The sequence below is a fragment of the Undibacterium sp. CY21W genome (assembly GCF_014284265.1).
Lineage (GTDB): Bacteria > Pseudomonadota > Gammaproteobacteria > Burkholderiales > Burkholderiaceae_D > Undibacterium > Undibacterium aquatile.
Genome location: NZ_JACOGE010000003.1, coordinates 115,344 through 230,686, shown reverse-complemented (window position 1 = coordinate 230,686; position 115,343 = coordinate 115,344). Strand labels below are relative to the sequence as shown.

Genomic DNA, 115,343 nt, shown 5'->3' with positions numbered 1-115,343 from the left:
CTGCCGCACTGTCACACGGAATCGGCTCGGAAACACAGCGACCATTTGCGGTTGTGATTGTTGGGGGAATTATTACGGCAACTATTTTCACTTTACTGTTGTTGCCGCTGAGCTATTCTCTCTTCAAAGATAAAGCACGAGAGGAAGAGTAAAGTAAATGAAGATATCCCTGCTCCATTCTTTCAGCGTTTTTATCTGCCTGTATTGTGTATCCATCTTGCCGGTACATAGTGCAAATAAAACCGCCCCATGCAAGATATTTGGTTCGTGGCGCGAATGCATCTCCGTTCCTATGGCTGACGATGCCGACGAAATGCAAGCAAAGGAATTGCATTTACCCACAGCAGAAAAGGCAAAACTGTATCTCATTCGCACAGGATTCGTCGCGGCACAATTGCCCACCAGGGTTAGTCTCGATCAGAAAAAAATTACAACTCTTGCTCCAGATACCTTCATCGCATTTGAAGTTTCACCTGGCAAACATCAGTTAGGCTCAGCGACATTCGGCGGTGATCAGATAGAACGGGAGTTTAAAGCCGGAGTAGCCTATTTTTACAAAGTGAATCTCGGCATTTACTTTAATCAAAGGAATGAACATATTTCAACGATAAGCAAATCCGAGACTCAACAATTGTTAGCCCAGCTGCATCTGGCAAAAATCGATCATGAATAAACACTTAAGCCACCAACTGTTCATTTTCTTTTTCTGCATGGCTGGAATATTCAGCTCTGCATTCGCAACGGATATACATTGGGATCAAGGCGCTCGCCGTGCCTGGGTACTGTCAATTATCAGCACAAAACCTCCCGAGGACGCCATACTGCCATGTCTTGATTCTTTGACCGACGATGACATTAAAAATCGGCATTTCGTTAAAGTTCATTATCGCCACATAAGAAAATTTGTCACGACGATCACCGAAGTTCCTAAAGATACCGAAGTCAAAGCAGGGGATGAAATTGAAATAATCCCGGAAAAATGTAGTGAAGGAAAAATTTCAAAATTTGTTCAGGTTCTTCAGGAAAAATAAAAACGAGCTCAGATTTCATCTGTTTCGCCACGATGGATTAGAGTAGTAAAATTTAAACGACAGATAGCGGAGTAAACAATTGAAGAAAATACTGAAAATTATTGCTTTGGCTTGCATGCTGGCTTTTACCTCAGCATGTCAGAAAGCAGTCAGAGAACATGAAAACTTCGTCTACAAAATCGAAGGTGATGCAGATAGCAATCTGTATCCTGTCGAAGTCAGTCAAGTCAATGAAGATGTCTTGATAAAGTTAAAAACCGCTACTTTGACACCTGAAATATTTTCTATTGATTCAGCCGGTACAGAATCAAAATTTAACTTTGATTCTGAAGGCAAAACATTAATTGTCCCAGCGAAATTCAGTCATATCGTTTTACGCCATGCGGGCGAGCGTGCTGTCGGGATTTTTAAAGAAAAAGCTAAAAACTGATGATCTGAAATTGACGTAAAGATTGACTCACCGGACACCATGTTTCAGATAAAAAGTTAAAAATAAAAGCATAAGAAAAACAAATTTCAATCTTTTATTGATACAACTCACATCTGACTTTGATAGAAAGCATAGACTTAGAAAAGTAGTTTCAATTTTATTTTCTATGAACCAGCCAAAGGACATTGCCATGACGTCACGTCGCCAATTCATTTTCAAAACTATTCCAGTCGTTGCACTGACAATTTCAGCCAGCGGACTCACACAGGCGCAAGCACAAAAAATCGCAGAAACTGATGCTGCCGCAACTGCATTGGGCTATAAAAACGATGCGACGAAAGTCGATGCTAAAAAATTCCCTGCCTATGCGGCTGGAAAAACCTGCTCTAACTGCATGTTGTATCAAGGTAAAGCAACTGACAGCTGGGGTGCCTGCGGTGCCATGGGTAACAAACTGGTTAATGGCAAAGGCTGGTGTGCAGCCTGGGCGAAGAAAGCGTAAGTTCGTCTGAATTTAGCAAGTTTCCGGCTTCTGCAGCGGAAACTTGCCATAACCACAGTTATAGTTGACTGCGATTTATGGTTGGATTCTCTGCGTCAATCAACATCTGCTTAAACAGTCTGTTTTATTCAGGTTTATAAGCCAGCATACCAACCAAAGCTGATCTACCGGCATGTTGCGTTCCTTCATTCAATACTTCTTCGTAAAAACGCAATTCGCGAATATCCAGCGAAGAAAAAGAACCACGCAGTAATTCTTCTGTGTAAAGGTGGGCAATATCCTGAGGGCCGCCGGTCTTGTATTCAAGCTGCGCTGGACTGTATCCCTGAAGAATCAGAACACCACCCGGTTTTAGTGCACGGATCATATTCGAAAACATCCGCGCTCTCATTTCCGGATCAGAAAATTGAACAAAAATCGCGACGACCGCATCGTAATACGCTGGCGTCCAATCAAAGTGATCACAGTCAGCAACGACAAAATTCACGTCAACATTTTTTTGTTGCGCCAACTTCCTTGCTTTATTCACGCCGACAGGTGAAATATCAAACGCTGTTGTGATCAAACCTTGCTCTGCCAGCCAGACGCTATTACGCCCTTCCCCGTCTGCAACAACCAGCGCACGCATACCGGAATGGAGCGCGTCTTGGCAGTGAATCAGGAAATGATTGGATTCAGTTCCAAAAATATATTCATCGCAAGAAAATCGTTTGCTCCAGGTTTCCTCAGGATTGCTGAATCGGCGGGCAGTTATTTGTGTTGTCATGGTGGATTACAAACGGCAAATTTGCTTTTGTAAACGGAGCGCCAGACTACCAACCCCGCCGCCATTGGCGACATTGGTATAGCCTATGTTCGACAGGATGTTTTTTGCAGAGGCAGAACGGGCACCCGACTGGCAATAGACGATGACGGGTGCGTCCTTGTCTGGCACAACACTGTGAATACGGTCACCTACCTCCCCCAATGGTAAAGAAACAGCACCAGCTATGTATCCGGCTTGATATTCACCTGAAGAACGGACGTCGATCAATATCGCATTTGCCGGTAATTCCTGCTCGGTTCCGGCAAATGCTCCAATTAATTTTCCTAACAAACTCATTGTTTTACCTATTTTATTTATCCAAACGTTCTATGCCTAAAAGCTTCAAGACATACTTTTCATAAATCGGCTCAGAGGTTCCTGCTTTCATTTTATGCAGGAAATATTTTTCAAAAGCGATTTTGGCCAAATGCACCCATTGTCCCTTTTTAAACCAGGCTACATTCCGTGGGGGTATCTGCGGCAAAGCAACGAAAGCCGCTCCGGTATTGCCCATATCAGCAAGACAAATCGCGTTCCATGAGCCTTTGGCTGTCGCTGGAGTACCAGCCAGATCAGCCTCGATATTATGCACAATCGCGGTAATCATGCTCTCTATCATGTATCCTGTTTTAGGTGCGCCTGTGGCCACCGGTGTCACTTCTACCGGTGGAATAGCGACACACACACCGGCAGAAAAAATATTTGGATACTTTTTACTTCGCTGATTTTCGTCGATGAGAACGAAACCGCGCGGATTACATAAACCTTCAACAGCAGCAACGGGATCAACGCCGCGAAACGCTGGCAACATCATGCTGTATTTAAACGGTAGCTCATGCTCTTTTTTGAGATTGCCCATGTCGTCCATCTCGCTGACAAACATTTTTCCATCCTCAACGCGGGTAGTCTTTGCATTACAAATCCACTTAATATCGTGATGACGAAACTCGCTTTCCAACATCGACTTGGAGTCACCCACGCCACCAAGTCCGAGATGACCGATGTAAGGTTCGCTGGTCACGTAGGTCATTGGAACTTTATTGCGTAATTTGCGCTTCTTCAGATCTTTATTGAAAATAAATGCAAATTCATAGGCAGGACCGAAACACGATGCACCCGGCATCGCACCAATAATCGCGTGCCCGGGATCTTCTAAAAATTTTTGATATGCCTGGTAAGCATGTTCTGCATGATCGACAGAACAAATAGACTGAGTAAATCCATTCACTGGACCCGCGCCTGGCACTTCATCAAATGCCAACTTTGGCCCGGTGGTAATCACTAAAAAATCATATTCAACAACAGTGCCATCATTGACGATCAGTGAGTTTTTTTCAGGATCAATACGCACAACAGCTTGTGCAATAAATTCTATGCCTTTCTTTTCAAGATAGGGACGAATCTGAAATGTAATTGCCTCTCGCTGACGCCAACCAACAGCCACCCAGGGATTTGAAGGTACGAACTGAAAATAATCAACTGCATTAATCACGGTAATGCGATGCGACGTATCCAGTTTTTCCCGCAATTCATAAGCTGCCGGCATGCCGCCGGTGCCCGCTCCCAATATAACGATATGTGCCATGCTGTCTCCTCCTGTGTATCGTTCATCAATTTGCGCTGATTACTTCTTCGGTAATATGCTGCGCACCCATGCAACTATTTGCGAAGCGGGCATCACTCCGCTCTGCCGTCCGATTTCCCGCCCCTGATACATCAGTAGCAAAGTCGGAATACTACGAATGCCATAGCGTTGACTGACCATCGGTGCCGCATCGCTATCCACTTTTATAAAACGAATATCTGATGCATTTCTCGCGGCTTCAGCAAATTGTGGTGCCATCGCCCGGCAAGGGCCACACCACTCTGCCCAGAAATCAATCAATACCGGTAACTCCGTCTTTTCGATGAACTTAACCAAAGCCTGCTCACTGATTGGCACAGGTTCAGCCGCCATCAGATCTGCACCGCACTTGCCGCAGACTGGATGCTGAAATAAGCGTTCATCTGCGACACGATTCGTAGCACCGCATACAGGGCAAACCAGGTGCATGACAATCTCCTTATCTGATTAATGTGATCGCATGTTCAGTTACCTGCTTTGATGCCGAGTTTGCGAACGATGCTTTCCATCAGACACCATTTGGTCAGGCCGCTCTGAAATAAGTTAATACCGACAAATGCTGTAAAAGCCAGCCACCACTGATTAACGAAAATGGGGCTACCGGGAATTCCCAACGCCAGACTTAACAGGATGAAAAACCCTGCAATAACGCGTACTACTTGCCAGCTGTTCATAAGAAGCTCCTTACTGTGATTGAGTTTGCGATGGATATTGATGCTGATACGCCGTGAAATACAGCAATGGAATGATCACGAGGGTCAGCAATGTTGAAACAAAAATACCGAAAATCAGCGAGATGGCGAGTCCGTTAAAAATAGGATCATCGAGAATAAAAAACGCGCCCATCATTGCGGCCAGACCCGTCAGTGCAATCGGTTGAGCACGGGTGATGGCAGAACTGACCACTGCGTCTTTAAACGCCATTCCCGCTGCAACCTGTACATGAATAAAATCAACCAGAAGGATGGAGTTACGCACAATAATGCCGGCCAGCGCGATCATGCCTATCATGCTGGTGGCGGTATATTGAGCACCAAGCAGCGCGTGCCCTGGCATGACGCCAATGATGGTGAGCGGGATCGGTGCCATGATAATCAGCGGTGTCAGATAAGAGCCGAATTGCGCGACCACCAATAGGTAAATCAGCACCAGTCCGACAGCATAGGCTACGCCCATGTCACGGAAAGTCTCATAAGTCACCTGCCATTCACCATCCCACTTCAGGCTGAAGCCGCGATAAGTGTCTGCTGGTGTACTGATAAAGTACTCGTCTATCGCAGCACCGCCTGGTGTCTGCACTTTAGCAATGTCAGAACGCATCGCGAACATGCCGTACAGCGGGCTATCGATGGCACCGGCCATGTCGCCAGTCACATAATTCACGGCGGCCCCATCTTTATGATAGATCGGCTGCTCTCTTACCGTATCGGAGATCGTCACCAGTTCGCGTATCGGAACAATATTGCCCTGTGCATTTTTCACGCCTAACGAGAGCAACTGATCAATATTGCCTTGATCGCTGACAGGCAAATGCAGATTGACTGATGCAGGATATTTACTTTCATCGTGAAGATAGCTTGCAGCATCACCGGCAAGGCCAGCACGCAACGTGGTCACGATCGTCGTTTGCGAAACACCGAGCTGCGACGCCTTGCGTTTGTCGATCAGAATGATTTTTCGTGGGGCGTCAACGATACTCGTGTCATCAACATCGACCACTCCTTTCGTCCTTTCAAAGATAGTACGAACAGACTTCGCAACTTGCCTGCGCCCCTCGTCACTGGGGCCGTAAATTTCAGCGACAATCGGCGCCAGCACAGGCGGACCAGGCGGCACTTCGATTATTTTTACGTTCGCAGAATAACGCTTGCCAATTTCCTGCAACGCCGGTCTGACGCGGGTTGCGATGACATGACTTTTTTCAGTGCGATGATGTTTATCAGCGAGATTAACCTGAATATCGCCTAGCTCATCGGCTGCACGTAAATAGTATTGGCGCACCAGCCCATTAAAATTAATCGGTGCAGCCGTACCCGCATAGGCTTGATAATCGGTGACTTCCGGTACTGTTTGTAAATACGATCCGAGCTCGTGCAATACAGCCGCCGTTTTTTCAACGGGCGTGCCCGCCGGCATATCCACGACAATCTGAAATTCGGATTTATTATCGAAAGGCAGCATCTTCAATTGCACGAACCCCAGTACCGGCAACAAGATGGAAAGAGCAATCAGAATCGCAACGCCAAGACCTAATTTACGTCGGTTACTTGCGCCGTTTTTTTCCTCAAGAAACGGCCTGAAGGCTTGACTGAATACCGGTGCCAGTTTTGCCGCGATACCATCGCCACCGTGATATCCCTCCTTCATCCACAATCTTGCGAGCCAGGGCGTGACGACGAAGGCGATAGCTAAAGACAGCAACATTCCCATGCTCGCATTGATCGGTATAGGACTCATGTAGGGGCCCATCAAGCCCGTGACAAAGGCCATAGGCAACAAAGCAGCGATCACGGTCAGCGTCGCCAGAATGGTCGGCCCACCCACTTCATCGACTGCCCCTGGAATGATTTCCTGCAAAGTCTTTCCGGGGAATAAGGCCTGATGACGGTGGATGTTCTCAACGACCACAATCGCGTCGTCCACCAGTATCCCGATAGAGAAAATCAGGGCAAACAGAGATACTCGGTTCAGAGTAAATCCCCATGCCCAGGAGGCGAACAAGGTGACCGTCAGCGTCAGAATCACCGCCGTACCGACGATCGCCGCCTCGCGACGTCCCAGAGCAAGAAAGACCAGCGCAACGACAGATGCTGTGGCAAACAATAATTTTTGAATTAATTTTTTTGCTTTATCGTCTGCGGTCTGCCCATAGTTCCGCGTAATCGTCATTTCAACGTCCGCAGGGATAACGGTATTACGCAAGATTTCGGCTCGCGCAATCACGGCAGTCGCAACATCAACCGCATTTTGGCCCGGCTTTTTTGTGATCGCAATTGTGACGGCCGGATATTCAGCGGCATCCTTACCTGCGATACCGTGCCATACAAATTTTGCAGCAGGTAAAGCCCCGTCTTCAATTTTGGCGACATCTTGTAAATACACAGGCTTGCCAGCCTTTACGCCGACTACCAGTTCACCGATGCTCTTTGCATCGCGCAGAAATTCTCCGGCATCCACTTGAATCGACCGATTACCTGCAACCAGTTCACCACCCGGCATACCGGAATTGGCCGACTGTAAACTGTTCCGCAAATCGGCGACAGTCAAACCGTTGGCAGAAAGCTTTGCAGGATCCAGTTCTACATTGATCGCCCGCCCGGGTCCGCCTATGCTCATGACTTCTCGCGTTCCTTTAACCCGCTTTAAATCCGCCTCAATACTATGTGCGACGCGTTCGATATCAAACGCGCCGGTTTGCTGATTTTTGCTCCACAGGGTCAGGGAAACGATAGGAACATCGTCAATGCCTTTGGGCTTTATCAATGGCTCAGATGTGCCCAGATTGGCAGGCAACCAATCCCGGTTGCTGTGTACCGTGTTATACAAACGCACCAAGGCATCTGTGCGCGGAACACCCACCTCAAACTGAACAGTCATAATCGCCAGACCAGGGCGCGATACCGATGTCACATGCTCGACATTTTCGATCTGACTCAACACTTGTTCTGCCGGGATAGCCACCATCTGCTCGACGTCTTTAACTGACGCGCCTGGAAAAGGAATCAGTACATTCGCCATCGTCACATTGATTTGCGGCTCTTCTTCCCGCGGCGTCACCATTACGGCGAACAAACCCAGCAGAAATGCCACTAAAGCCAGCAACGGCGTGATCTGCGCGGTCTGAAAAAACGCCGCGATGCGCCCGGATACTCCCAAGATTTTATTCATCTGAAATCTCCTTAGCGGGAGGCTGCAATACGCGCTGCAGCAAGCGGATCTGCTGCGACGTGTTCACCTGCCGACACGCCACTGAGTATCTCTTGCTCGGTTCCTGTCACCGGACCTAACTTTACCTGCCGTAGTATGGGCTTTCCTTGCGCATTGACGACATAGATAGCGCTCAGCTCAGCACGACGAAACACGGATTTTAACGGAACATATAAGCGATTCGTATCACTGTTCACAGGCTTGCTTTTCAGGCTGACGCGAGCAAACATTCCCGGACTTAAGCCCGATATTTTTTGCGGCAATTCCAGCCTGACCTGTACCGTGTGCGTTGCCGCATCCACCATCGGCAAGATGGTAACTTTGTTTGCCGGAATCAAACGCTGAGAAGCAGGCATACCGGGAATTTCTACAATAATTTTTTGTTCAGCAGCAATCTCTGCAACGCGTTCCTGGGGAACGGTTGCGGTAACGCGCATCGCAACGGGGTCATAAACTGTCATCAACAAACGACCAGGCATTGCCATATCCCCCAACATCACGGGAACATCAGAAACAACACCCGCATACGGCGCGGCCAACACATAAAATCCAGACTGCGTTTGTAAAGCGCCCGCTTGGGCGATCAGAGCATTGGCCTGCGCACTGGCGGTCTGAAATTGAGATTCGGCGCGATCTAACTGAGCCTGACTAATGTAGTTTTTAGTAAAGAGTTGTTTTTGCCGTTCATAGTCTTTTTGAGCAACAACTAAACTGGCGCGCGCCGCGTCTACTTGCGCCCGACTCGCCTTCGCCTCCTGGTTTGCGGCTCTTGCATCCATGCGGACGAGCACTTGCCCCGCTTTCACGGTATCGCCCGCTTTGACAGGAAGATCAATAATTGCACCGGAGATTTGCGCAGCAATACCAGTTTGCCTGACGGCCTCCACCACACCATCGGCGACAAAACTGACTGCGTCATTCGTTGAGCGTACAGGCACTGTCGTGAGATTCCCTGCGACTACCAGAACCGGTGCAGTCATACCTGTCAGAGCAAGCAAAAGGGAAGCATAAATCCATGATTTTCCCGTCATGATTCAATTTCCTCATTCAAAATAATATTAGTAATTGCATTAAGCACGAATTGATCATATACTTATTTGCACAGTTACGCAAATACAGTTTTAAATATTTGCCATTTATTTAAAATGAGCATGGTGATGAGCAATAATGAAAAAATATGCTCCTTGTTGAAGGGCTTACCGGATCAGGCGTTAACGCAAATTGCTCAGTATTTTTCTGTGCTCGCAGAACCAACTCGCCTACGAATACTGAATGCGTTGAGAGCGAGCGAAAAAAATGTAGGGGAACTGGCAATCATTTGCTCTTGTTCTCAGGCGAATGTGTCCCGCCATCTTTCAAACTTAGCAAATCATGGAATTATTACAAGAGAAAGCCGTAAAACTTCTGTTTACTACAAGATCGCAGATCCTTCCATCTACGCGCTATGTGATCTGGTGTGCCATAACGTCGCTTCTCAGTTGACAGAGCAAGCTGCGGCGCTGTCAGGTAAGTCAAATTGACCTAAGCTGTTTTAAATAGATCAATGTATAGCAAAAACTATTTAATTGTTCATTCGCGATAGTTGAAATAGTTCTATAGTGTTTCTGATTTTTCTAATAAACAAATAAGGAGTAAATCATGTTGAAAATAAACGTAGGATCCGCAGACCGGGTAGTCAGAATTCTTATTGGCGCACTTTTATTAGGTGCGCACTTTGCCGGGTATATCGGTGCATGGGGATGGCTGGGCGTTGTTCCGCTGCTGACAGGCATTTTCCGTGTTTGCCCAGCGTACTTGCCATTTGGCATCAGTACCTGCAAAACAAAGTAATTGCGTTGATGATGTGATATCAGGCCATTACAAGATTTCGACAGGTCATCACCACCCTTGCAAGCAGTTGTAGTGATGCGAAGATTTGTCATGTATGGCCTGCTTTTATCCAGAATAATGCATCCAGACTCAATGAAATAAGCCTGGCATGTTGACACCACTAATCATTCTTAAAAGAAAAAGTATATGAAAACAGCACATGACCTCGTTGCCGCAGCAAAATCTCAGATACAGGAAATATCCATTGCCGAGGCTGAACATGCAATAAAAGAAGCTGATATTCTGCTCGATGTCCGCGAGCCGGATGAATACGCAGCCGGTCATTTGCAAGGTGCAGTCAATATTCCGCGCGGCTTACTTGAGTTTAAACTGAGCGGCAGCCCTGAGCTGTCGGCACGCAATCTGAATATTGTTGTCTATTGTAAAACCAGCGGACGCGCGGCTTTAGCAGCGAGCACTTTACATGAGATGGGCTACTTACAAGTAAAATCGATTGCTGGCGGTTTTGATGCCTGGATACAGTCAGGCAAAAGCATTGTTTCCCCCGCACTGCCAACATTTGAGTAACGATTTGCCGCTAAAGAAAATATATGAACGAAGCGATCATAGATTCCTTTTTTGATGCAGCGACGAGTACGGTCACGCACATCATCACAGATCCACTGACAAAAAAAGCAGCAATCGTCGACAGTGTTTTAGATTTTGATGCTAAATCAGGACGAACTTCTACCCATAACGCAGATAAATTGATTCAGTATACGAAAGCAGCGGGGTTGACTGTTGACTGGCTGCTTGAAACACATGCGCATGCGGACCACTTATCGGCAGCACCCTATCTGAAAAAAAAACTCGGTGGGAAAATCGCCATCGGCGCTCACATTTGCGATGTTCAGCGTGTTTTCAAAAAGATATTCAATGCTGAGGACATCAGCGCGCAAGGAAAGGAATTCGATCATCTGTTTCACGATGGCGAGGAATTTCAGATCGGAGAATTAACCGTGCGCGTCATACATACACCGGGGCACACCCCAGCTTGTGTGACGTACCTGACTGGGAAAGATGCCTTTATCGGCGACACATTATTTATGCCAGACTATGGCACTGCCCGTTGCGACTTTCCCGGTGGAAATGCGGCAATACTTTATCAGTCGATACAAAAGATTTTTCAACTTCCAGCCGATACCCGCCTGCATCTTTGCCACGACTATCCACCAGAAAACCGCTCTCCAATATGGGTAACGACAGTAGAGGCAGAGCGTAAAGACAATATTCATGTTCACGATGGCGTTTCACAGCTCACGTTTATCACTATGCGTGAAGCACGTGATAAAACCTTGGATATGCCCAACCTGATTTTGCCTTCAGTGCAGGTAAATATACGCGCCGGGCAATTACCGCCCGTTGAAAGTAACGGCGTCAGCTATCTGAAGTTACCAATCAATGCGTTGTAAAACGCAACAACAGCAACTATGGACTTGAGTTTTATCACCATCATTCTGGGCACCGTCGTCGGTTTTGTTTTGGCGTTGACTGGCGCCGGTGGTGGCATGCTCTCTATTCCACTGCTTGTTTACGGCCTCCATTTATCGGTACAACAAGCCGCACCCGTCGGTTTGATGGCCGTTGGCTTTGCGGCTGCGCTCGGCAGCATCACTGGTTTGCGCAAGGGCATAGTCCGCTACCGTGCTGCAGTGTTAATGGGTATTTCCGGCATGCTGGCGGCCCCAGTCGGCGTTTTTTCAGCACAGCGAATACCTAATCAACCGCTGTTGATTCTCTTTGCATGTATTTTATTGCTGATTTCTTTCCGATCATTCCGCAGTAAACAAATCTCACGCAATGAACAAGATGTCGCATGCAGTTTAAATGCGGACAATCAACGTTTTCACTGGACCATGCGTTGCGCAAGAGCGATCGCGGGAACCGGTTTTATTTCTGGATATTTGAGTGGCTTAGTCGGGGTCGGTGGTGGATTTATCATCATCCCGTCACTGATACGGCACTCACATCTCGATATACGCAGTATTCAGGCAACCTCATTGGCCGTGATCACACTGGTCTCCATCAGCGGCGTATCGTCAGCCGCACTTCATGGCAGTCTGCCGTGGGCAGTTGCATTGCCATTCACGATCGGCAGCACATTTGGTTTATTGGGTGGACTGCAAATCGCCAAACGCCTCAATCAGGCAACAATACAACTGTTATTTGCATGGCTTGTGCTATTCGTTGCAGTGAGTATGCTGCTCAAAGGCAGTGGACTGGTGCTCTGAAGAACTGACGGTCTGTGATTGGATATCTTCGTTTATCATCGGCAATAACTGCACCGAGGAAGGTGCAGCACGATCATCAAATAAATTATGAATTCCGAAACGAGCTTTCACAAATGAAGATTGCTTCCACCAGCAATCAAACGGAGACTTATACGAGTGAAAGAATTACCGAAGCGAATGGAAAATATGCGGGAGTTGTGGCCTGCCCAGCAGGAATCGAACCTGCGACCCCGAGCTTAGAAGGCTCGTGCTCTATCCAACTGAGCTATGGACAGCCTTACTTATGTCTTCATCAGAAGAGATAAAAACTGAAGGCTGAATACTACATGGTATCAGCCACAGTTTCAAGAATGACTGCACAACTAAAATCAAAATTCATTCAGATTTTATCGACACAAGCAGCTAAGCGGCGCGCGCAAGTCGTGGCCAATTCATTGTCATCGGCCTCCACCATGACACGTATAACTGGCTCAGTACCGGAAGCTCGAATCAATACACGTCCACGTCCTGCCAACTCTGCTTCCACTTTTATTTTTTCCTGAACCAATGCTGAATTTTTTTGCCAGTCGAATCCGGGACTGACACGCACATTCAACAATACCTGTGGAAATAATTTGAGTTTATCAAAACATTGGTCCAGATTTTTTCCGGTGCGACGCAATGCTGATAACACCTGCAATGCAGACACAATACCGTCGCCTGTTGAATGTTTATCCAGACACAATAAATGTCCGGACCCTTCACCACCAAGTATCCAGCCGCGTTCGCGCATTTGCTCAAGCACATAGCGATCTCCGACCTTTGCTCTGGTGAAACCGACCCCCAGCTCTTTGAAGGCAATCTCCACCGCCATGTTAGTCATTAATGTGCCGACAGCACCAGCGACAGGGCCAACTGCCAGCCTGTCCAATACCATTAAATACAATAACTGATCACCATCGTAAATTACTCCATGTCTATCCACCATGACCAGGCGATCCGCGTCACCATCCAGTGCAATCCCCAGATCAGCATGATTTGCTCTGACAGCAATAGCCAGCGCCTCAGGCGCGGTCGCACCCACTTTATCATTGATATTCAAACCATTCGGCGCGTTACCAATAGCGAGAACTTCCGCCCCCAATTCGTGGAACACATGGGGTGCAATATCATACGCAGCGCCATGGGCGCAATCTACAACGATCTTCAATCCGCGCAAATCGAGTTCTGACGGAAACGTACTTTTACAAAACTCAATATAACGACCATTCGCATCGCGTAAGCGTCGTGCCTTACCAAGATATTCAGAACTGACACTTTGCATTGGCTTCTCAAGCTCGGCTTCGATCGCTAATTCAACATCGTCGGGCAACTTGTTTCCCTCGGCAGAGAAAAACTTAATTCCATTATCGTCAAAAGGATTATGTGACGCCGAGATAACCACCCCTGCCGACAAACGCAAAGCCCTTGTCAGATAAGCGATCGCCGGTGTAGGCATAGGACCAGAAAGCATGAGATCCACACCTGCAGCAGCAAATCCAGCTTCGAGAGACGCCTCCAGCATATATCCCGAAATACGCGTATCTTTGCCGATCAAAACCGTCGGTCGTGACTCAGAACCACTTTGAGCAAGTACTTTACCCGCAGCGTATCCAAGACGCATAACAAAATCAGGTGTAATCGGTGCGACACCGACTTTGCCACGAATGCCATCCGTACCAAAAAATTTTCTAGTCATTTTATTTATTTTATTTGCGGGAGTTACTTAAAAATATCCAGGCAGAATATCTGACATGCTTTTTATTTAATTACCTAATACCTGCCACACATTGAAAGCATCAACTGTTTCCTGAACGTCATGAACACGGACAATTTTTGCACCACGATCTGCGGCAGCGATTGCAGCGGCAAGACTACCAGCGAGGCGGCGCTCAACTCGTCTTCCGGTAATTTCTCCGATCACCGTTTTACGTGAGATGCCAACCAACATAGGTAAACCCAGCTTGGTCTGTATTTCGTCAATACTCCGGAACAATGTACTGTTATGTTCTAGCGTTTTACCAAAACCAAAACCCGGATCAATACAAATATTTTCTGGCTTTATTCCAGCACTCAATAATGCATCGACGCGATGCCGTAAAAAACTTTCTACGTCCGTGACTACGTCATGATAATCAGGGCGACTTTGCATATTGGCCGGCAAATTCTGCATGTGCATCACACATAAGCCTGCATCCGTACCTGCAACTGCGTTAATAGCATCGTGTGAATTAAAGCCCTTGATGTCATTGATCATGTCTGCACCGGCAAGCAATGCTTCACGCATCACTTCAGGTTTATACGTATCGATAGATAAGGGCTTACCACAATCGCGTAATGCAAAAATAGCGGGCATCACTCTACTTAACTCTTCATCCAAAGACAGAGGAGCCGAACCCGGACGGGTTGATTCGCCTCCGATATCAATGATATCAACGCCATCATTGATCATCTGTTCCGCACGAGAAAGCGCACCGTCTAAAGATAAATAGCGTCCACCATCAGAAAACGAGTCGGGAGTGATATTTAATATCCCCATCACCAACGGCTTTACTTTATTACCCTGAAGCGGAAAACGATAACGTCCGCACTGAAAAAATTTGTTCATAAAAATAAAGGCGAGGATTTCTCCTCACCTTTTTAATTGGATAGCGTTAAAACTCAATAGGTCAGGCAGGTGCCGCCGCGTTAGGAGAAACACCTCCCGATGTACTATCCGAAGACGAACGACCAGCAGACTGACCGATCTTAGGTGGGCGCGGCTCAAGACCATTCATGATGTCATTCACCTGATCAGCATCAATCGTTTCCCAGTCCAGCAAAGCTTTGGTCATCATTTCGACCTTTTCTCTATTTTCCTCTAACAACTTACGCGCCAGAGCATATTGTGTATCAAGAATAGAACGAATTTCAGCATCTACTTTTTGCTGGGTAGCTTCGGAAATAGTTTTAGAAGAGCCGCCGAAATAACCTTCCTGCTGGCTGTCTTCATATACCATCACCCCCATGCTGTCAGACATACCAAAACGAGTCACCATCGAACGCGCCAGCTTAGTCGCACGTGAAAAATCGTTAGAAGCCCCAGTCGACATCTGACCAACAAAAATCTCCTCAGCAATACGACCACCGAACAATATAGAGATTTCTTCCAGCATTTTATCTTTATAGCCGCTGATCTGATCATGTTCTGGTAACTGCCAGGTCAAACCCAATGCAAACCCGCGCGGCATAATCGTTACTTTATGGACAGGATCGGCTTTCGGCATGAGCTTAGCAACAACTGCATGTCCAGATTCATGATAGGCGGTGTTCCGACGTTCATCTTCACGCATCACCATAGACTTACGCTCTGGCCCCATGAAAATCTTATCTTTAGCGTCTTCAAAGTCGATCATTTCAACCAGACGCTTGTTCCGGCGCGCAGCAAACAACGCCGCTTCATTGACCAGATTTGCAAGATCAGCGCCGGACATACCTGGGGTACCACGTGCAAGGATATCTGCCTTTACATCACTACTGATAGGCACCTTACGCATGTGAACATTCAAAATTTGTTCGCGACCACGAATATCCGGCAAGCCAACAGAAACCTGACGATCAAAGCGACCCGGACGCAATAAAGCCTTGTCGAGTACGTCAGCGCGGTTGGTTGCAGCAATCACAATCACACCGGAATTTGCCTCAAAACCGTCCATCTCAACGAGCATCTGGTTCAGGGTTTGTTCACGCTCATCATTACCACCGCCCATGCCAGCACCGCGATGACGACCAACAGCATCAATTTCATCAATAAAGATAATGCAAGGCGCATGTTTCTTCGCATTTTCAAACATATCGCGAACACGTGACGCACCTACACCGACAAACATTTCGACGAAATCAGAACCAGAAATGGTAAAGAATGGCACCTTAGCTTCGCCAGCAATCGCGCGAGCTAATAAGGTCTTACCAGTACCTGGAGGTCCCACCATCAGAATGCCACGCGGAATACGTCCACCTAACTTCTGAAATTTTGTGGGATCGCGCAGGAAATCAACAACTTCAGTGACTTCTTCTTTAGCCTCATCACAGCCAGCAACATCACTGAACGTCACATTGTTATTTGTGTCGTCAAGCATACGTGCTTTTGACTTACCAAAGGAAAATGCCCCCCCCTTGCCGCCGCCCTGCATCTGACGCATGAAAAAAATCCATACACCAATCAACAAAAGCATAGGGAACCAGGAGATGAACACTTGCGAGAGGAAAGATTGCTCCTCTGGCGGTTTGTTATCAAATTTAATGCCATTATTGACCAGATCACCAACCAAACCGCGATCAAAAATCGTTAATTGGGATTTGATTTTCTTTCCATCTGTAGTGACAGCGGTGACTGTGCGATTAGCATCGTCAATTGTCGCCTCTTTAATATGCTTTGCTTTGACCTCTTCCAAAAACTCGGAATAAGGCACAGAAGCCATACCAGCACCGATACTTTTCCCCTCAAACTGCTTGAAAAGTGTGAAAAGCACTAAGGCGACTACTACCCATATAGCTGCTTTTGAAAACATATTATTCACGAGAACTCCTTGGACGCAACATACGCCATTTGACACTGTAATCAGTCATTCTACCCCCAATAGGTAGAGCTTGCTAGCCAGCATATGCTGGCGATATTGAGGATTATCAAGAGGAAAATACTCAATCAGGATGCTTTAAGCCTTTTCCCAACAAAAATATTTCGGAAGATTTATCTTTACTTGCCTTCGGTTTTTTATTCATGACAACCTTAAACTCGTCCTTGAATATATTCACAATATTATTGTAACTGGGTCCATGAAAACATTTGACCAGCAAAGAACCGCCGGGCTTCAGATGCGCCTTAGCGAAAGCGACCGCTAATTCGATGATGTACTCAACCCTGGCGGCATCCACAGTTGAATTACCAGATAAATTTGGCGCCATATCCGATAAAACCAAATCAACTTTCCTGCCAACCAACCTGCTCTCCAACTGATCCAGCACGTCATCCTCCCGGAAGTCGCCTTGTATGAACTGGACATCAGCGATAGGCTCCATCGGCAGCAGATCAAGCGCGAAGATTTCCCCATTAATGCCGCCACCATCTTTTCCGGCGAGTTTATTTCTCACATATTGCGACCAACTTCCCGGAGTCGCACCTAAGTCGACGACAACCTGGCCAGGACGAATCAGTTTTTCAGCCTCATCTATTTCTTTTAGCTTATAAACGGCACGCGCGCGATAGCCCTCTTTTTGTGCAAGTTTCACATAAGGATCATTAATATGATCGTGAACCCAATTTTGATTGAATTTATTCTTAGCCATTCGCGTAAAATACTGCTTTTAAAAGAAACTGTGTTTAGCCTGGCTGAGCCAGGCGATGTATTTATCGTGCACCAAAAATAAAATGCACAAGGAAAATTTATGTTAAAACTTACACCCGCCGAAAGAAGCGAACTCCGATCCGAAGCTCACGGACTAAAACCTATCGTCTTGATCGGCGACGCCGGACTGTCACCAGCAGTTCTGAAAGAAATTGATGCAGGACTGAATGCACATGGCTTAATCAAAGTACGCGTTTTCGGTGATGACCGCGAAGCACGTAGCGCAATGTACGATACGATTTGCACAGAACTGAATGCTGCACCTATCCAACACATAGGCAAGTTGCTGGTTATTTACCGCCCTAAATTAGAAGGCGTAAAAGAGACCAAGCTGGTTAAAAAGGGCAGAGGCTTACGTGAAGTAACTATCGTCAAACCTAGCCCAAGCGGCACAAAAAAACCAACGGTTTCAAAAGTAATGGTAAAGGGTAATGAGCGCGTCACCCAAGGTGGCAATGTTAAACGTGCAAAACCTCGTCAAGCCAGCGCGAAAAAATCAGCCTTAGGTAAATGATGGCACAGGGTGGATTATCTACCCTGCAGAGATAACCCGGTCATGCATGAGACCGGGTAAGACCATCAGATATAATTGACTTCTAAAATTTCGTACTCACGTACACCCGCTGGCGCCTGTACGCCAACGACATCACCAGAATACTTACCAATCAAAGCACGGGCTATCGGTGATGTAATTGATACTTTACTTAATTTAATATCGGCCTCATCTTCTCCGACGATCTGATAACTGACCTTCTGTTCTGTTTCAAGATCTTCCAGATGTACGGTCGCACCAAAGACGACGCGCCCCTCTGCATCCAAAGTAGACGGGTCAATAATTTGCGCTGATCCCAGCTTACCTTCCAACTCAGCAATCCTACCTTCAATAAAAGCCTGACGTTCTTTGGCAGCATCGTACTCGGCATTTTCAGACAAGTCCCCTTGCGCCCGCGCTTCCGCAATTGCGTTAATCACATCTGGGCGCTCTTTTGTCTTCAGGTTGTGTAACTCTTGCTTCAACAACTCTGCACCGAACTTGGTAATAGGTACTGTACTCATATCGTTCACACTTTTAAAAGTAAAAATACAGAGGCCACATCCGACATCACGTAAGCGATATCTTTTGTGACCTCTGTATCGAAGATGCAGTATTAGAACACAGAGCCCCAACACTGTAATTTTTATCAGTTTAAGGTCTTATGCAAACCTTGTAAATCATAAACATGCAATTCATTCAAATGATGCATCCCTTCGACTGCAGCTTCAGCGCCCGCAATCGTTGTGAACGTCGTCGCACGCGCAATCAGTGCTGAGGTACGAATCGCACGTGAATCAGTAATCGCATTCCGTTTTTCTTCAACTGTGTTAATGACCATCGCAATTTCATTGTTTTTGATCATATCAACAACGTGCGGCCGCCCTTCAACCACTTTATTGACGATGGAAACTGCAACACCCTCAGCAGCAATCGCAGCAGCAGTACCACGAGTGGCGACAACAGAGAAACCAAGCTCAACCAGGTCTTTTGCTACTTTTACTGCACGCGGCTTATCGCTATTTTTCACGCTGAGGAAAACCTTGCCTGAGGTAGGCAACTTAACACCGGCACCCAACTGGGATTTTACAAAAGCTTCACCAAATGTTTTACCAACACCCATGACTTCACCAGTCGACTTCATCTCTGGGCCAAGAATAGTATCAACACCCGGGAATTTCACGAATGGGAATACGGCCTCTTTAACACTGAAGTATGGCGGCACAACTTCAGCGCCGATGCCCTGCGAATCCAGAGACTGACCGACCATGCAACGCGCAGCGATTTTCGCCAGTTGCAAGCCTGTTGATTTAGATACGTAAGGCACAGTGCGGGAAGCACGTGGATTCACCTCAAGAACGAAAACAACATCCTTACCGTCTTGTTTTTGGATCGCAAACTGCACATTCATCAAACCAACGACATTCAAGCCCTTAGCCATCAGCGCAGTCTGACGCTTGAGTTCAGCAATGGTTTCTTGCGACAGAGAATATGGTGGCAATGAACATGCCGAGTCGCCGGAATGTACACCAGCCTGCTCGATATGTTCCATCACACCGCCAATGAATGTACGCTGACCATCAGATAAGCAATCGACGTCGACTTCGATCGCATCATTCAGGAAGCGATCCAGCAATACCGGAGAGTCGTGCGATACTTTTACGGCTTCACGCATGTAACGCTCAAGATCACGTTGTTCATGCACGATTTCCATCGCACGACCACCCAACACATACGATGGACGCACAACCAATGGGTAACCAATTTCCTGTGCCAGCGCCAGCGCATCAGCCTCAGTACGCGCAGTACGATTAGGCGGCTGACGCAAACCCAATTCCTGCAGCATTTTCTGGAAACGTTCGCGATCTTCAGCAGCGTCAATCATGTCAGGCGAGGTGCCGACGATAGGAACGCCATTCGCTTCCAAATCCAGTGCCAGCTTCAAAGGTGTCTGACCACCGTATTGCACGATCACGCCAACTGGCTTTTCTTTGTCGACGATTTCCAGTACGTCTTCCAGCGTCAACGGCTCAAAATACAGACGGTCAGACGTATCGTAGTCTGTCGAAACTGTTTCAGGATTGCAGTTGACCATGATGGTTTCATAGCCATCTTCGCGCATCGCAAATGCAGCGTGGACGCAGCAATAATCGAATTCGATACCCTGACCGATACGGTTAGGGCCACCGCCCAGCACCATGATTTTCTTCTTATCAGTCGGATTGGATTCGCACTCTTCTTCATAAGTCGAATACATGTAGGCGGTATTCGTGGCGAACTCACCGGCGCAAGTATCAACGCGCTTATACACTGGACGCACACCCAGAGCACGGCGTTTTTCACGAATCGCAGTATCGGTTGTTTTCAGCAGTTTTGCCAGGCGACGGTCAGAGAAACCTTTTTGCTTCAGTTGCAGCATCAGGGCTTTATCAACGCTGTCGAGTGACTGTTCGTCCAGCCATAATTCGATGTCGACGATATCCTTAATCTGCACCAGGAACCATGGGTCGATATGCGTCAGCTGATGCACCTCTTCCATAGTAAAACCCTGGGCAAAAGCATCACCAACATACCAGATACGGTCTGGACCTGGCTCACCAAGTTCTTTTTCAAGAGTCTCACGATCCTGGGTTTTTTCATTCATGCCATCGACGCCGACCTCCAAGCCGCGCAACGCTTTCTGGAACGATTCCTGGAAGGTGCGACCGATTGCCATCACTTCACCGACAGATTTCATCTGCGTCGTCAGGCGATTATCTGCCTGCGGGAATTTTTCAAATGCGAACCGTGGGATTTTCGTGACGACGTAATCAATCGAAGGCTCGAAAGAAGCTGGCGTAGCACCACCAGTAATTTCATTGCGCAACTCATCAAGCGTAAAACCGACTGCCAATTTGGCCGCAATTTTGGCGATCGGAAAACCGGTTGCCTTGGATGCCAACGCAGATGAACGGGACACACGCGGATTCATCTCAATAACGATCATGCGGCCATCAGCCGGATTAACCGAGAACTGCACGTTGGAGCCACCAGTATCGACACCGATTTCACGCAACACCGCTAATGAGGCATTACGCATGATCTGGTATTCTTTATCGGTCAAAGTCTGTGCTGGCGCCACAGTAATGGAGTCGCCGGTATGCACACCCATAGGGTCCAGATTTTCGATGGAGCAGACGATGATGCAGTTGTCGGCCTTATCGCGCACGACTTCCATCTCATACTCTTTCCAGCCTATCAGCGACTCCTCGATCAGCAATTCATTGGTAGGCGACGCTTCCAGACCTCGTTTGCAGATAGTCTCGAATTCTTCCGGATTGTAGGCGATGCCACCGCCAGTACCACCCATCGTGAACGAAGGACGGATAATGACCGGAAAGCCGACATCCTTTTGCACTGTCCAGGCCTCATCCATCGAGTGTGCGACGCCGGAACGGGCAGAACCAAGACCAATTTTGGTCATCGCATTTTTGAATTTCAGTCGATCTTCCGCTTTATCGATCGCCTCAGGAGTTGCGCCGATCAGTTCGACTTTATACTTATCGAGCACGCCGTTACGCCATAAGTCCAGCGCGCAATTCAGTGCGGTCTGACCACCCATGGTCGGCAGGATCGCATCCGGTTTTTCTTTAGCGATGATGCGTTCAACCACTTGCCAGGTAATAGGTTCGATGTAAGTCACATCGGCCATTTCCGGATCAGTCATGATGGTGGCTGGATTACTGTTAACCAGAATGACTTTATAACCCTCTTCGCGCAAAGCCTTGCAAGCCTGTGCACCGGAATAATCGAATTCGCAAGCCTGACCGATGATGATAGGGCCAGCGCCGATAATCAAAATACTTTTTATGTCGTTACGTTTTGGCATTTTTATTATTCTCCTGTCTTTGCCGTGGTCATCAATGTGATAAAGCGATCAAACAGGTACGCAATATCATGCGGCCCCGGAGATGCTTCAGGATGCCCCTGGAAGCAGAAAGCTGGTTTATCAGTACGCGCAAAGCCTTGCAGGGAGCCATCAAACAAAGACACGTGCGTAACACGGCAATTTGCTGGCAAAGAGGCGGCATCAACGGCAAAACCATGATTCTGTGACGTAATCAATACCTGTTTGGTATCCAGATCCTGCACCGGGTGGTTGGCACCGTGGTGACCGAATTTCATTTTCAGTGTTTTCGCACCGGATGCGAGCGCCATGATTTGATGACCCAGGCAAATACCAAAGGTCGGAATGCCCTTCTCGATCAACTCTTTGGCCGCAGCAATTGCGTAATCGCAAGGCTCAGGGTCGCCAGGACCATTCGACAAAAACACGCCGTCAGGATTCAGCGCCAGCACTTCAGCAGCCGTGGATTGCGCTGGCAATACGGTAACCTTGCAGCCGCGTTCTGCCAGCATGCGCAGAATATTGCGCTTGACGCCAAAGTCGAAAGCAACCACATGAAACTTCGGATCTTTCAACTGGCCATAACCCTGACCCAGCACCCACTCTGCTTCAGTCCAATCATAAGCCTGCTTGGCAGAAACAACTTTCGCCAGATCCATGCCAGACAGACCCGGAAAAGATTTCGCCAGCGCGATCGCTTTTTCAGCATCTGCTCCAACCAGAATCGCACCACCCTGCGCACCTTTTTCACGCAAGATACGTGTCAGCTTGCGGGTATCAATACCAGCAATAGCAACGATGTTTTGAGACTGGAGGTAAGCAGAAAGGGATTGTTCGGAACGGAAATTGGAAACCAGTTGCGGTAAATCTTTAATAATCAGACCAGCGGCGTGGATTTTGTCTGATTCAACGTCTTCAGAATTAACACCGGTGTTACCAATATGCGGATACGTCAGGGTGACAATTTGAGAACTGTAACTGGGATCGGTAAGAATTTCCTGATAGCCAGTCATGGAAGTGTTGAAAACAACTTCACCAAGAGTATGACCGGAAGCGCCAATAGAATATCCAGTGAAAATAGTTCCATCGGCAAGAGCAAGTATGGCGGTGTCCTGACCGGAACGAAGAAGGGACTGCGGAATGGGCAGCAAGGGCAACTCCTGTATTGTTACCGCCGCTGCGACGCCCCAAGTTGCGTTATCTCAGGCCGAACGATAAACGAGCGGCCTGTCAATAAGAATGGAGCGATGAGAATTTGGGTAGGCGCTACGGCGAGATTTCGAATTAGTTAAACCCTCGAATTATAGCTCAAAACCACCTCTCAGGCAAATCATAAACCCTTGCAAACCCCTGAATTCCCGTGTTTCAACTTAGCCACTAAGCATCCATGAATAAAAACACGGGAAGATAAACTCTTACAAACCTAAGGCGGCAATTCCTGCTTTGGCAATTTGCGCATCTTCTTGAGACTTCACGCCGGAAACACCAACAGCACCAACACAATGGCCATCAACAAAAATAGGAACGCCACCTTCGAGCATCCCCTCAATCAGCGGTGCGCTGAGGAACGAATAGCGTCCGTTATTGATCAGGTCTTCATAAATCTTAGATTCACGCTTGCCTAATGCCGCCGTCGCAGCCTTCGCTGGAGCAATGTGCGCAGAGACAGGTGCCACACCATCCAGTCGTTGCAGCCACATCAGATGCCCGCCATCGTCAACAATCGCGATCACCACCGCCCAGTTATTTGCTTTGGCTTCTGCCTCGGCTGCTGCCGCGATTTTTTTGACATCATCCAGCGTCAGAATAGGTTTGGTTTGCATAGTCAGCTCCGTATTTAGTAGAGCGGGGATTGTACGCGATGCCTAATTTCATTGGAGTAAAAAGTGTTTTTCAATTTTCACTTCTAAAAGGGGCAATCCATGAAATGACGCCCCAAAGGTTTACATTATTGAAGACTTCGCTTAAAGTTGACCAGTTTTCTTCAATAAGTGCCAAGATGCTAATAAACGTTTCCAGACTAAAAAGAAATGCCACATTAGTGCTCGTCGCAGCAGCATTGCAACTATCCGTCTGCCATCAGGCTCAGGCAAGCGACAATCCCTTCCCTGAATCCTCCACTGCGTTCAGCAAACTTCAAGAAATCAAACAACGTGCCTCTGATCTGACCATGAAAGCGATGGACTTCATGGGCATACGCTACAAACGTGGTGGCAGCACGCCGGAAAACGGTCTCGATTGCAGCGGCTTTGTACGCCTGGTATTCAAAGATGCCTTAGGTGCCAACCTGCCCCGTACCGCCGCAGAAATCAGTCGCGTTGGCGAAAATATCGATCAGAAAGATCTTCAGCCTGGTGATCTGGTGTTTTACAACACGCTGCGCCGCGGCTTTTCCCACGTCGGCATCTACCTCGGGGACAATAAATTTATACACTCCCCTTCCGCTGGTGGTCAGGTGCGGATTGAAAGCATGGATATTGCCTACTGGAAAAATCGTTTCAACGGCGCCCGCCGCATTAACGACAACGACACCAAGCAATAGTTAGCATTTCAACTCCCTGCATATACTCCCCCTGATTTTCAAATAAAAAAGCCTGGCGTCAGCATCGACACCAGGCTTTGCAAAATACTACCCGGGAGTATATTTTCCGGTCAATACCTATTCAATCAGCGTTCCTGCATCGCTTTTAATTTCTGCTTCAATTCAGGCATCACTGCCATCGCAGCCCGCTCACCCGCCAATATCGCCAGATTACGACCAGCAAAATCACTGCCCTTCATACTTGGCAGTTCAGGACGAATCACAACATCCGCCTGTTTCAGCTCGAACTGATTAATGCTCTGTCCCATGATTGTCACTGTCTGCAACAAGATATCGATTGTACTGTTGCCGTTTTGCGCTTCGGGTTGTTGAGAGATATTGACGGCAATCACCAGATCGGCCCCCATATCTCTGGCAAAACGTACCGGCACAGGAGCCACTAAACCACCATCAACATACTGCCGGTCATTGATCCGTACTGGTTGAAACACCGCGGGCACCGCAGACGATGCGCGTACCGCCGTGCCAGTATTCCCGCGCTGAAATAAAACGGCTTGCCCGCTGGACAGATCGGTCGCCACTGCACCAAACGGCTTTTTAAGTTTTTCAATTGGTGTCTGATGTACCATGCGATTCACATACGCTTGTAAAGCATCCCCTTTCAGCACACCGCTGGATTTGGCAAACAAGGGTAAAGACCAGTCAGAAATCGTTGCCTCGTCCATTTCCAGTGCCATCTTCTGCAGCGCAAACCCATTATTACCGGCAGCGTACATCGCCCCGACAACGCTGCCAGCGCTGGTACCAACCACGATATCGGCCTGTATCCCCTGCGATTCCAGTGCTTTAATAACGCCAATATGGGCAAACCCACGCGCCGCGCCCCCCCCCAGCGCCAGACCTATCCTGACCGGCCGGTTTACCTTAGCAACAGGAATCGCCGTCACTGGCGTCGGCACCACCGATGGCTGCGTACTCATACAAGCACTCATCAGACTTAATGCGGACACCGAGGCAAAGAGCGCTGTGTATTTTTTGAACTGTGAAAATCGTAACTGAAATGCGGAAACAGAAAACACGAAGAAGGTTGGCATGTGATTGGTCAGAAACTGAATAAGGAATTACTTCAAGACAACACCATTAAAGCAAAACGCTTTAACAACATCTTGTTTGCAGAACCGAATTATATTTCCAAACACCTGCTCACGTCTGAACAGCAAGAAAACAGACCGAATCAGAACACGTTTTTACTTAATTTTCAGAAACAACTGTGCATTAATAAAAAGAAAATATTGTACTGTCATATCATTGACATATTCACCACTGATAATCCTCAGGTCTTTTGGGAATGAAGACAAAGAATAAAAATTTATATTTTTTAATGAAATTAGCAATCGATTGCGCAATCGCTGGCAACCGTTTCTGAACCTAAAATTGAGAAAGACAACATGAAAACAATCCATTGGCTACCGCCGCTTACAGCATTAGCCTTAACAGCCTGCGGCACCAGCTCAAATACTGTCAGCGTGATTCCTGAGGGAACTGTTTTAAAAGTCGCGTTACTTGAAACGACCGATTTACATCAAAACATTCTGAGTTATGACTACTACGGCTTAAAAGCGGATACCAGCCTCGGTCTTGAGCGCACTGCCGCACTGATCAATTCGGCACGCGCAGAAAATCCAAATACTGTATTGCTGGACGATGGTGACGTGATTCAGGGTACATTGCTCGGTGATTATCAAGCTGTGGCGTCACCAGTTCCTTGTAGTGGCACGATGGCCATCCATAAAGTGATGAACGCGCTGAAATATGATGGTGCCGGTGTCGGTAATCACGAATTCAACTATGGTCTGAATTTCCTCAGCCAGATCACCAACACAGATTTTGGTCTGAGTGACGTCACAAAACCAGTCAACTGCGGCGCACCAAGCTTCCCTGTTGTTCTCGCCAACGTGGTTGGTATCAGTAGCCAAAAACCGATCTTCAATCCTTACTCCATCATTCCTAAAAAATTCAATGCGACGACACCAGACGGCTCACCGCTGAGTGTTACGCTAAATGTCGGCATCGTGGGCTTTGTTCCACCGCAGATCATGGACTGGGATCAAAAATACCTGGCGGGTAAAGTCATGGTAAATGGTGCGGTCGAAACAGCGAACAAATACATTCCTGAAATGCGCACAAAGGGTGCTGATCTGGTTGTCGCCTTGTCTCACGGCGGTCTGGATGCGTCAGCCTATAGCCCAAAAATGGAAAATGCCAGCCTGCATCTGACCAACACCGGCATTGATGCTCTGATGGTAGGCCACTCTCATCTGATCTTCCCAAAAGCCAAAGAAACCAACGGCCCTGCGATCGATGCGTCCTTAGCTGCGCTGCCAGCAAGTCAAGTGGACACCGTCAAAGGTCTGGTTAATGGCGTTCCTACTGTCATGGCACAAAGCTGGGGACGTCGTCTCGGCATCATCCAGATGGTATTGAAATACCAGGGTGGTAAATGGGTAGTACAAAAAGATCAGACAAACGTCGAAGCGCGCGGCTTTAAATACAAAGATGGCACAACAATTGTTGATGCCGATGCCTCTGTTGCTCCGCTGGTCGATACTGAGCATAAAGCAGCACTGTCTTACGCAACGCAGCCTCTGGGAACGACAACCGACTTTGAAATGTCCGCTTATTTTGCTTTGGTCGGCGATGTCAGCGCGATTCAAATCGTGAATCAGGCACAGATCGATTACGTCAAAAATTTCATTACCAACTCAACTGACGCGACCATCGCCAGCTACAAAACGATCCCTGTCATCTCCTGCAGCGCGCCATTTAAAGCTGGCCGCAACGGTGCGACAGACTTTACCGATGTCGCACCAACCGCGACATCGGCAGCACCAGTCGGCTTACAAGTGCGTAATCCTGGCGACCTTTACCTGTACGGCAACAATAATATCCAGGCAGTCAAGATCAAAGGTTCAGATCTGAAAGCATGGCTGGAAACCGTGGCAAAACAGTTCGCGCAAATCAATCCAGCCCTGACCACAGAGCAAGATCTGGTGCCATCGTATGGAACCATCTATAACTACGATGTGTTCTACGCTGAAAACAATGCGCTGACCTATCAGATTGATGTAACGAAAGCCGTTGGCAGCCGCATCGTGAATCTGACATACGCAGGCAAACCTATTGCCGACACTGATGATTTCATCGTAGCCACTAACGACTATCGTGCAGCAGGTGGTGGTAATGTCCCGGGTATCGACGGCAGCAAAACCATCATCAAATCACCTGACGCAAATCAGGCTGTGGTCAGCGATTACGTGAAAAAACAAGGCAAACTGACTCTGGCAAAAAATGGCTCGGGCAAAAGCTGGAGTTTCGTTAAAGCCACGACTGCTGGTCCCGTCATTCTGCGTTCAGCACCTGGCAAACTGGCCATCGCCGGCAATTCTGGCCTGAGCCTGGTGAAATCCGAAGGCGCACTCGATGCCAATGGTTTCGCCAAATATGCCATTGACCTGAGCAAATAATCGCAAGGCAATCCGCATTAAAAAGTTGTAAGTAGTCATTTCAGAGGTAAACCTGCTCCTGGCAACAGGGGCAGGTTTTTATAATATGAATACCATGAAAAACATCATCACCCGTGCTGCCCTCACCTGCACCACCAGCCTTTTCATTGCGTGCACACCTGGCGTCAACACCCATCCCGGCACCGCGGAAATTGAATCGACAGGCATGCGCGCGATACAAGCGCAACACGCGGATTCCATTAAAACTCTCAGAGTATGGGCGAATCAGGGAATAGTCACAGCACAAAGAGAACTCAGCTTTGCCCTTGCAGTACAACAGGACAAACAGGCAGAAGCAGCGCAATGGATGGAAAAAGCAGCCAAAGCTGGCGATACCGAAGCGCAATTCGCATTTGCTGAAGCGAACTACAAAGCCAAACTTGGACTTCCCCAAAATCTTACGGTTGCATGGAAATGGTACGAGGTGGCAGCAACGAAAAACAATGCAAAGGCAAGTTTCATGCTCGCACGCATGGCAAAATACGGCGAAGGCACGCCGCTTGATCTGCAAAAATCGGTGCACTGGCTAAAAGTCGCCAGCGATCAGGGCAATGCCCAGGCAATGTTCCTGCTATCAAATGCCTACGCCGATGGCGATGGCATCGCCAAAGATCCCGTACAAGCCAGGACATGGCTGGAACGCTCAGCGGAAGGCGATTTTCCTCCGGCGATACAAGCTCTTGCGATGGAACTGGAAGGGGATAAAAAGCACCACGATCCCGATAAACTCAGCGCCCGTCACTTGCTGAAAGAAGCGTCCGATGAACGCATGTTGCGCTGGAATAAATTTCAGTAAAAGCGGCTAAATTTTCCGAAAAAAAAAAAGCCCGCATCTCGCAGGCTTTTTTTATGCAGAAACAAAGTCTAACGCGACGAAACAAGTTTCAGGCCAAAACCGATCAGTGATAAACCTGCCAGTTTTTCCAATACACGGGTCACTGCCGGATTAGCACGCAGGCGTTCAGCCAGAAAATGTGTCAGCAGCACCGCAATCAAACCATAAATGAACGTCAGAATCGCGATGGTCGTGGCCATAAACCCAAACGTGATAAGCCCCTGATGGTGCACCGGATCCACAAATAAGGGAAAAAAAGCCATATAAAACACGATGGCTTTAGGATTGAGCAAGGTAATCGTCAGCGCCTGTTGCATGTAATGATGCGGCTTGATGTTTAACACCGGCGCAACACCCGGTTTGGCCAGCAACATCTTGCATCCCAGCCAGATCAAGTACGCTGCACCCAACCACTGCACGGCCTGAAAAGCAGCCGGATACGAATGCAGTACTGCAGCAACACCAGCCACTGCCATCCAGAGCAAGACCTGATCGCCGAATATCACACCAAACGTTGCCGCCAACCCACCTTTGATACCACCTTTACTGGTCGATGTGATCAATGCCAGATTACCAGGCCCGGGAATAATCAGTAACACAATAAATGCAATGACAAACGAGCCGTAATCAGTAACGCCGAGCATGATAAATCCTTAAAATTATGCAAATACACCAAATGATGGTCTTGCTTTACACAATAAGAGAAAACCTGACTTGCAATCAAGCATTTCTTTATTTCTTTGTTTGCAGGCAAACAAGCGATTCTGGTCATTGTTGACAGCGTTGATCAGAATGAATTGCTCATTGCGGACGAGCACTTCGCTTCGTACCGCTACCAGCCCGCTTTCATTCTGGCAAACGGACGCAATCGATTGTCATACCAGCAGGAAAAGTAAAGCGAACCAGATAAGTTATACATTTTATGAATGATTATTATCTAAATATTTGATTTTACGTATTTATTGCAGTGCAGTATAGTTACTTCTGTCTCCTCCAACACCGTCAAGGTTTGGATTTAAGCCCGCTAATGCGGGCTATTTTTTTATCCGCTTCCCCTCCGCAATCGCACATCAGAAATGAAGTTTCTGCATATTTCCTGCAAAATCACTTCACAACTACGTCGTCCCTGAAATAAATAGAAAACCCCGGGATTGAGCTAAGTTGAAATTATTAAATTAATATTAATGATTTCAACCCCCATCATTTATCATGACTCCGGCTTCCAGCAAAAAATATCCGTACCTTAGGTTTTTTACCCTCTGATTCCACTACTATTCCTACTTAACGTAAATTTACGACAACCTTCCGGTATCAAATTTTCATCGAATCCTGAGTTTTTTATCGAATCGACATCAACTGATTGCCCATGCCATCCACTGTCAATTCAAATTCGTTTAAACGCCACATCTGGTACACACTGTCGTTACTGGTCATCCTGGTCTGCACGTTCACTCTGTCCGTCATCGCAGAAAAAACAATCGATGCAGCGAACGAACAGCGACTGAACTCATTTCTTCTGGCAGATGAGTTACGTCAGTCTTCTGATGACCTGACACGCATGGCGCAACTTTATGTTGTTTCCGGTGATCGCCGGCAGTTGCAGTACTATCAGGACATACTGGATATCCGCGATGGTAAAAAAACAAGACCAGTGAACTATGGGGGCATCTATTGGGATCTGGTGCTCGCTACAGGAACACCACCGACAGCGGAAAGCAAACAGACGAAGCCACTTCTGGAACTGATGCGAGAAGCAGGTTTTACCGAGCAAGAACTCAGTGTTTTGTCAAAAGCGAAGGTTTTTTCAGACCGTTTGACACAAACTGAACGAGAAGCAATGCAATTGCGCCAATCTGAAAATGGCAAAGAAAAAGCAAGTCAGATGTTGCACGATTTTGCTTACCTGAATGCTAAAGCAGCGATCATGAAGCCTATCGATGATTTTTATGGTTTGATGACAGCGCGAACCAATAACGCAGTCAGCAACGCAGAACATCGTGCATTGTTAATCAGGATTCTGTTTATTGGCCTGGCAGTGCTATCACTACTGATGCTCTATCGCACCTCACGTGCACTCAGGATCATTATGGGTGGCTCGGTTAGCGAGGTCCACGCAGAGATTACACGTATCGGCAACGGCGACTTCAGCAAACCATTGGCTGTGACTGAAAGCATGCAAGGTTCCGTGCTCGCCCGCCTGGCAGAGATGCAAAGCAAATTAAAACAAATCACAGATCAGCACCAATCAGCGCAAGCAGAATTACGTCAGAGCGAGGTAAATCTGAAAATCGCCCAGCAACTTGCGCAGATCGGTAACTGGGATATCAACCGGAGCACCGGTGAAGTGATCTGGTCCGACGAGGTATACCGTATTTACGAAGTGACTCCCGACACTTTTACGCCTTCAGCTCATTCTTTCGTCGATGCGACGCACCCCGATGACCGGGTCTTGCTCAGTCGCAGTTATAACGACGCCATTGAAAACAAGACCGCGTATGAAATTACCCGTCGCTTACTATTAAAAGACGGGCAGATAAAATACGTCAACGAGCGTGGCAAACCTTTTTATCAGGAAGATGGACACGTCCTGCACTTAATCGGCACAGTGCAGGACGTCACCGCCAGCAAACTTAGCGAACTGGCATTGAAACGGCTCAATCGCGATTTGCGCTTGCTCAGCGACTGTAACATGGCGCTCGTACGGGCTGAAGACGAGCATTCCTTGCTCAATGAAATCAGTCGCTTGTGCGTCGAAAGTGGCGGCTATCTGATGGCGTGGGTCGGATATGCTGAATATGACGATGCACGGACTGTGAAGCCTGTGGCACAGTCTGGTTACGAGAATGGCTATCTCGATGGCATCAATATTTCCTGGGGCGGCAACGCACTCGGCAGCGGGCCGGTCGGTTCTGCGATCAGAACCGGTGAACCGACGACAATTCAAAATGTATTAACCGACGAAAGAATGCGACCATGGCGCACGGCAGCGATACAACGCGGCTACCGGTCAAGCATAGGTTTACCGTTGATTCATAACGAACATACCATTGGCGCCCTCACCCTCTACTCCAGCGAAGCAAACGCTTTCGATGCAGAAGAAATCAGGCTGCTGATGGAACTCGCGAACGATCTCGCGTTTGGCATTATCAACTTGCGTACCCGCGCCGCGCACGCCGAAGCCAAGTTGAAACTGGATTTCCTGGCCAACTTCGACTCCTTGACACACCTGCCAAACCGGACACTGTTGCAAGACCGTTTCGAACATGCGGCAATGATCGCTGACAATGAAAACACAATGGTGTCGCTGCTGTATCTCGATCTTGATCACTTTAAACACATCAACGACAGCCTCGGCTACGCAACCGGAGATCGTGTATTGATTAAGGTCGTGGAGCGTCTGCGTCAGTGCATACCAGAAACCGCTACCATCAGCAGGTTGAGCGGCGATGAGTTTGTCGTTCTTCTGACCGGCAAACGCGATGCAATCGGCGTGGCTGGAATGGCGAATACCATCAGCGATATTTTTATCGATCCTGTTGATATCGACGGCAATACGCTGAATATTTCATGCTCTATCGGTATCGGCTTATATCCTGAGGATGGGAAAGATTTCGACACGTTGCTCAAACATACCCACGCAGCTGTCGACAGCGCCAAAGAAGCCGGACGTAACACCTATTGCTTTTTCTCGCATGAGATGAATTCTGGCCTGACAGAACAGATCAGGCTGACCGGTGGATTGGTACATGCATTACGCAATCAGGAATTCCGCATTCATTATCAGCCACAGTCCGACATTCATAGCGGAAAGATCATCGGTGCAGAAGCGCTGCTGCGCTGGCAACATCCGGTGGATGGCTTAATTTCGCCAGGCAAATTCATCAGCCTGGCAGAGCGCAGTGGTCACATCGTGCCTATCGGCGAATGGGTACTGAACGAAGCATGCCGTCAGGCCGCCAGTTGGTTACGCGACTATCCTGACGCTCCGGTCGTCGCTGTCAATCTGTCGGCATTACAGTTCAAACGCGGCAAAATTCTGGATGTGGTTGCCAATGCACTCGCAAAGTCTGGCTTGCCACCGCATCAACTTGAACTGGAACTGACGGAATCGATTTTATTGCAAGATGTCGGCGCCACCATAAACATCCTGCACGGATTAAAAAATCTGGGTGTCAAATTATCGATCGATGACTTTGGAACTGGCTACTCCAGTCTGTCTTACCTGAAGCAGTTGGCCGTCGATAAGCTGAAAATTGATCAGTCGTTTGTGCGCGATATGCTGACCAGTGCCGATGGCGCGGCCATTGTCAAGACCATCATTCAGCTCGGACACAACCTGCAACTGACGGTCATCGCCGAGGGCGTTGAAACCAAAGAACAACTGGCTTGTCTGAACGAATATGGATGCGATGAAGTGCAAGGCTACCTACTCAGCCATCCGTTACCAGCCGACAAACTAAGCCGTTTGCTTACTGAACGATCCGGCACGCTTACCGTCGATTAAAGTCGATACACATGCGGATGACGCGGCCCCGCTTAATACTGCCGCCGAACAAACGCCGTCAGAAACGCCGGTGCTCGCGCGGCTCGAACACAGGATCTGGGCCATTTTCCAGTTTGCGCACAATGCCAGAGTGGTCGAAATAGACTGCCATCAGTGAATTCCACACACCACTTTCCTTGTATGGATACGACCACGCTTCCAGCCCGACTCTGGAGTAATACACATTTTCATACGGCGCACCCAGCATTCTCAACACAGCCGCCTTATCAGATACGCCCGGTTTGATTTCGGCAAACTTCTGGTCTGTCAGCACTTGTTCATACGAAAGCACTTTGCCGTCGGCAGCAACCCTGACCATGTGCGTCGCCTGCGCCCTGCGACCACGCATGTACTCAAGTAAATGCGTTTGCCCATCCTGATACACATGAGTAGGATTGCCCAGCTTGGCGATCAAGTCATTTTCCGTTTGCAGCGCAGCGATATCTGCCGAATGCCAACTGACACATGAACTTAAAGTGGCCGCAAAACTAAAAAAGACGAGTTGTTTTATGATGGAATGAACGCAGAATGTTTTCATGGTAAATCGACGTGTTGTCAACACCGTGTTATGCCGATTGCAGCCAATGGCAAGCAATCATCAGGCGACGTGCAGCATCCTACACCCTCTCGTCTGTTAGATAAACAAAAACACCACGGACAAAGCAAAACCGACTTACCTACCCGTCGCCACGATCAGCTCATCCAGTGAAACAAAATCAGTTATCGCTTTCTACGCGATTACGCCCATTTTCTTTTGCTTTGTACAAAGCCCTGTCAGCCCGCTGCAATAACATATCAAAAGATGTATCTTCAACATTCAATGTGGCGATGCCAATACTGGCGGTAAAACGGACAATGGTATTGTCATCCAGATTTACGCCCTGCGCTTCAGCGACGACGACACGTAAGCGTTCGGCAATGATTTTCGCGCCACTTGTATCAGTATGCGGCAGTATCACCGTAAATTCCTCGCCCCCCAAACGTCCGCTGACATCCTGATCTCTGGCGGTAATAGTCAGCAAGTTTGCCAACTCTTTTATTACCCGGTCACCAACCGGATGCCCCCAACGATCATTAATAAACTTAAATTTATCAATATCCAGCATCAATACTGAAAGCGAATGCGTATAACGTCTCGCCCGGGTAAATTCTCTGTTCCCGATATCCATGATGTGACGACGGTTTGCAATATTCGTTAGTGCATCTGTGGTGGCAAGTTTTCGCATTCTCTCGCGTTGACACAATCGTGATGCGATCGCAAAGCGATTACAGCGAAAATACACAAGAGCAGAAATCCAGTGGCAAACTGCCACATTCTGTAACGCCAAGCCTTCAACACACGGTCATAGTCAAAGCCGACAATCGTGATAAACGGAAAGCGCTCCACTTTACTCACCCCGGTAATTCGCCGGCGACCATCGTAGGGGGAATTATTGATGAATGAAGTGGGGTCATTAATCCGGCTGTAAAAAAACTGAGCCATTGGCACGGGAACGGGCTTCCCTATCGCATCTGGTTGTGCCGGCTTGTTTGCCAGCAGCAGGCCATCCGCATCCATAATGGCGAGTACATCATTTGCTTCGGTATGTATTGCTTCAATCCATTTTTGTGCTAATGCCAGATCGACCACCGCCACAACACCGCCAAGAAAAATCCCGTCGGCAGACCCCAGGATACGCGACATCAACACAGCGGATCGACCTGAAATCGATTGTTCAGCGGATAAATACTTTATATGTGTACTTTGCCCCGGGTTCACCTTCACACCTCCGCAAAAATGTTGGCCGGTGTTAACGCCGATGAAAGGTGATTTTGCAGTCGCCACAATGCGGCAGTCACGATCCAATACCGCGAAGTCCCTGAGACCTGTGACCGTTTCGAGTTTCTCCGAAAGAATTGCGGTCAGGCGAATATTTCTTTCATTATCCTTGCTAGTTAACTGCAAATCTTTAACGACATCGAGTCTGCCGATGATGTCGCGCAGCACGTAATCTGTGACAAGAAACAACTCACCGACAGAACTGCCAACCAACTGACTCTTGTTGATCGCAAGCTTCTTTGACTCTTCGATAATTTGCTCGCGCTCCTGATAAAAATCAACAGTCAGCCATGTACCGACTATGCTTAGCAATAAAAGCAAAGCGCCATAGTCTGATAGGAATTTTGAGATAACTTGATTTTTTGAAATAAAATTCAATTTGAATTATCCGAAAAATGACGAAAAATTTTGGGCCACTTGATGCGTGATATTGCATGTGAAGATCAATGCTGATGAACGTTATTCCGATTCACACTGTGTTCAACCGGCAAATATCCAGCAACAAGCAACTGGCGTAACGAGGGCATTCAGCAGCGCATTAACCGCCTGTACTGACAACTCAAACCACGACAATTCAGAAGAAAAAACGAAAGCAAGCTTGTATCGTTCGCCAATAAGATTTGGCAAGAAACACTTCGTCAACGAGGTGACGTACCTGTCGAAGGAAGGTTGGAAGAAATTATATTCAAAAGTGCAGAAATGAATTGCAAACCATTGTGCCAGGAGAAATATCTGCGTTCTACATCACAACGCTGCGCAGCGTTGCATTTTACTTAATGACGAGTTACCGAAATAACTCAGGTAAAGTGCGACATGCGACCCGGAGATACTGATCAGTCAGATAAACCACAAACGAACAAAAGACATGATCACAACAAGGACATAAAACTGTATCCTTTATTTTCGTCAGTATTCAAATTGTTCTGGCAAGATATGATCTTTTGATCTTTTGATCTTTTCTGAATGCACGCAGCCACCCATCATTTTTTTGAGGGAAATATGCAAATTGATATTTATCAGAGTGTCGCTCAGCCCAAAAAGCACCTGTCTGTCGCTGCCAATACCGACATCAAACTATTAAATCTGGAAGACCCTGATTATGCCGATGTCCGGCTGATACAGCGCGGCTTCGACACATTGGGGCTGGTCAAACCTGTGGCTCTGGATGTCGCAGCAGCAATCGCGGGCATAGAGAGCGAAGGTTATTATCTGCACAGCGCCGATATCGAAATCGGCTGGGTTCAGCAATCCTGAAGACAACGCCGACAGGCTTTAGCACCTGAAAGGAAACCATCTTGAGAACGTTTAAAACCGGAAATTTCGAGATCACCTTTGAGCATGATATTCAGGACACCGCGGCGATCGCACCATATGCCACGATCAGGAATTTACTGACCGGGGAAGAAGGCGGCGTACTGGAGCTTGACATGATCTGTCAGACCGAGCCGCAAGCGGATGAAGAAGTCATCCGCGAGGCAAAGCACAGAATCGCCACTGGTCAATGGCGCGACTGATTCAGCCCAGATTTTCATCATCCAGAAGCAAAAAATACTAAAAAATCATAAAAATATACTGGGGGGAGTATATTTTACCCCCCTTTATTTACTGAGACATTAAGGCGAAATCGGCAGATACTCCCCTGTTTTTAGTCATTTATGGGGTCAGACTGCAGCCTTCTGAATGCTGTCAGCGCATTTATCTGGCAGAACGGTGTTGCTGATATTTCTGCATCAGCGCTTCATACAAAGCATTGCCGCTGCGGGCGTAACCATCTTCCGTAAAGTGCACCAGATCTGGTCGCGCCAGTGGCGGGTTGGCTTCAGCATAGCGTTGTATCGCGCAATCACCGCCCATCGCCGCCGCCCAATCCCAGTACAGTAATTTTTCTGCGACCGCCGTTTCACGCTGTATGGTCTGCACGGTGCGCAATGCCATTGGTAATTTATAACGGCACCCTGCACTCTCGCCAGGCCCGGTCTTTTTCGCTGAATTCGGCGCGCCGATCAATAAAATCGCCGCCTCAGGCGCAGCGCTGCGCAATTGTCGTATCGTCGTTTGCAAGTCCAGCCGGTAAGCGTCAAAGTCAGGTTTACTGTCAAACGCTTCGTTTGTTCCATACGACAAAATCAGCAATTGCGGACGACGCCAGCGCAACTGATCGCGCACCGCTTCCGGTTGCCAGCGACTGATCACACGTTGTGTTGCCCCGACGATACCCAGCGCATCAACGCTGACGCCCGGCGCAATCGCATCAATCGCAATGCCGCCCAGCTCTGTTGAATTACCCTCGGAACGCAGAAACAAACTATTCAGTTCCGCGCCGCTGCCGATCACATAGCTGACCTGCCAATCATTGCCAACTGGCGGTGCCAGATCGCGGATATCGCCATCGGGAAAAGCCAGTTTCCAGCCGCCTGCGGCTTGATCAGACACTTTGCGCGACCAGATGCTGACACGGTAGACACCATTCAAAGGCTGCTTCGGTACAATTTCCATGTAAGCGCCGAAGGACGGCATGCTGGCAACGCCACCAAGCGGAAAATTTTCCGGATTCGCACGGCTGATACGGGTATTCCACTGCCCTGCCATTTTCATCAAGACCTGCGCAGAACGCTGGTTTTTAACATAACCCGGAGTAATCCAGCCTATGCCCGCGTTGCCGAAACGCTGCTGCAAACGCTCGCGATACGCCTGGGTAAAATAGTCGCCGCCGGTATGAGAGTCGCCTAATTGCAAAATATGAATGACATCCTTACTTTCACCACGTTCCAATGCCGCCAGTTGACGCCAGAGCCGCGCTGCATTCGGATCGCCATAATCCTGCAATACCGTCGCCTCCACAGCGGATGAAAAAAGACAGAACGTCAGCAGAACAGACGCCAGACGCCGGGACAAAAAAGGATTGATCACAAAGGCTTACTCACTGTTGGTAAAGCAAACTGACGCAAAATCAGATCGCTCAGAATTTTCTGTCCGGCACGGGTGAAATGAATGCCGTCTTCGTTGCGGACAGTCACACTTTTTCCATCCTCCCTCGTAATCGCTTTCTGATAAGTCTCGGCATTATCGCTTAATAGCTCACGGGTCGATAAATAGCGCGAAGCACTATCTTTGATCGCCGCAGAAAATAATTGATTCAATACTTTGACACCGCGGTTGATATTTTCCCGCCCCATATTCGGCGCACCCAGCCAGATCACGCGTATATGCTGCGCATGGGCATATCGAACGATACTTTCCACTCTGGACGCGTAGGTCGATTGCCATTTTTCGCTGCCGAAGCGTTCATATTTGTTGCCAAACACCATATCCCAGGTATCGTTCGCGCCAAGAAATACCACCAGCACCGAAATGCGTTCTTTGCTGATCGTGTTCTTAATCGTCGTTGGCCAGTCAAAATAACCGGGATAAGTCAGCCCCGTACTCTGACGACTCAGATCCAGTGACTTCACATTCCCATTTTGCAGTGCCCGCGCGACATGCGGCGCCACGCCCTGCATCATGGAGTCACCGACCAGCAAGACCTTGTCGCTGGGACTGAGCACGATACGCCCGTCTTCATTGAGTGACGCAAACTGAGTCAATGGAACCGCCCGGTTTTCTTCCGTTTCGGTCACGGCTTCAGTTGTATGCAGTTGCGCGTCGCTGCTGACGCTGGCGACCTTATCTGATTCTTTCTGACTTTGCCCGGCATCACTGCCGCTCTCTTTATTCGTTTTTTTACCGGCAACGGGCGACGTCGATACGTTGGCAGCAATCCCATCCGCGTGCGCCTTCAACATCAGGCCATTCGTTGTATGTGTTTTTTGTGCTACAGCTAGTGTCGGTTCATCCTTTTGCATCAGCGCTGATTTACCCAGCCACAACACGTTAGCCGCGAGCATCAGACGTTCCTGCGTTTCCTCCATTGCGCCGATTTGCTGATTCAATGTTCGCGATACGACTTTGGTGACGTCCGCTCCGCTGTGCCATAACTCAGCATCCGACAGATGCGTCAGCCCTAATTCTCCGTGCCGCGTCTGCTGCCAGTAAATATCGAGCGCATCTTGCCGCAACCAGAACAATAAACCCAGCGTGAGTGCGATGACCGCCAGTGTCGGCATCGAACCAGTATCGACTTTCGTTGCTCTTAACGCGGTACCAGTTTTCGGTTTTACTCTTGTTTTGACCTTCGCCATCATGCAAGCTCTTAATAGGAATAATATAAAAACGCTGGCACCCCTGATGGCCCTAGCAAATTAATCAGTAACACCAGAAAAGCAAGCAGCACAGGTTTTAACATCAAAGGCGTTTTTTCTAATAAGCCCAGACTGCTGTCACGTACTTGCTCAAAGTAATATGACACCCAGAAAAATAACAATAACAAAGCACATCCGCCAATCACATTGAGTTCAATCGCGCCGCCGTGACGAGTAAAGCCAGACAGATAATTGAGCGCCTCCTGCCAGCCATCGGCACGGAAAAATATCCAGGCAAAGCAGACAAAATGAAAGGTAATCACGCCGCTGAGAAAGCCGTCCGCTTTGCGACCGGTGATTTTTTCCAGTACGTTTTGTGCAACCATGCCCAGCCCGTGCAATGCGCCCCAGATCAGATATTTAATACTGGCGCCATGCCATATTCCGCTGATCAGCATGGAAGTAAGAATGGTCAGTTGCGTTGCCCACCAGCCGCCACGATTCCCCCCCATTGGTATATATACGTAATCCCGTATCCAGGTCGAGAGTGAGATATGCCAGCGCCGCCAGAATTCACGCAGATTGACGGCCAGATAAGGCAAATTAAAATTCTGATTTAACTTGTATCCAAGCAGCATCGCCATTGCAATGACCAGATCGGAATAGCCGCTGAAGTCAAAATAAATCTGAATCGCAAACGCATACATACCTAACAACAGCTCGACACCCTGATAGGCATCGGGATTCGCAAACAACGGATTGACCCAGGTTGTAGCAATCCAGCTGGCCAGCCAGACTTTTTTAATCAATGCAGAAAGTAATAACCAGAAAATACGGTCAGGCTGACGAATCTGACGCACGGTTTTTTCTTCGATCTGCGCCAGCAACGTATCCGGACGGCAGATAGGGCCCGCCATCAGTGTAGGGAAAAACGCGAGGTACAAAGCGCTATCGAGCGGATTGGCAGGATCGCGCTCATTGCGACCAACCGCGACGATATAGGCAATGGCTTGAAACGTATAAAACGAAATACCGACAGGTAGAATAATATCCAGTGCAGGAATCACCCAATCGGACTGCAACTCAGCAGCTGCGAGCTGAAAACCCTCGCGAAAGAAATCAAAATATTTAAAAACCGCCAGATTGATCACTGATGCGGTGACACCCGCAACAGCCAGCTTTTTTCTGTGCTGCGACCAGCGCTTTGCCGCAGCGAGCAACAGTAATAGCGACGCCGTATAGCATGCCAGCGTCGCGCTGAAACGCCAGTCCAGCGATGCATACACGGCGTAGGACGCGAGCAGCAAAGCGACTTTTTGTGCAGAACTCCAACGTGCCAGCGCCCAGTAAAGTAATAGAAACAACAAAAAGCAAACAGCAAATTCGGGCGACAGGTAACTCATGCTAGGTTCGGAGACAAAATACGCAAACGAAAATCAATCAACCGCCAGCAATGACAATAAGCAGCGGAAAACAAAGAGGAAGACTTTACATTATCTCAATATTTTTACGCAATGCATTTCATAACAATCGTGCCCGAAACCCGCAAAGCTGTTTCAATCTTGTTGCATCGCGATTGCACAAGCCATTTGCAGTGAATGATGCGACAAGGATTTACGGACACTAGTCTTACGTCCCCTCCCTTTTAATACGCTTTTTACCCTACTCAATACCCCTTAGCCACATCCACCAATATCGGTAAACTGCCATCATCACGATAACGGCGAATATTACCCGCAACAATCGCCGAGGCGGTTTGCTTGTCTGTGGGAGCAGAAATATGCGGTAACACTGTGACCTGTGGATGCTGCCAATGCCAGCTTTCTATAGGCAACGGTTCCGTTTCAAACACATCCAGCACCGCATACTGCAAATGCTGAGTATTAAGTACGGCCTGTAAATCGGCATCCCGCACAATCGCACCGCGGGCAAAATTCACGAGTGATGCCCCCTTAGGCAACTGCGCCAGCCGCGCGGCATTCAACAAGCCTCTGGTGTCCGGTGTCAGCGGTAACAGGCAAACCAGAATACTGGTTCTGGCGAACATCGCGGACAAACCAGCTTCCCCTGAAAAACAATCAACTCCGGCAATATTTTTCTGACTGCGACTCCAGCCGCACACCTGAAAACCCGCTGTCAGCAAGCGTTTCGCCGCGGCCTCACCTAAGGCACCCAACCCCAGCAAGCTGATCGTTTTAGATTGTGGCCGGATATATTCCCGCGCCAGCCATTGGCTATTTTTCTGCTGTCGCGCATAGGCTGGCATCTCCCTGTGCAGATATAAAGTCCAGGCGAGCACTGCTTCTGCCATCGTTTCTGCCAGTTGCGGATCGACCAGGCGCACGATCTTTAATTTGCTCGGACCAAGATCAGCGACCAGATGCTCTACGCCAGCCCAGACGCTATGCACCCATTTCAGCTCCGGCAGTTGCCGTAAATTCGCCGGATCGGGGTTCGCCACAATCGCGACCGTCACACTTTGCTTTTCGTTTTCGGATAATCGATCAAACGCAACGATACGTTCGTCTGGCATCGCCTGCTGCAAGGCCTGCACCCAGGCATTCGTCTGTGTATAGTCAGATGCAGCAACAAAAGGAATCGGCATTCTGACGTAATCTGGTTTCATTGTATGGTGCTTCTTTTTGGATTTCTAATAAAGCAAGATCATACCGCGACGCGCCAGCAATGACGTAATCTCTCATAAATGTACGGCCCGCAGAATATAATGAGTGCTCAAGCGACCTCTTAAGTTATTCAAGCGCCCTTTTTATGCCGCCCTCTTCTTCTCTGAAAAATTCGCACGAAGCCGACTGGCTGGCTTGGTTTGACGGCTCTGCAAAACCGAATCCCGGCAACTGCAAAATCGCCTGCATACTGCATAGTCCTGATGGCAAAGTCACACAGCACACCGCCAACATTGGTCATGGTGACAGCAGCGACGCCGAATATCAGGCACTGATCGCAGCCCTGACACTACTTACACAACAAGTGACGCAGCCAGAAACACAAACGGTACTGCTGCGTGGAGACAGTCTGGTTGTGATCAACGATGTTCTGGCCGTGGAAGCGAAGGCATCCAGACTGCTATCTACTTATCGCCAGCAGGCGCTGGAGCAGATGCAATCTTTGCCGCGATTAAAGTTGAAATGGGTACCGCGACATAAAAATATCGAAACCGACCAGCTTTTACGCACCTGATACGCCGTTTAAAGTACGCAAGCATTTGATTCTTCAGCATAAATTCATCGGCCAGCGGGCAAGGTTGCAGGCTTTCCGGTACAATCGCGCCCATGAATCCTTTGCCTAAAAATCTCTTCTCACGCCCACGTTTCCGCCCTGAAGTTGGTGGTGACAACGCTGCACCTTTTCTTCCTATGTCACGCGCTGAAATGGATGCGCTCGGCTGGGACAGTTGTGACGTCATTCTGGTCACCGGCGATGCCTATATCGATCACCCAAGCTTTGGCATGGCCTTGATTGGCCGCGTACTTGAACATCAGGGCTTCCGTGTCGGCATCATCAGCCAGCCCGACTGGCATTCGGCCGACGCATTCCGCGCTCTCGGCAAGCCAAATCTGTATTTTGGCGTTACTGCCGGCAATATGGATTCTATGGTCAATCGCTACACTGCCGACAGAAAAATCCGCTCGGAAGATGCCTACACACCCGATGGCGACCGCAGCAAACGCCCTGACCGTGCGCTGGTCGTGTATGCACAGCGCGCGCGCGAAGCTTTTCCGGATGCCAACGTCGTCATCGGCAGTATCGAAGCCAGTCTGCGCCGGATAGCCCATTACGATTACTGGTCAGATAAAGTGCGCCGCTCTGTCTTGCCTGACTCTAAGGCAGACATACTATTATTCGGTAACGCTGAACGGGCACTGATCGACCTGACACACCGATTGGCAGCAGGTGAACCGATCAAAGAAATACGTGATTTGCGCGGTACGGCCTTTATGGTGCCACGCGGCTGGTTACCGGATGACGAATGGGTAGAAATCAATTCCGTCAAAATTGATACACCGGGAAAAGTCGAAGCTCACACTGATCCGTACGCGATGACACCGCAAGAAGGCGCGAAATGCGCAACTGGCGAAGGCGACAGCGCAACGGACACAAACCCTGTGCAAACTGCAGTGGCAACGGAAGTGAAGACGGATGTTGTTAAGCAGCAGGCGGTTCGTATGATGAGCCGTGAAGAACGCCAGTTGATGCTCAAGAATAAGCAACACAAATCGGTGATACGCCTGCCATCGTTCGATGAAGTCAAAGATGACCCTGTGATGTACGCGCATGCATCACGCGTATTTCACCTGGAAGCGAATCCCGGCAATGCCAAAGCGCTGCGACAAGGCTATGGTGAACGTGATGTCTGGCTGAATCCACCACCGCTGCCGCTGGCGATGGACGAAATGGACGGTGTCTACGACCGTGCCTATGCGCGTGCGCCACACCCATCTTATGGTAAAGCACGTATTCCAGCCTGGGAAATGATACGTTTTTCCATCAACATCATGCGCGGCTGTTTTGGCGGTTGCACGTTCTGCTCCATTACCGAGCACGAAGGTCGCATCATACAAAGCCGCTCAGAGCCATCTATTCTTCGCGAAATCGAAGAAATCCGCGACAAAGTCAAAGGCTTTACCGGCACCATCTCTGATCTGGGTGGCCCAACGGCGAATATGTATCGTCTCGCCTGCAAAGATAAAAAAATCGAAGAATCCTGCCGCCGGCTTTCTTGCGTTTATCCATCAATTTGTACAAACCTCGGCACCGATCACAGCAAATTAATCTCGATTTATCGCAAGGCACGTGCGATACCGGGCGTGAAGAAAATTCTGATCAGTTCCGGACTGCGTTATGACCTCGCTGTACGTTCCCCAGAATATGTGAAAGAACTGGTAACGCATCACGTCGGCGGTTTATTAAAAATCGCACCTGAGCATACTGAGGCGGATACTTTATCGAAAATGATGAAGCCCGGCATCGGTAGCTATGATGAATTCAAACAGATGTTTGAAAAATATTCACGTGAAGCAAATAAGGAACAATATCTGATTCCTTACTTCATCGCCGCGCATCCGGGCTCCACCGATGAAGACATGGTGAACCTCGCGATCTGGCTCAAGAAAAACGACTTCAGACTCGATCAGGTACAGACGTTTATGCCAACGCCGATGGCACTGGCGACGACGATGTACCATACCCGCAAAAATCCGCTCAAAAAAGTCACTGCAGATTCTGAAGTCGTGGAAACAGCGCGTTCAGGAAAAATCCGGAAACTACATAAGGCACTGTTGCGCTATCATGCGCCAGAAAATTGGGAAATCATCCACGAAGCGTTAGTACGCATGGGACGGCGCGATCTGATTGGCAGCAGTCCACGTCATCTGATACCGCCACGCCAGCCCGCAATCCCTGTCACTGTCGATGAAAGCGGTGTAGCCAATGGGCGACGTGTAGCTGCACCAAAAATCAATACTTATGGCAAAAAGCCAGTTGCGCGTGGCAATGCCGCGACCACATCCAGGCCAGCCTCATCGACAGCGGCCCGTCCGCCATTGGCTTACAAATCAGCAAAACCGAAAACCAGCCCGGCTAAATCGGGCAGACGGTAAAATTTGCACAAGCCAGCAAGGCTATTTCAAAGCTGCGAGCATACCCGCTCCGCAGCTTTTTTCTTTTTCTGACACTTCACCACAATTGGCTGATGTAGAATCAATTCATCGCTGCTTCGATTCCAACATCATCTAACGGAGGAAATATGAAACACATGAAAACGGTTCTGATTCTTGAACACACTGAAGAAGTCTTTGACAAGCTTACCTGCGATGTCTGTGGCGCAGAATCTCTGTGGGATGAAAACTGGGGAGCAAAAGAATACGAGAAAATTAACACCACTATTTCTATGGAAGAGGAAGAATCATTTCCTAACGGCGGCCAGTCGAAACTCACTCAATATCATATTTGCCCAAGCTGCTTTAAAGACCATCTGGCAAAATGGTTTGAAAGTCATCGCCACGCGAAACCAACGACCACGACTTCAGTCTGGTAACGTAATAGAGCGCAAGCGCATCAGATAAACATCCGCAGGCAGGCAAATTCAGTATTCTTGGCGCGGTACAAGGTATAATGCAAGGTTTGATTGCATAAGAAAAGCTAATATTATGGAAGCCGAACGCCTCAATAGCCTGTCATCCCTGCTTGCCGACCTGACGGTCCGTGAAGCCGAACTACGGAGGTATCTTTGACTTCGATATCAAGTCAGAGAAACTCGAACAAGTTAATGCCGAATTAGAAGACCCGACGGTCTGGAACGATCCTAAGCGCGCGCAGGATCTGGGCAAAGAAAAAAAATCCCTTGAAGCCGTTGTCAACACGCTGACCGAAGCCGAATCCGGCTTGCGCGATGCGAACGATCTGTTCGCGATGGCGAAAGAAGAAAACGACGACGACACGCTGGAATCCATCGAAGCCGACGCGCAGCATTTGCGCGAACTGGTCGAAGGTATGGAATTCCGCCGCATGTTCAATAATCCTATGGATCCGAACAACTGCTTCATCGATATCCAGGCGGGTGCTGGCGGAACCGAGGCACAGGATTGGGCATCGATGCTGTTGCGCCAGTATTTGCGTTATTGCGAACGCAAAGGCTTTAAGGTTGAAATTCTTGAACAATCCGATGGTGATGTTGCCGGTATCAAGACGGCCACACTGAAAGTTGAAGGCGACTATGCGTACGGTTTCCTGCGCACAGAAACAGGCGTACATCGCTTGGTGCGCAAGTCACCATTTGACTCAAATAATGGGCGCCACACTTCGTTTTCAAGCTTATTCGTTTACCCAGAAGTCGACGATTCATTTGAGATCGACATCAATCCAGCCGATGTGCGCACCGATACTTATCGCGCCTCCGGTGCTGGTGGTCAGCATATTAACAAAACTGATTCTGCCGTTCGTCTGACACATGGCCCATCAGGCATTGTTGTTCAATGTCAGAACGATCGCAGCCAGCATCGCAACCGTGCGGAAGCCTGGGAAATGCTGAAAGCGAAATTGTTTGAACTCGAATTGCGCAAACGCATGAGCGAAAAACAAAATCTGGAAGATTCCAAAACCGATGTCGGCTGGGGTCATCAGATTCGCTCTTACGTACTCGATCAGTCCCGCATTAAAGACCTGCGTACCGGTTTTGAAACAGGTAATACCAAAGCCGTACTCGATGGCGACATTGATGAGTTCATCGCCGCTTCATTGAAGCAAGGCGTTTAAATAAATCGAGCGTAACAAGCAAGTACAACGGCGCAATTTCCGGCATTTGAAATTGCGCCGACAAAACAAACAGGCAGACAAACTGCCCGGACAACTAAGAGAAATCTGAGAGAAATCTTATGTCAGAACTGAATAATCAAACCGCTGCCAGCGAATTGCCGGTCGATGAAAATTCCATCATCGCGGAACGCCGTGCCAAGCTCGATACTATCCGTACCAAAGGCATTGCCTTCCCTAACGACTTCCGCCCGCAGCATAAATCCGCCAGTCTGCAAGAGCAGTATGGCACGATAGGCCGCGAAGAGCTGGAAGCAATGAATGTCGAAGTCAGCGTTGCTGGCCGCATGATGCTCAAGCGCGAAGCGGGTAAAAAAGCCGCTTTCGCGACCTTGCAAGATGCGTCCGGCCTGAAGGCTGATGGCCGCATTCAGTTGTATGTGACGCTGGATAAAACCGGTGAAGAGGCGATGGAAGCCTTCCGCCATTACGATCTGGGCGACATCCTCGGTGTTGAAGGTGTGCTGTTCAAAACCAAAACGGATGAGCTGACCGTTAAAGTCACGACCTTGCGTTTGCTGACCAAGTCGCTGCGCCCTCTGCCAGATAAATTCCACGGTCTGGCAAATCAGGAAACCAAATACCGTCAGCGCTATGTTGACCTGATCATGAGCGAAGACACGCGCCGCACCTTCAAAGCACGTACTGCGGCAATGACATCGATCCGTAATTTCATGGCCAGCCATGAATTCATGGAAGTCGAAACACCGATGCTGCATGTAATCCCAGGTGGTGCGGCAGCCAAGCCTTTCATCACCCATCACAATGCGCTGGACATGGAAATGTACCTGCGTATCGCACCTGAACTGTATCTGAAGCGCCTGGTGGTCGGCGGCTTCAATCGCGTATTCGAAGTCAACCGTAATTTCCGTAACGAAGGTGTATCACCGCGTCACAATCCTGAATTCACGATGATGGAATTCTATGCAGCCTACGTCGATTACAAATGGCTGATGGACTTCACTGAACAAGTCATCCGCAAAGCCGCAGAAGACGCACACGGCACAGCAGTGCTGACGTATCAGGGCAAAGAACTTGATCTGTCGAAACCATTTGAGCGCCTGACTATCGTCGGCGCGATCAATAAATACGCACCGCAATACACGCAAGAACAATTGCACGATGCTGAATTCATCAAGGCTGAATTGCTGAAATTCGGTGTGAAACCGTTTGCTACTGCTGGACTTGGTGCCTTGCAACTGGCGCTGTTTGAAGAAACTGCCGAAGCACAGTTATGGAATCCGACCTACATTATCGACTACCCAGTCGAAGTATCACCACTGGCGCGTGCTTCTGATACTGTTCCCGGCATCACCGAGCGTTTCGAGCTGTTCATGACTGGCCGCGAAATCGCGAACGGTTTCTCGGAATTGAACGATTCCGAAGATCAGGCAGCACGCTTCCAGGCACAGGTTGCAGCCAAAGATGCGGGCGACGAAGAAGCGATGTACTACGATGCCGATTACATCCGCGCCCTCGAATATGGCCTACCACCAACCGGTGGCTGCGGTATCGGTATTGATCGTCTGATGATGTTGATTACTGATTCGCCAAATATCCGTGACGTGATTCTGTTCCCGCATCTGCGCCGCGAAGACTGATCTCAGGTACGATAGCGAAACACACCATAAGTAACGAAAAGGGACTGTATCAAGCAGTCCCTTTTTTGTTTCTTGCATTTACCTAAATTACTCAGATTGAGCCAAACACCATGCCAGCCATACATCCGCTTAAGAAATTACTACGCTATGCCGGTGCTTATAAAACTGATTTGCGGCTGGCGACACTGTATTCGATACTGAACAAATTCTTTGATGTGCTGCCGGAAGTGCTGATCGGCGTGGCAGTCGATATCGTCGTCAATGGAGAAAAAAGCTTCCTTGCTAAACGTCTGCTGGGCGGCTTCGGCATTACGGAAACCTGGCATCAATTGGTGTTTCTCGGCGTGGTCAATGCGTTTATATGGATGGGTGAATCCTGGTTTGAATATTTACTGTCGCTGAAATGGCGCAAGCTGGCGCAGAATCTGCAACATGATTTAAGGTTAGACACTTACGACCATGTACAAAAACTGGAGATGGCGTATTTTGAAAATCAGCGTACCGGCAATCTGATGTCGGTGCTGAACGAAGACATCAATCAGATGGAACGTTTTCTGAACGGTGGCGCGAACCAGATCATTCAGGTGATCTGCTCTTCCGTGATGGTCAGCGCTGTCTTCTTTGTGCTGCAACCTTCGCTAGCGATCATTTCCCTGCTGCCAGTACCGGCAATTCTGTTCGGTGCATTCTGGTTCCAGAAACGGCTGGCCCCGCGTTACGCCGAAGTCCGCGAAGCAGCTGGCGACGTCAGCGCCCGCCTGAACAATAATCTGCTCGGGCTGGCCACGATCAAAGCGTTTGCCACCGAAGATTTTGAAAAAAATCACGTTGCCGAAGCCAGCAATACTTATCGCCAAGCCAATGCGCGGGCAATTGCGGTCAGCGCTGCTATTACCCCGGTTATCCGGATGGCGATTCTGGCAGGCTTCACCGCGACGCTGGTGTATGGCGGCTGGCTGACCCTGCATGATGAGCTGGCAGTCGGCGCATATTCAGTACTGGTCTATCTGACGCAACGCCTGTTATGGCCGATGACCAGCTTGGCAGAGGTCGCGGATATGTATCAACGCTCGATGTCAGCCATTGATCGCGCCATGAATTTGCTCGATACAAAAATCAACATCACCTACGAAGGACAACACTTGCGTGCAGCCGATGTAAAGGGACATATCCGTTTCGACGCAGTTGGGTTTTCCTACGGCAACCAGCAAACCTTACACAATATCAACCTCGAAATTCCGGCTGGCAAAACTATCGCCTTCGTCGGTTCTACCGGTTCCGGAAAGTCAACACTGGTCAAACTGTTATTGCGATTCTACACACCGCAAAGCGGAAAAATTTTTATTGATGGCGTTGCGACCGATAGCATAAATTTGCAAGATTTACGTCGTCTGATCGGTTACGTTGCACAAGATAGTTTTTTAACCGATGGCACCATCGCTGACAACATTGCCTACGGCTCAGACAACGTGACAGAAACAGCGATTGCCGCTGCCGCTCAGGCGGCGGAAGCGACTGAATTTATCAGCAAGCTGCCTCTGGGTTTTACCACCCGTATCGGCGAGCGCGGGCAGAAACTTTCCGGCGGCCAGCGCCAACGGCTGGCACTGGCAAGGGCAATCTTAAAAAATCCACCGGTCTTGATTCTCGATGAAGCGACCAGCGCAGTTGACAATGAAACCGAAGCCGCAATACAGCGCAGTCTCGATGTCGTCAGTCGTGACCGCACCACCATCGTCATCGCACACAGGTTGTCAACGGTGAGACAGGCCGATTGCATCTATTTGCTGGAAGCGGGCCGAATTGTCGAAAGTGGCACCCATGACGATTTACTGAAATTAAATGCTGGCTATGCAGCGCTGTGGCGTCTGCAAACAGGCGAACGCACATAAGGTCAAATACAATCAGCCACGTAATGATCAGCCACGTAATGCTGTCTGCTTAAATTTAATTTTTTCGGCATGAGGAATGCACCCAACATTTGGGGTCAGCCGACTTTTTTATCTGCAACAATAATTATGCAGTCACGTTGAAGCAAATTAGATATCGATACTGACAACCTTTGCAATAGGGGTTGTCAGCGTTCTCAACACATCAGGAAATTGTTTTTGCCAGCGCGAGCGCACTGAGGAAAGCATGCTCTACTCTGCCATTGCCTTCCAGTCCGGTCGCAAACCAATCGCCACAGACACCGATTCCCAGTTTGGCATCCCATAAGCAATCCTGTGGCAATGGATGCTCTGCCTGCGCAAAACGCCAGCGGTGTACGACCGCATAAATAGGCTGTACCCACGATCCGGTGGATTCATGGAAGGCTTTTATTAATTTTTCCTTAGCGCGCTCGGGATCTTCCTCCAGATGTTCAAGACTCCATGCCGGCGTTGCGTGCGCAACCCAGCGTTCGCCTACGCGGTGTTCTGGCTTGGAGGTATCTCTGGCTATCCAGCCAAGACGCGACTGATTGACCCATGCACCATCGTATGGCAGTTCCAGAGAATTCTGAAATCCCAGCATCATCGTCCAACAAGGCGCGAGCTTTGCCTGCGCCGCTTGTTTAGCGAATTTAGGCGCTACAGCAAGTAAAGGCACAGCCTGATCGGCCGGGATTGCCAGTACGACCGCATCAAATGGGCCAGCCGTCGCTGGAATCGCAACCGTATTTGACTGAATTTTGAGTAGCCATTGTTTATCATGCGGCTCCAATCCGATTACCTGTTGTTCTTTGCGGACATCCAGGCCATGTGCCAGTTGCTTACCGAGTGCATTCATACCAGGCACGGCAACATAGCGCGTCGAGCTGCGCCCGGCAGGCTTAGCATGTCCCGCATCCAGTGTTGCCAGACGCGCATCCCAGGCGGCAACCCAGCCCAGCTTTTTCCAATCGGCGACTTCTTTTTTAAAGCGGTCAGACGTCGCAGTGAAATACTGGGCGCCGTGATCAAAACCGCCAACCTCAGTTTGTCGTATACTCATGCGCCCGCTGACACCCAGGCTTTTTTCGTACACGGTGACATGATGTCCCTGCGATTGCAATTGACGAGCTGCGGTGAGTCCGGATAATCCGGCACCTACGATGGCGATATGCATAATTTCCCCTTTTCCAGACAATAAAAAACGCCCGCATCTGATTATTTGCGGGCGTTATTTCGAATCAAACCGGCATCAGGCGGTTACCTATTCTTCATTTTCGGCAACAGGCCAATCGCGGATATACGCTTTCAGCATTTTATTTTCAAAACTCTGCGCTTCGAGCACTGCACGCGCCACGTCGTAAAACGAAATCACGCCCATCAGCGTTTTTGCATCCATGACCGGCAGATAGCGTGAATGTTTTTCCAGCATCATGCGACGTACTTCGTTAACTTCGGTTTCCGGCGTGACCGTCATAGGATGATCGTCCATATATTTACGGACGGTACCGCTTCCCAGCGAACCCTTATTCGTATGAATCGCGCGAATGACTTCGCGGAAGGTCAATATGCCAACCAGATCACCATATTCCATTACGACCAGAGAACCGATGTCTTTTTCTTCCATGACACTGATCGCATCTGCAATCGGCGTATCAGGTGTGATAGTGAAAAGGATGTTGCCTTTGACCTGAAGAATTTCCGAAACTTTCATGGGGCTCCCCTCCTGTGTATTCTGTTTTTTTAAAACTGTTTTCAATGTATCGCAAGCCATGCAAAAAATCCAGCAAGTTCAACATGAAAACGGAATTTCATTTTGCAGTCTTAATGGTAGCATTGGCTGATCACAATACGGAGACCAGAGTTTATGAGTGCCCCCCATTATCCCGGATTCGACACACTTTCTTTACATGCCGGTGCGACGCCCGACCCAACAACAGGCGCACGTGCGACCCCCATTTATCTGACATCCTCATTTGCGTTTAAAGATTCGGATCACGCCGCATCGCTGTTCAATATGGAGCGCGCCGGTCACGTGTATTCGCGTATCTCGAATCCGACCAATGCAGTACTGGAAGAGCGGATTGCGGCACTTGAAGGAGGCATTGCCGGCATTGCCGTCGCCAGCGGACAAGCCGCATTGCATCTGGGTTTAACGACCATCGCCGGTGCCGGATCACATATCGTTGCTTCCCGTGCTTTGTATGGCGGCTCACAAAACCTTCTCGCCTATACCTTAAAACGCTTTGGCATAGAAACCACCTTCGTTGATCCGCGTGACCCGGACGCTTGGCGGGCGGCGATACGTCCAAATACTAAAACCTTGTTTGCTGAAACTCTCGGCAATCCCGGACTGGATGTTCTGAACATACCTTTGATCGCAGAAATTGCCCACGCACACGATTTACCGCTGATGCTGGATTCAACGTTTACCACGCCGTATTTATTACGTCCGTTTGATCATGGCGCTGATCTGGTTTTTCACTCCGCAACTAAATTTTTGTGCGGGCATGGCACTGCGATTGGTGGCTTACTGGTCGATGGCGGCACATTCGACTGGCAGAAAGCGTATGACCGAACCGGACGTTTTGCTGAGCTTTGCGAACCCTATGACGGCTTTCACGGCATGGTGTTTGCCGAAGAGTCGACTGTCGGCGCATTTTCCTTACGGGCACGACGCGAAGGATTGCGCGACTTCGGCGCCTGCATGAGCCCACATAATGCATTCGCTATCCTGCAAGGCGTAGAAACACTGGGCTTGCGCATGGACAGACATGTTGCCAATACCCGCAAAATCGTTGATTTCCTGGTAAAACATCCTGCTGTTGCTGCGGTTTCTTATCCGGAATTAGAAACACATCCTGACTACGAACTGGCAAAAACCCTGCTTCCCAAAGGTTGTGGAGCAGTTTTCTCATTCAATCTGAAAGGCGATCGCGCCGCTGGTCAGCGCTTTGTTGAATCGCTGAATGTGTTCTCACATCTGGCGAACGTTGGCGATGCGAAATCGCTGGTGATACACCCGGCATCCACCACCCATTTCCGCGTCCCGGCAGAACAGTTGCAGGCTTCCGGCATTACTGAAGGAACACTGCGCTTATCTGTGGGTCTGGAAAACGTTGAAGACCTGATTGAAGACCTGACACGCGGCTTGAAAGCTGCTCAGAAAGGAGCCTGAGATGCTGTTTGAGATTCAAGGAAAAGACGCCTATTGCTACACCGGAGGTAAAACCTTCAATCCTGCGCTGCCAAGCATCGTGTTCATACACGGCGCACAGAATGATCATTCCGTCTGGGCCTTACAGTCCCGCTATTTCGCCCATCATGGTTATAACGTCCTGGCTGTGGATTTACCGGGACATGGCCGCAGCAAAGGCCAGGCGCTCAATAGCGTAGAGCAGATGGCGACCTGGCTGATTGCTTTGCTTGATGCTGCCGGTATTGAGCGCGCCGCTCTGGCAGGACACAGTATGGGCTCGCTGATTGCTCTGGAAACCAGTTATCGGGCGTCGGACAGAGTCAGTCATCTGGCAATGATAGGTACAGCCTACCCGATGAAGGTATCAGACCTGCTTTTGAATGCGGCACGCGACGACGAGCAGGCTGCGATAGATATGGTGAACATCTGGTCACACAGCAGCATTGCGCATAAACCTTCCTGCCCTGGACCTGGATTTTCCGTCCTTGGCGGCAGCAAGAGGCTGATGCAACGCATTTCTGCCATCAACCCAGAGCTGGTTTTTTATACGGATTTTTTCGCCTGTAACACCTACAGCAACGGCGAAATCGCTGCGCAATCAGTCAGGTGTCCGACCTTATTCCTGCTCGGCAAAAAAGATCAGATGACCCCACCAAAAGCAATTGCAGGCCTGCGTAGTCTGATTTCTCATAGCAAAACTTCCGTTATAGACAATTGTGGACACGACCTGATGGCAGAACAGGCCGATGCCGTGCTGGACACCTTATTCGATTTCGTGCGGGGTAGCTGAGTGTGGCGATGAATCTTGAAAGCTGGGCCTTGTTCACCGCGACAGAAGCGGCAATGTCACTCTCTCCCGGCCCCGCAGTCATGATGGTTGTGGCGGTTGGCATTGCGCGGGGCTGGAAAACATCCTTGTTTGTCACGTTAGGGATTTTGACTGCCAATGCGATTTACTTTGCGCTCTCGGCAACCGGTATCGGCAGCCTGCTGCTGACATCGCCGATGCTGTTCATGGGAATCAAGTATCTTGGTGCTGCCTATCTGGTCTATCTGGGCTTATCAGCAATACTGGGGAAACCCTCACCCATCAGCATATCCAGACTGGATGGGCCGCCACAAAAAGGAAGCCGCATCTTTTTCAGCGCTCTTAGCCTGCAGTTGACCAATCCCAAGATCTTGCTTACCTTTGTAGCCATCCTGCCGCAGTTTATCGATCAGCATGAAGCCGTCGGTTTGCAAATGCTGATTCTCGCCATCTGCTCCATTATTCCTGAATTTTTTATTTTGCTGGGATACGGTGTGTTGGCAAGCAAAGCCAGCCATTGGGCGACACAAGAAAAATATGCAGTAATGACAGAGCGTATCGCAGGTGTACTGATATTGTGTGCTGCTACGCTGGTTGCCGCCGTCTGAAAAAAAGGGAGAATACCCTCTCCCTTTTTTCAGACATCTATTTCAATTCATAATCAACTGGTTCTCAACTGACTCCCGACCATCAAAACTCTTCCCAGGCATCTGATGCCGCTTTTTTCTCAGGAGCAGTATCATTCACTTGCCTGAGTCTTTTAATACTTGAGGTCTGCGCCCTCACCACAGCAGCTTTTTTACCAGGCAAAGTCGTTGTTACACGCTTTGTGACGGGTTCAGTGCCCGCAAGCGGGATCGCTGTCATATTAGCGAGCTGAAATGTACTGACAAGCTGGCTGAGATGATCCGCCTCATTCTGCAACGCCGACGCTGAAGCTGCAGCTTGCTCCACCAATGCAGCATTTTGCTGCGTCACATCATCCATCTGAACGATTGCCTCATTGATTTGTTCGATGCCTGCGGTTTGCTCTTGCGTCGCCATCATGATTTCACTCATTATGCTGGTCACGCGCTGAATACTATTGACAATTTCGACCATGGTCGATCCCGCCTGATCAACCAGTTTCGCACCAATTTCCACCTTACTGACCGAATCGTCAATCAACTTTTTAATCTCTCTGGCAGCTTCAGCAGAACGCTGAGCAAGACTTCTCACCTCCGTAGCAACCACGGCAAAGCCACGCCCCTGCTCACCTGCGCGGGCTGCCTCAACGGCGGCGTTCAGTGCAAGAATGTTGGTCTGAAAAGCAATACCATCAATCACCCCGATGATGTCGACAATCTTACGAGACGATTCGTTGATCGAGCCCATCGTCTGAACGACCTCGGCAACAACGGTACCGCCTTTGACCGCAACATCTGAAGCGGACACCGCAAGTTGATTTGCCTGACGCGCACTATCGGTGTTCTGCTTCACAGTTGACGTCAGTTCTTCCATTGAAGAGGCGGTTTCTTCCAGCGAGCTGGCCTGTTGTTCTGAACGGGAAGACAAATCCAGATTTCCTGAGGCGATCTGCTTTGAAGCTGACGCTATCGTTTCAGTACCGGCACGCACCATACCGACGATATCAGCAAGACCATCACGCATAACGCGCATTGCGTGCATAAGACTATGCTCGTCGCCTGCGGCCAGTTGGATATCGACACTCAGATCCCCAGCGGCAATTTTTTCTGCAATTTTTACCGCATAACGTGGCTCGCCACCTAATTGCCTCAGCAGGCTACGGATAATCAGCCACGAAGCGAGCACACCAACCAGGATCGCCAGCAATCCCAATATGATCAGCATTTTTCGTGCGTCACGATAATCTGTTTCCGCTTTAATGACTGCTTCTTTATTCTCCTTTTCCTGATCTACGACAAAATCATTGATCAGTTCCCACCATTTCTTTTGTACCGGACGATATTCATAGCGCAGAAGCTTATAAGAATCATCTTTATTACCTTGCTGAATTAATTGCAGACTTTTATCGATGAAAGGCTCAGATAATTTTGCCTGTTCACGGATTTTATTTAACAAACTAAGTTGTGCGTCATTCGTCTCGCTATCCCGCTTCATGAGTTGCTCTAATTTATCCTCGGCCTCATGGTATTTTTTATTCTGGGCAGTAATACGATCAACTTCTATCTGTATCTCTTTTTGTTCAGTCAGCAACAACAAATTCCGCAGCGCCAATGCTCTCTCAGTAACCGTCAGATACATACTCTGCGCCAACCGTATTTCCTCATCGTTAAAGTGAACGATTTGTTCCATCCGCTTATTCATCTGATGCAGATAGCTGATCCCCAACACGAGCACGATTAACAAAAAACTCAATACCAGACCAAATCCGGCGGTTAAGCGACTTGATACCTTGGTGTCTTCAATTCTCATGATTTGTGTCTCCCGGTAATGAAATGAATACTGAAATACTCAATGTCTGGTACGGTGTAGCTCACTATCTGAATCGTTTTTTAATCGTCTGCTGTCGTCTGCTTTCTATATACATCAATGTAATTTATTAATACTTGTAAATCTAATACCATATTTAATAACATATTAATATTTGTCAATTTAAATATGAAAATACGTCGCACGAAAATATTTTTGCCAGGATGATGTCTCCGTCCTGCATCAGATTTGCAAAGTGAACGTCATACAAATAAAAAAGCGCACCGTATAAACAATGCGCTTTTAAGGATGCAGCCAGGGACTGCTACAAAGAGGTGTTTTCTATCAGATCAGACAAGGAATTTTTCAATCCTCAATTCGCTATCTCTTCGGTTCACAAAGGGTGAGACATAGATACGTGTGGAATACCGGCTTCCATAAAAACCTCGCCATCGCGTGAAAATCCTTCTTTCACATAGAAATTTTCAGCTGTCTGTTGTGCATTCAGTCGCACGCCGGTATCTCCGCGCAGTTTTGCCTGCTCCATCAGGATACGCAGTATCTGCGCACCGACACCGGAATTGCGGGCGGACTCCAATACAGCCATGCGACCAATATGACCGTCAGGCAGCAAACGACCTGTGCCTATCGCCTGATTCTCTTCATCATAAGCAACAGCATGCAGACACTGGGCATCCATCACATCCCATTCCAGCTCAACAGGAATATGCTGCTCAATCACAAAAACAGAATAACGTACTGCCTGTGCGTCTTTTTGCAAGGTAGTCCAATCACCTAAAACAATGCGTGCGGGAGTCATCATCACAAGTCACTCTACTGGTTTCAATTTTTCAAAGCTGGTGATTATCGCACGCCAATCTGCCGGAAATGCAACTCCCTTGCGCAGTGTGGTATCGGCGTACACATAAGTTAATTCACCCGATATCAGATGTTCTTCACCCCGAAAAATTTCAATCAAAAACTGGATGGACGAGCGACCTATCGTCTGACAGCGCACGCCTATATCCAGCACATCATCAAACCTGGCAGATGCCAGATATTCTATGCCGGCCTTGCGGGCAAACAATTCTTTGCCTTCTTTGGCCTGCATGATTGCGCTGGGCAAACCTGTTGCGCGCCAGTATTCGGTGAAGGCGACATCGAAATAAGTCAGGTAATGCCCATTAAAAACAATCCCCTGCATATCGACTTCCGACCAGCGCACTCGTAAGGCATGAAAAAAAGCGAAATCGGATCTTGCCATGATAAATCTCTGTTAAAAATCACTACGGTGTTTCGTTGTTGTGCATCCGCTGATGTCGCGGATGCACACACTCATTCTGCAAGAAACTGCCGTATCAGTTGATTGATGCGTTCAGGCTGCTCATGAATAATCCAATGCGAACCCTCGGCAATGCGCTCAATACGCACGTCGGTAACGAAATCTTCGATGCCATTCAACAGGGTTTTCGGCAAGGCTTTATCGTTCTCGCCCCAAATGATGCGGGTTGGCACATTCACTTTAAAATCATCCGGATTCAGATGTAATTGCAAAGGTCCCTGATTTTCAGCGGTGGGTGGGTGCAGCGGCGAAGCACGATAATAATTTACTCCGCCTGACAATCCCTTGCGCCAGCAATCGTGATACCGACCGCGGGTTGCCTGGTCAAACCAGGTCGCCTGCGCCTGCCCCATACCGTTAAAGAATCCATCCATCAACGCGAAATCATCTTTTGCCAGCGCGGTTTCAGAATCGGTTGCGCGCAGCCAGTTCATGTATTCGCTGGCGGACTTTTGTGCAGGATCGTTCGCCAGTGCCTGCATAAACAGATAAGGATGCGGAGAATTAATGATGATCAGTTTTTCTATCATCGCAGGTAAAGCGATGGCCATATTCCAACATACAGCACCGCCCCAGTCATGCGCGACAACGATGGCTTTCTGATAGCCCAGATGCTGAATCAGTAAACGCAAATCATCGACGATATGTTTTGCTTTGTAGGCACTCAGATCGGCGGGCATATCGGATAAATTAAATCCTCGCAAATCCGGTGCGACTGCAAAATAATCACGACCAAATTCGGGTAACTGCGCCGCCCATTCATACCAGAATTCAGGAAAGCCATGGACAAATAAGATCAGCGGTTGCCCCTGCTCGCCAGCGCTGGCGTAATGCAGGCGGGTATCATTATCTAAAGTGGCAAATTGATTTGCCTTTATCGTTGCGGTCATCGTGTCTCCGGATCATCTGTAAATAAGAGCGTCGCGGTCAGCACCTGAGTCTGCGCTCTTCGTGCTCACAGCGACTTTTCCTGACTCATTTTTTTATTGATTTATACCTTCAGTTTTTCTCTGAGCATATCGCGGATATGCGGTGCCGCCTTGTATGGGTCACCCGGATTACGTTGCAAGACGATATCTTCCATGCGTTCCTGCACATTACTCAAGGCACCCGGATGCGAGAACACGTAAAACTGTTCATCGCTGATCGCTTTAAACGTATTTTCTGCGACTTCCTGTGCCGTCACTTTACCCGAGCTGACAGCCTTATCAGACATCGCCTGCGCGGCACGCTGACTGGCCGTTGGCGCTGCGCCAGGCACATCTTCCGGACGATTTCTGTGCGATTGTGAAATGCCGGTCGGTACAAAATAAGGACACAACACTGAAGCGCCGATCGGTGCTGCAACCAGCTTCAGATCTTGATACAGGGATTCAGTCAGCGAGACAACTGCATGTTTGGAAACGTTGTAGACAGCCATCGTCGGCGCGTTCAGCATCCCGGCCATTGATGCGGTGTTCACAATATGGCCTTCGTATTCCGGATCTTTTTTGGCACACTCCAGCATCAGATTGGTAAAGATGCGAACGCCATGGATCACGCCCCACAAATTCACGCCCAATACCCATTCCCAGTCAGCCTGAGTATTTTCCCAGACCAGACCGCCAGAGCCGACACCGGCATTATTAAAGACCAGGTGAACCGCACCGAATTTTTCCATCGCCGCATCCGCCAGCGCCTGCACCTGTTCGGCATGACGGACATCGCAACGCATGGCAATCACTTGCGCACCAAGCTGTTCCAGCTCGGCCTTAGTCTTATCCAATGCATCTTGCTGCACATCCGCCAGCACCAGCTTCATGCCCAGACGGGCACCGATCAATGCAAATTCACGACCAAAACCGCTTGCTGCACCTGTAATGACGGCCACTCTGTCTTTAAATACTTTCATTTTGTCTCCTGATTTTTACGCATGAAAAGGGGATATCACTCCCTGATCACACAGTTGTTGAATTTATTTTTCAGTTTATTTTTGAGTTTATTTTTCAGCTCAGCTTTTTGAGTTTATTTTTCAGCTCAGCTTAACGAGCTGTTTACCAAAATTCTGTCCTTTCAGAAGGCCGATAAATGCCTCTGGTGCTTGCGCAATACCTTCAGCGATGGATTCGCGGAATTTCAATTTTCCGCTCGCCACCAGCGAGCCTAATTCTTTCAGACCCTGCGGCCATAAATCCATGTGTTCCGACACGATGAAACCGCGCATCGTCAGTCGCATCGTCAAAAATGCACGCGCATTTTTAATGGCAATCGGCTCGCCGTTGTAGCCAGAAATCATGCCGCACATCGCAATACGGCCAAACGGATTCATGCGCGCCAGACTCGCATCAAATACTTCGCCGCCCACGTTTTCAAAAACGGCATCAATGCCATCCGGTGTTGCTGCCGCCAGATCGGCATCCAGATTGCCAGCCTTATAGTCAACGCAAGCATCAAAGCCCAGCTCATTGACCACATAAGCACATTTTTCGGCACCACCGGCAATACCAACCACGCGGCACCCCATTTGCTTTGCCAACTGCCCGACCACACTGCCAACCGCACCGCTGGCAGCTGAAACGACAACAGTTTCCCCAGCTTTCGGTTGCATGATTTGCGTCAGGCCATACCACGCGGTCAGGCCCGGCATACCGACAGCACCAAGATAAGCCGATAAAGGAATCGGCGACGCCGCATCGAGTTTGCGCAACAATGCGCCGTCGGACACGGCCACTTCAGTCCAGCCCAACATGCCCAGCACTTTATCGCCAACAGCGAAGCGCGGATTGTTGCTGGCGATGATCTCGCCAACCGTGCCGCCTATCATGGTTTCATTTAAAGGCTGTGGTGCCGCGTAGCTTTTCGTTTCTTCCATACGACCACGCATATACGGATCGAGCGATAAGAAATGATTGCGGACTAACACCTCGCCATCCTTGATTTCTGGTAGAGGCAAGGTCTCAAGACGGAAATTATCTGCCCTAACATTACCTTGTGGACGGGAAGCTAAAACGATACGTTGATAAGTAGAAGACATAAATTAATCTCACTTCATTAAATGATTAGCCAGCGCCTGAAACGCACGGTAAGTGACAGGATCACTCGCGCCATTCGCAGCGACTGGATGGGATGAAAATTTGACGATGACCATTTCAGCCACCGGATCAATATAAATACGCTGACCATGAATGCCGCGTGCTTCAAAGGTCTGATGGGCGTTATGTCCTACCCACCACATATTGCGATACGAATAGCCGGGCAGCGTTTTGTAGCCTGCCTGAGCAAACTTTGCCGGATCACCGCCTTTGCGAATATCTGCCACCACTTCCTGCGGGATAATCTGCTGACCGTTAAACTGACCGCCGTTACGCATCATTTCGCCAAAACGCGCCATATCGCGCAGGGTCAGATTCAGACCGCCGCCGCCCTGCTCTGTGCCCAGACTATCGACCGCAAAATAGGCATCGTTTTCGGTACCCAGTTTCTGCCACAGACGTTCCGACATCAGATCAGACAAAGACTGGCCGGACGCGCGCCGTACTATCCACGCCAGCACTTCTGCATTCACGGTCTTATAGGCGAAAGCCTGATCGTGTTCGCCTTCTTTTTTCAGTTTAGTCAGGAAATCGTAAAAATTCTTAGGCCCGCTGTAACCGGGTGCTGTCGGCAGCAAACCACCGGCGCGCGCGTAATCCCATATCTCGGCTTTCGGGTCAGCGTAATTTTCGGAATACTGCACACCGATTGTCATATCCATGACCTGACGTACCGTTGCATCGGCATACGCGCTGTCCTTGAGCTCAGGGATATATTTCGTCACCGGATCAGCCGGATTAATTTTTCCTTCGGCTGCCAGCATGGCCGCTAAGGTACCGACAAAAGATTTGGTGACCGACATCGCAATATGCGGCAAATAAGGTTTGCTGATACCGAAATATTTTTCGTAGATCACCTTCCCGTTATGCATGACCAGCACACTGTCGGTGTAGGTATTAGCGAGCATATCCGCCCAGCGGATTTCGGTATTTTTACCGTCCTTGAAACGCAGATCATCGAGTGACTGCAATGCCTGCGGCAACACTGCAGCATGCCCGGCACCATGCCAGACATTCGAGGTTGGCCCCAGCTCACGGGAATGCGAGAACGACCAGCGGGTGCGAGGAAACTGATAACTGCTGCCATTCGCAAACTGTACGAGTTTATCCGGCGCGGGTGGAAAACCCTGCATCCAGCCCAGCTTTTGCGGGTCGGTGGCAGCGGGGTCGGGCAAGCTGCTCTGGGCGATGGCGCTGCTGATACAGAGCCCGCCCAGTATCGTTGCCAGCGCCGTGGTGGTGAAAGTCTGCTGCATGTTGTCTCCTGTTTTTTTAGTTGGACTTGCAAGCACTGCTTTTACTTTTCTGTTTTTACTTTTTACTTTTGTTTTTGCTGAGAGTCAGTACGTTCACGCGGCTCAGGCTTCTTCGTCCTGTCACTCCTTACCACATTCGTCAGCTCAAACCTTTCTAGTCACTGCCATATAACTTTTTCATGTTCTCACCCGACTTCAGGCGGCGCAGATATTTAAAAGTTCCCATCGCCTTGGCAACGAGCCTGTCGCCATTCCAGACTTCACCCTCACAAAAACACATCGTCGTTGATTGATAAAAAGCCTTACCACGCGCCTCGATACGGCCACCGGCGACACCACCGGGCTGCAGAAAACTGGTTTTCATTTCTACCGTGACGACGCCTTTCAGATCTTCATGCAGCGAACGCCCAGCCATGGCCATCACCACATCCAGCATCGTCATGATGACGCCGCCGTGAGTGATCTGCCAGCTGTTCATGTGGCGTTCCGTCAGATCGAGCGAAAGCCTGGCGTGACCATCTTCCATTTCCAGAAATTCGACACCCAGATCATGCAGAAAAGGATTTAATGTCTGGCTCGGCTGCTGCAATGCTTGCACTGCTGGAGTTTCGCTGCTCATACTTACACCGCCGACACACCGCCATCGACCGCCAGCGTCTGTCCGGTGATATGCTTGCCGGCATCCGAAGCGAACAACAGGGCAACACCTTTCAGATCCTCGTCATCACCGATGCGTTGCAAAGGCGCTTCTTTGGCGATTTTTTCTTCGCCCAGATGTTCGAGCAAACCCTTGGTCATTTTGGAAGGGAAAAATCCCGGTGCAATCGCATTGACCGTAATGCCGTGGACGCCCCATTCACCGGCCAGCGTGCGGGTGAAGTTGATCACCGCGGCTTTCGACGTGTTATACGCGATGGTTTGCATCGTTCCCGGCGCATTACCCGCCAGACCGGCAATCGAAGCGACATTGATAATCCGCCCCGATTTGCGTGGAATCATGGAACGCTTACCGACCGCCTGCGACAGTAAAAAGATACTGCGGATATTCAGATTCATGACCTTATCCCAGGCATCGACCGGATAATCTTCCGCCGGAGCACCCCAGGTGGCGCCAGCGTTGTTGATCAGAATATCGATATGCCCAAGACGTTTTAATGCTTCATCCACCAGCGGCGTCACCGCTTCTTCTTTGGATAAATCAGCAGCGATGGCGCTGGCCTGAATACCACGGCTTTGCAAATGCGCAACGGCTTCATCCAGATCGGATTGCTTGCGCGAAGATAAAACAATGCTGGCGCCCTGCTCACCCAGCGCTTCCGCCATTTGCAAACCCAGACCACGGGAACCGCCCGTGATCAGAGCGGTTTTACCACTCAGATTGAATAATTGCTGAACTGTACGTGCTGTGCTCATCGGTCGTCTCCGTTTATGTCAAAATTTATGCCGAAATTTATGTCGAATTTATGCCGAAATTTGTTCTGAAAAATGCGATAAAAAAGAGGATAAAGGGGGAGTATCCTTCAAAATCCCCTTTATCTCCTTATATTCATTGGGCTTTAAAATATACTCCCGGGAGTATTAAAACCAGTTATCTTGCATGTCGTAGGTCGTTGTATCGATGCTGGCGAGTAAATCCAGTTGCGGATGTACCTTCGGTAATTCCCATTGAAAGAAATATTTACACGCCTGCAGCTTGCCGGCATAAAAGTCTGCGTCATGCGCATCCTCTTTATGCAGACTCAGCAACGCCTGCTCCAGCCATATCCACGCCAGCACGGTGTGACCGAAAGCTTCCAGATAGGCAGATGCATTTGCCAGTGTCTTATTGGTGTCGCCACAGGCATGCAATTGCTGCGTCACTTGCGCAAGACGCTGCAACACCCGCGCCAGCGCTTTGTCGTAGGCCGCCAGCTCAGGATGCGTTGCGGCTTTTAACAGGGTTTTATGTATCGCCGTACCCAGTGCCTCGAGCGCAGCGCCATCCTGCATCACGACTTTGCGGCCAAGTAAATCCAGCCCCTGAATGCCGTGCGTTCCCTCATGAATCGGGTTCAGCCGGTTGTCGCGATAAAACTGTTCGACGTTATATTCACGGGTGTAACCGTAGCCGCCATGCACTTGTATCGCCAGATTATTCGCTTCCAGACACCATTGCGAAGGCCAGGATTTAGCGATAGGCGTCAGAATTTCCAGCAACAGGCTGGCGTTTTGCCGCGCTTCCGGCGTGGTGCCGGTGCGCTCTTCATCGACCAGTCGCGCGCAATACAGCGTCAACGCCAAGCCGCCTTCGACATACGATTTTTGCGCCAGCAACATGCGTTTCACATCCGTATGCTGAATGATAGGCAACTGCGGCGCTGCCGGATCTTTGTTCAGCGGCGCGCGTCCCTGCGGACGATTACGGGCGTAATCGAGTGCATGCAGATAGCCGGTATAGCCCAGCATGACCGCGCCAAGACCGACACCGATACGGGCTTCGTTCATCATGTGGAACATATTCGCAAGTCCGCGATGCAAAGTGCCAACCAGGAAACCGATGGCACCGGCTTTGCCCTGTGGCTTGTACTTGCCTTCACCAAAATTCAGCAGGCAATTCGTGGTGCCACGATAACCCATTTTGTGATTCAGGCCAGCCAGCACCACATCATTACGCTCGCCCGGATTGCCCTGCTCGTCCAGCACGAACTTAGGAACGATAAATAAAGAAATACCTTTCACGCCGGGAATCAGTTTGCCGTTGTCATCCGGCACTTTTGCCAGCACCAGATGAATAATATTTTCTGACAGCTCATGTTCACCGGCAGAGATCCACATCTTGTTGCCGGTCAGTCTGAAACTGCCATCGGCCTGCGGCTCGGCACGGGTGGCGATATCGGACAAGCTGGAACCGGCCTGCGGTTCGGACAAACACATGGTGCCGAAGAAACGCCCCTCCAGCATAGGTTTGACATACGACTCGATTTGTTCCGGCGTGCCGCATTTCAGCAAGGTATTCGCGTTGCCTATCGTTAAAAACGGATAGGAGGCGGTACCAACATTGGCACCCTTGAAATACGCAAAACCGGCTTTTTCAACCACGCAAGGCAGTTGCATACCGCCGAAATCAAAGTCCTGACCGGCGGCCAGTAAGCCCGCATCGCGAAACGCGTTCAGGGCAGTTTTGACTTCAGGAATCATATGCACTTTTTCGCCATCGAAATGCGGCTCATTCTGGTCGCTTTTCTTGTTGTGGGTGGCAAATAAGTCGGTCGCGATTTGTTCGCAGGTATCAAGCGCTGCGCTGAAAGTTTCGCGGCTATGCTCAGCAAAACGGGGACGTTGATTGAGGGATTCGACATTCAGCCATTCGTACAGCAAAAAATCGAGGTCGCGGCGGGAGAGAATTTTGGATGACATGGCAGTTCCGGTGAAGTTTCGGAAAATGGTGATCAGACCTTGAATCAGACATTTAGTAAGACCATAAGGCAGTTCATGCGAGACAGTGTCAGCGACACCGGCTCACATGAACGCCCAAGACCAGACTTTATCAGACGACTTCAAATAAACCGGCTGCGCCTTGTCCGCCGCCGATACACATCGTCACGACCACATACTTCACACCACGGCGTTTGCCTTCGATCAATGCATGACCCGTCAGACGAGCGCCGGATACACCGTAAGGATGGCCGACCGCAATCGCACCGCCGTTCACATTCAATCTGTCCATAGGAATACCGAGCTTGTCGGCGCAATACAAAACTTGTACCGCGAATGCTTCATTCAATTCCCACAAACCGATGTCTTCTACTTTCAGGCCAGCTTTTTTCAACAGTTTAGGAATCGCAAACACAGGGCCGATACCCATTTCGTCCGGTTCGCAACCAGCGACAGCGAAACCACGGAAAATACCCAGCGGTTGCAAGCCTTTAGCTTCAGCGACTTTACTGTTCATGACGATAGCAACTGAAGCGCCATCGGAAAACTGGCTTGCATTCCCCGCAGAGATCACACCACCCGGAACAGCAGAACGGATTTTTGATACTGCTTCCAGCGTCGTGTCTGCGCGAATGCCTTCATCCGCCGCGATCGTGACTTCACGTGTCACGAGCATACCAGTTGCTTTGTCGGCGACACCCATGGTGGTCGTCATCGGCACGATTTCAGCGTTGAACAGGCCGGCCGCTTGCGCTGCTGCTGCACGTAACTGGCTTTGTACGCCGTATTCATCCTGACGTTCGCGGGAAATGTTGTAACGCTTGGCGACTGTTTCTGCGGTCTGCAACATCGGCCAGTAAACTTCTGGCTTGTGCTGTTTCAACCAGGGCTCCACCAACATGTGCGTGTTCGCTTCATTTTGTACGCAGGAAATAGACTCAACACCGCCAGCAGCATAAATATCACCTTCACCGGCAATAATGCGCTGCGCTGCCATCGCGATTGTTTGTAAACCGGACGAGCAAAAACGATTCACAGTCATGCCGCTGGTCGTTACCGGGCAACCGCCACGCAATGCGATCTGACGGGCGATATTGCTGCCAGTCGCACCTTCAGGTGTCGCACACCCCATGATGACATCTTCCACTTCTGCTGAATCGATACCAGCGCGGGATATCGCTGCGGCTAACACATGCCCACCGAGAGTGGCGCCATGCGTCATATTAAAAGCCCCTTTCCAGGACTTAGCTAAACCAGTGCGGGCGGTAGAAACAATAACTGCATCATTCATGAGGTGTCTCCTGTGAGTTGAATTTTAAGTAATTCTTGGTGCTACTAAAAACTGACTACTGAAAAACGGATCTGCACAACCTGAGCAGGTAATGCACCTGCAAATACTGTCCCGTTACTACATTCCTCTCTGTGTACAGCCACATTAAGACGCAGCAATGCAGATAAAAACGGAAGCGGAATAGATTGCTTGCGAAGCAGAATAGCATAATTTAGTACGACCGTTCGCAAAATTTTCAGCTTATTTTATTCCTATTTTTCCGGCAAAAAATCAGCGAAAAAATTTTCACTCTTGTAAGTTTCTGTAAGTTTGAAGAAAGCATGCCGTAAGTTTCAGCTTGCACACTCAAGTTGTGCAAAAAATGTCAGAAGTTCTATTTCCACCAATGACAGGCTTTGCCAACATACTTTATATATATAAAACATAAATCAGGAGACAAGCATGGCGACAGCACCTATTGCAACGTCAAGCGGAATGACAGCGGAAGAGCGCAAAGTAATTTTTGCATCTTCTCTGGGGACCGTTTTTGAATGGTATGACTTTTATCTGTATGGCTCACTGGCAGCCATCATCGCTAAGCAATTCTTTGCTGGCACCGACCCTAACACGGCGTTCATTTTTGCCTTACTGGCATTCGCCGCCGGCTTTATCGTCCGCCCTTTCGGCGCGCTGGTATTCGGTCGCCTCGGCGACATGATAGGCCGTAAATACACTTTCCTGGTCACGATTCTGATCATGGGTGGTTCCACCTTCTGCGTCGGCCTGCTGCCGGGCTATGCAAGTTGGGGAATTGTCTCGCCGATCATTCTGGTCTCTTTGCGTATTCTGCAAGGTCTGGCACTCGGTGGCGAATACGGCGGTGCGGCAACTTACGTTGCGGAACATGCTCCGCATGACAAGCGCGGTGCTTACACTGCATGGATACAAACCACAGCAACACTGGGCTTGTTCCTGTCATTGATGGTGATTCTCGGTACTCGTCAGGCAATCGGCGAAGAAGAATTCGCTTCATGGGGCTGGCGCGTTCCGTTCCTGGTGTCTGTGTTCCTGCTGGCGATTTCCGTCTGGATTCGCTTGTCCATGAACGAGTCGCCAGCGTTCGCGAAAATGAAGGCTGAAGGCAAAACTTCGAAAGCACCATTGACTGAATCTTTCGGCCAATGGAAAAACCTGAAAATCGTTATTCTGGCGCTGGTTGGTCTGACAGCTGGCCAGGCTGTGGTTTGGTACACAGGTCAGTTCTACGCTCTGTTCTTCCTGCAACAAACATTGAAGGTCGATGGTGCGACAGCGAATCTGTTGATCGCTGCCTCTCTGGTTATCGGCACACCGTTCTTTATCGTGTTCGGTTCACTGTCCGATAAAATTGGTCGTAAGCCTATCATTCTGGCTGGTTGCCTGATTGCTGCAGTAACTTACTTCCCGATTTTCAATGCGCTGACACACTACGCAAATCCAGCATTGGAATCTGCATTGAAAAATGCGCCAGTGGTTGTGACTGCTGATCCTGCTGATTGCCAATTCCAGTTCAACCCGACTGGCACGAAGAAATTCACTTCGTCCTGCGATATCGTGAAAGCGAAACTGGCGGCAGCATCTGTCAACTACTCCAATGAAATAGCGCCCGCTGGCACAGTTGCATCCGTTAAAGTCGGTGACAAAGTCATTACTTCTTTCAACGCAACAAGCTTGCCAAAAGACGAAGCAACAGCAAAAGATAAAGCATTCTCCAAAGAACTGGCTGATGCAATCAAAGCTGCTGGCTACCCTGCCAAAGCTGATCCTAAGCAGATCGATAAGCCGATGGTCTTGGTGTTACTGGTCATTCTGGTGATCTATGTCACGATGGTGTACGGCCCTATCGCAGCGATGCTGGTAGAAATGTTCCCAACACGCATACGCTACACATCCATGTCCTTGCCTTATCATATCGGTAACGGCTGGTTTGGTGGTTTGCTGCCGACAACTGCGTTTGCACTGGTGGCATTCAAAGGCGATATTTACTACGGCCTCTGGTACCCGATCGTAATTGCATTGATGACGTTTGTGATTGGTGCCTTGTTCATCAAGGAAACCAAAGATAACGATATTTACGCTGACGATTAAGTCTCTAAACGGGCAAGTAATTGCGCGATAACCTACCGGTAAAAAGAGAAAGCCGCCCAATAATTTGGGCGGCTTTTTTATTCTGTCACGGCTTATTCCAGTAGTACTGAAAAAAATTACAACTGATAATCCATCATGAGTTGTGCCTGTTGATCAGCAACTTTTAATGTGGCCGCACTGCCGACAACCAGACTTGCGCGATCAGCAATATGCCCGAAAGGTAAGCCTGTAACGATAGGTACGTCGACTACGCTACGCACGTAGTTGAGCATCTCAGAAAAATCATAGCCACGATCATGCGCGGCCAGCTGATAGCCAGAAAAATCACCTAATACGATCGCTTTTTGCTTTTCAAGAATACCGGCAAAATGCATTTGCAACAGCATGCGCTCTACGCGGTACGGATGTTCGCCTATATCTTCCAGAAACAATATTCCATCTTCCACTTCTGTCCAGTAAGGCGTTCCTATGATATGGGTCAGCATCGCCAGATTGCCTCCCCACAAACGCCCCTGCACTTCAATTGCAGACGATTCTGCACAAGAAAACCCGACCTGATGACGCTGATGAGAAATGCAGTGAATGAATTGCGATAAGGTGTATTCCGACAGTTTGTCACTGGTGAAATCGCCGTACAGCATAGGCCCGGCAATACTGAGTCTTCCGCGCGCCAGCATAGCCTGATGCATTAAGGTGAAATCGCTGTAACCGACAAACACCTTGCCGCTATTCGCCAGCAAATCGAAATCCAGATGTGGCAACAGCCGTGAAAAACCATAGCTGCCACGCAACGCCATCACGATACTGACATCAGGGTTACTTGCTGCTGCGTGTAACTGCGCGACACGTTGCTCATCACTGCCACCGAAACGCTGAAATCGTTGTTCTGGCTGATAATAACTCTGCACGACAAAACCTTGCCGCTGCAGAGTTTCGAGACCGCGGACAACCGCAGCATCATCGAGTGGCCCGCCACTTGGTGCGACGACAGCAATGCCAACCGGCGCTTTTAATGTAAGAAGTGTGAATTGCATGGTGATCGGTTATTCCGAGACAGAGGACGACACGGTCGCCCTCGCTTGTAATTTCTGAGCCGCTGCCGCCTGACGACGACTGGCAAAAAAATCTTTCAACAGTGCCGCACATTCGTCAGCGAGCACGCCTGGCGTCACTTGTGTGTGATGGTTTAACTGCGTCTGATCAAAGATATTCAATAACGATCCGGCGACACCGGTTTTCGGATCCCGTGCAGCGAAAATCACACGCGATAATCTCGCATGCATCATCGCGCCGGCACACATCACGCAAGGCTCCAAAGTGACGTATAGCTCGCATCCGGGCAAACGGTAATTTCCGAGTACATCTGCGGCAGCGCGCAAAGCCATGATTTCGGCATGCGCGGTAGGGTCATGATCCACAATCGGACGGTTGTAGCCCGTTGCGATCACCACGCCCTCTTTTACCACCACAGCGCCGACCGGCACCTCCCCGGCAGCCCATGCGAGCTTTGCCTGCTCGTAAGCCAGACGCATAAATGCAATATCCGACTCAGCTTGCATGGTCGTCAACGCATCAGTCACGATCAGCCGTCTATCTCTGCCCAGCAATTAGGCGTTTCGTACAGAGTCACTTTGGTCAGTTTCAGACTACGACCAAAGCGATCATGGTAGACATCTTTAAGAATATCAAAAGCGATCTTCGCGAGGTTTTCAACGGTAGGAACGCGATCAATCACGACCGTTTTATGATCGGGAAGCTGCGCAAGAAAATTCTTAATCACATGATCGTTTTCATAAACGATAAAGGAATGATCCCACAGACCCACCAGATGCTGATTTGCCAGCGCCTTGATATCGCCAAAATCCATAATCATACCGTTATCGGACTCGCCGTCCTGTTGCACCACATCGCCAGTCAGCGTGATTTGCAAAGTATAGCGGTGACCGTGCAAATTGCGACACTGGCTGCTGTGATCGGGAATACGATGGCCTGCATCGAATTCCATTTTTCGGGTAATCGTTAACATGTAAAACTTAAGGAATTTGTAGGAGTTTATGTGTCTGCAAACTCAGCTTCCATTGCGGATGCAGCTTACAGAAATCAATTGCGCGACGCAGATTATCGTCTCTAAACGGACCATCCATCGCCTGCACGAAGTAATGTTCAAAATCAAGATTACCGTATGTCGCCATATCCTGCCCGATTTGCGGAATAACGACCTTGATTTCATTGCCCTTGCGAACTACAAGCTCCGAGCCCATTTTGGGACTCACGCAAACCCAGTCAATGCCTTCCGGTACAGACAAGGTGCCATTGGTTTCAATCGCAATTTCAAAGCCAACAGCATGCATCGCCGCAATCAGGTCCGCATCGAGTTGCAGTAACGGTTCGCCGCCAGTGAACACCACATATTTGCTGGCGGCATACGAATTTGGCCACAAGGCATTAATCGCTGCAGCCAGATCTTGTGCGGATTTAAATTTACCGCCCCCAACACCGTCAGTGCCGACGAAATCCGTATCACAAAACTGACAGACCGCTGATGCGCGATCCTCTTCCCTGCCAGTCCATAAATTGCAACCGGAAAAACGGCAAAACACTGCAGGACGACCGGCATGATTGCCTTCGCCCTGCAAAGTGTAAAAAATTTCTTTGACACTATAGGTCACGTCTTATTCCCACTCAATTGTTGCAGGTGGTTTGCCGGAAATATCGTAGACAACGCGATTAATGCCACGCACTTCATTGATAATCCGGTTGGAAACCTTGCCCAATAACTCGTGCGGCAGATGTGCCCAGTGGGCAGTCATGAAATCCTGCGTCTGTACCGCACGCAATGCCACAACGTAATCGTAAGTGCGACCATCGCCCATCACGCCTACCGATTTCACTGGCAGGAAAACCGCGAATGCCTGACTAGTCGCGTCATACCAGCTGACTGGTTTTTCAGCGTTTGGATCAACGAAGTTCGTGCGTAATTCTTCGATAAAAATAGCATCGGCTTTACGCAGCAGATCGGCAAATTCTTTTTTGACTTCACCAAGAATGCGCACACCGAGACCAGGTCCAGGGAACGGATGACGATATACCATGCCATGCGGCAGACCCAGCGCAACACCGAGCTTACGCACTTCGTCTTTGAACAGTTCGCGCAGTGGTTCCAGCAGTTTCAGATTCAGCGTATCCGGCAAACCACCAACGTTATGGTGACTCTTGATGGTATGCGAACCTTTTTTGCCTTTGCCAGCACTCTCGATCACGTCAGGATAAATCGTGCCTTGCGCCAGCCATTTGGCATTGCTCAGTTTGGCTGATTCTGCCTGGAACACCTCAACGAATTCACGGCCAATAATTTTACGTTTCGCTTCAGGATCAGTAACGCCATTCAGATGCCCCATGAATTGGGCGGTTGCATCAACGTGAATTACTTTGACACCGAGGTTTTTGGCGAACATGTCCATCACCATCTTGCCTTCATCAAGACGCAGCAAACCGTGATCGACAAACACGCAAGTCAGCTGATCACCGATCGCGCGATGAATCAGCGCGGCAGCAACGCTGCTGTCGACACCGCCGGACAAGCCGAGGATCACTTCATCGGTACCAACCTGAGCGCGGATTGCGGCGACGGCTTCGGCGATGTAATCCGGCATATTCCAGTCAGATTTACAGCCACAGATTTCATGTACAAACCGGCCAATGATTGCCTCACCTTGCACAGTGTGCGTGACTTCGGGATGGAACTGGACAGCGTAAAAACGGCGCTCTTCGTCCGCCATTGCTGCAATCGGGCAGTTATCCGTTGATGCCATCAGCTTGAAACCCGGTGGCATTTCATTGACTTTATCGCCGTGACTCATCCAGACCTTCAGCATGCCGTGGCCTTCAGGTGTCACGAAATCATTGATACCGTTTAACAAGGCTGTATGGCTGCGGGCACGAACTTCAGCGTAACCAAATTCACGTACCAGACCATTTTCTACTTTACCGCCAAGTTGCTCTGCCATGGTTTGCATACCGTAGCAGATACCCAGCACCGGTACACCGGCGTCGAATACAGCCATCGGCGCGCGTGGCGTATCACCTTCGGTTACACTGCTGGGGCCACCTGACAGGATGATGCCTGCAGCGCCGTAATTGCGGATAAATTCATCGCTGACATCGTAAGGATGAACTTCAGAAAAAACACCGGCATCGCGGACACGGCGAGCGATCAATTGAGTGACTTGAGAGCCAAAGTCGAGAATAAGAATTTTTGAGTGCATAAATCAAATCATCATGTCAGGTTGCCCGGGCGTAGCCTGTACAACAGTATTGTTTCCTGCTCTCTTTGCCGAGAGCAGGGCTTTTTCAGCTAAGCTGATTAATATTTCCGGATCCGCATCAGGGTACACATCAGTCGATGCCAATCCAACGCAAACCGTCAATGAAACTTCCGCGTTTTCTATCCATTCGGAATGCATCATGACTGACAGTCTGATTCTTTCTGCAACTGCCATCACGACCAAACGCGATGCTCCAGGCAACACAATCAGAAACTGATCGTTATCAAACCGCCCTAAAGCATCAAATGGACGAATACAAGAACGAATACGGCTCACCATTCGCACCAAGATCTGGTCAGTCAGAACCATGCCGTGTTTTGCCCGTAATTCAGCAATCTGATCCGGCAGTAAAAACAACAAGGACATTGGTTTGCCCGAATTGGCACAGCGTTCCATTTCCAGACGCAAAGAACGTATGATCGCAGGCTTGTTCCAAGTGCCGAGCAAGGGATCAACTAAGGTATCCCGCTTTAAGCGCCGGTTCTGCTTCATCAATTCAAGTTGATTCTGGCAAACGGCGCTCAACGCCAATTCCCGCTCGACCATAATCGCGAGATCAGCCAACAACAAGCGCTGCTCATCATCAAAAATGTGTGGCTGATAATCCAGCAAACGCAAACACGCCACCAGTTTGCCATCCTGACCGTAGACAGGAAACGAAGCAAAAAACCGGATCATTGGTGGGCCAGCAACAAAGCGGTGTTGCCCGAATTCGCCATGAACATTAAGGTCAGACAAAACCAACACTTCGTCACTCAATGGGAATTCGTCAGAAAACGCAGCTTCCATTTCAGTGATGGAACGCTCAGTAAGACCGGAGCGACCAACAACGCGACCAAATGTCACAAAACAATTGGCAACATCAAACAGCCCCATGCCCACACGTTCAAAGCGGGCAATTTTTGCTTCAAATTTTTCAGCTAATATTTTACTGAAACCAGAATTAACCTGAAGCGTTGTCAAACCAAAATCTGTCGAATTCAAAGACATGCAACACCCCAGGCGTATCGTTCAGATATCAATCGGCGCGATAATTCGGAGCTTCTTTCGTAATCTGCACGTCATGCACATGCGACTCACGCATACCGGCAGAAGTGATTTCAACAAACTCAGCTTTAGTCCGAAGATCTTCAATCGTCGCGCAACCGCAATATCCCATCGATGAACGGACGCCACCGACCAGTTGATACAGAATCGCCAGCACGCTGCCTTTATATGCAACACGACCTTCAATACCTTCTGGCACCAGCTTATCAGCGTTATTTGCCGCATCCTGGAAATAACGGTCAGCAGAACCATCGGCCATCGCGCCCAGGCTTCCCATGCCGCGATAGGATTTATAACTGCGCCCCTGGAACAGAATTACCTCACCCGGGGCCTCTTCTGTACCGGCGAACATACTACCCATCATTACGGTTGACGCACCTGCCGCCAATGCTTTGGACACGTCACCGGAGAAGCGGACACCACCGTCAGCAATACACGGCACACCTGTTCCTTTGAGTGCATTTGCCACATTTGCAATCGCTGTGATTTGCGGCACACCAACACCAGCAACGATACGCGTCGTGCAAATAGAGCCAGGGCCGATGCCGACTTTAACCGCATCTGCACCGTGTTCAACCAGCGCCAGCGCAGCCGCAGCCGTGGCGATATTGCCACCGATAACTTCAATATGCGGATAATTGTCTTTCACCCAGCGAACACGATCCAGCACACCTTTAGAATGACCGTGCGCAGTATCGACAACAATCACGTCCACACCCGCTTTAGCCAGCAAATCGATACGTTCTTCGTTATCGACACCAACGCCAACCGCTGCACCCACGCGCAATTTCCCATGCTCATCTTTCGATGCAAATGGATGTTCTGTCGACTTCTGAATGTCTTTAACGGTAATCAGGCCACGTAACTCGAAAGCGTCATTCACAACTAAAACGCGTTCAAGGCGATGTTTATTCATTAACCGTTTTGCTTCCGCCAGGTCGGCCGTCTCATTGACACACACCAGCTTTTCACGCGGAGTCATTTTTGTGCGGGCTTCTGCATCCAGCTCCTGCTCAAAACGCAGATCGCGATTAGTGATAATACCAACGACAACTTTACCTTCAACGACAGGAAAGCCACTGATACCGTGTTGTTGAGACAAGGCAATCACTTCACGGATTTTCATACCAGGTGGAATCGTGATCGGATCGCGCAACACCCCGGATTCAAAACGTTTCACCTTCGCCACTTCACGCGCTTGCTCTTTGGCGGTCAGGTTTTTATGGATGATACCGATACCACCCTCCTGCGCCATGGCAATCGCCAGTCTGGCTTCAGTAACGGTATCCATAGCAGCAGAAACCAACGGTATATTCAAATGAATATTACGCGTCAATTTAGTCGCAAGAGAGGTATCTTTCGGGAGAATGTCCGAATATGCCGGAACGAGGAGCACGTCATCGAACGTGAGTGCTTTTTGAAGTAAACGCATACTATTTCCTATAGGCGCAAAAGCGAATTATACAGAAAACTTGCGAAGTAGTCTCGCTACGTGTAAAACTCTTGCATCTTTTGCCCTCTTTGAAAGAATGACTTCATGTTAAAACTCAAGCTTATCAGTGGATTTATCATTGCCACGCTCACCTGCGCAAGCGCTTTTGCTCAATATATATGGGTGGATGAAAAGGGCAATAAACAGTTTTCTGACACCCCTCCTCCGGCATCGACCCCAAAAAACCGTATCATTAAATCTCCAGGACAGTCAGCAACAAAACCAGCAGAACCCAGCGATACTGCGAGCGCATCAAAAGACGCTGCAAATGCGCAGCAAAAACCAATGACAACGTCAGCGAGAAACGAAGATTTCAATAAACGCCGCGCTGAACAAGCTGAAAAAGATAGGAAAGCAAGTGAGGATCAACAGGCTAATGCTGATAAACAGAAAAATTGTGAACGCGCAAGGTCGTATCAGAAAGTTCTGGAATCGGGACAACGGGTAGCGACTACCGATAAAAACGGTGAGCGCAACTACTTGTCAGATGCACAGCGGGAAAAAGAAGCGGCGGATGTAAAAAAAGCACTGGCTGGCTGTCATTAATTTCAGCAATGACCGTTACACTGCCAATTTTTGCTGTTTCTGCGCGCGCCGCCGTCTGGCTTCCATAGGATCGGCAAGCAAGGGGCGATAGATTTCCACCCTGTCGCCCTCATGCAGAACCGCGCTCTCATCTTTCAGTTTGCCGTAAACCCCTATTTTGAGGGTATTGAGATTCAGCTCAGGATGCCGCTCCAAAATACAACTGGAATCGATCGCCTGACGAACACTGGCACCAAGAGGCACACTGACATTGAGCAAACTGACAGTATCACCGGATGAATAGCAAACCTGCACCTGAATTTTATTTTCATCAGGCATAAATCGCCTCCGCTCTTGAGCAAAATGAATCAACAAAACTATTTGCAATCTTGCTGAATACCGGACCAATCAAGTGTTCCAATAACTTACTGGAAAAATCATAATTGAGGTCGAACTCGATCTTGCAGGCATCCGGGCGCAATTCAGTAAACTTCCAGCCGCCAGTCAGTTGTCTAAACGGGCCATCAACCAGATTCATCTGCATAGAATGCGGCGGCTGATTGATATTTTTTGTGGTGAAGCTTTGTTTGATACCATGAAAGTTAATGGCAAGGGTTGCAATCAGATTCGTTTCCGATCTCTCCGCTACCTTAACCTCGCCACACCAAGGCAAAAATTCAGGGTATTTTTCGACCTGCTCAACCAGCGCAAACATCTGAGCGGCGCTGTATCCGATAAAAACTGTTTTATGTACGACTGCCATCTAAAGAAACCATTTGGTAGAATCACAGGTTCGCATTTTAACCGAGTCGCCACCGTATCGAAATTATCATAAGAAATTTTGAAACGGCAAGATAACCAATTTCCTTATTACATGAGTATTGCTGATAACAAAAAAGCCTTCCACGATTACTTTATCGAGGAGCAATTCGAAGCAGGTGTGGTGTTGCAAGGCTGGGAAGTCAAAGCAATCCGTGCTGGACGTCTTCAATTAAAAGAAGCATACGTGATTGTGCGTAATGGTGAGATTTTTCTGTTTGGAGCACACATTGGTGCACTGCCAACCGCCTCAACACACATACATCCCGACTCGGTGCGTACACGCAAATTATTGCTGAACAAAGCAGAGATCAGCAAATTAATCGGCAAAGTCGAACGCTCTGGCTATACGATGGTGCCGCTCAACATGCACTTCAGCAATGGCAGAATCAAATGTCAGATAGGGCTTGCCAAAGGTAAAAAGCAACACGACAAGCGAGAATCAGAGAAAGAAAAAGACTGGCAGCGTGAACAGCAAAAGATAATGAAACAACACCGCCGCTAATATCGACACAAGTTTTTTTCTGGCTCGCTATTTGGCGGCATCAAATTCTTGTTCAACGTCACGAATTTGCCGACGCAGCATCTTTCGCTCATCCACGCTGAGCTTATTTTTCTTTACATCGGCCAAAGGACTTTCACAGGAGGATGTAGCGGACATTTTTTTAAAGCCGCAGTTTTTGTGTTTATCCATCGTTGTCGCAGATAAAGAAACATCAGCAACACTGGCTTGCGTATGCTTTCCAGCGGAAAAGCCAGAGTTCGGATTTGCGGCTACGGAGCCAGGCGAAGGTATTGCGATCACGGAACCTATCGACAACAGCACCAGCAAGATGGCAAAAAATATAGCGAGAGCTTTATTCATTCACTGTTTTCAGTTTTTGCAGCATAGAATTTGATACCACCATTTTTTGCATCAGGCGCTTGCTCCAGTCAACTCTAACGACGGCAAATAAACAGAAAACGCATGACCAATGATCAGATTGTCATCGTAGTTTAATTTAATTACATTGTTATTCCTTTCCCATAGAAGTAAAGTATGTAACTCTTTGTAATCCTCTCTGCCTGACTGTTCCCAGGCGGTAACGATGCCAGTACCATTACAGACATGACAAATCTTCAAACACCTACAGAGAACACTCCAACTCCCGCCAACAACGCACCGAAAGCAAAAATTCTGGTTGTGGACGACGATTTACGACTCCGCGAACTGTTGCGGCGTTACCTGACCGAACAAGGTTTTCATGTTGTCGGCGCAGAGAATGCGCAGACCATGAATAAACTTTGGATGCGTGAACGCTACGACATGCTGGTACTGGATTTAATGCTGCCGGGCGAAGACGGGCTCGCCATTTGCCGCCGACTGCGCGGTGCAGGCGACAAAACGCCTATCATCATGCTGACGGCGAAAAGCGAGGAAGTGGACAGGATTATCGGCCTGGAAATGGGAGCCGATGACTACCTGCCGAAACCATTCAATCCACGTGAACTGGTTGCCCGCATCAATGCCGTTCTGCGTCGCAAAGTACCGGATGAATTACCCGGAGCACCTTCCGACGGCCCGCAAACATTTGCTTTCGGCGATTTTGTTCTGGATCTCGGCACTCGCACTCTGAGAAAAAACAACGAAGCTATTTCTCTGACGACTGGCGAATTTTCCGTACTTAAAGTCTTTGCCCGCCATGCGCGCCAGCCCTTATCCCGTGAAAAGCTGATGGAACTGGCACGTGGCCGCGAATATGAAGTATTTGACCGTAGTCTGGATGTGCAGATTTCACGTCTGAGAAAACTGATAGAACCAGATCCATCCAATCCTTTATACATCCAGACTGTATGGGGACTCGGCTACGTCTTCATTCCGGAAGCAAGCAAGGAATAGCGTTCCCGCTGAAGACGTATGCGCTCATACCTGAATAGTCTCGAATGGCTGCGCAGCGGTCTTTTCTGGCGTACATTTTTTTTACTGGCCATCCTTGTGATGGCCAGTATGATGATATGGTTCGTCAGTTTCAAAACCCTTGAACGAACACCTCGCGCTCAGCAACTGACGGCGCAAATCACTTCCATCGTCACGATTACACGCGCTGCGCTGACACATTCTGCGCCCGAAAAACGCAAAGAGCTTTTGCTCGATCTGGCGCATAGCGAGGGAATACGGATTTATCTACGGAATGATGCCGACACCCTGGATAAACTTGAGCCCACCGTTTTTCTGACCGAATTCAGTGAGATGATGAAAGCGCAGCTGGGCAAAGAGACCCGTTTCGCCCGCTCGGTGAATGGTAATAGCGGATTCTGGATCAGTCTGGAGATCGAGGGCGATCATTACTGGCTGCGGCTGGATGAAGACCGGCTGGAGCCACCAACAACCTTGCCAGTACTCAGCTGGATCACCGCCACCTTGTTGATTACCCTGCTGGGAGCAGCAGTGATTTCTAAATTCATTAACGATCCCCTGTCCCGCCTGAGTAATGCGGCACGCTTACTCGCCCAGGGTAAGCAGGCACCGGCTCTGCCTGAACGTGGCCCGAAAGAAATTCGCGAAACCAATGCCAGCTTTAATAACATGGTTGCAGATCTGGCCAGAATCGATGCTGACCGCACCATCATTCTTGCCGGGATTTCACATGATTTGCGTACACCGCTCGCACGTATGCAACTCGAAGTGGAAATGGCCGATCTGGACGAGCAGGCACGATCCGGCATGCAATCAGATCTGTCGCAAATGGATGCAATCATCAATCAATTCCTTGACTATGCGAAACCGATCGACAGTCTTCGTTTTGATAAAGTGAATATCAGCGAATTACTGAAACAAGTGATTCAGGAGTATTCACGGGTGAACTACCTTCACCTGCATTCAGCGATTGCAACAGACATGTATATTTCAGGAAATGCGACAGAGCTCAGGCGACTGTTCAGCAACCTGATTGAAAACTCCTGCCGTTACGGAAAGAATCCGGACAAACTCAACACCGTTGTAGAAATTCAATGCAGCCACAAGACGAAGGGCAAAAAACAAGGTGTATTGATCAGTTTCCGGGATTACGGTGAAGGTGCTCCGAGCGACGACGATATCGGGCGTCTGCTGAAACCCTTTACTCGCGCCGATGTCTCACGCAGCCAGGCAAACGGTTCAGGTCTCGGTCTGGCGATTGTCGATAGGATAGTCCGCCGTCATCGTGGCAGATTAAGGATTTATAACCATGAGCACAAAGGCTTTGTTGCCGTCATGATTTTTCCAGAAATGAAGTTCAAATAAAAAATCCCGGTAATAATAAATAATCACCGGGATTTTTATTTACTACTCAAGCGTTGTTTTCTGCCGCTCTTATCTGCTCCTCTTACTTCGCCGCCATCGCTAATTGCAAGGCCGCTTTTTCTTCTGCCTTCACCGGTTCAGTTTGTTGTGCAATGCCATTTTCCGCAGATTTTTTCACCTGTGTTGCTGATGGTGTCAGTTCATAGCTCAATTGCATGCCGCTGTTCAGTTTTACAGAAGGTGTGGCGACATTCGCAGGGCTGGCAACAACCGGTGCAGCCTTGGCTGCCATCGCGTTGGCAACAGACATCGGTGTAGAGAAATTAGCGAACCCCGCGCCAGCAACGCCAGCACACAACATCAAACCAGCCAGCACAGAAGGACGCAGGCGCAGACGGAAGCGTTCCTGCGCATCTTTTTCCGCTTGCTGCCCGATGTCGTAAGTAATTTCCACCGGCGCACTCGACAGCATTTGCTGCGCCTGCAAACGCCATTCAGCACTTTGTTGTTGGTTGTTGCGCAACTTGGAAATCAATTCCTGCGCCAGATTTTCAGCCTGTGCATGTTCCGCGACCAGACTCAGATTTTCTTGCTCGGCTTCCGCTTTCAATGCAGCCTGCATCTCAGCCAACTGCGCTTTCAGCAACTCAGCCTGCTCCTGACGCTGTTGCTTTTGTTGTTCCATTGCCTGTTGTTGTTGCGCGAACTGTTGCTGCAATGCCGCCAGCTCTATTTCTTCCGCAGATAATGCCAGAGCATTTTTCTTCGCCTGTTCTAACGCTGCTTTTGCTGCAGCAAGTTCGGCGCGACGTTGCAACATCAGATCCGCCAACGCAGCCTCTTGCTCTTCCTGTTGCTGCAAGTCTGCCAGCAATGCCTGTTCTGCTTGCAAACGTGCGGCGACGTCTTGCGCCAGCTTGTTTTCAGCTGCAATTCTTTGCGCTTCAATTTCTGCCAGTTGCTGCTGTTGCTCCATTCGGGCATTCATCTCAACTGTCGCCATTCTGGCTTGCTCTGCCAGTGCTTCAGATGCCGCGATCAATGCTTGTTCTGCAGCGACCTTTTCCTGTTCCGCTGCGTTAGCCTCGACTGCTTTTTGTGCACGCAACTGGCTCTGCTTCGCCAATTCAGCCTCAACTTGCAATCTGTCTTCGGAGGCTTTGAGTATCAACGCTTCCGCTTCCATTTTCTGGCTGATCGCCGTCAATGCCTGCTGCTTCAATTGCAACTCATCCTGCTCGCGTTGCTTCTGCAGTTGCATCGCCTGGATTTCACGCTGAGCCAGCTCGGCCTTTTGCGCTTCCATCTGCTGCAATGCCAACAGCTCATCAGCACGCATCTGCGCCAGTTCAGCAGCTTCTTTTTCTGCAGCCGCATGCATTTGCGCTAATTCTGTCGCTTCTTTCTCGGCAGTCAGTTTGATCTGCATTGCCACGTTCGCATCTTGCTCAGCCTGAGCACGAATTTCAGACAATTGCAGATACGCTTGTTCAGCTTGCTGACGTTGTTCAGCTTCCGCCAGCGCCTTTTGTTCTGCCAGCATCTTTTGTTCGATAGCGGCCAATTCTTCAAGCTCAGCAGCGGCACGGCGATTTTCCATCAACGCCAACGTTTCCGCTTCACGCAATTTGGCTTCCATCGCCTCGGCCGCTGCACGTTGCGCCTCAGCGTGTTGTACCGATTTAGCAAACATCGCCTGCTCGGTCTCCAGTTGCAATTGTGATGCCTGTGCTGCCGCCTGCTCCTGTTCAAAACGTGAGGCCGCGATCTGCGCTGCCTCTTGTTCCGCTTGCAAACGTTGTTGCAATGCTTGCTGTTGCTGTTGTTCCGCCAATAATTTTGCCTGCAACTCTTCGCTCAGTTGTTGCTCGGTCGCGAGGCGTTGTTGCTCTGCACGGCTGGATTCCAGCAATAAGGAGGTTTTTTCTTCGAGTGCGGCAGCAGTCTGACGCTTGATTAATGCTTCTTCAGCCGCTTGCGCCAGCCATTCTTTTTCTTTCGTATTCAGATTTTCTATTGCCAGGCGTGCTTCTTCATCGCTATTTTTGCGTGCCGCCAACAATTCCACTTGCTCAGCTTCGGCATCCAGACGCGCCTGTACTTCCGCTGCTGCAGCGACTTCAGCCTCTTGTTTTGCTGTCAGCATTGCTACCAGCGCCTGCTCGGCTGCGATACGTTCTTGTTGCACCTTCAGCAATTGCTGTTCTTGCTGCAAACGCTGTTGTGCGATTTCTACCATCAGCTTTTGTGCATCGGCATGTGCAGCCAATTCCTGATGTAAAGCCTGCTCTGCAGCGAGAGTTGCCTCACCGGCCAGACGTGCCACTTGCTGCGCGTACGCATTGGCTTGGGCAAATTCATTGGCCTGTTTTTCGCTGACCAGACGGGTTTGTACGTCTTGCTGAGCGCTTTGTTCTGCCTGTAATTTTGCTGTTGTTGTTGCCAGCAAAACCGCTTCATCAGCAGAGCGTTGTTGTACAACTTGTTCCAACTCTGCGATGCGTCGATTTTTTTCAACCACCAGCTGATGCGCTTTTTGCTGGCTGGCCGCATACGCCTGCGCCTGCAATTGCAAGGCTTTTTCTGCCTGCAGTTTCGCCTCAGCCATCTGGCTTGCCTCTTGCTCAGCACGTGCACGTTCTGCGGCTGCAACGGCTTGTTCTTGCTCTGCAATCGCTTTTGCCTGTGCAGCAGCATGGGCGATTTTTTCTGCCGTCAGTTTTTCTGTTGCAGCTTTCGCGATAGATTTTTCGGCATCGGTACGTTCTTGCTCCAGTTTCGCTTGTTGCTCCAGCGCCGCTGCTGCCTGTTGTTGCGATTGTGCTTTTTCCTGTTCCAGACGTGTGATCTGCGCTGCCGCTTTAACACGTGCCGCTGCAGCCTGCGCTGCCTGCTGTTCAGCCTGCGCCTGCGCCGCATTTTGCTCGAACAATTTCTTTTCTTCAGCGAGTTTTAATTCTGTAGCAGTACGCAATGCCTGCTCGGCTTCCAGTCTGGCCAGATGCTGATCGCGCTCTTCCTGCTCGACTTTTGCTTTCGCCTGCAATTCTGCCGTTAGTTTCTTTTCTGCCTGTAATTTTTCCTGCACCAGTCCGAGCGCTTTTTGTTCTGACTCTGCGCGCAGGCGCAAGGTTTTACCTAACTCTTCGGCTTCTGCGACTTTGGATTGAGCCGCGCTGGCTGCTTGCTTTTGCAACTCAGCATGCTCCTGCATTTTTTGCAGGCGGGCTTGCTCGGCCTGGATCAATGCCTGACGTGCAGTCCGGGCTTCCGATTCCTGTTGCTGACGTGCCTGCAATACATTGACATGCTGACGATCAGCATGGGCACGGGCGATCACTTGTTCTGCCGTGGCTTTTTCTGCTTCCAGCTTTTCCTGCGCTGCGCATACTGCCTGTTTTTCCGCTTCGGTACGAACCTGCTCGGCACGCGTCATTTCAACTGCCTGCTGCGATTTCAACAGTGCCAGGGCCGCCGCTTTGCGTTGTACTTCTTTTTGAATTTCGGCCTGTTCCAGCGCTGTCAGTTCTGCCTGATTAGCCGCTTCCTGCGCCAGTCTTTGCTCACGCTCGGCCTGCTCTTTTGCGGCTGCAATCGCTTTCATTTCCTCTTCGGCACGCTGTTTTGCTTCGAATTCCAGTTGTGCAGCCTGCTCCAGCGCCAGTTTTTCTTCTGCAGTTTTCAGCATTTGCTGAACCGCCTCGGCACGACGACGTTCTACATCCAGTTTCTCATCGAGTAGTTCCATTGCTTTCGCCTCATCCTGAGCACATTGTTGTTGAACGCGAAGGAGTTCACTGACGTCCCTGCTCTTCTTCACTGTTGCTTCTGCCATTTTTTGCTGCAACTCAGCTTGTTCTATGGCTTTTTCCAGCGCAATTTTTTCTGCGATATATTCAGTTTCCTGCGCCACGCGTGCTGCGCGATCTGCCGCTTCCTGCATACGCAACAATTCAGCGTGCGCTTCATCTGCTTTGGCACGGGCTTCCGCTTCTTCTGCCTTCTGACGCTCGGCCTGCAGTTTTGCATCGAGTGCATTCACTGCTTTTTGTTCGGCTTCCGCCCGCATTTGTTCCGCAGCGACTAATTCTTCTGCTTTTTTTGCCTTCAGCTCGGCAGCAGCGCTGGCGCGCTTGAGCAAATCAACCTGAAACGCGCTGGCGCTCAGGGCTTGTTGTTCGGCATTAGCCTGCTCACGGGCAGCTTGTACAGCAACACGTTCAATTTCTATGCGTTCTTTGGCCAGCTTGGCGGCACGCTGCTCTTCCGCCGCGCGCTGACGGGCGATTTCTGTCGCTTCTTGTTCAGCGATACGACGTTGACGTGCTTCTTCAGATGCTTCGGCTTCTGCTTGCAGGCGCGTACGAGCCTGTGCATCTGCCTGTTGTTCATTCTCAATGCGATGCATTGCTGTCGATTGTAATTCGCGCTCCGCACGGATACGGGATTCTGTGACCTGGCGGATTTTGTCCTCTGCTTCACGACGGGCTTGTGCCGTGGCTGTGGCGATCACTTCTGCCTGTTCACGCTTGGATGCCGCCGCATACAAGTCTTGCTCTGCCTGCATGCGCATCTGGATCGCTTCTGCTGCGCGACGTTCAGACTCCATACGGGCCTGCGCAATGGCTTCATGCTCCTGCTCTATGGCTAAACGGGCAATCGCATCTTCTCGCGCACGTGCTTCCACAGGGGCGCGACTGATGGCAAATTCCAGCGCCATCGCATCGGCCTGATCACGCTCTTTACTGGCCTGCAGCGTTTCGCTGCGTACTTTGACCAGCATTTCTGAGGTTTCGCGTGCTTCACGTTCGCGTTTTTCACGTTCACGTGCCAGTTCTGCAATACGTGCATCCGCACGGGCACGCTCAACGGCCTGCTGGCGCGCACTTTCGGATGCAGCGAAACGTTCAGCAGCCCAGTTTTTTGCGGCTTCTGTCTGTTTGCTTAACTGGGTTACTGTTGCCTGTGCTTTGGCGGTAATTTCTGACTCTGCCTTGAACTGCATTTCAGCACGGGCTTTGGCTTCCTGCTCTATCTTCTGGCGCTGTTCAGATTGTGCGCGGGCACGGCTTTCCATTTGCGCACGTTCTTGTAAATCACGTGCTTCCTGTTCATTCGCGGCAATCCGGGCTGCGCTGGCGGCCTGCGATTGCTTTTCAGCGAGTAATCTTGTGCGGCTGCTTTCTGCTGCTTCCTGTTCCAATTGCAGTTTTCTCTGCGCCAGCTCGGCTGCCTCGGCTTCTGCCTGCGCGCGGGCTTCTGCCATCGCACGGGCCTGTGCTTCTGCTTTCAGACGGGTTTCAGAGGCGACCGTGGCGCGGGCTTCAGCCTCAACACGGGCAATCGCCTCGCGTATGCCTTTGACGTCGATACGGGAATTTGACTCCAGATCATCAGGAGAAGATAAAAAATCTTCTTTCTGATCCATACGCTGATCAAGGGAGAAATTCCCTAAAGAAAATTTATTTAATAATGACTGATTGCTGTCCATTCTTCACTCCTGAGATAGTAGTCGTTCCCTAAAGGCGCTGGCCTGGCGGCTCCGGAACTTCTTACCCTGAATTATCAATGAAGAAAAATCAAACAATCGCCAGAGTAAAGCGAGAAAAACCCCTCTATTCCCATTTATTCGTGAATGAACGCCTCCCCTAAAACAGCGCGGGGACGTAAAATAGCGGTCACACCAAAATCAGCAGGAGAATGACCTTGAACGAATTAGTCACTGAAATCAAGCACCCGTTAGTGCAACACAAACTGTCGCTGATGCGCAGCAAAGACACACCAACGGATAATTTCCGCCGTCTGCTGCGCGAGATCAGCCAGATGCTGGCGTACGAAGTCACACGCGATCTGCCTATCGAATTCACCAGAATCGAAACCCCGATTCAGGTCATCGACGCACCGACGATCAGTGGTAAAAAACTTTGCGTGATCTCTGTGCTGCGTGCCGGTAACGGCATATTGGATGGCATGCTGGATCTGTTGCCGAATGCGCGCGTCGGTCATATCGGCTTGTACCGCGACCCGGCGACGCTTGAACCAGTCGAGTATTACTACAAAGTGCCGGAAGATATCGCTGACCGTCTGGTGATCGTGGTTGATCCTATGCTGGCCACCGGTAACTCAGCAGCGGCAGCAATCACCCGCCTGAAGCAAGGCGGCGCGAAGTCGATTAAATTTGTCTGCCTGCTGGCAGCGCCGGAAGGCATCAAGGTCATGCAAAACGCGCATCCTGATGTGCCTGTGATTACCGCATCCATCGATCAATGCCTGAACGATCATGGTTATATCGTTCCGGGCTTGGGCGATGCTGGTGACCGATTGTTCGGCACCAAATAAATCTAAATAAAACGCCCCGGCAGCCTCACAGCGCCGGGGCGTTTTTGTCTCTGCTGTCAGAAATACAGCATCTATTTCCCTGCACTGAATATGACAACGACTACCAGTTTCATTCCAGCTTCCAAATTACCCGAAGTCGGCACCACGATTTTTTCGGTGATGTCGGCACTTGCCGCTGAGAAAAAAGCCGTGAATCTGGGACAAGGATTTCCGGATTTCGATTGCGACCCCGCGCTGCCTGCCGCAGTGACGCGCGCCATGGCCGCTGGGCACAATCAATATCCACCTATGCCAGGCGTCGCCATCTTCAGAGAGCAGATCGCCGCAAAAATCGCGGCGATTTACGGTTATCAATATGATCCTGCCTGCGAAATCACGGTTACCGCCGGGGCCACGCAAGGCATATTAACCATCTTGCTGGCCTGCGTGCATGCTGGTGATGAGGTGATCGTGATCGAGCCGGCGTATGACAGCTATGTGCCATCGATCAGACTCGCTGGTGGCGTGCCGATTTTCGTCAGCATGGAATTAAGCGAACACGGCTATAGCATTCCGTGGGACAAAGTCCGCGCCAGCATCACCGGCAAAACGCGGCTGATCATGCTCAATTCACCGCACAATCCTACCGGCTTTGTGCTGAGCGCCAGCGATATCGCGGCATTGACAGACATTGTGCACGACACCCGCATCCTCATTGCCTCGGACGAAGTGTATGAACACATGGTCTATGACGGGCAATGCCACGAATCAATCGCGCGCCACCCGGAACTGGCGCAGCGCAGCTATATTATTTCCAGTTTTGGTAAAACCTATCATGTGACCGGCTGGAAAGTCGGCTATGTCGTCGCCCCGGCAGCGCTGATGGCAGAATTCCGCAAAGTGCACCAGTTCAATGTCTTCACCGTGAATACTCCTATGCAGGTCGGGCTCGCGCAGTACATGCAAAATTCCGCGCCGTATCTAGAGTTGCCCGCGTTTTATCAACGTAAGCGCGACCTGTTCCGCGATGGCCTCGCGCATTCCCGTTTCCGTCTGTTGCCATGTGCGGGCACGTATTTTCAAAGTGTGGATTACCGCGCGATTTCAGATTTACCAGAACTCGATTTTGCGCGCTGGCTGACCAGTGAAATCGGCGTTGCGGCAATTCCCGTATCGGCCTTTTATCAGCAAGCAAAAGAATCCGGCGTCGTGCGCTTTTGTTTTGCGAAACAGGATGCAACGCTGGAAACTGCGATCGCCAGACTGGCTGCGCTGTAAGCTTGAACAATAACGGCAGATCAGCAGCAAGATCGCGGCGACATTGCAGCAACATTGCAGCCCAGCTTAATTATCGTCTTTTGCCGCTGCCGCTTGCTGCGCCGCCAGGGCGCGTAATTTGTCTTTTTTGCTGGGGCGCTTCCCTTTCACGCCACCATTCACATCCAGCACACGCTCGCTGGCAGCAACAGGCAAAGCGCTTGCTTCAAAACCCGGGATCGATTCCAGCTCCAAACGCAAACCTTGCTTACGCGCGATCAGCGCAAAATGGGCGGCGGATTCCGGCGTCACAAAGTTATACGCCTGCCCACTGAGACCAGCACGGCCGGTACGGCCTATACGATGAATATAATCATCGCTGGAACGCGGCAAATCATAATTCACCACCACCGGCAACTGGGCGATGTCGATGCCTCGCGCAGCAACATCGGTTGCCACCACCACCTTCAGGCGCGACGCCTTGAAATCGGCCAGCACTTGTTCGCGCTTGCCCTGCGTCAGCTCGCCATGAAATGGTTCCGCTGCAATATGCGCGCGGCGCAATTTCACCGCCACCAGCTCCGCCGCATATTTGGTTGCGACAAACACCAGCACCCTTGGCCATTTCTCACTGGTCAGCAAATGCCGCAATAATTGGGTGCGGCGAGGCGCATCGACACTGATCGCTCTTTGCACGATATCCGGCTTACCGGCGTCGGTGACCGCTATGCGGATACGTTCCGGTTGTGGGCTGATGCGCACCGCCAGACTTTCTACTTCCGGCGCAAACGTCGCGGAGAATAATAAATTCTGACGCTGTGCGGGCAACATCGCCACGATGCGGTTTAACTCATCGGCAAATCCCAGCTCCAGCAAACGATCAGCCTCATCCAGCACCAGCGTATTCACGCGTGCCAAGGACAAGGCATTGTGATCGATCAGATCCAGCAAACGCCCCGGCGTCGCGACCACGATGTCGGCACCGCCGCGTAAATGCAGCATTTGCGGATTAATCGAGACGCCGCCAAAGACCACCGCCAGTTTGGCAGCAGGCGCGACCGATTTACACAGGCTGCTCAGCGTGGTGCCCACTTGCGCGGCAAGCTCGCGGGTCGGCACCAGAATCAACACCTGCACCGCCCGCGGACGCGCCGCCGTCAGTGCCAGATTTTGCAAGAGCGGCGCGCAGAAGGCGATGGTTTTTCCGGAGCCGGTCTGCGCCTCGGCAATCACATCCTTGCCTTGCAAGATCACAGGAATCGCGGCAGCCTGCACGGCAGTCGCTTCGGTATAACTACGGTCGCGCAGGGCGCTCAGAAGTGCGGGCGTGAGGCCCAGGCTGGAAAATGACATGAATAAAGCTTTACTGAAAGATGGTCGGCACTATACCGCATTCTGAGGGGTGTGGACGCATCAAAGAGGTGACGCGATGTAATAGCTGGAACGCTATTGAATATCGAATGAACACCGAGGGAGAACATTCAACAATGTAAAACGTTATTTAGTTGTTAGGAAACGCGACAAATGACGTATCAAGCCACCGGGGCAATGGCTCAATGGCTCAATCTTAAGAATTTCTCAACCTTTGCGTCTAGCACCTGAGGCTGCAAAAGGAACCATTTTTTAAGATCACCTCGCTTGTTAACAAGGGTAGTACGTTGCTCTCCGATGGGTTTATCCTCAAGCTCAGCTTCATAACTCATTAAGCCTACTGCGTGATCCCAAAGTTCTTCGCTGAGATAATTTGCTACGTCGTCATTCATGAGCCATTTTGCCTCCCGAATTCCTGCACTATACTTATACAGTCCCTCATCTGTGAGTTTCCCCTTGATCATGATCTCTCCCAGCATGTTGCGTGCTGTGTTGTAAACTGCAAATCGCTTCTCGAAAAGATCAAGTTTCAACTTATTTTGAGCAATACGATATTGCCTCCATGTAACAATACATCCGAATACAGCAACAACTGGAGTAAGCAAAGCCGAAAAATAGGCTGTCCAGTGAGGGTCAATTTGCGTCATCTCAGAAATAACTTTCGAGGTAACCGACCAGCATAAGATCGGCTTGGTTAACAAAAAGGTTCGAACTCATATTTCTACATAGTCGCCCGACTCGGCGTCGTAGAAACGTGCATCTAACTTTTCACACAAAGACTTAATCAACACCAATTCATCCTCACCAAAAACTCCAGAGACTGAAATTGTTCGAGGCTCGTCACTTTCCTCTACTGCCTCGATACGAAACGAAAGGTTAAATGACCGATCTTCTTGGGCAAGACAATCCGCAAGCGTTTGAACCACAAACACGCGAGAGCCGAGTGACTGAGGAACCCAGTCTTCTGGCAAAGAGTCAAGGTCTCGATATTCTCGGAAAATCAGGCCAATGCTGCTCATAATTTCGAACTTGTTTCAAAAACAAAAATTAACATGATTATGACAAACTAACAATAAAATTCCCGCTCTTAATAATCTATTGGTTAGTCGTTTCCTTGTTCGTCCATTTACACAAATAAGCCTGATTCAGACACACAAAACACGATTCGGAGCCCGCTAGCCTGCCAAATGAGGCTAAAAATACTGGGGGGAGTATATTTTAAAGCCCAGTGTTTACGCTGAGAATAAGGTGAAAATGCCGCATACTCCCCTTTTTATCACTTTTTACGGTTCAAAAAACGATCTGGGGAGTGTCACCACAGGCGGTGGCGACGGGCTGTGGTGTGAGGCTTAATCGACTTGTTTGCGGGCTTGTTCGCGGTCTTTTTCGATCACGCGGATCTGGCGTTGTACGGCTTTGGCTTCGATAGACATGCGCTGCAAAGTCGGCAGGTAACGGCGGCGTTGCACTTTAATGTCTTGCAGGCAGTCGTTGACGAAGAAAATGTCATAGCAATGGCGCTCTGCTGCCTGATACCAGGTTTGCAGGCGGCGTTGCAGGGTGTCGCTCTCAGCGATAACGGCATCGGCGACTTCATTGGTTTGTATGCTGTTGACCGGATAGCGCCCGTCCATGTCCTGCACGAGCTGGGCGATGCTGGCGAGTTCTGCTTTTCCCTGATCAGCCACGGTATCGGCATGCGCCGCGCTGATGCCAGTCAGCAGCAGGCTGGAAATAAATAAGTGTGAGAGAAATTTCATCAGGCTAGGTTATCGGCAAGTTGGCGTTGATCGGCTTCCATGTATTCTTTCGATTGCATTTCAACGATACGTGAAACCGTGCGGTGAAACTCGTTCGAGAGCGTACCCTTAGTATACAGCTCTTCCGGTGCGACTTCGGCAGACATAATCAGTTTGACCTTGTTATCGTAAAACACGTCGATCAACCAGGTGAAACGCCGCGCCTCGGAGGACATGGCAGCGGACATGCAAGGAATGGCGGACAAAATCACGGTATGAAAACGGCTGGCGATTTCAAGGTAATCGTTCTGCGAACGCGGGCCGCCGCACAGCGTATGAAAATCAAACCAGATCACACCACCGGCACGGCGCAGTGCTTTCAGTGTGCGGCCTTCGATATCGACATGCGGGTCTTCGTCTTTGGTATCAGCAATGCGGGAAAACGTATCGCGCAGCGCTTTATCGGTCGCGGCAGACAGCGGCGTCAGATACGCCTGCACTTGTTCCAGCGCGCGTTTGCGATAGTCATTGCCGGAATCGACGTTCATCACATCGAGCTTTTCTTTGAGCAAGGCGATCGTCGGCAGCATGCGGTCGCGATGCAGACCTTCGGGATACAGCAAATCGGGCTGGTAATTGGATGTCATGACAAACGACACGCCGTTATCAAACAAGGCTTTGAGCAGGTTGTACAGCAGCATCGCATCCGCAACGTCGGACACATGGAATTCGTCAAAACAGATCAGGCGGTATTTTTTGGCGATGCGTTTAGCGACTTCATCCAGCGGATCAGCGACGCCTTTGAGTTCGTCGAGCTGACGATGTACGGCGCGCATGAATTCGTGAAAATGCAGACGGGTTTTACGCACAACCGGGACGACGGAATAAAAGCTATCCATCAGAAACGACTTGCCGCGCCCTACTCCGCCCCACATATAAACGCCGCGCGGCACTTCAGGACGCGTGATAAGGCGGGTCAACTTGTTCGCCCGTTTTCCTTTGTACAGCACCCATTCTTCATAGGCTCGCTGCAGGCGATCAACGGCGCGCTTCTGCGCTTCGTCGGCTTTAAATCCACGCTGGGTCAGCGCTTCGTCGTAAAACTGTTGTACATCCATAGTCTGTTTTTTCAAGCTGTTTCCTCACGTATTTTGTGCGGTACGCATCGATGCCATCATTCATCCGTGCGTTGATTCATGCTGATTCACATTGAGTCAGATTGACTCGCACTGACAACCGAAACCACTTCGTCTGCCGGTCAGAAAAATACGGAACCAGTCTGGCTGATCGTTGACCGCCGGTAACGCCAACCACACGCGTAGACACAGCGGATAGAGCAATAATAAAAATGGACGAGTATACGACTCGTCCATTTTTATCGTAGTGCAGATGACGTATCGATCAGAAGTTGAGCGAACGTTTATCTACTGCCAGCGCGGCTTCTTTTGTCGCTTCCGACAAAGAAGGATGGGCGTGGCAAATACGCGCGATATCTTCAGAAGACGCACGGAATTCCATCGCCACCACCGCTTCAGAGATCAATTCTGAAGCCATAGGGCCAACGATGTGTACGCCGAGGATTTCATCGGTCGTTGCATCGGCGAGGAATTTAACCATACCGGAAGTATCGCCCAGTGCGCGTGCGCGGCCATTCGCCATGAATGGGAAAGTACCGGCTTTGTACGCAACGCCATCGGCTTTCAATTGCTGTTCGGTACGACCTACCCACGCGATTTCAGGGGATGTGTAAATCACCCAAGGAATCGTATTGAAGTTCACGTGACCGTGTTGGCCAGCGATACGTTCTGCAACGGCAACGCCTTCTTCTTCCGCTTTGTGCGCGAGCATAGGGCCGCGTACCACGTCACCCACCGCCCAGACGTTAGGCAGATTGGTTTTGCAATCGCCGTCCACCGCGATGAAGCCACGTTCATCGAGGGCCAGACCAACGCCTTCGGCGTTCAGGCCGTTGGTGTTTGGTGTACGGCCGATAGAAATGATAAGCTTGTCGAACACAGCTTTGTGTTCTGCGCCTTTGTCATCTGTGTAGTTGACGGTCACGTCTTTACCGCTGTTGACGATCTCGCCGATTTTCACGCCGAGGTTGATTTTCAGGCCTTGTTTGTCGAACAGTTTTTTCGCTTCTTTGGCGATTTGTTCGTCCACAGCACCGAGGAATGCTGGCAGTGCTTCGAGCACAGTAACTTCAGCACCGAGACGACGCCATACGCTGCCCATTTCCAGACCGATTACACCAGCGCCGATCACGCCAAGCTTTTTCGGCACTTCGGCGATATTCAGTGCGCCTTCGTTAGACAAAATCGTCTTTTCATCGAACGGTGCGGCTGGCAATGCGCGTGCATTGGAACCTGTTGCCACGATGATGTGCTTACCAGTAATGCTTTCTTCTGTTTTACCGGCCACCTTGATTTCGTAACCGGCTGCATCAGCTTTGACGAAGGAACCATGACCGTGGAAGAAAGTGACTTTATTCTTTTTGAACAGGAACAGAATACCGTCGTTATTTTGTTTAACGATGGTGTTTTTACGTCCCAGCATTTTTGCGACATCCATACCCAGACCGGATACCGAAATACCATGGTCAGCAAATGCGTGACCAGCGTGCTCAAAGTGTTCGGATGATTGCAGCAAGGCTTTAGATGGAATGCAACCAACGTTGGTGCAGGTACCACCCGGTGCCGGGCCGCCTTTGTCGTTGCTCCAGGCATCGATACAGGCAGTAGAAAAACCGAGTTGTGCAGCACGGATTGCTGCGATATAGCCGCCAGGGCCGCCGCCGATTACGACGACATCAAATTGTTTGCTCATGGATTTATCCTGATTTCTGAATGTTTCTGATTACGCGTGAGGAAAAGACATACGGTGAACAGGCGGATTCACTCTTCTTCCGGCACAAAAATCCACGCTAAGACATAAGCGACCAGACCAGCACCGAAATAACAAGTGAAAAAGACAAACAACAAACGCCATATCCATGATTCCAGGCCGGTGAACTTGCCTAAACCACCGCAAATACCGCCCAGCCAGCGATCAGTATTTGAACGACGGAAGCGGTTCAGCTGGTTCAGAGAATCATCGATACCGGAAAAAGAATTGTTATTTGCAGTCTGAGAAGAAGCTCCGCTTCCAACGGAAGACAAGAGCTTCGCCTTTGCTTGCGCGAACTCTGCATCAGTCAGGGCTCCAGACTGATGCAGTTCATGCAGACGTTTGATGTCGTCAGCGATGTTCACGACGTTTGCCTCTTACAGATCCAGCAACAGGCGTGATGGATCTTCCAGCGCGTCTTTCATCGCAACCAGAGCCAATACTGCTTCACGACCATCGATGATACGGTGATCGTAAGACATCGCCAGATAGTTCATCGGGCGAACAACGATCTGGCCATTTTCAACTACTGCACGGTCTTTGGTTGCATGTACACCCAGAATCGCAGATTGTGGTGGGTTGATGATCGGTGTTGATAACATAGAACCGAAAGTACCGCCATTAGAAATGGAGAATGTACCGCCAGTCAGATCGTCCAGAGTCAACTTACCATCTTTCGCTTTGGCACCGAATTCACCGATTTTCTTTTCAATTTCAGCGATCGACATCTGATCAGCATTACGCAGAATAGGCACAACCAGACCACGTGGCGAACCAACGGCGATACCGATATCAAAGTAACCGTGGTAGACGATGTCGTTACCATCAACGGATGCATTAACGATAGGATATTTTTTCAGTGCGGCAACAGCAGCTTTGACGAAGAAAGACATGAAACCCAGTTTCACGCCATGTTCTTTTTCAAATTTGTCTTTGTACTTATTGCGCAATTCCATGACTGGTGCCATGTTGACTTCGTTGAACGTCGTCAGAATCGCGTTGGTAGATTGCGATTGCACCAGACGTTCAGCGATACGCGCACGCAAACGGCTCATAGGAACGCGTTCTTCAGGGCGATCGCCCAGGTTCACCGCCGCAGGTGCATTCACCTGTTGCAATGCTGGCTTGGTTGACACTGGTGCTGCCAGAGGCGCAACAGCAGGTGCAGCTTTGCCAGCAACAGCAGCCAATGCATCACCTTTCGTTACACGGCCATCTTTACCTGAGCCATCAACCTGGCCAGCGGATAAACCGTTTTCAGCCAGAATTTTTGCAGCCGCTGGCATAGCAACGCCTGCCGACGATTTTGCATCAGCAGATGCAGCAACTGCCGGTGCTGCGGCGACTGCAGCCGGTGCAGCAGCAGGCGCTGCAACTGTTCCGGCGCTCGCTGCTGTATCGAGGATAGCGATAACTTCACCAGCAACCACTGTGCTGCCATCACCCTTGATGATTTGTGTGATCACACCAGCGTCCGGTGCTGGTAATTCCAGAACAACTTTATCTGTTTCAACGTCGATCAGGTTCTCGTCACGAGCAACGGATTCACCTACTTTTTTATGCCATGTCAGCAAAGTCGCTTCAGCGACGGACTCAGATAACTGAGGAACTTTAACTTCGATAATTGCCATTTTTTACTCTCCGATTCGGGTAGCCAAACACTGCACCAGCTTCTGGTGCAGTGCCGCGTCATTATTTAGTCAGGACAAAGCCCTTGAGTTTGGAAAATGCCGTTTCCAGCAATGCTTTTTGCTGCGCATAGTGCTTGTCATAGTAACCGACAGCTGGCGATGCACTCGCTGGACGACCTGCGTAAGCAAGTTTCTGGCCTTCTTCCAGACTTTCAAAAATATTGTGCTGAATCTGGAACCATGGACCTTGATTTTGCGGTTCATCCTGTGCCCATACCAGCTCTGCCAGGTTAGGGAATTTTTTCAATTCCGCAGCGAAGCTCTTATGTGGGAATGGATACAACTGCTCAACACGGATGATCGCAGTATCTGTCTGACCACGCTCTTTACGTGCATTGACCAGATCGTAGTACACCTTGCCGGAGCAAGCGATCACGCGTTTGACTTTCTTCGCATCGATCGTTTCGTCAACTTCACCAATCACAGTATGGAAGCTGCCTTTTGCCAAATCAGACAATGGAGAGCCTGCATCTTTGTTACGCAACAAGGATTTCGGCGTCATGATCACGAGTGGCTTGCGGAACTGACGAATCATCTGACGGCGCAACAGATGGAAAATCTGTGCTGCAGTTGTCGGCTGAACGACTTGCATATTGTTGTCTGCACACAATTGCAGGAAACGTTCAGGACGAGCGGATGAATGCTCAGGACCCTGACCTTCGTAACCATGCGGCAGCATCATGACCAGACCGCAGGCACGCCCCCATTTCACTTCACCGGAACTGATGAACTGATCGATCACAACCTGCGCACCGTTAGCGAAATCGCCGAACTGTGCTTCCCAGATAGTCAGTGTGTTTGGCTCTGCTGTGGAATAGCCGTATTCAAAGCCCAGTACCGCTTCTTCTGACAAAACGGAATCGATAACAGTAAATGGTGCCTGTTTATCAGAGATATTTTGCAGAGGAATGTACGTACCGGCATCCCAGCGTTCACGTTTCTGATCATGCAGAACAGCATGACGATGAACGAAGGTACCACGACCTGCATCCTGACCTGTCAGGCGAATTGCATAACCTGAGGAAACCAGAGAAGCATAAGCAAGGTGTTCGCCCATACCCCAGTCCAGATTCATTTCACCACGACCCATCGTAGCGCGGTCGCCGAGTACTTTTTCTACCAGACTATGTGGTTTGAAGCCTTCAGGCACAACGGTAATACGCTCGGCCAGACGCTTGAGTTCAGTCAGCGGCACAGCTGTATCAGCAGCATCGGTCCATTTACGGTTCAGGAATGGAATCCAGTCAACCGCAAATTTATTTTTAAAGTTAGAGATGACAGGGTCATGGGTATGCTTACCTGCATCCATCGCATCGCGATAAGCTTTCACCATCTGATCGCCGCCATCGGCAGGAATCGTACCTTGCGCAGCCAGCTTGTCCGCATACAATTTACGCGTACCAGGATGTTGTCCGATTTTTTTGTACATCAGCGGTTGTGTCAATGCTGGCGTATCTTGTTCGTTGTGACCCAATTTACGATAGCAGATGATATCGACAACGATGTCTTTCTTGAATTCCATACGGTAATCAAGAGCAATTTGCGTTGCCAGAACAACGGCTTCCGGATCGTCTGCATTCACGTGCAACACCGGTGCTTCAATCATCTTGACGACGTCAGAGCAATACAATGTAGAACGGGAATCGCGTGGATCAGATGTCGTGAAACCGATCTGATTGTTAATCACGATGTGCACTGTACCACCTGTGCCGTAGCCACGTGTCTGCGCCAGATTCAGGGTTTCCATCACAACGCCCTGCCCTGCGAAAGCGGCATCGCCATGTACCAGAATAGGCAATACTTGTGAGCCATCTTTGTCACCGCGACGATCCATACGCGCTTTGACAGAGCCTTCAACCACAGGATTAACGATTTCCAGATGGGAAGGATTGAATGCCAGAGACAGGTGAACCGGACCGCCTGGAGTAGAAATATCGGATGAGAAGCCTTGGTGGTATTTAACGTCGCCTGCTGGCAAGTCGTCACCGTGTTTGCCTTCAAATTCAGCAAACAAATCCTGAGGCATTTTACCCAGAGTATTGACCAGAACGTTCAGACGGCCACGGTGGGCCATACCGATAACGATTTCCTCGACACCGCGCTCACCGGCGCGCTGAATTGTTTCATCTATCGACGCGATGAAACTTTCACCACCTTCGAGAGAAAAACGTTTCTGACCGACGTATTTAGTATGAAGATAGCGTTCCAGTCCTTCTGCAGCCGTCAAACGGTCGAGAATGTGTTTTTTCTTCTCTGGAGTAAAGGAAGGTGTGGAACGGATGGATTCAAGTTTTTGCTGTATCCAGCGTTTTTCAGCTGGATCACTGATATACATGAACTCGGCACCGATGGAACGGCAGTAAGTGTCACGTAAAGAAGCTAATTCAGGTCCGAAATAGGTATTCGAGATATTGAATTTGATGTCCATGTCGGCATCGGTGAATCCGTAAAAACTAGGATCCAGCTCAGGGATGCCTGGACGCTCCTGACGTTGCAAAGGATCAAGGTTAGCCCAGTGACTACCCAGGAAACGATAAGCTGCAATCAGTTGCTGCGCGAAAACACGCTTACGTCCCATATCGGCATCGGCGTTTGCGCTGACGGCACGGATAGGACCTTGTTTTGCACGTTCTGCAAAAGAAGCAATCACGGGTGCGTGAGCAACGTCGGGCTTACTGGAGCCATCAACTGCTGGCACGTGTTGCATGGCGTCGAAATACGCACGCCAGTTTTCAGGAACAGAACCGGGATTATTCAGATACGCTTCGTAAAGTTCCTCTACATACGGCGCATTGCCGCCGAACAAATACGAATTAGCGTTATATTGTTGCATCATCTTGCTCACCTTTCTTCGCGTTTCGCGAGATTAGCGGGTTAGTCTAACCTTCCGCGACACGGCCTGACCGGTTAGCGGATTGCACATCAAGTTGTGGGGAAGGGCTTGTTTCAAACTATTCTCGTATCGGAGTCAAAACGCACATCATTGACAATATATTTTTTGATTCCAAAACGAAAAAACATCTAAAATTTACATTCGAGCCGAAGCATAGCATATTTAACGAATAAAAAAAAAGCGAGCCACAAAGACTCGCTTTTTTCGATGCTGCAGTGCAGTAGCTGATCAACAGAATTAACGCTTATCGATCGCAGGAACGTCACGCTTTGCGGCACCAACGAACAATTGACGTGGGCGTCCGATTTTTTGCTCAGGATCAGAAATCATTTCTTTCCATTGCGCGATCCAACCGACTGTACGCGCCAGAGCGAAAATACCAGTAAACAAGGCAGTTGGGATACCCAGTGCGCGCTGTACGATACCAGAGTAGAAGTCAACGTTCGGGTACAACTTACGGCTAACGAAGTATTCGTCTTCCAACGCGATTTTTTCCAGAGCCATTGCCAGTTTAAACAGTGGATCATCTTGCAGACCCAGTTCTTGCAATACTTCATAGCAAGTTTCGCGCATCAGTTTTGCACGTGGATCATAGTTTTTATAAACACGATGACCAAAGCCCATCAGCTTGACGCCAGAGTTTTTGTCTTTGACCTGAGCGATGAAGTTAGGAATATTATCGACGCTGCCGATTTCTTCCAGCATGCTCAGTGCAGCCTCATTTGCACCGCCGTGAGCAGGCCCCCACAAGCAAGCGATACCAGCAGCGATACATGCAAATGGATTCGCGCCAGAAGAACCAGCCAGACGTACTGTCGATGTCGATGCGTTTTGCTCGTGATCTGCATGCAAAATCAGGATGCGATCCAAAGCACGAACCAGAACTTCATTGACTTTGTATTCTGCACATGGTGTCGAGAACATCATATGCATGAAGTTCGCGCTATAAGACAAATCGTTACGTGGATAAACGAAAGGCTGACCAATAGAATATTTATATGCCATAGCTACCAGCGTCGGCATTTTTGCGATCAGACGAATCGCCGATACTTCACGGTGATGAGGATCGTTAATATCCAGAGAATCGTGATAGAACGAAGACAAGGCACCAACCGTACCAACCAGCACAGACATCGGATGTGCGTCACGGCGGAAGCCACGGAAGAAGAATTGCATCTGTTCGTGAACCATCGTGTGATTAGTCACGGTCGCAACAAATTTTGCTTTTTCTTCTGCTGTCGGCAATTCACCATTCAACAACAAATAGCAAGTTTCAAGAAAATCACCGCCGTTAACCGCTAACTGCTCAATCGGATAGCCGCGGTACAGCAACTCACCTTTATCACCATCAATATAGGTGATCGAAGAATTACATGCCGCAGTCGACATGAAACCTGGATCATATGTAAACATGCCAGTAGAGCCATACAACTTACGGATGTCTATAACATCAGGACCAATCGATCCCTTGTAAATCGGCATATCCAATGATGGCGAGCCATCAGAGAATGAGAGGGTTGCTTTTGTTTCAGAATTAGTCATGGCTCTTCCTTCAGATAAGAGGTGAGTCGTTAATCAAAAAAACACAAAAAAAATCATTTCCAGTCAGGCAATCCGCAGACGAGAGAGCAAAGCGTGAACATGTGGCAAATCCACTTCTGCTTCCGGCTCTTTCTTCGCCATTATCAAGTCCATCAGGACACTGTCTGACAATTCCATCAGGCGACTGAAGGCATCCACCTCTTCATCACTTAATGACTCTTCATTGATATCCAGAAATCGCGTCAGTATCAGATCGTTTTCCAACAATCCGCGTCGCGCACGCCAGCGAAGGCGAGCACGCTTCACTGGATCACTTTGATGAGAATTTCCTGCAAGCTCAGACATAGTTACTTTCTCTTTTAATGCTTCCATTTCATGCAGCTCTTCAAAAAAAACTGCATGAAATAGAAGTGGCGCCTGACAGCGCCACTTCAAATTGATCAGACTGCGCGACGAACCATTAATTCTTTGATTTTGCCGATTGCCCGGGTCGGATTCAGACCTTTAGGGCAAACATCAACACAGTTCATGATTGAGTGGCAACGGAACAAACGATATGGATCTTCCAGATTATCCAGACGCTGCGCAGTTGCTTCATCGCGTGAATCGGCGATAAAGCGGTATGCCTGCAACAAACCTGCAGGACCTACAAATTTATCAGGATTCCACCAGAACGATGGGCATGATGTTGAGCAGCATGCGCAAAGAATACATTCGTACAAGCCATCCAACTCTTCACGCTCTTCAGGTGATTGCAGACGCTCTTTTTCCGGAGGAATAGAGTCATTCATCAAGTAAGGCTTAATGGAATTGTATTGCTTGAAGAATTGCGTCATATCCACGATCAGATCGCGAATCACAGGCAAACCTGGCAAAGGACGCAAAACGATAGGCTCAGACAATTCATTCAGATTGGTCGTACAAGCCAGGCCATTCTTACCGTTGATATTCATCGCATCAGAACCGCACACACCTTCGCGGCATGAACGACGCAACGCCAATGAATCATCAACGTCGGCTTTAATGCGTTGCAATGCATCAAGCAACATTTTGTCGGTATCTTGCAATTCGACGGTCAGATCCTGCATGTAAGGCTTTGCATCCTTATCAGGATCATAGCGATAAATTTTAAATTTCAGTGTACGTGCCATAGTGTTATCTCTTTAGAATGTACGAGCTTTTGGCTTGAAGGTTTCAACAGTCAGAGGCTTAGTCACAACTGGTTTGTAATCGAGGCGATTGCCTTCGGAATACCAGAGGGTATGCTTCATCCAGTTATCGTCATCACGTTTTTCATAATCGCGGTGAGCGTGCGCACCACGAGATTCTTTACGTGCATTCGCCGATGTGATGGTCGCTTTCGCTGTTTCAATCAGGTTATCCAACTCCAGCGCTTCAACACGGGCTGTGTTAAACACTTTGGATTTATCTTTAAACGAAACATGCTTACGGCGCTCATCAAGCTCCATAATTTCTTTGTAGCCTTCTTGCAGTAACTCGTCTGTACGGAATACGCCGCAATGCTGCTGCATAGTTTTCCGGATAGCATTTGCCACATCCTGAACACGCTCTGAACCGGTAGAGTTTTCAATGCGTGATAAACGCTCCAAGGCAACATCCGCCGCGTCAGCAGGCAACTCTTTATTGCTACGTGCTTTGAGGTTGCTTGCAACGATATGATTACCCGCAGCACGCCCAAACACCAACAGATCAAGTAAAGAATTTGTACCCAGACGATTTGCACCATGCACAGATACGCAGGCACATTCACCGATCGCATACAAGCCATTGACAATTTCATTACTGCCGTTTTTAGTCGTAACAACCTGACCGTGAATATTGGTCGGAATACCGCCCATCTGGTAGTGGATTGTTGGAACGACAGGAATAGGCTCTTTGGTTGCATCCACATTCGCGAATTTATGTGCAATTTCGAGAATGGATGGCAGGCGTTTTTGAATAGTGTCAGCACCAATATGACGCAAATCAAGCATCACGTGATCTTTATTCGGACCACAGCCACGACCTTCTTTAATTTCCTGATCCATAGAACGGGAAACGAAGTCGCGTGGAGCCAGATCTTTCAGTGTTGGCGCATAGCGTTCCATGAAACGCTCACCCTGACTATTCACCAGAATACCACCCTCACCGCGCACGCCCTCAGTAATCAACACACCCGCACCGGCAACACCGGTTGGATGGAATTGCCAGAATTCCATATCCTGCAAAGGCAAACCAGCACGTGCAGCCATACCCATACCGTCACCGGTATTAATGAACGCATTTGTCGAGGCAGCCCAGATACGGCCAGCACCACCAGTAGCAAAAATCGTTTGCTTGGCTTCCAGCATCATCACTTCGCCAGTTTCCATTTCCAGCGCAACAACACCAACAACATCGCCTTCAGCATCACGAATCAGATCAATTGCCATCCACTCAACGAAGAAGTGTGTACGGGCGCGGACGTTACGCTGATACAGTGTGTGCAACAACGCGTGACCGGTACGATCGGCAGCCGCGCAAGCGCGCTGAACTGGCTTCTCACCGAAATTCGCAGTGTGACCGCCAAATGGACGTTGATAAATCGTGCCATCAGCATTGCGGTCGAATGGCATACCAAAGTGCTCCAGTTCGTAGACCACTTTTGGTGCTTCGCGACACATAAATTCAATTGCATCCTGATCACCAAGGTAATCACCACCCTTGACAGTATCAAACATGTGCCAGAACCAGTTATCCTCAGACATATTCCCTAAAGAAGCACCGATACCACCTTGCGCTGCAACCGTGTGAGAACGCGTTGGAAAAACCTTAGAGAGCACCGCGACATTCAGACCAGCTTCAGCCAATTGCAACGAAGCACGCATGCCTGAACCACCAGCACCGACGATAACCGCATCAAAACGACGGGTAGGAATTGCGGATTTAATTGCAGCCACTTTTATACTCTCCACAAAATCTGTGCTGCATAACCAGCACTAGCAACCAGCCACAAAATAGTGGCAACCTGAAATACCAGACGGACAAACACATTGTGTGTCACATAATCCATCCAGACATCACGCATACCAACCCAAGCGTGATACAACAAGCAGATAACTACGGAAAACGTCGCCAACTTAAACCATTGTTGAGCAAAAATTCCTGCCCAGCCTTCGTAAGTAAAGTTACTGCCCGTCAAAAACATCGCCAGCAAAATAACTGTGTACGATGCCATGACGATCGCCGTAACACGTTGTGCCAGCCAATCACGCACACCGTAATGTGCACCTACAACGAGGCGCTTAGGGCCAATGTTGTTATTTGCCATTTAAAATACTCCAAACAATTTCAAGCCGATCAAGGCAGCCAAAGAAACACTGACGATCAACACGCTTAAAGCAGATTTACGCGCTGTATGCTTATCAAGACCGTAGTGAAGATCCATAATCAAATGGCGTACACCTGCACAAAAGTGATGCAGATAGGCCCAGACGAGTGCAAGAATAACCAACTTAACAAATACGCCGGAAGTAAAACGCTGCAACTCCGCGAACGACACCTCAGAAGTAACGCTCTTGTCCAACAAATACAGAATGAAAGGCAACAACAAGAACATCAACATTCCACTAATGCGGTGCAAAATAGAAACCACACCCGCCAGCGGCAAGCGGTATCCAGTTGCATCTACCAGGCGCATCACTCCATAGCGCGGCCTGTTTTTCACTACTTCAGACATAAATAATCTCCCCATTAACTAGTCTGTACAAAAACCCTGCAATTTTCGCTCATTTTGGTGCATTGCACCAACAAAAATGACCTCATTCTGCAAAACTTCTCTATCTTAATACTAAATACAATTATGCGCTGAGCTGACTCGGGCTAAAATCGCGCAAAAACCAGCTCAATTCACTAGCTCAATTCATTCCGGTAATGATGACTGGTCGTCAAATATAAACCTCGCCGCAACTCCACCGGTTTATCACCATAAGTAAAAGAAACACGTTCAACATTCAGTAGCGGCGTGCCCATATTCACATGCAGCAAATGCGCAGCGACATCGTCAGCACAGACCGCTCTGATCTGTTCGGAAGCGCGAATCATATGCGTACCAAACTCGGTCTCAAACAAACCGTACATCGGCCCCTTATATTCATTCAGACGTTCCGCCGTCAAACCCTTGAAAATAGAGCCCGGCAACCACAGATCATCAAGAATTGTCGGCACACCCGAAAATGACTGAACCCGACGAATAAAGACTACCGAATCACCGGACTTAATCTCTAGCAAGCGCGCAACCTCAGCCGGCGCCCGCAAACGGCGGACTTCAATAATTTGATTTTCGGGATAATGTGGCACGCCTTCATCCGGTGCCAATCTGAGAAAACGGAACTGCGCCCTTGCCTCGTGATGAGTCGCAACGAAAGTCCCCTTACCCTGGCGACGCACCACCAGATTTTCAGCAGACAATTCGTCGATTGCTTTGCGCACCGTCCCCTGACTAACCTTAAAGCGACTCGCCAACTCCATCTCACTAGGAATGAGCTCGCCCGGCTTCCACTCTCCGGATTGCAAACCCTGAGTAATCAATGCTTTGATTTGCTGATAAAGAGGACTAAAGGTTGGTGCCGCACCGGCAACCGAACCTGCAACGCCAGCGCCAGAGCTCATCGAGCTCCCCGGATAAATATTGGCATTTGGTGTGATAGAAGTCATAGTCCGCAATTTCACCACAAAAACACCCATCACGTCCACAAATAACTAGCAACTTATATGTCTTATATAAGACATAAGATAGTGATTGACATGGTAAAACATAGAGCCTACACTCGCGTCCGAGCGATTGACACTGATAGCAGCAAAGGCGTAAATGCAGCAAACAACTATCAGGCAATATAGTTTGGATATCTGCAATGTAAAGCGAAAAGCGCATGGAAACATGTATTTTGGCTGACCAGCAGACAATTTCAGCGGTATCATTGAGTATTTTCCGTTGCGGGCTAGTATCGTCGCAACATGTTTGAACATCATTTTTCATACCACTTTTCGGAGATGCATCATGGCTAAATCCCCTATGCGCGTAGCTGTTACCGGCGCTGCTGGTCAAATCGGTTATTCCCTTCTGTTCCGTATTGCTAATGGCGATATGCTTGGTAAAGATCAGCCAGTCATTCTGCAATTACTGGAAATCCCAGACGAAAAAGCTCAAAAAGCGCTGAAAGGCGTGATGATGGAAATCGACGATTGCGCGTTCCCATTGCTGGCTGGCATGACAGCACACAGCGATCCGATGACTGCATTCAAAGACATCGACGTTGCTTTGTTAGTTGGCGCACGTCCACGTGGCCCAGGCATGGAACGTAAAGATCTGCTCGAAGCCAATGCGCAGATTTTCACAGTTCAAGGTAAAGCGTTAGATGCAGTTGCATCACGCAATGTCAAAGTTCTGGTGGTTGGCAATCCAGCTAACACAAACGCTTACATCGCCATGAAATCCGCACCTAATCTGCCGGCGAAAAACTTCACTGCAATGCTGCGTCTGGATCACAACCGCGCCTTGTCTCAAGTTGCTGCAAAAATTGGCAAGCCAGTTGCTGCGATTGAAAAACTCTGCGTATGGGGCAATCATTCTCCAACAATGTACGCTGACTATCGTTTTGCAACTGCAGATGGCGCTTCCGTTAAAGACCTGATCAACGATCAAGTCTGGAACAAAGACGTATTCCTGCCAACAGTAGGCAAACGCGGCGCAGCAATCATTGAAGCACGTGGCCTGTCTTCTGCAGCCTCTGCAGCGAATGCAGCAATCGATCACGTACGTGACTGGGTTTTGGGCACAAACGGTAAATGGACAACGATGGGCATTCCTTCCGATGGCTCTTATGGCATCCCTGAAGGCACCATGTTCGGCTTCCCTGTGACAACAGAAAACGGCGAATACAAAATCGTTCAAGGTCTGGAAATCGACGAATTCTCTCGTGAACGCATCAACATCACCCTCAACGAGTTGCAAGAAGAGCGTGATGGTGTAAAACATCTGGTTGGCTGATTTAAATAAAGGCAGAATTCATTTGAATGTGAACTCTGCCTGTCAGCATTTTATTGCCATAGCCTGATGCATCCTTCTCAAGCCTTATTTCAGGATCAGCTAACACCGGTATTTTTACCGGTTTGCGATCACTATGCAGGTTCAGAAAAGTTAATGCGTAAGTCTATGGCACTCCAGCAAACGCTTGGTGCTGCGTTTGACATCACATTTGATTGCGAAGATGGTGCCGCGACCGGCAATGAAGCCGAACACGCCAGACTGGTAGCAGATCTACTGAATAGCCAGGAAAATCGTCACAATCGCATCGGTGTCAGAGTACACGACCTCCACCACGCGGCGTTTGAACAGGATTTATCAATCATATTGCCAGCCGCAGCAAATAAACTGGCTTATGTCGCATTACCCAAAGTTGACTCAGCACCGCAGGTTACAGCCGCGATAAAAAGAATAAATTTGCATGCGGAAACCGCTGGCAGAAAGCATTTACCCGTTCATGTCCTGATTGAATCACATGAAGCACTTGCAAATGTAATGGCGATCGCAGCTATTCCACAAGTTGAATGCCTGTCATTTGGAATTATGGATTTTGTCTCCGCCCATTTTGGCGCGATTCCTGCTTCCGCAATGCGCTCACCAGGACAATTTGAACACCCTTTAGTGGTTCGTGCAAAACTTGAAATAGCTGCCGCTTGCCATCGTTACGGAAAAGTACCATCACACAATGTAACAACAGAAATCAAGGACTCCAGTATCATCGCCAATGATGCAAAGCGAGCGAAAAATAATTTAGGTTACACGCGCATGTGGAGTATTCACCCAGATCAGATTCAAACGATCATCACGACAATGGCGCCTCAATTTGATGAAGTTGTTGAGGCAACCGATATACTGATGGCTGCACAACAAAAACAATGGGCTCCGATTCAATTTCAGGGGAAATTGCATGACAGAGCCAGTTATCGTTACTACTGGACCATCTTGAAACGCGCCGCATCAGGTGCGACTAACTTGCCAGCAATGGCGCAAGCATTACTTAAAGGAGACTCTCTATGAATACCTTGTCACTCCGCATCGCAGGCTTGGTGTTTGCCGGCAGCTTTATTTTTTCTCCAATGACAGCGCAAGCTGAAATCGCAAAAAACAAAGCGAAAGTGTCCTCAAAAGCAAGCAAGACTCCAACACACTCTGCGAAGGACGAGGAAGAAGCTGAGCCGGATGTGCAATTGCATGCCAGTGCTGATTACAAATGTGAACTGGGCAATTCCCTCACCATGTACAGCAACGCAGACGATCCACAACATATCGCAATGCGTTGGAAAAAACGCCTGTACCGCATGTCCCGCGTGGAAACGACGACAGGCGCACATCGCTTCGAAAATACGAAGGCGGGCTTTATCTGGATAGGCATTCCTGCGAAAGGACTGCTGCTTGATTCTCGCAAAGGTCTGCAACTTGCAAACGAGTGCAAGACTGCACAACAAGTATTGGCGGAATCGTCTGCAAGCACCGACAGTGCTGTACAAACAAAGTAGTTTTCAAGCTTTTAAGGTTCAAGTCCACGTCACCCAATGTATACACATATCTGTATATGCATAGAGCGACATGGGATAGTAGTAAACATGTTATTTGATCTTTGATTTTTGTAAATAAGGAACAGCCATGAGCCAAAATGCGTATCAAGATGCATTCAAAACCCTGAAAGATTTTAAAATTTCAGACACGAAGAAAGGCAAGTTCTTCTCTTTGCCTGCACTGGAAAAAACCCTGGACGTTAAAATCTCCCGTCTGCCAGTTTCCATTCGCGTGGTTCTGGAATCTGTTCTGCGTAACTGCGACGGCAAAAAAGTTACTGAAGAACACGTTAAGCAATTAGCTAATTGGGGTGCAACAGCTTCCCGCGTTGACGAAATCCCATTCGTGGTTTCCCGCGTTGTGCTGCAAGACTTTACCGGCGTTCCTCTGCTGGCCGATCTGGCAGCGATGCGTAACGTCGCCGCAAAACAAGGCAAAAATCCAAAAAATATCGAACCATTGGTTCCAGTTGATCTGGTCGTGGATCACTCTGTACAAATCGATCATTTCCGCGAAAAGAAAGCGCTGGACCTGAACATGAAACTGGAATTCTCGCGCAACAACGAGCGCTATCAGTTCATGAAATGGGGTATGCAAGCGTTTGATACATTCGGCGTGGTTCCTCCTGGCTTCGGTATCGTTCACCAGGTTAACCTTGAGTACCTGGCACGTGGCGTACACAAAGTTAAAGACGCGAAGAAAAACGAAGTTTACTACCCAGACACATTGGTAGGTACTGATTCTCACACCACCATGATCAACGGTATTGGCGTGGTTGGCTGGGGCGTGGGTGGTATCGAAGCTGAAGCCGGCATGCTCGGTCAGCCAGTGTACTTCCTGACACCTGACGTGGTTGGCGTAAACCTGACTGGCGCATTACGCGAAGGCTGCACTGCAACCGATCTGGTACTGACAATCACTGAATTGCTGCGTAAAGCAAAAGTCGTTGGTAAATTCGTTGAATTCTTCGGCGAAGGCACACGCACACTGTCCCTGACAGATCGTGCAACTATCGCCAACATGGCTCCGGAATACGGCGCAACGATGGGCTTCTTCCCAGTTGACGAAGCAACCATCGACTATTTCAAAGGTACAGGCCGCACTAAAGCAGAAATCGATGCATTCGAAGGCTATTTCAAAGCACAGAAAATGTTCGGTATTCCGAAAAAAGGCGACATCGATTACACCACTGAAATTTCGCTGGATCTATCGACAGTTTCTCCATCACTGGCGGGTCCTAAGCGTCCACAAGATCGTATCGAGATCGGTAACGTTAAATCGACATTCGCCGACCTGTTTGCAAAACCAACATCTGAAAACGGCTTCAACAAAAAAATTGAAGATCTGGATGCGGAATACACCAACGCTGATGGCGTCAAAGTTAAGAACGGCGATGTTCTGATTGCGGCGATTACTTCTTGCACTAACACATCCAATCCTAGCGTTTTGCTGGCCGCTGGTTTGTTAGCGAAAAAAGCAGTTGAAGCTGGTTTGAAAGTAGCTCCGCATATCAAAACGTCGCTGGCGCCTGGCTCCCGCGTCGTCACTAAATATCTGGAAGCGGCTGGCCTGTTGCCATATCTGGAAAAACTCGGTTTCGGTGTCACTGCTTATGGTTGCACAACCTGTATCGGTAACGCCGGTGATCTGACTCCAGCAATGAATGAAGCGATCGTTGCTAACGACGTCGTCGCATCCGCTGTATTGTCTGGCAACCGTAACTTTGAAGCACGTATTCACCCGAATATCCGCTCTAACTTCCTGGCATCCCCTCCACTCGTCGTTGCTTACGCTATTGCTGGCAACATGACGAAAGATCTGATGACAGAACCAGTTGGTCGCGTTAAAGGTAAAGACATTTTCCTGGGCGATATCTGGCCAACCAGCGCAGAAATTCAAAAACTGATGAAGTTTGCGATGAATGCAAAAACATTCAAAGACAACTACGCTGACGTTAAAGGTGCACCAGGCAAATTGTGGGAAAACATCAAGGGTGTGGCAGAAGGCGAAGTCTACAACTGGCCTGCTTCCACTTACATTGCTGAACCACCATTCTTTGCTGACTTCGCTATGGAGCCAAAAGCTGCTGCGACTGGCATCACTGGTGCACGCGCACTGGGCGTATTTGGTGACTCCATCACGACTGACCATATTTCTCCAGCTGGCTCTATCAAAGAATCCAGCCCAGCAGGTAAATGGCTGAAAGAAAATGGCGTATTGAAGGCTGACTTCAACTCCTACGGTTCACGTCGTGGTAACCACGAAATCATGATGCGCGGTACATTTGCCAATGTTCGTATCAAGAACCTGATGATTCCAGCAAAAGAAGATGGCTCCCGCGTTGAAGGCGGTGAAACATTGTTCCAGCCAACTGGCGAACAAATGGCGATCTACGATGCAGCGATGAAATACGTTGCAGAAGGTACGCCAACCATGATCTTCGGCGGCGAAGAATACGGTACAGGCTCTTCCCGTGACTGGGCTGCAAAAGGTACGCAATTGCTGGGCGTCAAAGCAGTGATCGCACGCTCTTTCGAGCGTATCCACCGCTCCAACCTGGTTGGTATGGGTGTATTGCCTTTGCAATTCCTGGGCACAGACAGCGTTGACTCCTTAGGCATCACAGGCAATGAATCCTTCGATCTGAAAGGCATAGAGAACGATATCAAACCTCAACAGGAAGTCACTCTGGTTATCCACCGTGCTAACGGTGAAACTCAGGAAGTGAAAGTTCTGTTGCGCATTGATACGCCTATCGAAGTTGATTACTACAAACATGGAGGTATCCTGCCATTCGTCTTGCGTCAATTATTGTCGGCAGCGTAATGCATCAATGCCGCTGTTTTGACAGCGGCATTGTGAAATAAAAATGGGGTGCACTCCTTCTGGAATGCACCCCATTTTTTGCCTGACAATCTTTAAGCTTGAGTATGATTGCAAGGAAGTTGTAAGCCAGCCCGTTTAATGTAACGCTATGCCTGAATTACATCTGCCGTGTCGCAGACGGCATTCAAACAATCAGATACTAAAACAGTTTTAAATTCTTTCAGGAGACAACTATGTGGAAAATTCTCGTCGGCTTTATTATTTTCGCTGCAGCAGCACTGTTTTTAATCTTTAAAGCAGGCGATAAAGTTGATATGCAGGGCGAAGCGGCTGGCCACAATCCGACCGAAGTTCACTCCGCATCCGCCAGCGCCGAAGCCACTACACCAGCACCTGTTGCCGCCCCTGCTCCAGCCAGCGATGCCGCTGCCAGCAGCAAATAATTTAGTTGCTCGTCTCTGCATCAATCCATTTAATTTCTGTATTGATTGCCGAGTAAAAAAAAGCTGCCGTTAATTTCAGGCAGCTTTTTTCATTTCCACCAACGCCTGCTCAATGTCGGCGATCAAATCTGCTGGCTCTTCCAGGCCGATATTAAAGCGCACCAGAATACCTCTGGACTGCCAGCGATCCCGCATCTGTTCTATGCGGTAAGGCAGGCACAGGCTGTGCGCACCGCCCCAGCTGAAACCAATCTTGAATAAGTTCAGACTATCGACAAAACGATCCGTTTGCTGCTCAGTATAATTCTCGTCAAACAGCACTGAGAACAAGCCACCTGCTCCACTGAAATCACGCTTCCAGATCTCATGCCCGGGACAATCGGGCAACGCGGGATGCAACACGGTGCTGATCTCCGGCCGCTGCACCAGCCAGGCAGCGACTTCACGCGCACTGCGATCATGCGCCTCAAAACGCAATTTCAGGCTGGGCAAATTACGCAGTACCAGATATACATCATCCATGCCCACACCAAAGCCCAGGCGCATGTGCGCCAGTTGCAAACGCGTATTGAGTGCTTTGTCTTTGGTGATGACAGCACCCATTAACACATCCGAGCCACCACTCTGGTATTTTGTCAGCGCCTGCATGATGATATCCACGCCATGGGCAAACGCCGGAAAGGCGATACCCGCAGACCAGGTGTTATCGAGCGCCACCAATACTCCCCGGGCGTGTGCAGCAGCACAGATCGCCGGAATATCAGGCACCTCCATCGATACCGAACCCGGTGCTTCGGTCCAGATTAAGCGGGTATTGTCCCGAATTAAGTCAGCAATGCCAGCACCAATCAAAGGATCATAAAAGCGTGCGCTGATACTATAATTCTGACTCAGCCAATTCGCCAGATCGCGATTCGGGTTATAGACGTTATCCGGAATCAGGACATCATCACCACTTTTCAGCAATGCCAGATCTATCAGAGTGATTGCCGCCAGCCCACTCGGCACTAACAGGCAATGATTGCCCTGCTCTATTTCTGCTAAACTCGCCTCAAGGGTAAAACTGGTTGGTGTGCCATGCAGACCATAGGTGTACGAGGATTTATCCTGCCAACTGCGTGATCTCATCGCAGCGACACTGTCAAACAATACTGTCGACGCGTGATGAATCGCTACCGGAAACGCACCGAAACCATCTGGCGCGGTATAAGCACTATGAATCGCACGGGTAGCAACACCAGAGATCTGAGCTTCTTTTTTTGTCATATAACACCTTGATTGATTCAGCAATATCAAAACATCCCAGCACACATCTGTGCGAAGAATATACTCCCCCCAGTATATTGAGAGCCCAATATTCGACAAGGAGATTTCATACATTTACTTAAAAAAATGGGGGAGTATCTATCAAAACCAGATTTTACCGGCCAGTTATCTGCATCATCAGCACAACTGACACCGATCAGCAGCAATCATTCCCGCCATCAAAAACAGAACATCATAGTAATTTTGTAAAACATCGTTTCAACGCGGCAAAAACCAGCATGACTGAGGGCCAACATAAATTTCCTGTAATAAAAGTCGATTAGAATGACGCCTTTGTATCCAAGAGGACATCGCTATTTTTGCCCTTGTATCTGTCCGACCAGCAGACGCAAAAAATGCGGCCATATCAATCATTGACTACGCCACACTAAAACGAACGTACACACCCGTATTTGCAATGAGATGAATGTCCTCCTTTTAATACTCCGTAGTAGCTTACTCGTATATCTGATTCTGATTCCAGTCTTGACCCAGGCAGCAATCACCCGGGTCATCTATTCTGCCGGCGAAGTTCAGAATGAAACGCGTTTTAATGACGTGATTGAAATTCTGTGTACTGCGCTGGAAAAAACCCGCTCACGATACGGTGATTATGAGTGTCTTCCAGACGCGCAAATCATGCCAAAAAAACGAGTATTACAAGAACTGGAAAAAAACGAACATAACATCAATGTCACGTGGAATCCAACCTCAATCGAGTTGGAACAGCGTTTTGCGACGATACGCTTCCCTTTGCGCAAAGGCTTGCTCGGCTATCGCGTTCTTCTGATCAACAAAGAAAATCAGCCAAAATTTGATCAGATAAAGGCGCCGGAAGACCTGAAAAAAGTAAGCCTTGGACAGGGTGTGGACTGGAATGACAATGCAATCTACGAGAACTACGGCATCAGGGTTATACAGGGAAAATATTCCCAGCTTTTCAAAATGCTGACCGCCAATCGTTTCGATGGATTCCCGCGTGGTATTGGCGAAATTCTGACCGAGTACGAAAAAAATAAAGAACGCAATCCAGAACTGAGCATAGAAAAGAATCTGCTGATTTACTATCCGTTTCCCTACTATTTTTTCTTCAACAAACAAGATACTGCGATACGGGACAGAGTGGAAACAGGCTTACGCATCATGCAAAAAGATGGCAGCTTCGATGCGATCTTCAATAAATACCATCAAGATGCAATCGAAAAGCTGAATTTAAAAGGACGCAACGTTATACGTCTGAGCAACCCGCTGCTTCCCAAAAATACACCGGTGAACGATGCAAAACTTTGGTACGTTCCCGTCAGGTAGCATGAACATGCGGCATATTTGCCACTCAGATTTGCGGATACTCTCTGTATAAAAAAAGGCGCTGTATGCGCCTTTTTTTATTTCTTGCTGCGTCGCTTCTTCGTTTTCTGTGGATCAGTATTTACTATCTCTAACGTAAAATCCTGCCGGACATTGCCATCGGCGGATAACCAGATGCCACGTACAGTTTGCCCTTGAAGATCACCATCCCATTGACCGGAAACATCCGTACCATCCACCGATTCCTCCATACTCAGCCTGTCTGCGGTCACCTCCCCGGCAAGCAAAATTTTCTGACTTTGCTGCGCACCTGCGACAACGACATAACTACCTTCAACACTGTCGCGATCTTCGGTTTTCGGTTGCAAATGCATACGCACCTGCTTAGCACCCAATTGTCCACGCAACTCTATGGCTCTGGCAAACACAGGATTCGACATCGCACTACCAGTTTGCAGCTCCTGCGCCTGAACTGTCCCTATACACAGGCAAGCAATCAGCGATAGTCTGACTGACAACATCCACTTCATCAAATTGCCTCACCCCACAAGTCATGCGCATCCGCTGCGGTAATGGTGACGTTAACGAATTCCCCCACCTTCAGCTTGCGGTGCGGCTCAAATGGCGGCTTGACGTAAACAACACCGTCAATTTCCGGCGCATCCGCAGACGAGCGGCCGACGCCACCACTACGATCAAGAGAATCTATCAATACACGCACCGTTTTACCAATTTTCGCCTGCAAACGTTTTTTAGAAATTTCTTCCTGCAACTCCATCACACGACGGCGACGATCTTCGCGAACATCGTCTGGTAATTGATTGGCTAATTCGTTCGCTGTTGCACCTTCCACCGGTGAATACGCAAAACAACCAAGTCGGTCGATTTCTGCTTCTTTCAAAAAATCCAGAAGGTATTCAAATTCTTCTTCCGTCTCACCGGGAAAACCAGCGATAAAGGTCGAGCGTATCGTGATTTCCGGACACATCTCGCGCCAGGCCTTGATACGCTCTATATTTTTTTCGCCACTGGCTGGGCGCTTCATCCGTTTCAGCACATCGGGGTGTGCGTGTTGCAGTGGCACATCCAGATAAGGCAAAACATGGCCATTGTTCATAAATGGGATAATCTGATCCACGTGCGGATAAGGATAGACGTAATGCAGACGCACCCATGCATCGTATTGCTTCGCGAGTTCACCGAGCGCCTCGA

At 49.2% G+C, this 115,343-nt stretch carries 106 protein-coding genes and 1 tRNA gene (2 of these 107 cut by a window edge); 39 read left to right on the top strand and 68 right to left on the bottom strand.

The features are described from left to right. From H8K29_RS09055 to H8K29_RS09035, 5 genes are all read left to right on the top strand, one after another. On the top strand, nt 1–152 hold the 3' end of the coding sequence (locus H8K29_RS09055) for an efflux RND transporter permease subunit (RefSeq protein WP_186897316.1). The gene continues 2,935 nt to the left of window position 1, outside the view; the window shows 152 of its 3,087 coding nt (coding positions 2,936–3,087); its start codon lies beyond the left edge, outside the window; the stop codon is at nt 150–152. A 5-nt stretch (nt 153–157) separates the two neighbouring features. Next, complete coding sequence (locus H8K29_RS09050) at nt 158–673, top strand: hypothetical protein (RefSeq protein ID WP_186897315.1); 516 nt, start codon at nt 158–160, stop codon at nt 671–673. Beyond that, nucleotides 666–1,031, top strand: a complete 366-nt coding sequence (locus H8K29_RS09045) for a hypothetical protein (RefSeq protein WP_186897314.1) — start codon at nt 666–668, stop codon at nt 1,029–1,031. The genes H8K29_RS09050 and H8K29_RS09045 overlap by 8 nt, the downstream gene beginning before the upstream one ends. 79 nt (nt 1,032–1,110) lie before the next feature. Further along, nucleotides 1,111–1,461 (top strand): TrbG/VirB9 family P-type conjugative transfer protein, encoded by a 351-nt coding sequence (locus H8K29_RS09040; RefSeq protein WP_186885433.1) that lies wholly within the window; start codon nt 1,111–1,113, stop codon nt 1,459–1,461. Between the two features lie 190 nt (nt 1,462–1,651). Continuing rightward, nucleotides 1,652–1,963 carry a high-potential iron-sulfur protein gene (locus tag H8K29_RS09035; RefSeq protein ID WP_186885434.1) on the top strand — a complete coding sequence of 104 codons (312 nt, stop codon included), beginning with the start codon at nt 1,652–1,654 and terminating at the stop codon, nt 1,961–1,963. A gap of 124 nt (nt 1,964–2,087) precedes the next feature. Here the strand turns inward: H8K29_RS09035 and H8K29_RS09030 are convergent, their stop codons facing one another. Genes H8K29_RS09030 through H8K29_RS09000 form a run of 7 tightly spaced genes read right to left on the bottom strand, consistent with a single transcriptional unit; the run spans nt 2,088 to nt 9,350 of the window. Then, nucleotides 2,088–2,729: a class I SAM-dependent methyltransferase gene (locus H8K29_RS09030; protein WP_186897313.1), complete on the bottom strand. Its 642-nt coding sequence runs from the start codon at nt 2,727–2,729 to the stop codon at nt 2,088–2,090. Nucleotides 2,730–2,735: 6 nt separating this feature from the next. Then, nucleotides 2,736–3,065 carry a rhodanese-like domain-containing protein gene (locus H8K29_RS09025; protein WP_186885435.1) on the bottom strand — a complete coding sequence of 110 codons (330 nt, stop codon included), beginning with the start codon at nt 3,063–3,065 and terminating at the stop codon, nt 2,736–2,738. Between the two features lie 13 nt (nt 3,066–3,078). Then, complete coding sequence (locus tag H8K29_RS09020; protein ID WP_186897312.1) at nt 3,079–4,353, bottom strand: NAD(P)/FAD-dependent oxidoreductase; 1,275 nt, start codon at nt 4,351–4,353, stop codon at nt 3,079–3,081. 39 nt (nt 4,354–4,392) lie between these two features. After that, nucleotides 4,393–4,821, bottom strand: a complete 429-nt coding sequence (trxC, locus tag H8K29_RS09015) for a thioredoxin TrxC (RefSeq protein WP_186897311.1) — start codon at nt 4,819–4,821, stop codon at nt 4,393–4,395. Nucleotides 4,822–4,856: 35 nt separating this feature from the next. Beyond that, nucleotides 4,857–5,066 carry a DUF2892 domain-containing protein gene (locus H8K29_RS09010; protein ID WP_186885438.1) on the bottom strand — a complete coding sequence of 70 codons (210 nt, stop codon included), beginning with the start codon at nt 5,064–5,066 and terminating at the stop codon, nt 4,857–4,859. A gap of 10 nt (nt 5,067–5,076) precedes the next feature. After that, nucleotides 5,077–8,280 carry an efflux RND transporter permease subunit gene (locus H8K29_RS09005; protein ID WP_186897310.1) on the bottom strand — a complete coding sequence of 1,068 codons (3,204 nt, stop codon included), beginning with the start codon at nt 8,278–8,280 and terminating at the stop codon, nt 5,077–5,079. A gap of 11 nt (nt 8,281–8,291) precedes the next feature. After that, a complete protein-coding gene (locus H8K29_RS09000) occupies nt 8,292–9,350 on the bottom strand; it encodes an efflux RND transporter periplasmic adaptor subunit (protein WP_186897309.1) in 1,059 nt (352 codons plus the stop codon). Nucleotides 9,351–9,476: 126 nt separating this feature from the next. Between H8K29_RS09000 and H8K29_RS08995 the strand changes: the two genes are divergently transcribed. From H8K29_RS08995 to H8K29_RS08975, 5 genes are all read left to right on the top strand, one after another. Then, complete coding sequence (locus H8K29_RS08995) at nt 9,477–9,839, top strand: helix-turn-helix transcriptional regulator (RefSeq protein ID WP_223826863.1); 363 nt, start codon at nt 9,477–9,479, stop codon at nt 9,837–9,839. A gap of 118 nt (nt 9,840–9,957) precedes the next feature. Continuing rightward, the gene (locus H8K29_RS08990; protein ID WP_370527155.1) at nt 9,958–10,149 is read left to right on the top strand and encodes a DUF2892 domain-containing protein; all 192 of its coding nucleotides are present in this window, start codon (nt 9,958–9,960) and stop codon (nt 10,147–10,149) included. 186 nt (nt 10,150–10,335) lie between these two features. Continuing rightward, entirely contained in the window at nt 10,336–10,716 is a 381-nt protein-coding gene (locus tag H8K29_RS08985; protein ID WP_186897308.1) for a rhodanese-like domain-containing protein, read from the top strand. 23 nt (nt 10,717–10,739) lie between these two features. Beyond that, a complete protein-coding gene (locus tag H8K29_RS08980; protein ID WP_186897307.1) occupies nt 10,740–11,600 on the top strand; it encodes an MBL fold metallo-hydrolase in 861 nt (286 codons plus the stop codon). A gap of 18 nt (nt 11,601–11,618) precedes the next feature. Beyond that, nucleotides 11,619–12,419, top strand: a complete 801-nt coding sequence (locus tag H8K29_RS08975) for a sulfite exporter TauE/SafE family protein (protein WP_186897306.1) — start codon at nt 11,619–11,621, stop codon at nt 12,417–12,419. 198 nt (nt 12,420–12,617) lie between these two features. Here the strand turns inward: H8K29_RS08975 and H8K29_RS08970 are convergent. The 5 genes from H8K29_RS08970 to H8K29_RS08950 all read right to left on the bottom strand — a co-directional run bounded on the left by H8K29_RS08970 (nt 12,618) and on the right by H8K29_RS08950 (nt 17,762). Then, a tRNA-Arg gene (locus H8K29_RS08970) sits at nt 12,618–12,694 on the bottom strand. A 104-nt stretch (nt 12,695–12,798) separates the two neighbouring features. After that, nucleotides 12,799–14,136 carry a phosphoglucosamine mutase gene (gene glmM / locus H8K29_RS08965; protein ID WP_186897305.1) on the bottom strand — a complete coding sequence of 446 codons (1,338 nt, stop codon included), beginning with the start codon at nt 14,134–14,136 and terminating at the stop codon, nt 12,799–12,801. Nucleotides 14,137–14,202: 66 nt separating this feature from the next. Further along, nucleotides 14,203–15,045, bottom strand: a complete 843-nt coding sequence (gene folP / locus H8K29_RS08960) for a dihydropteroate synthase (protein WP_186897304.1) — start codon at nt 15,043–15,045, stop codon at nt 14,203–14,205. 61 nt (nt 15,046–15,106) lie between these two features. Further along, on the bottom strand, nt 15,107–16,996 hold the full coding sequence (ftsH, locus tag H8K29_RS08955; RefSeq protein ID WP_186885446.1) for an ATP-dependent zinc metalloprotease FtsH: 1,890 nt from the start codon (nt 16,994–16,996) through the stop codon (nt 15,107–15,109). 121 nt (nt 16,997–17,117) lie between these two features. Then, nucleotides 17,118–17,762 carry an RlmE family RNA methyltransferase gene (locus H8K29_RS08950; protein WP_186885447.1) on the bottom strand — a complete coding sequence of 215 codons (645 nt, stop codon included), beginning with the start codon at nt 17,760–17,762 and terminating at the stop codon, nt 17,118–17,120. A gap of 99 nt (nt 17,763–17,861) precedes the next feature. Here H8K29_RS08950 and H8K29_RS08945 point away from each other — a divergent pair, with 99 nt between their 5' ends. Beyond that, on the top strand, nt 17,862–18,335 hold the full coding sequence (locus tag H8K29_RS08945; RefSeq protein WP_186885448.1) for a YhbY family RNA-binding protein: 474 nt from the start codon (nt 17,862–17,864) through the stop codon (nt 18,333–18,335). 65 nt (nt 18,336–18,400) lie between these two features. On the opposite strand, the gene greA is transcribed toward H8K29_RS08945, so the two are convergent. From greA to H8K29_RS08925, 4 genes are all read right to left on the bottom strand, one after another. Beyond that, nucleotides 18,401–18,877 (bottom strand): transcription elongation factor GreA, encoded by a 477-nt coding sequence (greA, locus tag H8K29_RS08940; RefSeq protein ID WP_186885449.1) that lies wholly within the window; start codon nt 18,875–18,877, stop codon nt 18,401–18,403. A gap of 125 nt (nt 18,878–19,002) precedes the next feature. Beyond that, nucleotides 19,003–22,221, bottom strand: coding sequence for a carbamoyl-phosphate synthase large subunit (gene carB, locus H8K29_RS08935; RefSeq protein WP_186897303.1), 3,219 nt, complete (start codon nt 22,219–22,221; stop codon nt 19,003–19,005). Between the two features lie 5 nt (nt 22,222–22,226). Next, nucleotides 22,227–23,381, bottom strand: a complete 1,155-nt coding sequence (gene carA, locus H8K29_RS08930) for a glutamine-hydrolyzing carbamoyl-phosphate synthase small subunit (protein ID WP_186897512.1) — start codon at nt 23,379–23,381, stop codon at nt 22,227–22,229. A gap of 273 nt (nt 23,382–23,654) precedes the next feature. After that, nucleotides 23,655–24,062, bottom strand: coding sequence for a heme-binding protein (locus tag H8K29_RS08925; RefSeq protein WP_186885451.1), 408 nt, complete (start codon nt 24,060–24,062; stop codon nt 23,655–23,657). 176 nt (nt 24,063–24,238) lie between these two features. Here H8K29_RS08925 and H8K29_RS08920 point away from each other — a divergent pair, with 176 nt between their 5' ends. Further along, nucleotides 24,239–24,781 carry a C40 family peptidase gene (locus H8K29_RS08920; RefSeq protein ID WP_186885452.1) on the top strand — a complete coding sequence of 181 codons (543 nt, stop codon included), beginning with the start codon at nt 24,239–24,241 and terminating at the stop codon, nt 24,779–24,781. Between the two features lie 125 nt (nt 24,782–24,906). Here H8K29_RS08920 and H8K29_RS08915 read toward each other — a convergent pair whose 3' ends face one another. Beyond that, complete coding sequence (locus tag H8K29_RS08915) at nt 24,907–25,761, bottom strand: patatin-like phospholipase family protein (protein WP_186885453.1); 855 nt, start codon at nt 25,759–25,761, stop codon at nt 24,907–24,909. A 468-nt stretch (nt 25,762–26,229) separates the two neighbouring features. Here H8K29_RS08915 and H8K29_RS08910 point away from each other — a divergent pair, with 468 nt between their 5' ends. Next, nucleotides 26,230–28,305 carry a bifunctional 2',3'-cyclic-nucleotide 2'-phosphodiesterase/3'-nucleotidase gene (locus tag H8K29_RS08910; protein WP_186897302.1) on the top strand — a complete coding sequence of 692 codons (2,076 nt, stop codon included), beginning with the start codon at nt 26,230–26,232 and terminating at the stop codon, nt 28,303–28,305. An 85-nt stretch (nt 28,306–28,390) separates the two neighbouring features. Then, nucleotides 28,391–29,140 carry a tetratricopeptide repeat protein gene (locus H8K29_RS08905; RefSeq protein WP_186897301.1) on the top strand — a complete coding sequence of 250 codons (750 nt, stop codon included), beginning with the start codon at nt 28,391–28,393 and terminating at the stop codon, nt 29,138–29,140. 68 nt (nt 29,141–29,208) lie between these two features. Here H8K29_RS08905 and H8K29_RS08900 read toward each other — a convergent pair whose 3' ends face one another. After that, nucleotides 29,209–29,823, bottom strand: a complete 615-nt coding sequence (locus H8K29_RS08900; RefSeq protein ID WP_186897300.1) for a LysE family transporter — start codon at nt 29,821–29,823, stop codon at nt 29,209–29,211. A 722-nt stretch (nt 29,824–30,545) separates the two neighbouring features. Between H8K29_RS08900 and H8K29_RS08895 the strand changes: the two genes are divergently transcribed. Next, nucleotides 30,546–33,683 carry an EAL domain-containing protein gene (locus H8K29_RS08895; RefSeq protein WP_186897299.1) on the top strand — a complete coding sequence of 1,046 codons (3,138 nt, stop codon included), beginning with the start codon at nt 30,546–30,548 and terminating at the stop codon, nt 33,681–33,683. A 58-nt stretch (nt 33,684–33,741) separates the two neighbouring features. Here H8K29_RS08895 and H8K29_RS08890 read toward each other — a convergent pair whose 3' ends face one another. The 3 genes from H8K29_RS08890 to H8K29_RS08880 form a co-directional block, all read right to left on the bottom strand. After that, the gene (locus H8K29_RS08890) at nt 33,742–34,137 is read right to left on the bottom strand and encodes a hypothetical protein (protein WP_255423315.1); all 396 of its coding nucleotides are present in this window, start codon (nt 34,135–34,137) and stop codon (nt 33,742–33,744) included. A gap of 301 nt (nt 34,138–34,438) precedes the next feature. Then, nucleotides 34,439–34,948, bottom strand: a complete 510-nt coding sequence (locus tag H8K29_RS08885; protein WP_186897297.1) for a GGDEF domain-containing protein — start codon at nt 34,946–34,948, stop codon at nt 34,439–34,441. Further along, entirely contained in the window at nt 34,918–35,919 is a 1,002-nt protein-coding gene (locus H8K29_RS08880) for a hypothetical protein (RefSeq protein ID WP_186897296.1), read from the bottom strand. Before H8K29_RS08880 ends, H8K29_RS08885 begins: the two co-directional genes overlap by 31 nt. A gap of 621 nt (nt 35,920–36,540) precedes the next feature. Here H8K29_RS08880 and H8K29_RS08875 point away from each other — a divergent pair. Then, a complete protein-coding gene (locus H8K29_RS08875; RefSeq protein ID WP_186885458.1) occupies nt 36,541–36,795 on the top strand; it encodes a hypothetical protein in 255 nt (84 codons plus the stop codon). Between the two features lie 41 nt (nt 36,796–36,836). After that, the gene (locus H8K29_RS08870) at nt 36,837–37,055 is read left to right on the top strand and encodes a hypothetical protein (RefSeq protein WP_186885459.1); all 219 of its coding nucleotides are present in this window, start codon (nt 36,837–36,839) and stop codon (nt 37,053–37,055) included. A gap of 181 nt (nt 37,056–37,236) precedes the next feature. Here H8K29_RS08870 and H8K29_RS08865 read toward each other — a convergent pair whose 3' ends face one another. The 4 genes from H8K29_RS08865 to H8K29_RS08850 form a co-directional block, all read right to left on the bottom strand. Next, the gene (locus H8K29_RS08865; RefSeq protein ID WP_186897295.1) at nt 37,237–38,451 is read right to left on the bottom strand and encodes an SGNH/GDSL hydrolase family protein; all 1,215 of its coding nucleotides are present in this window, start codon (nt 38,449–38,451) and stop codon (nt 37,237–37,239) included. Then, nucleotides 38,448–39,722 (bottom strand): DUF459 domain-containing protein, encoded by a 1,275-nt coding sequence (locus H8K29_RS08860; RefSeq protein WP_186897294.1) that lies wholly within the window; start codon nt 39,720–39,722, stop codon nt 38,448–38,450. The genes H8K29_RS08865 and H8K29_RS08860 overlap by 4 nt, the downstream gene beginning before the upstream one ends. An 8-nt stretch (nt 39,723–39,730) precedes the next feature. Next, nucleotides 39,731–41,122: an MBOAT family protein gene (locus H8K29_RS08855; RefSeq protein ID WP_186897293.1), complete on the bottom strand. Its 1,392-nt coding sequence runs from the start codon at nt 41,120–41,122 to the stop codon at nt 39,731–39,733. Between the two features lie 263 nt (nt 41,123–41,385). Further along, nucleotides 41,386–42,345, bottom strand: coding sequence for a glyoxylate/hydroxypyruvate reductase A (locus H8K29_RS08850; RefSeq protein ID WP_186897292.1), 960 nt, complete (start codon nt 42,343–42,345; stop codon nt 41,386–41,388). Between the two features lie 143 nt (nt 42,346–42,488). Here H8K29_RS08850 and H8K29_RS08845 point away from each other — a divergent pair, with 143 nt between their 5' ends. From H8K29_RS08845 to H8K29_RS08820, 6 genes are all read left to right on the top strand, one after another. Then, the gene (locus H8K29_RS08845) at nt 42,489–42,917 is read left to right on the top strand and encodes a ribonuclease HI family protein (protein ID WP_186897291.1); all 429 of its coding nucleotides are present in this window, start codon (nt 42,489–42,491) and stop codon (nt 42,915–42,917) included. A gap of 176 nt (nt 42,918–43,093) precedes the next feature. Further along, a complete protein-coding gene (locus H8K29_RS08840; RefSeq protein ID WP_222611456.1) occupies nt 43,094–45,337 on the top strand; it encodes a YgiQ family radical SAM protein in 2,244 nt (747 codons plus the stop codon). A gap of 146 nt (nt 45,338–45,483) precedes the next feature. Beyond that, entirely contained in the window at nt 45,484–45,774 is a 291-nt protein-coding gene (locus H8K29_RS08835; RefSeq protein ID WP_186897289.1) for a hypothetical protein, read from the top strand. Nucleotides 45,775–45,886: 112 nt separating this feature from the next. Further along, a protein-coding gene (prfB, locus tag H8K29_RS08830; protein WP_186897288.1) for a peptide chain release factor 2 occupies nt 45,887–46,991 on the top strand; the annotation gives its coding sequence in 2 pieces (ribosomal slippage) (nt 45,887–45,967 and nt 45,969–46,991; 1,104 coding nt in all). A 119-nt stretch (nt 46,992–47,110) separates the two neighbouring features. After that, nucleotides 47,111–48,649, top strand: coding sequence for a lysine--tRNA ligase (gene lysS, locus H8K29_RS08825; protein ID WP_186897287.1), 1,539 nt, complete (start codon nt 47,111–47,113; stop codon nt 48,647–48,649). A gap of 110 nt (nt 48,650–48,759) precedes the next feature. Then, complete coding sequence (locus tag H8K29_RS08820) at nt 48,760–50,541, top strand: ABC transporter ATP-binding protein (RefSeq protein WP_222611445.1); 1,782 nt, start codon at nt 48,760–48,762, stop codon at nt 50,539–50,541. Between the two features lie 202 nt (nt 50,542–50,743). On the opposite strand, the gene H8K29_RS08815 is transcribed toward H8K29_RS08820, so the two are convergent. After that, a complete protein-coding gene (locus H8K29_RS08815) occupies nt 50,744–51,736 on the bottom strand; it encodes an NAD(P)/FAD-dependent oxidoreductase (RefSeq protein ID WP_186897286.1) in 993 nt (330 codons plus the stop codon). Between the two features lie 87 nt (nt 51,737–51,823). Beyond that, nucleotides 51,824–52,273: a CBS domain-containing protein gene (locus H8K29_RS08810; RefSeq protein ID WP_186885470.1), complete on the bottom strand. Its 450-nt coding sequence runs from the start codon at nt 52,271–52,273 to the stop codon at nt 51,824–51,826. A 153-nt stretch (nt 52,274–52,426) separates the two neighbouring features. Here H8K29_RS08810 and H8K29_RS08805 point away from each other — a divergent pair, with 153 nt between their 5' ends. Genes H8K29_RS08805 through H8K29_RS08795 form a run of 3 tightly spaced genes read left to right on the top strand, consistent with a single transcriptional unit; the run spans nt 52,427 to nt 55,174 of the window. Continuing rightward, a complete protein-coding gene (locus tag H8K29_RS08805) occupies nt 52,427–53,737 on the top strand; it encodes an O-acetylhomoserine aminocarboxypropyltransferase (RefSeq protein WP_186897285.1) in 1,311 nt (436 codons plus the stop codon). A 1-nt stretch (nt 53,738) separates the two neighbouring features. Beyond that, nucleotides 53,739–54,548 (top strand): alpha/beta fold hydrolase, encoded by an 810-nt coding sequence (locus tag H8K29_RS08800; RefSeq protein WP_186897284.1) that lies wholly within the window; start codon nt 53,739–53,741, stop codon nt 54,546–54,548. An 8-nt stretch (nt 54,549–54,556) separates the two neighbouring features. Beyond that, the gene (locus H8K29_RS08795; RefSeq protein WP_186897283.1) at nt 54,557–55,174 is read left to right on the top strand and encodes a LysE family translocator; all 618 of its coding nucleotides are present in this window, start codon (nt 54,557–54,559) and stop codon (nt 55,172–55,174) included. 82 nt (nt 55,175–55,256) lie between these two features. Here H8K29_RS08795 and H8K29_RS08790 read toward each other — a convergent pair whose 3' ends face one another. The 11 genes from H8K29_RS08790 to H8K29_RS08740 form a co-directional block, all read right to left on the bottom strand. Next, nucleotides 55,257–57,002 (bottom strand): methyl-accepting chemotaxis protein, encoded by a 1,746-nt coding sequence (locus tag H8K29_RS08790; protein WP_186897282.1) that lies wholly within the window; start codon nt 57,000–57,002, stop codon nt 55,257–55,259. A gap of 391 nt (nt 57,003–57,393) precedes the next feature. Further along, nucleotides 57,394–57,822 (bottom strand): GNAT family N-acetyltransferase, encoded by a 429-nt coding sequence (locus H8K29_RS08785; RefSeq protein WP_370527164.1) that lies wholly within the window; start codon nt 57,820–57,822, stop codon nt 57,394–57,396. Between the two features lie 6 nt (nt 57,823–57,828). Continuing rightward, nucleotides 57,829–58,263: a thioesterase family protein gene (locus tag H8K29_RS08780; protein WP_186897281.1), complete on the bottom strand. Its 435-nt coding sequence runs from the start codon at nt 58,261–58,263 to the stop codon at nt 57,829–57,831. A 71-nt stretch (nt 58,264–58,334) separates the two neighbouring features. Next, nucleotides 58,335–59,231: an alpha/beta fold hydrolase gene (locus tag H8K29_RS08775; RefSeq protein WP_186897280.1), complete on the bottom strand. Its 897-nt coding sequence runs from the start codon at nt 59,229–59,231 to the stop codon at nt 58,335–58,337. A gap of 101 nt (nt 59,232–59,332) precedes the next feature. Next, nucleotides 59,333–60,232, bottom strand: coding sequence for an SDR family oxidoreductase (locus H8K29_RS08770; RefSeq protein ID WP_186897279.1), 900 nt, complete (start codon nt 60,230–60,232; stop codon nt 59,333–59,335). Nucleotides 60,233–60,352: 120 nt separating this feature from the next. Beyond that, complete coding sequence (locus H8K29_RS08765; protein WP_186897278.1) at nt 60,353–61,354, bottom strand: NADP-dependent oxidoreductase; 1,002 nt, start codon at nt 61,352–61,354, stop codon at nt 60,353–60,355. A 9-nt stretch (nt 61,355–61,363) separates the two neighbouring features. Then, complete coding sequence (locus H8K29_RS08760; protein WP_186897277.1) at nt 61,364–62,668, bottom strand: serine hydrolase; 1,305 nt, start codon at nt 62,666–62,668, stop codon at nt 61,364–61,366. Between the two features lie 154 nt (nt 62,669–62,822). Further along, the gene (locus H8K29_RS08755) at nt 62,823–63,287 is read right to left on the bottom strand and encodes a PaaI family thioesterase (RefSeq protein WP_186897276.1); all 465 of its coding nucleotides are present in this window, start codon (nt 63,285–63,287) and stop codon (nt 62,823–62,825) included. Nucleotides 63,288–63,289: 2 nt separating this feature from the next. Then, the gene (locus H8K29_RS08750) at nt 63,290–64,081 is read right to left on the bottom strand and encodes an SDR family oxidoreductase (protein ID WP_186897275.1); all 792 of its coding nucleotides are present in this window, start codon (nt 64,079–64,081) and stop codon (nt 63,290–63,292) included. Nucleotides 64,082–64,246: 165 nt separating this feature from the next. Continuing rightward, nucleotides 64,247–66,064, bottom strand: coding sequence for an acyl-CoA dehydrogenase (locus H8K29_RS08745; RefSeq protein ID WP_186897274.1), 1,818 nt, complete (start codon nt 66,062–66,064; stop codon nt 64,247–64,249). A 130-nt stretch (nt 66,065–66,194) separates the two neighbouring features. Next, complete coding sequence (locus H8K29_RS08740; RefSeq protein WP_186885483.1) at nt 66,195–67,373, bottom strand: acetyl-CoA C-acyltransferase; 1,179 nt, start codon at nt 67,371–67,373, stop codon at nt 66,195–66,197. A 441-nt stretch (nt 67,374–67,814) separates the two neighbouring features. Between H8K29_RS08740 and H8K29_RS08735 the strand changes: the two genes are divergently transcribed. Next, nucleotides 67,815–69,479 (top strand): MFS transporter, encoded by a 1,665-nt coding sequence (locus H8K29_RS08735; protein WP_186897273.1) that lies wholly within the window; start codon nt 67,815–67,817, stop codon nt 69,477–69,479. A 116-nt stretch (nt 69,480–69,595) separates the two neighbouring features. Here the strand turns inward: H8K29_RS08735 and H8K29_RS08730 are convergent, their stop codons facing one another. Genes H8K29_RS08730 through guaB form a run of 7 tightly spaced genes read right to left on the bottom strand, consistent with a single transcriptional unit; the run spans nt 69,596 to nt 76,283 of the window. After that, nucleotides 69,596–70,513: an LD-carboxypeptidase gene (locus H8K29_RS08730; protein ID WP_186897272.1), complete on the bottom strand. Its 918-nt coding sequence runs from the start codon at nt 70,511–70,513 to the stop codon at nt 69,596–69,598. Nucleotides 70,514–70,522: 9 nt separating this feature from the next. Next, the gene (tadA, locus tag H8K29_RS08725; protein ID WP_186897510.1) at nt 70,523–71,038 is read right to left on the bottom strand and encodes a tRNA adenosine(34) deaminase TadA; all 516 of its coding nucleotides are present in this window, start codon (nt 71,036–71,038) and stop codon (nt 70,523–70,525) included. 23 nt (nt 71,039–71,061) lie between these two features. After that, nucleotides 71,062–71,505 carry a 6-carboxytetrahydropterin synthase QueD gene (queD, locus tag H8K29_RS08720; RefSeq protein ID WP_186885486.1) on the bottom strand — a complete coding sequence of 148 codons (444 nt, stop codon included), beginning with the start codon at nt 71,503–71,505 and terminating at the stop codon, nt 71,062–71,064. A 7-nt stretch (nt 71,506–71,512) separates the two neighbouring features. Next, nucleotides 71,513–72,148, bottom strand: a complete 636-nt coding sequence (gene queE, locus H8K29_RS08715) for a 7-carboxy-7-deazaguanine synthase (RefSeq protein WP_186897271.1) — start codon at nt 72,146–72,148, stop codon at nt 71,513–71,515. A gap of 3 nt (nt 72,149–72,151) precedes the next feature. Next, nucleotides 72,152–73,744, bottom strand: a complete 1,593-nt coding sequence (gene guaA / locus H8K29_RS08710) for a glutamine-hydrolyzing GMP synthase (RefSeq protein ID WP_186885488.1) — start codon at nt 73,742–73,744, stop codon at nt 72,152–72,154. A gap of 3 nt (nt 73,745–73,747) precedes the next feature. Further along, nucleotides 73,748–74,794, bottom strand: a complete 1,047-nt coding sequence (locus H8K29_RS08705) for a GGDEF domain-containing protein (protein ID WP_186897270.1) — start codon at nt 74,792–74,794, stop codon at nt 73,748–73,750. Nucleotides 74,795–74,822: 28 nt separating this feature from the next. Beyond that, a complete protein-coding gene (gene guaB, locus H8K29_RS08700) occupies nt 74,823–76,283 on the bottom strand; it encodes an IMP dehydrogenase (RefSeq protein WP_186897269.1) in 1,461 nt (486 codons plus the stop codon). A 105-nt stretch (nt 76,284–76,388) separates the two neighbouring features. Between guaB and H8K29_RS08695 the strand changes: the two genes are divergently transcribed. Beyond that, nucleotides 76,389–76,889 carry a DUF4124 domain-containing protein gene (locus H8K29_RS08695; protein WP_186897268.1) on the top strand — a complete coding sequence of 167 codons (501 nt, stop codon included), beginning with the start codon at nt 76,389–76,391 and terminating at the stop codon, nt 76,887–76,889. 15 nt (nt 76,890–76,904) lie between these two features. Here the strand turns inward: H8K29_RS08695 and H8K29_RS08690 are convergent, their stop codons facing one another. Then, a complete protein-coding gene (locus H8K29_RS08690) occupies nt 76,905–77,207 on the bottom strand; it encodes an RnfH family protein (protein ID WP_186897267.1) in 303 nt (100 codons plus the stop codon). Then, nucleotides 77,200–77,631: a type II toxin-antitoxin system RatA family toxin gene (locus tag H8K29_RS08685; protein ID WP_186897266.1), complete on the bottom strand. Its 432-nt coding sequence runs from the start codon at nt 77,629–77,631 to the stop codon at nt 77,200–77,202. Before H8K29_RS08685 ends, H8K29_RS08690 begins: the two co-directional genes overlap by 8 nt. A 111-nt stretch (nt 77,632–77,742) precedes the next feature. On the opposite strand from H8K29_RS08685, the gene smpB reads away from it, so the two are divergent. After that, the gene (gene smpB, locus H8K29_RS08680; protein WP_186885633.1) at nt 77,743–78,192 is read left to right on the top strand and encodes an SsrA-binding protein SmpB; all 450 of its coding nucleotides are present in this window, start codon (nt 77,743–77,745) and stop codon (nt 78,190–78,192) included. 27 nt (nt 78,193–78,219) lie between these two features. Here the strand turns inward: smpB and H8K29_RS08675 are convergent, their stop codons facing one another. Beyond that, complete coding sequence (locus tag H8K29_RS08675; protein ID WP_186897265.1) at nt 78,220–78,552, bottom strand: hypothetical protein; 333 nt, start codon at nt 78,550–78,552, stop codon at nt 78,220–78,222. A gap of 243 nt (nt 78,553–78,795) precedes the next feature. Here H8K29_RS08675 and ompR point away from each other — a divergent pair, with 243 nt between their 5' ends. Both ompR and H8K29_RS08665 read left to right on the top strand, forming a co-directional pair. Continuing rightward, complete coding sequence (ompR, locus tag H8K29_RS08670; protein WP_186885495.1) at nt 78,796–79,566, top strand: two-component system response regulator OmpR; 771 nt, start codon at nt 78,796–78,798, stop codon at nt 79,564–79,566. Between the two features lie 18 nt (nt 79,567–79,584). Next, a complete protein-coding gene (locus H8K29_RS08665; RefSeq protein ID WP_186885496.1) occupies nt 79,585–80,949 on the top strand; it encodes an ATP-binding protein in 1,365 nt (454 codons plus the stop codon). Nucleotides 80,950–81,031: 82 nt separating this feature from the next. Here the strand turns inward: H8K29_RS08665 and H8K29_RS08660 are convergent, their stop codons facing one another. Further along, the gene (locus H8K29_RS08660) at nt 81,032–86,440 is read right to left on the bottom strand and encodes a hypothetical protein (protein WP_186897264.1); all 5,409 of its coding nucleotides are present in this window, start codon (nt 86,438–86,440) and stop codon (nt 81,032–81,034) included. 215 nt (nt 86,441–86,655) lie between these two features. Between H8K29_RS08660 and upp the strand changes: the two genes are divergently transcribed. Continuing rightward, nucleotides 86,656–87,288 carry a uracil phosphoribosyltransferase gene (gene upp, locus H8K29_RS08655; protein WP_223826859.1) on the top strand — a complete coding sequence of 211 codons (633 nt, stop codon included), beginning with the start codon at nt 86,656–86,658 and terminating at the stop codon, nt 87,286–87,288. A gap of 90 nt (nt 87,289–87,378) precedes the next feature. Beyond that, nucleotides 87,379–88,545 carry a pyridoxal phosphate-dependent aminotransferase gene (locus H8K29_RS08650; RefSeq protein ID WP_186897262.1) on the top strand — a complete coding sequence of 389 codons (1,167 nt, stop codon included), beginning with the start codon at nt 87,379–87,381 and terminating at the stop codon, nt 88,543–88,545. Nucleotides 88,546–88,611: 66 nt separating this feature from the next. Here the strand turns inward: H8K29_RS08650 and H8K29_RS08645 are convergent, their stop codons facing one another. From H8K29_RS08645 to H8K29_RS08570, 16 genes are all read right to left on the bottom strand, one after another. After that, nucleotides 88,612–89,877 carry a DEAD/DEAH box helicase gene (locus H8K29_RS08645; protein WP_186897261.1) on the bottom strand — a complete coding sequence of 422 codons (1,266 nt, stop codon included), beginning with the start codon at nt 89,875–89,877 and terminating at the stop codon, nt 88,612–88,614. Between the two features lie 200 nt (nt 89,878–90,077). Continuing rightward, entirely contained in the window at nt 90,078–90,542 is a 465-nt protein-coding gene (locus tag H8K29_RS08640) for a hypothetical protein (protein ID WP_186897260.1), read from the bottom strand. Between the two features lie 66 nt (nt 90,543–90,608). Further along, nucleotides 90,609–90,914, bottom strand: coding sequence for a hypothetical protein (locus H8K29_RS08635; RefSeq protein ID WP_186897259.1), 306 nt, complete (start codon nt 90,912–90,914; stop codon nt 90,609–90,611). 330 nt (nt 90,915–91,244) lie between these two features. Continuing rightward, nucleotides 91,245–91,655, bottom strand: coding sequence for a hypothetical protein (locus H8K29_RS08630; protein ID WP_186897258.1), 411 nt, complete (start codon nt 91,653–91,655; stop codon nt 91,245–91,247). Further along, entirely contained in the window at nt 91,655–92,752 is a 1,098-nt protein-coding gene (gene zapE, locus H8K29_RS08625; protein ID WP_186897509.1) for a cell division protein ZapE, read from the bottom strand. Before zapE ends, H8K29_RS08630 begins: the two co-directional genes overlap by 1 nt. 283 nt (nt 92,753–93,035) lie before the next feature. Then, the gene (gene lpdA, locus H8K29_RS08620) at nt 93,036–94,463 is read right to left on the bottom strand and encodes a dihydrolipoyl dehydrogenase (RefSeq protein WP_186897257.1); all 1,428 of its coding nucleotides are present in this window, start codon (nt 94,461–94,463) and stop codon (nt 93,036–93,038) included. 68 nt (nt 94,464–94,531) lie between these two features. Then, nucleotides 94,532–94,888, bottom strand: a complete 357-nt coding sequence (locus H8K29_RS08615; protein ID WP_186897256.1) for a PspC domain-containing protein — start codon at nt 94,886–94,888, stop codon at nt 94,532–94,534. A 12-nt stretch (nt 94,889–94,900) separates the two neighbouring features. After that, nucleotides 94,901–96,154, bottom strand: a complete 1,254-nt coding sequence (gene odhB / locus H8K29_RS08610) for a 2-oxoglutarate dehydrogenase complex dihydrolipoyllysine-residue succinyltransferase (RefSeq protein ID WP_186897255.1) — start codon at nt 96,152–96,154, stop codon at nt 94,901–94,903. A gap of 61 nt (nt 96,155–96,215) precedes the next feature. After that, a complete protein-coding gene (locus H8K29_RS08605) occupies nt 96,216–99,050 on the bottom strand; it encodes a 2-oxoglutarate dehydrogenase E1 component (protein WP_186897254.1) in 2,835 nt (944 codons plus the stop codon). Nucleotides 99,051–99,344: 294 nt separating this feature from the next. After that, nucleotides 99,345–100,649, bottom strand: coding sequence for a citrate synthase (gene gltA / locus H8K29_RS08600; RefSeq protein WP_186885506.1), 1,305 nt, complete (start codon nt 100,647–100,649; stop codon nt 99,345–99,347). Between the two features lie 63 nt (nt 100,650–100,712). Next, nucleotides 100,713–100,994 carry a succinate dehydrogenase assembly factor 2 gene (locus H8K29_RS08595; protein WP_186885507.1) on the bottom strand — a complete coding sequence of 94 codons (282 nt, stop codon included), beginning with the start codon at nt 100,992–100,994 and terminating at the stop codon, nt 100,713–100,715. 95 nt (nt 100,995–101,089) lie between these two features. Then, nucleotides 101,090–101,800, bottom strand: coding sequence for a succinate dehydrogenase iron-sulfur subunit (locus tag H8K29_RS08590; RefSeq protein ID WP_186885508.1), 711 nt, complete (start codon nt 101,798–101,800; stop codon nt 101,090–101,092). Nucleotides 101,801–101,812: 12 nt separating this feature from the next. Then, nucleotides 101,813–103,588 (bottom strand): succinate dehydrogenase flavoprotein subunit, encoded by a 1,776-nt coding sequence (sdhA, locus tag H8K29_RS08585; protein WP_186897253.1) that lies wholly within the window; start codon nt 103,586–103,588, stop codon nt 101,813–101,815. Nucleotides 103,589–103,590: 2 nt separating this feature from the next. Next, nucleotides 103,591–103,959 (bottom strand): succinate dehydrogenase, hydrophobic membrane anchor protein, encoded by a 369-nt coding sequence (sdhD, locus tag H8K29_RS08580; RefSeq protein ID WP_186885510.1) that lies wholly within the window; start codon nt 103,957–103,959, stop codon nt 103,591–103,593. Next, nucleotides 103,960–104,367: a succinate dehydrogenase, cytochrome b556 subunit gene (sdhC, locus tag H8K29_RS08575; protein WP_186885511.1), complete on the bottom strand. Its 408-nt coding sequence runs from the start codon at nt 104,365–104,367 to the stop codon at nt 103,960–103,962. Nucleotides 104,368–104,540: 173 nt separating this feature from the next. Next, the gene (locus H8K29_RS08570) at nt 104,541–105,344 is read right to left on the bottom strand and encodes a GntR family transcriptional regulator (RefSeq protein WP_186885512.1); all 804 of its coding nucleotides are present in this window, start codon (nt 105,342–105,344) and stop codon (nt 104,541–104,543) included. Nucleotides 105,345–105,687: 343 nt separating this feature from the next. Here H8K29_RS08570 and H8K29_RS08565 point away from each other — a divergent pair, with 343 nt between their 5' ends. The 5 genes from H8K29_RS08565 (at nt 105,688) to H8K29_RS08545 (ending at nt 111,518) form a co-directional block, all read left to right on the top strand. Then, nucleotides 105,688–106,677, top strand: a complete 990-nt coding sequence (locus H8K29_RS08565) for a malate dehydrogenase (protein WP_186885513.1) — start codon at nt 105,688–105,690, stop codon at nt 106,675–106,677. 66 nt (nt 106,678–106,743) lie between these two features. Continuing rightward, on the top strand, nt 106,744–107,730 hold the full coding sequence (locus H8K29_RS08560; RefSeq protein ID WP_186897252.1) for a CoA ester lyase: 987 nt from the start codon (nt 106,744–106,746) through the stop codon (nt 107,728–107,730). Then, on the top strand, nt 107,727–108,209 hold the full coding sequence (locus H8K29_RS08555) for a hypothetical protein (protein WP_186885515.1): 483 nt from the start codon (nt 107,727–107,729) through the stop codon (nt 108,207–108,209). Before H8K29_RS08560 ends, H8K29_RS08555 begins: the two co-directional genes overlap by 4 nt. 127 nt (nt 108,210–108,336) lie before the next feature. Continuing rightward, on the top strand, nt 108,337–111,075 hold the full coding sequence (acnA, locus tag H8K29_RS08550) for an aconitate hydratase AcnA (protein WP_186885516.1): 2,739 nt from the start codon (nt 108,337–108,339) through the stop codon (nt 111,073–111,075). A gap of 233 nt (nt 111,076–111,308) precedes the next feature. Further along, the gene (locus H8K29_RS08545; protein WP_186885517.1) at nt 111,309–111,518 is read left to right on the top strand and encodes a hypothetical protein; all 210 of its coding nucleotides are present in this window, start codon (nt 111,309–111,311) and stop codon (nt 111,516–111,518) included. Between the two features lie 75 nt (nt 111,519–111,593). Here H8K29_RS08545 and H8K29_RS08540 read toward each other — a convergent pair whose 3' ends face one another. Beyond that, a complete protein-coding gene (locus H8K29_RS08540; protein ID WP_186897251.1) occupies nt 111,594–112,784 on the bottom strand; it encodes a cystathionine beta-lyase in 1,191 nt (396 codons plus the stop codon). A gap of 462 nt (nt 112,785–113,246) precedes the next feature. Here H8K29_RS08540 and H8K29_RS08535 point away from each other — a divergent pair, with 462 nt between their 5' ends. Next, a complete protein-coding gene (locus tag H8K29_RS08535; protein WP_186897250.1) occupies nt 113,247–114,131 on the top strand; it encodes a transporter substrate-binding domain-containing protein in 885 nt (294 codons plus the stop codon). Nucleotides 114,132–114,208: 77 nt separating this feature from the next. Here the strand turns inward: H8K29_RS08535 and H8K29_RS08530 are convergent, their stop codons facing one another. Continuing rightward, nucleotides 114,209–114,661, bottom strand: coding sequence for a hypothetical protein (locus H8K29_RS08530; RefSeq protein WP_186897249.1), 453 nt, complete (start codon nt 114,659–114,661; stop codon nt 114,209–114,211). Beyond that, nucleotides 114,661–115,343, bottom strand: partial view of a 30S ribosomal protein S12 methylthiotransferase RimO gene (gene rimO / locus H8K29_RS08525; RefSeq protein WP_186897248.1) — the 3' end only. 700 nt of this gene lie beyond the right edge of the window; only the last 683 of its 1,383 coding nucleotides appear in the window; the start codon falls outside the window, past its right edge; it ends in the stop codon at nt 114,661–114,663. The genes H8K29_RS08530 and rimO overlap by 1 nt, the downstream gene beginning before the upstream one ends.

Bases quoted from the DNA above. Each gene is read 5' to 3' on its own strand.
- H8K29_RS09050 (WP_186897315.1), top strand. From the start codon at position 158: ATGAAGATATCCCTGCTCCATTCTTTCAGCGTTTTTATCTGCCTGTAT.
- H8K29_RS09045 (WP_186897314.1), top strand. From the start codon at position 666: ATGAATAAACACTTAAGCCACCAACTGTTCATTTTCTTTTTCTGCATG.
- H8K29_RS09035 (WP_186885434.1), top strand. From the start codon at position 1,652: ATGACGTCACGTCGCCAATTCATTTTCAAAACTATTCCAGTCGTTGCA.
- H8K29_RS09030 (WP_186897313.1), bottom strand. From the start codon at position 2,729: ATGACAACACAAATAACTGCCCGCCGATTCAGCAATCCTGAGGAAACC.
- H8K29_RS09025 (WP_186885435.1), bottom strand. From the start codon at position 3,065: ATGAGTTTGTTAGGAAAATTAATTGGAGCATTTGCCGGAACCGAGCAG.
- H8K29_RS09020 (WP_186897312.1), bottom strand. From the start codon at position 4,353: ATGGCACATATCGTTATATTGGGAGCGGGCACCGGCGGCATGCCGGCA.
- trxC (WP_186897311.1), bottom strand. From the start codon at position 4,821: ATGCACCTGGTTTGCCCTGTATGCGGTGCTACGAATCGTGTCGCAGAT.
- H8K29_RS09010 (WP_186885438.1), bottom strand. From the start codon at position 5,066: ATGAACAGCTGGCAAGTAGTACGCGTTATTGCAGGGTTTTTCATCCTG.
- H8K29_RS09005 (WP_186897310.1), bottom strand. From the start codon at position 8,280: ATGAATAAAATCTTGGGAGTATCCGGGCGCATCGCGGCGTTTTTTCAG.
- H8K29_RS09000 (WP_186897309.1), bottom strand. From the start codon at position 9,350: ATGACGGGAAAATCATGGATTTATGCTTCCCTTTTGCTTGCTCTGACA.
- H8K29_RS08995 (WP_223826863.1), top strand. From the start codon at position 9,477: ATGAGCAATAATGAAAAAATATGCTCCTTGTTGAAGGGCTTACCGGAT.
- H8K29_RS08990 (WP_370527155.1), top strand. From the start codon at position 9,958: ATGTTGAAAATAAACGTAGGATCCGCAGACCGGGTAGTCAGAATTCTT.
- H8K29_RS08985 (WP_186897308.1), top strand. From the start codon at position 10,336: ATGAAAACAGCACATGACCTCGTTGCCGCAGCAAAATCTCAGATACAG.
- H8K29_RS08980 (WP_186897307.1), top strand. From the start codon at position 10,740: ATGAACGAAGCGATCATAGATTCCTTTTTTGATGCAGCGACGAGTACG.
- H8K29_RS08975 (WP_186897306.1), top strand. From the start codon at position 11,619: ATGGACTTGAGTTTTATCACCATCATTCTGGGCACCGTCGTCGGTTTT.
- glmM (WP_186897305.1), bottom strand. From the start codon at position 14,136: ATGACTAGAAAATTTTTTGGTACGGATGGCATTCGTGGCAAAGTCGGT.
- folP (WP_186897304.1), bottom strand. From the start codon at position 15,045: ATGAACAAATTTTTTCAGTGCGGACGTTATCGTTTTCCGCTTCAGGGT.
- H8K29_RS08950 (WP_186885447.1), bottom strand. From the start codon at position 17,762: ATGGCTAAGAATAAATTCAATCAAAATTGGGTTCACGATCATATTAAT.
- H8K29_RS08945 (WP_186885448.1), top strand. From the start codon at position 17,862: ATGTTAAAACTTACACCCGCCGAAAGAAGCGAACTCCGATCCGAAGCT.
- greA (WP_186885449.1), bottom strand. From the start codon at position 18,877: ATGAGTACAGTACCTATTACCAAGTTCGGTGCAGAGTTGTTGAAGCAA.
- carB (WP_186897303.1), bottom strand. From the start codon at position 22,221: ATGCCAAAACGTAACGACATAAAAAGTATTTTGATTATCGGCGCTGGC.
- H8K29_RS08925 (WP_186885451.1), bottom strand. From the start codon at position 24,062: ATGCAAACCAAACCTATTCTGACGCTGGATGATGTCAAAAAAATCGCG.
- H8K29_RS08920 (WP_186885452.1), top strand. From the start codon at position 24,239: ATGCTAATAAACGTTTCCAGACTAAAAAGAAATGCCACATTAGTGCTC.
- H8K29_RS08915 (WP_186885453.1), bottom strand. From the start codon at position 25,761: ATGAGTACGCAGCCATCGGTGGTGCCGACGCCAGTGACGGCGATTCCT.
- H8K29_RS08910 (WP_186897302.1), top strand. From the start codon at position 26,230: ATGAAAACAATCCATTGGCTACCGCCGCTTACAGCATTAGCCTTAACA.
- H8K29_RS08905 (WP_186897301.1), top strand. From the start codon at position 28,391: ATGAATACCATGAAAAACATCATCACCCGTGCTGCCCTCACCTGCACC.
- H8K29_RS08900 (WP_186897300.1), bottom strand. From the start codon at position 29,823: ATGCTCGGCGTTACTGATTACGGCTCGTTTGTCATTGCATTTATTGTG.
- H8K29_RS08895 (WP_186897299.1), top strand. From the start codon at position 30,546: ATGCCATCCACTGTCAATTCAAATTCGTTTAAACGCCACATCTGGTAC.
- H8K29_RS08885 (WP_186897297.1), bottom strand. From the start codon at position 34,948: ATGCGAAAACTTGCCACCACAGATGCACTAACGAATATTGCAAACCGT.
- H8K29_RS08875 (WP_186885458.1), top strand. From the start codon at position 36,541: ATGCAAATTGATATTTATCAGAGTGTCGCTCAGCCCAAAAAGCACCTG.
- H8K29_RS08860 (WP_186897294.1), bottom strand. From the start codon at position 39,722: ATGATGGCGAAGGTCAAAACAAGAGTAAAACCGAAAACTGGTACCGCG.
- H8K29_RS08855 (WP_186897293.1), bottom strand. From the start codon at position 41,122: ATGAGTTACCTGTCGCCCGAATTTGCTGTTTGCTTTTTGTTGTTTCTA.
- H8K29_RS08850 (WP_186897292.1), bottom strand. From the start codon at position 42,345: ATGAAACCAGATTACGTCAGAATGCCGATTCCTTTTGTTGCTGCATCT.
- H8K29_RS08845 (WP_186897291.1), top strand. From the start codon at position 42,489: ATGCCGCCCTCTTCTTCTCTGAAAAATTCGCACGAAGCCGACTGGCTG.
- H8K29_RS08840 (WP_222611456.1), top strand. From the start codon at position 43,094: ATGTCACGCGCTGAAATGGATGCGCTCGGCTGGGACAGTTGTGACGTC.
- H8K29_RS08835 (WP_186897289.1), top strand. From the start codon at position 45,484: ATGAAACACATGAAAACGGTTCTGATTCTTGAACACACTGAAGAAGTC.
- lysS (WP_186897287.1), top strand. From the start codon at position 47,111: ATGTCAGAACTGAATAATCAAACCGCTGCCAGCGAATTGCCGGTCGAT.
- H8K29_RS08820 (WP_222611445.1), top strand. From the start codon at position 48,760: ATGCCAGCCATACATCCGCTTAAGAAATTACTACGCTATGCCGGTGCT.
- H8K29_RS08815 (WP_186897286.1), bottom strand. From the start codon at position 51,736: ATGCATATCGCCATCGTAGGTGCCGGATTATCCGGACTCACCGCAGCT.
- H8K29_RS08810 (WP_186885470.1), bottom strand. From the start codon at position 52,273: ATGAAAGTTTCGGAAATTCTTCAGGTCAAAGGCAACATCCTTTTCACT.
- H8K29_RS08805 (WP_186897285.1), top strand. From the start codon at position 52,427: ATGAGTGCCCCCCATTATCCCGGATTCGACACACTTTCTTTACATGCC.
- H8K29_RS08800 (WP_186897284.1), top strand. From the start codon at position 53,739: ATGCTGTTTGAGATTCAAGGAAAAGACGCCTATTGCTACACCGGAGGT.
- H8K29_RS08795 (WP_186897283.1), top strand. From the start codon at position 54,557: ATGAATCTTGAAAGCTGGGCCTTGTTCACCGCGACAGAAGCGGCAATG.
- H8K29_RS08790 (WP_186897282.1), bottom strand. From the start codon at position 57,002: ATGAGAATTGAAGACACCAAGGTATCAAGTCGCTTAACCGCCGGATTT.
- H8K29_RS08785 (WP_370527164.1), bottom strand. From the start codon at position 57,822: ATGATGACTCCCGCACGCATTGTTTTAGGTGATTGGACTACCTTGCAA.
- H8K29_RS08780 (WP_186897281.1), bottom strand. From the start codon at position 58,263: ATGGCAAGATCCGATTTCGCTTTTTTTCATGCCTTACGAGTGCGCTGG.
- H8K29_RS08775 (WP_186897280.1), bottom strand. From the start codon at position 59,231: ATGACCGCAACGATAAAGGCAAATCAATTTGCCACTTTAGATAATGAT.
- H8K29_RS08770 (WP_186897279.1), bottom strand. From the start codon at position 60,232: ATGAAAGTATTTAAAGACAGAGTGGCCGTCATTACAGGTGCAGCAAGC.
- H8K29_RS08765 (WP_186897278.1), bottom strand. From the start codon at position 61,354: ATGTCTTCTACTTATCAACGTATCGTTTTAGCTTCCCGTCCACAAGGT.
- H8K29_RS08760 (WP_186897277.1), bottom strand. From the start codon at position 62,668: ATGCAGCAGACTTTCACCACCACGGCGCTGGCAACGATACTGGGCGGG.
- H8K29_RS08755 (WP_186897276.1), bottom strand. From the start codon at position 63,287: ATGAGCAGCGAAACTCCAGCAGTGCAAGCATTGCAGCAGCCGAGCCAG.
- H8K29_RS08750 (WP_186897275.1), bottom strand. From the start codon at position 64,081: ATGAGCACAGCACGTACAGTTCAGCAATTATTCAATCTGAGTGGTAAA.
- H8K29_RS08745 (WP_186897274.1), bottom strand. From the start codon at position 66,064: ATGTCATCCAAAATTCTCTCCCGCCGCGACCTCGATTTTTTGCTGTAC.
- H8K29_RS08740 (WP_186885483.1), bottom strand. From the start codon at position 67,373: ATGAATGATGCAGTTATTGTTTCTACCGCCCGCACTGGTTTAGCTAAG.
- H8K29_RS08735 (WP_186897273.1), top strand. From the start codon at position 67,815: ATGGCGACAGCACCTATTGCAACGTCAAGCGGAATGACAGCGGAAGAG.
- H8K29_RS08730 (WP_186897272.1), bottom strand. From the start codon at position 70,513: ATGCAATTCACACTTCTTACATTAAAAGCGCCGGTTGGCATTGCTGTC.
- tadA (WP_186897510.1), bottom strand. From the start codon at position 71,038: ATGCAAGCTGAGTCGGATATTGCATTTATGCGTCTGGCTTACGAGCAG.
- queD (WP_186885486.1), bottom strand. From the start codon at position 71,505: ATGTTAACGATTACCCGAAAAATGGAATTCGATGCAGGCCATCGTATT.
- guaA (WP_186885488.1), bottom strand. From the start codon at position 73,744: ATGCACTCAAAAATTCTTATTCTCGACTTTGGCTCTCAAGTCACTCAA.
- H8K29_RS08705 (WP_186897270.1), bottom strand. From the start codon at position 74,794: ATGTCTTTGAATTCGACAGATTTTGGTTTGACAACGCTTCAGGTTAAT.
- guaB (WP_186897269.1), bottom strand. From the start codon at position 76,283: ATGCGTTTACTTCAAAAAGCACTCACGTTCGATGACGTGCTCCTCGTT.
- H8K29_RS08695 (WP_186897268.1), top strand. From the start codon at position 76,389: ATGTTAAAACTCAAGCTTATCAGTGGATTTATCATTGCCACGCTCACC.
- H8K29_RS08690 (WP_186897267.1), bottom strand. From the start codon at position 77,207: ATGCCTGATGAAAATAAAATTCAGGTGCAGGTTTGCTATTCATCCGGT.
- H8K29_RS08685 (WP_186897266.1), bottom strand. From the start codon at position 77,631: ATGGCAGTCGTACATAAAACAGTTTTTATCGGATACAGCGCCGCTCAG.
- smpB (WP_186885633.1), top strand. From the start codon at position 77,743: ATGAGTATTGCTGATAACAAAAAAGCCTTCCACGATTACTTTATCGAG.
- H8K29_RS08675 (WP_186897265.1), bottom strand. From the start codon at position 78,552: ATGAATAAAGCTCTCGCTATATTTTTTGCCATCTTGCTGGTGCTGTTG.
- ompR (WP_186885495.1), top strand. From the start codon at position 78,796: ATGACAAATCTTCAAACACCTACAGAGAACACTCCAACTCCCGCCAAC.
- H8K29_RS08665 (WP_186885496.1), top strand. From the start codon at position 79,585: ATGCGCTCATACCTGAATAGTCTCGAATGGCTGCGCAGCGGTCTTTTC.
- H8K29_RS08660 (WP_186897264.1), bottom strand. From the start codon at position 86,440: ATGGACAGCAATCAGTCATTATTAAATAAATTTTCTTTAGGGAATTTC.
- H8K29_RS08650 (WP_186897262.1), top strand. From the start codon at position 87,379: ATGACAACGACTACCAGTTTCATTCCAGCTTCCAAATTACCCGAAGTC.
- H8K29_RS08645 (WP_186897261.1), bottom strand. From the start codon at position 89,877: ATGTCATTTTCCAGCCTGGGCCTCACGCCCGCACTTCTGAGCGCCCTG.
- H8K29_RS08640 (WP_186897260.1), bottom strand. From the start codon at position 90,542: ATGACGCAAATTGACCCTCACTGGACAGCCTATTTTTCGGCTTTGCTT.
- H8K29_RS08635 (WP_186897259.1), bottom strand. From the start codon at position 90,914: ATGAGCAGCATTGGCCTGATTTTCCGAGAATATCGAGACCTTGACTCT.
- H8K29_RS08630 (WP_186897258.1), bottom strand. From the start codon at position 91,655: ATGAAATTTCTCTCACACTTATTTATTTCCAGCCTGCTGCTGACTGGC.
- zapE (WP_186897509.1), bottom strand. From the start codon at position 92,752: ATGGATGTACAACAGTTTTACGACGAAGCGCTGACCCAGCGTGGATTT.
- lpdA (WP_186897257.1), bottom strand. From the start codon at position 94,463: ATGAGCAAACAATTTGATGTCGTCGTAATCGGCGGCGGCCCTGGCGGC.
- odhB (WP_186897255.1), bottom strand. From the start codon at position 96,154: ATGGCAATTATCGAAGTTAAAGTTCCTCAGTTATCTGAGTCCGTCGCT.
- H8K29_RS08605 (WP_186897254.1), bottom strand. From the start codon at position 99,050: ATGATGCAACAATATAACGCTAATTCGTATTTGTTCGGCGGCAATGCG.
- gltA (WP_186885506.1), bottom strand. From the start codon at position 100,649: ATGACTAATTCTGAAACAAAAGCAACCCTCTCATTCTCTGATGGCTCG.
- H8K29_RS08595 (WP_186885507.1), bottom strand. From the start codon at position 100,994: ATGTCTGAGCTTGCAGGAAATTCTCATCAAAGTGATCCAGTGAAGCGT.
- H8K29_RS08590 (WP_186885508.1), bottom strand. From the start codon at position 101,800: ATGGCACGTACACTGAAATTTAAAATTTATCGCTATGATCCTGATAAG.
- sdhD (WP_186885510.1), bottom strand. From the start codon at position 103,959: ATGGCAAATAACAACATTGGCCCTAAGCGCCTCGTTGTAGGTGCACAT.
- sdhC (WP_186885511.1), bottom strand. From the start codon at position 104,367: ATGTCTGAAGTAGTGAAAAACAGGCCGCGCTATGGAGTGATGCGCCTG.
- H8K29_RS08570 (WP_186885512.1), bottom strand. From the start codon at position 105,344: ATGACTTCTATCACACCAAATGCCAATATTTATCCGGGGAGCTCGATG.
- H8K29_RS08565 (WP_186885513.1), top strand. From the start codon at position 105,688: ATGGCTAAATCCCCTATGCGCGTAGCTGTTACCGGCGCTGCTGGTCAA.
- H8K29_RS08560 (WP_186897252.1), top strand. From the start codon at position 106,744: ATGCATCCTTCTCAAGCCTTATTTCAGGATCAGCTAACACCGGTATTT.
- H8K29_RS08555 (WP_186885515.1), top strand. From the start codon at position 107,727: ATGAATACCTTGTCACTCCGCATCGCAGGCTTGGTGTTTGCCGGCAGC.
- acnA (WP_186885516.1), top strand. From the start codon at position 108,337: ATGAGCCAAAATGCGTATCAAGATGCATTCAAAACCCTGAAAGATTTT.
- H8K29_RS08545 (WP_186885517.1), top strand. From the start codon at position 111,309: ATGTGGAAAATTCTCGTCGGCTTTATTATTTTCGCTGCAGCAGCACTG.
- H8K29_RS08540 (WP_186897251.1), bottom strand. From the start codon at position 112,784: ATGACAAAAAAAGAAGCTCAGATCTCTGGTGTTGCTACCCGTGCGATT.
- H8K29_RS08535 (WP_186897250.1), top strand. From the start codon at position 113,247: ATGAATGTCCTCCTTTTAATACTCCGTAGTAGCTTACTCGTATATCTG.
- H8K29_RS08530 (WP_186897249.1), bottom strand. From the start codon at position 114,661: ATGAAGTGGATGTTGTCAGTCAGACTATCGCTGATTGCTTGCCTGTGT.